The sequence below is a fragment of the Mycobacterium cajalii genome (assembly GCF_045809005.2).
Classification (GTDB): Bacteria; Actinomycetota; Actinomycetes; order Mycobacteriales; family Mycobacteriaceae; genus Mycobacterium.
Genome location: NZ_CM141436.1, coordinates 2,163,374 through 2,276,450 on the forward strand (window position 1 = coordinate 2,163,374; position 113,077 = coordinate 2,276,450).

Sequence of the window (113,077 nt, forward strand, 5' to 3'; positions counted from 1 at the left end):
GCCCGAGCTGTAGATCACCAGCGCGGAGTCGTCGCCGGTGACCTCGGCGTCGGGATCCTCGGGAGATGCCGCGGCGAGCAATGATTCGTACTCGTCCTCGTCGTCACCGCCCACCACGACGATGCGCTGCAGGCCCGGTACGTGAGCGGCAGCCGCCTGCGCCGCGGGATGCAGTTCGGCGCCGGCGAAAAGCAGGCGGGCCCCGCTGTCTTCGAGGACATGCACGAGTTCCTCACCGGCCAGACGCCAATTCACCACGGTGGCCACCGCGCCGATCGATGCGGCCGCGAACAGGGTTTCCAGGCACGCGGGGTGATTCTTGTCCAGGAAAGCCACGCACTGCCCACGCCGGATACCGGCGGCGCGCAGTGCTCCGGCTGCGCGACGAATCCGCGCCGCCCACTCGGCCCAGGTCCACTGTGCTTCGCCGTAACGGATAGCCGTGGCGTCGGGGCGCTGTCGTACGTGCTGCTCGATGAATCCGATGAGCGTGTCGGTCGTGCTGATGGTGGCGTCGGCTGCCGGCATAACCCCTCCGAGATCGTTGTGTCCTTCTCTGTGATACGCGGTGCGCCGCCGCCACGGCAACCCGTCAGAGCATGGAGTCGATCATGGCCCCGCCGTCTTGGGCGGCTTGACCGGTCGCGTTGTCGTTCTGCCGGAAGTCGATGAACGCCGACAGCCGAGTCGACGTGTTGAGCAGCTCGCCGAATGTGCCGAGGACGGGAACCGTGCCCCGCGGCGACGAAAGGTCGGCGGTGTAGTCGATGGCGGCCTTCTGCTGAAAGTTGTTGCCTTGCAACATCGTTATGAGCGGATCGGTCAGGTTCCGCACGTTGGTCAAATCAGAGGACGGATCGCCGGTCAACCGGCCGATGTCGCCCTGCAGCACGGCGGCGACATCGGTCCCGTCGGCCGTCTTGACGGTGACCTGCAGCTGTGCGCTGGAATCGGCGTTGGAGAGCGCCACCCAGTCCGTGCCCCGGTCGCCGACCGTCCAGCCCGGCGCGGGGGTGATCGAGATGCCCTGCGCGATGTCGACCGGGTCGGCGGCAAGCAGCCGCAGCGCCACCGGCGCCGGCGCACGCGGTGGCTGCCCGGCCGGGTCGGCGGCGCCGGTGAGCAGGACCGCGGCGATCACGGCGGCGACACCGGCGGGCCGCAGGCCGCGCGCGGGCCGTGTCGCACCGGGGAACCGGGGTGTGTGCGTTGATGACATCGTGGCTCCTCGTGCCCCCCGGGTGGTTTGCGCAAAATCGTAAGGTACAAATCGCGATATGAGCAGATCCCGCCGAGCAGTCTCCCCACCCGGCAAAAGGACTTCGACATGGTGAATGCCGAGCGCGCCAGTTCCCGCACGTTCGTCGTGACGGGCGCGGCATCCGGGATCGGCCTGGCCACCGCGCGGCGCCTGCTGGCCGAGGGCGGCTCCGTCGTCGGCGCCGACCTGGCCGCCCCGCCGGACCTGGGGCCCGACTTCCACTTCGTCACCGCCGACGTGACCGACGAAGCCGCGATCGGCGCCGTGCTGCAGGCGGTGCCGGATCGTCTCGACGGCGTGTTCCACGCCGCCGGCGTCGCCGGGGGCGGACCGGTCCACCTGCTCGACCGCGCCGAATGGGAGCGGGTGATCGGCGTCAACCTCACCGGCACGTTCCTGGTCGCCAAGGCGGCGCTGGCCAGGATGATCGAGCAACCCCGGCTCGACGGTGAGCGAGGCTCCATCGTCACCGTGTCCAGCATCGAAGGCCTGGAAGGAACGGCGGGCGGCAGCTCCTACAACGCCGCCAAGGGCGGGGTCGTGCTGCTGACCAGGAACATGGCGCTCGACTACGGACCGAGCGGCATCCGGGTCAACGCCATCTGCCCTGGTTTCATCGAAACACCAATGGCGGAAAGCGTTTTCGGTTTGGAGGGGATGGCGGGTCCGCTGGCCTCCATCACGAAGGAACACGCGCTGCAGCGGCTGGGCCGGCCCGAGGAGGTCGCGGCGATGGCGGCTTTCCTGCTCTCCCCGGACGCCTCGTTCGTCACCGGGCAGGCCATCGCCGTCGACGGCGGCTACACCGCCGGCCGCGATCACGGCGTCGTCAAACTCTTCGGCCTGCCCGAGTGAGCCTCTAGGATTCCCCGATGGCAGGCAAGCTTTCCCCCGACGACGCGATCGAGGCGATTCGAAGCGCCGGGGGAGCGCGGCCCGGCTGTCGCGCGCAGCGCACCTGGACGGATCCACGGTCCCCGCGCTGATCCGTTTCTCCAACGGATCCGGCAACCCCGAACAGCCGGACGGCGCCCCCGGGGTGCGCGGCCTGGCGGTGAAGTTCACGCTGCCCGACGGCTCGACGACCGATGTCTCCACGCAGACCGCCCGGCTGTTCGTCTCGAGCACCCCGGACGGCTTCATCGACCTGCTCGAGGCGATGCGCCCCGGCCTGCTGCAACCGCTGCGGATGGCCCGGCACCTGCTGACCCACCCGCGGCTGTTCGCCGCGCTGCCCGTCCTGCGCGACGCCAACATGGTTCCGGCCAGCTACGCCACCATCGAATATCACGGACTGCACGCCTTCCGCTGGGTCGGCGCCGACGGCAACGCCAGGTTCGTCCGCTACCGCCTGGCGCCCGCCGCCGGCGCGAAGTCCTCCGGCCCGGCCCCGCGGGAGGCGTCCGCGGACTTCCTCACCGGCGAGCTGAACGCCCGGCTCGACCGCGGGCCGGTCCGCTTCGATTTCCGGGTGCAGATCGCCGGGCCGCAGGACTCGACCGTCGACCCATCGGCGCCGTGGCAGGGCACCCAGGTCGTCACCGTCGGGACCATCGAGATCACGGGCCTCGACACCGCGCGCGAGCACGGCGACGACATCGTCGTGTTCGACCCGATGCGGGTGACCGACGGCATCGAACCCTCCGACGACCCGGTTCTCCGGTTCCGCACGCTGGCCTATTCGGCGTCGGTCAAGCTGCGCACCGGCGTCGACCGCGGCGTGCAAGCACCTCCGGTCTGACCGGCGCGCGCACGCGGCAGGCTAAGCTGAAATGTCGCTAAACTACCCTCATGGCGAAAGCGAAAACGCCCGGTCAACGCGCCGCGGTGCGGTCGGCGGCGATCTACGCCCGCATCTCGGCCGATGTGGAGGGCACCGGGCTGGGGGTGGCGCGGCAGTTGGAGGATTGCCGCAAGCTGGCCGCTGACCGGGGCTGGCCGGTGGGTGATGAGTATGTCGACAACGATGTGTCGGCGTTCTCGGGTAAACCACGACGGCAGTATGTGCGGATGCTGGCCGATCTGAAGTCGGGTGCTAGGGATGCGGTGATCGTCTATAACTTGGACCGGTTGCATCGCCGCCCGGTGGAGTTGGAAGAGTTTGTCGCTTTGTGTGAGTCGGTGGGTGTGCGCGATGTCGCTACCGTGACTGCCGATATCGATCTCGGAAATGATGATGGGTTATTTATGGCCCGGATTTTCGCTGCGTTCGCCGCGAAGGAGTCCGGGCGTAAGTCCGCGCGTATTCGGCGCAAGATGTTGCAGAACGCCGAACAGGGATTGCCGCATGGTTCGGTGCGCCCGTTCGGCTATGAGCCTGACAAGATCACCGTGCGTGAGTCGGAGGCTGCGGTGGTGCGGGAGGTGGTGGATCGTTACCTGGCGGGGGCCTCGATCCGGTCATTGACGGTGTGGCTCAATGACTCCGGTACCGCGCCGGCGGCATCGAAGTCGTGGCGGACCTCGGCGGTGCGCCAAATCCTGTGCTCGGGTCGCATCGCGGGGCTGCGTGAGCATCACGGGCAGGTGATTGGTGAGGCGGCGTGGCCGGCGATCATTACCCCGGCGCAGCGGGATCAGGTGTTGGCCCGCATGACCGCCCGGGCGCTGACGAAGACTCGCGCGCCGCGCACCTACTTGTTGTCGGGGTTGCTGCGCTGCGGCCGGTGCGGCAACCGGTTGTATTCCCAAGCCCGCCATGTTAATCCCGAGAATCGGGTGCGCCGCTATGTGTGCCTGTCCGGTCCGGATCAGGGCGGCTGTGGGCGACTGACGGTGGTGGCCCAACCGGTCGAGGAGTTGCTGACCGATGCGGTGCTCACGAGGCTGGATTCCCCGGCGCTGGCTGATGCGTTGGCAGGCAAAGCGAGCGTCGATGCAGATGTCGCGGTGTTGTCGGCCCAGCTCGACGCCGACACTGCCCGCTTGGATGAGCTGGCCGCGCTGTATGCGAACGGCACCGTGACGGCGCGGGAGTGGATTGCCGCGCGTGACCCGATCACCGCGCGTATCGCCGAAACCCGCCGAGCGATCGCGGCAGCCACCGACACCACCGATGTGCAGGACTTGGCCGGGATGGGCGGTGCCCTGCGCGCCCAATGGCCAGATCTCCAACTGGAACGCCGGCAGGCCATCATCAAAGCGATCCTTGATCATGCGGTGATCGCCCCCGGCACGCCGGGCTCTCGCAGTCTCGACATCAGCCGCGTCCAACCGCAATGGCGCATCTAGCCAAATTCGGATTGTCCAGGTGTAGCGACACGTGTTGTGTCGACAGCGGATTGGGCGACTCACGTGGGCGGTGCTGTCCGGTCGTTGTCGTGCAGTGCTGGGGTCAACTGGCTGCCTGGCCGCGTTGGGCCGGTCGGGCGCGACGGCGGGGTTGTTGTGTGCCGGCAAGTTGCCTCACGTCAAGATGCGCGCGAAGGGGGGCCGGACCCCAGTAGGTTGGTCGAACACATCCGCGACCAAGCCCAACCCCTTGCACGCGGCGGCGGACCGCAAATTCTGGTGGGCGGAGCGACCGTGAAGTTCATCGACCTCGGCACGGTCACCCGCGTAGGCGCACCCGCCGTGCTGACCATCGTCATCAATGCGTCATTTCTGTTCCTACTATTGGTGTTTCGCAGTGTCGCGCTCGCACTTAAAGCGGTCGTGATGAACCTGCTAACCACCGCCGCTGCGGTTGGGCTGACGGTCGCGGTCTTCCAATGGGCTGTCGAAACTTCTTGACTTCGCCAGCTTCGGCTACCTGCAGGCGGACTGGCGTTGTGCGACAACGCATTCTCGGTCACGACGGCGAATGCTGCTAGAAGCGCTAACTGCATACATCTGCCCTGCCAGGGGTGAAACGCATCACACCCACAGCTCGGTGTTGTTAGTGCCACATTCGGCAGCGCCGGATCGTCTCTGGTTGGCGCACTGGGATACAGTAGCGACCGGCGGTGGTACGGAACCGGAGTTCCGTGAGCTCCGTACCGTTTGGCGGCCCGTCTTCTCGCCGGGGCCGCACTGTCCTGTGTCTGGACTGAACGAAACAAAAGAGCTAGGGGAGCGCACGCGGTGTTTCGAGTGTTGAAGCGGTTCTGGATCCCGCTGGTGCTTGTGGTGGTCGTGGCACTGGGCGTGTATGCGATTACCCGCATTCGCGAGTCCACTGGCCACCGCGGCCCGAATTTAGCGGAGGGATCTGGAATTACTGCGAACTTCAATCCGAAGCACATCAGGTACGAGATCAGCGGGACGGGCGGATCCGCGAACCTCAACTACCTCGACGAGAACGGCCAACCCCATCTCATCGAAAACGCCCCGCTGCCTTGGTCATTCACGATTGTGACGACGTTGCCGTCGATGTCAGCGAACATCCTGGCCCAAGGAGACCGCAACACCCACGACCTTCGGTGCCAGGTGATCGTCGACGGCGCGGTGCGCGATAGCAGGGCCAGCACCGACACAATCAAACCGTTCATCTACTGCTTGGTGAAATCCGTATGAGCAACACGCACACGACGCACCATCGCCCGTTCATTGGCCGGATGGTTCGGATCTTGTCGTTACCGATCATCCTGTTCTGGGTGTTCGTCGCGGTGGGCCTGGGCGTCTTGACCCCGTCGCTGGATGCTGTCGCAGCCACGCGTTCGGTGCCGATCAGCCCGACCAATTCGCAGTCGTATCAGGCGATGCTGCACATCGGCAAGGTGTTTCAGCAGTACGATTCGGACTCCACGGCGATGGTCGTGCTGGAGGGTAAGGACAAGCTCGGTGATGCCGCGCACAAGTTCTACGACAAGATCGTCGCCAAACTGAACGCCGATCACAAGCATGTGCAGAACGTCCAGGATTTCTGGAGTGATCCGCTGACCGCGGCGGGCTCGCAGAGTGTAGACGGCAAGGCCGCCTACGTGCAGATCTTCCTCAATGGCGCCCAGGGCACGACGCTCAGTCACGAGTCGGTGGCAGCGGTGCGTGACATCGTTGCCTCGGTACCCGCGCCGCCGGGTATCAAGGCCTATGTCGCGGGCAACACGGTGCTCAACGCCGACACCAGCGTGGCCGGGCATCAGAGCATGGCGGCCATGGAGGTGGTGTCGGTCGGCGTCATCATTGTGATGCTGCTCATCATCTACCGTTCCGCAGTGACGATGCTGGTGTCCATGGTGGTTATCGGCCTGGAACTATTTGCTGCACAGGGCATTACGGCCACGGCGGGCAACCTGAACATCATCGGCTTGACCCCGTACGCGGTGAGCATGGTGACGATGCTGGCCTTGGCCGCCGGCACAGATTATGTGATCTTCCTGCTCGGGCGATATCACGAGGAAAGATCGAAAGGCCTCGATTCCGAAGACGCGTTCTACATCGCCTATAGCGGCGTCTCGCACGTCATCCTGGGTTCCGGACTGACCATCGTCGGGGCCTGCTTATGCCTGACCATGACCACGCTGCCGTATTTCCAGACCATGGGGCTGCCCTGTGCGATCGCGGTTGCGGTGATCATCGCCGCAGCCCTGACACTGGCGCCGGCGATCCTGACGGTGGCGTCGAAGTTCGGTCTGCTCGACCCTAAGCACAACGTGGTCTCGTCGCCGGGTTGGCGCAAGGTCGGCACCTCCGTGGTTCGCTGGCCCATTCCAATCGTCTTGGTGACCTGCGTGATCGCCGTCGTGGGTTTCGCCGCCCTGCAAACCTATGTGCCGCAGTACAACGACCAGAAGTTCACCCCCGCCGATATGCCCGCCAACCTTGCCATGGGCGTGGCGGACCGCCATTTCTCCCAGGCGCGCATGAACCCCGAGCTGTTGATGCTCGAGGCCGATCACGACCTGCGCACCCCCGCGGACATGCTCGTGATCGAAAAGGTCGCCAAAAGCGTCTTTCGCATGCGGGGCATCGATCGGGTGCAGACCATCACCCGCCCCCTGGGTGCACCGATCGAGCACAGCTCTATCCCGTTCCTGCTCGGCGCGCAAAACGCCGGCACTTTGCAGTCCGCGAAGTTCAACAACGACAACTCGGCGCAGATGCTTGAGCAGGCCGACGAGCTGAGCAAGACCATCGCCAACATGGAGCGCATGTACACCATCACCAAGGAGATGACCGAAACCACCCACAGCATGGTTGGCAGGACCCACGAGATGGCGGACACCACCAACCAGCTGCGGGACCAGATTGCCGATTTCGACGACTTCTTCAGACCTATTCGCAGCTACTTCTATTGGGAAAAGCACTGCTTCGACATCCCTGCCTGCTGGTCGTTGCGATCTATCTTTGATGCGCTGGACGGGATCGATGAACTCGCCGACCAAATACAAGGTCTCACTACCGATTTGGACCGTTTGGATCATTTACTGCCGCAGATGTTGCCGGTGCTGCAGAACACCATCAGTTCGATGACAAAAATGCGTGACTTCATGATCGCGACCCATAGCGTCCAGGCCGGCACCCAGGCCCAGCAACAGGAGTTGGCCAAAGGCGCGACGGAGATAGGCTTGTACTTCGACCAGGCCAAGAACGACGATTTGTTCTACCTGCCGCCGGACGTGTTCGACAATCCCGACTTCAAACGCGGGATAAAGATGTTCATGTCACCCGATGGCAAGGCAGTCCGGATGATCATCACCCACCAGGGTGACCCAGCCTCGGTGCAGGGCATCGAACACGTCCGGGACCTCAAAGGTGTCGTCGCAGACGCCCTCAAAGGCACCCCGCTGAGCAACGCCCAGGTCTCACTCGCCGGCACGGCATCGCTGTACGCCGACATGCAGGACGGCGTCGTCACCGACCTCATGATCACGATCATCGCAGCGATGATCCTGATTTTCGCGATCATGTTGTTGATCACCCGCAGCATGGTGGCTGCCCTGGTGATCGTCGGCACCGTGGCCGCATCCCTGGGTACCGCGTGTGGGTTGTCAGTGCTGCTCTGGCAGGACATCCTCGGCCTGGGCGTGCAGTGGATCGTGATCCCATTATCGATGGTGATCCTGCTCGCAGTGGGTTCGGACTACAATCTCTTGGTGGTCTCGCGCTTCAAAGAAGAGATACCCGCCGGGCTCAATACGGGCATCATCAGGGGCATCGGGGCCACCGGACGCGTCGTCACAGCGGCCGGGCTGGTGTTCGCCTTCACCATGATGTCGATGATCGTCAGCGACCTGCGCGTGGTCGGTCAACTCGGCATGACCATCGGTATCGGCCTGGTTGTCGACACACTGATCGTTCGGGCGTTCATGACGCCATCCATCGCCGCGGCGCTGGGCCGCTGGTTCTGGTGGCCGCTGAACACCTTCGAGATCACCAGGCGTGGCCGCCGCGGACCCGAACCACAGCCAGCCGACGACAACACCGCGCCCATCCCGACAACGACCGCGTCAGTGTCGAGCATTGATCAGGCAAGCGAGTAATGGAGTTGTTAGTCGCGGCATCGAGATGCCAGACAGACACCGAATCGAAACTGCGCCAACGCACTCAAGGCCAGCTCGATCGGACCCGCGATCCTGCGATCCTCGACGCCGCGCTGGCCCTATTGGCCGAGAACGGTTACAACGACACCACTATGAACGACATCGCCGCACGAGCGGGTGTCGGTAAAGCCGCAATCTACCGCCGCTGGGCGTCGAAGGCCGCGTTGATCACCGACGCGCTTGTATACTGGCGACCCGACCTCATCGATGACGATGCCCCAGATACCGGCAGCCTAGCCGGAGACTTCGACGCAGTAGTTGAACGAGTGGCACGTGCCGACGACGCCATGATCTCCAGCGATCTGGTGCTGCGGGTGGCGATGGAGGCGGTGCGCGATCAGCAACTCGCCTCAGCCCTCGACGACCTGATGCTACTCAAGGGCAGGCGCACGGTGACCGCGGTCCTCCAACAGGCCGCCGCCCGCGGCGAAGTCGCACCCGACCGGGACTGGTCTCTCATCGCCGACACCTTGACGGGGATGGGGCTGATGCGGGTCATCAGCGGTCAAAGTGTCGACGCCCAATTCGTCCGGCAAGTCATCGACACACTCGTTTTGCCTGCTATCGGCGCGGCGACCACCAAGGGTAGTGGCGCAAGCGCAGAGTAATAGCACCTGCGCATGCCGACCACGCGGCGAACTGAACTGAACGTTATGGCCTCATATATCTAGATCAGCCGTTATGTGTTTGATGCGGTTCCTTTCTCGAATCCCGACAGGTGTCGACGAGACTATGGCTGTTCACGATGGTGCATCAGAGGCAGCGAGGGGACGGGTAATCGCGCATGGAAGCTTTGCACAACACCGCATCGGCTGGGGTCCTCGACGACGTCTGCACTCGCGAATCTTCTGATCCCGCACCGGAATCCGAGAACAACGGCCCACGCCATCTGCATCTGCGCATCCCGCTTCGATGGCTCGCCATCGGCGCACTGGTTGCTGCGTTGACCGGGACCGCCAGTTGGGCGGCTTGGGCGGCCATCGAGCACCACCAACGCGATGTCGCCGCGACACAGGCACTGGCGGCAGCCAAGAAATATGCGCTGACGTTGTGCAACATCGACGCCACCACGGTCGACAAGAACTTCACCGAGCTCTTCAACGATTCAACCGCAGAATTCAATGAAGCGCACAACACCCGCGCAGTCACGCTGCGCCAGATGCTGATCGACAAAAAGGTCACGGCGCACGGGACTATCGCTGAGGCAGCAGTCCAAACCGCCACCTCGAACACGGTCCAGGTGGGGTTGCTTGTCGACCAGTCGGTGAGTACGCGCGACACGGTCAACCCCGAGATTGAGCACACCCGTATCACGTTGACCATGGAAAAAGTGAGCGGCCGGTGGTTGGCCAGCGATGTGAAGCTGCGGTGAAACCAGCGGCCGGGCTGGCGGTGGTGGTGGCGGCCGCCTCGATAGCGCCCGTGCGCGCCGCGCCGATCGACTGGAACGCCCTCGCGCAGTGCGAATCCGGCGGTAACTGGTCAGCCAATACCGGCAACGGTCATTACGGTGGCCTACAAATCAGCGAGGCCACCTGGCTCGCCAACGGTGGCCTCGGATCGCCGGCGACAAGTCCTCCGCAAGAACAGATCCGGGTGGCGAACAACATCATGGCAACCCAGGGACCCGCGGCCTGGCCGAAATGCGCGACCAGCACAGGCGCGGTGGTGCCGGGCTCCATCACCTACATCCTGACGCACCTGCAAGGCGCCGCGGGCAGACCCTGCGTGAACCCGCTCAAGTGCTTTTGAGCGTCTCAATCCGCGCTGGCTCCCGTCAATTAGTGGCCGCGATCCGCCGGATCGCCTCGGCGGCACGCGCGTGAGCCAGCCGCTGCCGTTCGGCCAGCCGATCTGTTACTGCCTGCACCTTTTCCGCCTCTAAGCGCGGTTGTTCGACTTCGACACGTCGCCGCTGGATGTGGCGCTTCCGCTCGATCCCCGCACCGATTCCGGAGACCAATAGTGCCGCTAGGGCGACAGCGGCGATTACCAGCGCCCACCCTGACTGCACACCGAACCCGGACACGATTGCACCAGCGACTACCCCCACCAGCGCTCTGACGAGCACGGTTTTGATCGCTTCCGGCGCCAATCCGCCATTCACCGCGAGGCTCCCTCCTGTGGAAGGCTCCCGGCCGGGGGGAGGTATTTGGCCGGGAGCCTCAACAAGAGCATAGCAAATCTAAATAGATCATCTAGCTATATCCCCGTTATACTGCTGTATCCGGGATCACAGGAGCACCGACACCACCGCGATCTTTGAATTGGTGGGTACTGGCGGTGAATTGCGTGCTGGCTGGACTGGTCTGGATGTAGGTCGTCAGCAGGCCATCGTCAAAGCGGTGTTGGATCACGCGGTGATCGCCCCGGGCACCCCTGGTTCGCGCCGTCTGGATATCGGCCGGGTGGCGCCGGTGTGGCGGGTCTGACCCGCCGGCGACGCCGGGTGGTCTGTCCCGAGCAGGGTGGCGATGCGGGTAATGACGGTCGGGTCGGTGATGGTGACCGACAGGCCTTGGCGTTCACATGAGGCGGTGAGCCAGGCGATGAACTCCGGGCGCTCGTGCAGCGGGACCGCGCCGGCATCGTGGTTGCCGGCGGTGCCGTCCGCGGGTGTCGTGGCCATCACCCGGCGCCGCGTGGTGGCGGTGGGATGCGGGTGGTGACAGTGCGGGATTCGGTGATCGCGGTGATGCGGGCGCCGATGTGGCGTAGCGCTGCTGAGATGACCAGGACGCGGTCCCCGGCGCTGGTGTGTCCGGCGCGGTCGAATTCCCAGAGCATCTCATCGGTGTCGATCGGTTGCTGTCGCCCGCCTGTGCTCGCCGTCACGTCGTCAGCGGAATGGGCGGATTGCGGATCATCTTGTGGCTGTGAATGTTTGGTGATCTGGTGGCGGGTCCAGGTGGCGCGGGCGGCGCGCAGGGCGCCCATGGTGGTCGAGTAGTGCCGCGATTTGGGGCTCTCCTGACGCATCCGTGGGTCCGATCTGGTGATGGTTGGACGTTTGTCTGGTCCTTTCCGCGATAGTTGCTTTTGGCGCTGCCTCGCGTAGGGAGGGGTCCATGTGGAGCCCCCGAGCGCAGCGAGGCGGAACGACATGGACGCCGACGAGCGGGTGGCGCAGAATCGGCAACGCTCGGGGAAGGGGGCACCCTCCGAGAGGTGCCCTGGTGGGGGGTGTCAGCCGCGGCCGGGTAGGGCGGGTCGCTGCCCGCCGAGGGCGAGCATGGCCAGGGCGATCAGTGCGGCGGGGTTGTGGAAGCCGAATGCGATGCGGGTCAGGACCCGGATCTTGGTGTTGGTGGATTCGATCAGTCCTTGGGATAGGCCGTGGTCGAGGGCAGCGTCGATGGCTTGACGGTGGCGCACGATGCGGCGGGCCAGCTCGACGAACACCGGGATGCGGCAGCGCCGCGCCCAGGAGGTCCATTTATCGAGGGCGTCTTTGCCTTGTTGGCCTTTGACCGAGAACACATGCCGCAGGCCCTCTTTCAAAAGGTAGGCGCGGTAAAGCCGGGTGTCGGTTTTGGCGATCCAGGCCAACTTGGCGCTCTGGCGTTCGGTGAGGTCTTCGGGGTTTTTCCACAGCGCGTAGCGGGCGGCTTTGAGTCGGCGGGCCTGCTCGTGTCCGGGTCTGGGTGCGGCGTCGTTGGCGGGGCGGCCGCGGCGGCGTTTGGGCTCGCTACGGGCCAGCGTCCGCGCATCGTTCCAGGCCCGGCGCCGCTCGGCATCAAGGGCCTCGGTGGCCCAGGACACGACATGAAACGCATCGGCGCACAGGATCGCGTCCGGGCAGCGTTCGGCGACCACGGCAGCGATCCAGTCCGCGGCATCGGCGGAGACGTGGGTGATCAACGCGGCCCGCTCAGCACCCAAAGCGTCGAAGAAGCGTCGCAGGGTCGCCTTGTCGCGTCCCGGCGCGGCCCAGACCAGATGCCCGCTGTCGTGGTCAACGACCACCGTCAAGTACTTGTGGTGGCGTTTGTAGGAGATCTCGTCGATGCCGATCCGGCGTAGGTTGGCAAACCGATCAACAGTCTTTTCGGTGTCGGCCCACACCCGCGCCACGATCGCCCCGACGGTGCGCCACGCGATGCGCATCAACTCGCAGACCGCCGTTTTCGAGCAAGCCACCGCCAGCCAGGCCACCGTGTCATCGAAGGCCAGCGTGTGTCCGGCGTGATGACGCGCCCACGGCACCGCAACCACGGTCGGCCCGTGGGTGGGGCAGTTCACCCGCGGCGCCTCGGCCTCCAACAGCACTTGCACCGTCCCCAAATCCAGGCCCCGCCACCGGCGGAGACCCTCCCCGCGGTCATACCAAGGCGCCTTGCTCCCACAGCGCCCACAACGCTGTGAAACACCGCTGCGTGGGCGCACCCGCGCCACCACCACCTCGGCGCCCTCGTCCTCCTCGCAGAATTCGATGTCCTCGACCACCGTGCGCCTATCGACACCCAGCAGCGCACGCCATAACCTCGCATTGCGCACGTCGTTGCCCGCTTCCTTTGGTTCCTGACCTTTGACAGCCAGAAACCCTAAGCCACAACGACGTGCGCCTACTCAGCGCACAAAACCACCCACGGAAGCGTCAGGGGAGCCCGATTTGGTGGTGATATGGCCGCGATACCCGAGGGTGTGCAGCCAGCGACCGATCCCCGCCAACGACGGGCCTGCGGAGGCTGTGTGTTCGCCGAGTTCGGCGATAGTGACCAGGATGGCCCGAACATGTTCAGTAACGTCGAGTTCGCTGATCGCTTCTGCTGATAGGCGCCGGGCGGTGATGCCGAAGTCGTGCAGGGATTTGGTGACGTATTTCGCCAGATACGCCGCGACCCGACGCGGCGACAACCGCGATACCGTCATGCGTGCGGTGTCGTCGACTTCGGAATCGCCTGCGGTTATCGGCGTTTCGGGTGTCAATGGTTGGGTGTCGATCTGGGTGCCGAATCGCGGCGCCCGCACTGCCCCTTGGTCGGAGCCGCCGTCAGCGGCAACCTCGATATTGACGTGGCCTGCGGCGTGTTGGATCAGGGCGGCCAGCTCGGCGGCGGTGATCGGTGACGACCAGCCGGGATGCCGGTCGGCTACCGGACGGGGCTCCCCACCACCCCGCGGGGCGGCGGGGCCGTGAGGATCGTGGTCACCCCATGCGGTGGTGTCGGTGTCGGCTGGTGGCGGGTCGAGGCGGATCAGGGCGTGGATGTGCGGGATGGCACGTGATTGCAGTTCGACCACCTTCACAAAACTTACCCGAACCGAATTCGTAGATATTCCAACGGTTTTCAGGTGTGTTTTGACGGCGCGCCGTAGTGCGATGGTGAAGCGGCGCCACAGTTCGGGCAGATGCCAGGTGAACAGGACATGCCCGAGGTAGTCGTAGCAGTCCCGGCATAATGGCTGGCCCACCATAGGATCATCGGCACTGTGGATTATGGTGCAGTGCAAGGGTTTTCCGTGTCGGCAGCGGCTATCTGAGCTGGCGCTTTTGCGAGCGTGGCAGGGTGTTCCGGTGGCGTTGTGCACCGCCCCGTAGCTCGGGGCGGTCAGGGTGGTGAACACTTGCGGTCGGGCCGCGACCTCAACCGGGATGTCGTGGTGGCCGCCGGCGGCTCCGGCGTGGACCAGTTGCCAGGTGTCGCGGGCGTAGAGGTCTGAGCATGACGGGCACACGGTCGCGCGGCGGTTGTTGCAGCGTGTCCACACGGTGTGCTGGCGGCCGGCGGTGTCGGCACCGGATAGTTGGATGGGGTGGGCGCAGAACCCGACCGATTCGGCGCGGCGCCACCACGACCCGTAACTCGGTGAGGAGGCGCGGCGCAGCATCTGGGTGATCACCGGCCCGGTATCAGCGGTGGTGGGTAGCCCCGGCAACACGATCACCGGGCTGTCGGTTGCGATGGTGCTCACCGCTGCCCCCGATCGTCACCGTTGCCGGTGTCGGGGGCCGTGTGTCCCGCGTTGCCTCGTGTGCGGGGTGCGGGGAATGTGCGGGCCAGGGCGGTGATGTCGCGGTCGGTGACGTGGAAGGCCCGTACCCGGATCGGGTCGGTGGTGCCGTCGATCATCACATAGCCGACGCCGGGTGTGGCGTCGGCGATGAGGTCGCATTCGGCGCCGGCATCGCGTGCTCTTTGGCCCAGGACCATCGCGGTTTGGGTGGCTTCGGTCATGCGCAGCCCGATCCGCACGGTGAACAGTTGGCGCACCGGCAGGGTGTCTTTGGCCGGGTCTTGCACCGCGGCGACCACCGAGATCCCGACGGCGCGGCCCTGGGAGAGCAGCAGGCCGAGCAGTTGTTCGGTCTCGGTGCGTAGTTTGCGGTCGGTGAGGTAGGCGGTCAGGGCGGCGATCTCGTCGATGACGACCACGATCAACGGTTCGGCCGGGGTGGGGGTGTGCAGGCGGGTGTGTCCGCGCAGCCGGTTGGCCCGCGCCTGCATGACTGCCACCAGCTCGCGCAGCAATTCGATCATGGGTTGGCCGGTGTGGTGGCAGAACCGGGAGAACATCGGGGCGCCGGCGCCCAGTTCCATGCCGCCTTTGGGGTCGATCACGCATAACCGCACCCGCCCGGTCGCGACCTGTGGTGCCAGTCCGGCGATCAGTGACCACAACACCGAGCCTTTCCCGGCTCCGGTGGCACCGGCGATCAGGATGTGGTGACCCAGCACGGGTAGCTGCCACCAGCGCCGTGTCTCGGTGATCCCGACCCGCACCGCAGCCAGGTCGACCAGGGTTGCCCGCCTGGGCATCGGCAGGTGAATGGGTTGGGCCAGCACGTCACCGCGACTGATGATGATGCGCAGCTCGCCGGGGGCGCTGGCGCGGATCGTGACCCGATCCGCCCGCCACGCCGCCGCCAACGCATCGCCGCGCTTGTGCCAATCACGGATCGATTGGCCGGCCACCACCCGCACGATGAGCACGTCGGCGTGATCCCCGATCCGCACCGACCGCAAGGCTGGAACCAGGGCGCGCTCGCCCAGCTTGGCGCACAAGCCGTGCAGGGTGCACACCGAGGCCCAGGTGCGGTGATAGCGCCACCAGGCCAGCCAGCGTTGCCGCACCGGGCCGCTCACCCACGCGGTGAACGAGGACGGCTCCACGACTGCCCAGCCGATATAAGCCGCGGCAGCCAACCCGGCGGTCAGCAAGCCCGCGCCGGGGCCGTGAGCGATGGCAACCCAGATCGAGACGATGACCGGGATACTGAGGACGGGGAACAGGATTGCCCACCACAGCAGCTGCCCGGTGGCTTTGACCAGTCCCCAGATCAGCTCGCCGACCCAGTCATCATCAGATGCTTGATTAGTGGTGCGGTTATTACGGTTTGGAGTATTCGACACGACGGTCTGCCTTCGCTTGCGACGGGAAAAGAAGGGGCGGGAGCGCTGGCCGGCAGCCCACACGGGCACGCTGTCGTGGGGCTGCCGGACCGGCGTGCGGTTACCGGGCCTGCTGGCCCGCCTTCGCGGCGGCTGCCGGGTCGGCGGCGGTGATGGCCTCGGCGCGATACGCGATGCCCGAGCGGCCGTCCTGTGACCACGGCAACGCCACCAGACCCGACACCGCAACCGGTTGCCCGACAATCACTTTCGGCTCACCAACCACGGTGACTGCCAGCACCTCACCGCCGGTGCCGTCCAGGGCGATCAGCTGGACCTGCCACAACACCTGCCCGGTCGCCTTGTCGATGCGTGGTGCTCCGGTGTCGAAATTGGTGCGCTGCTCAGGAATCCGGGTGCACAGAAACGTCACGCCGGTGGTGTCGATTCGTAACTTCATGGATTGCTGTCCTTCCTCGTGGTGTCACGCGGTCTGTTCGGCCGCGACTCAAGGACAGCGCCACCCCGGCTGCCGCCGATAGTGACAGCCAGTGATGGGGGTGATAACCGAAAACGTGCACGCACAGCTGACCTGGGCCGATGTGTGCGGCATGATCGAAGCCATGGCCGCAGCCGACCCGATCCGGGCACGCAACGCGCAGCGGCTGCGCGCTGCCATGGACCAGTACGGTTACAGCCTTCGTGAGCTGGCAATCGAGGCTGAGAATGTTCGCCGGCTGCGTGGCGACGACGACGTCCCTACCCGCGAAACCCTCAAACGCGAAATCTCTCACGTCTTGGCGACCGGCAAGATCGGCCCGATGTGGCGTGACGACCTGGCCGCAGTGTTCGGCGTCGAACCCGATGAGTTCTTCGTCGTGCCGATCGAGAGCCAGTTGCCGCACCCGTTGTTGCTGCAGCTTCCCATCGACAGCGACGTACTTGACGTCATCCACGCTCAGCAACATGCCCATATCCGGGCCGAGCACGCCTTCGGCCCCCAGCACGCCCGCCCGCTCGTCGAGTCCGATCTGGTCACGATCGAATCCCTCATCGCCCATGCGCCACCACAGCTCAAACCACAGATGCGGCACGCTGCCGGGACAATCGCCGAGGTCGCCGGATGGATCGCCCAAGACCTCGGCGATCACACCGCCGCTGAAAAACTCACCAACACCGCCGCCCTGCACCTACGGTCGGCCGGCCCGGAACTGAACGCGATGATCTTGATGCGGCAGTCCAACATTCTCGCCCGCACCAACCCCGACCTCGCCGCTGACCTGGCCGCCGACGCCGCCGAACTCATCGACGGGCGAGACGTGGGTCGCCTGGCCGCAAGCATCGCCCGCCAACAAGCCCTCGCTGAGCTGGCCAACCACAATGAGAATGCTTTTCACCGCCACGCCGCCGCAGCGCTAGACCTCAGCGGCATCGCTCCCACGGCCCACGACCGTGCGATCTACGCCCACGGCGCCTACGTTGCCAGCGAGATCGCCTCCGGCTACCTACGTATTGACCACCCGGACAAGGCGGTAACCCTGCTTGACGGGCACCATCACGCCTGGACATCAGACCAGCACCGCGACCGGGCGGTGGCCGATATGCGACTCCTGCACGCCTACATCGCCGTCGGCGAATACCAGCAAGCGCTGGCACTGACCGCCACAGCGATCCCGGGCTACCTGTCCGCACCCTCGCAGCGAGCCCGACTTCATCTCGCCAAAGCAGGCACAATCGTCAGGGACCGTCGACGACGCAACAAAAGCCCTGTCCTGCAACAACTCGCCGGACGCATAAAGAACGCCACCCAAGGAGTCACCGCATGAGCCGCCGTGTCATCCCCGACACCACCACCGCAGACTCCGTTACCACCAGCACCGTCGCGGTCCTGCCGGTCGGCTCATTCGAACAGCACGGCCCCTACCTGCCGTTGGGCACCGACACTCTCATCGCTTGCACTATCGCATCATCAATCAGTGAGCACCACAACGTGTTTCAGCTATCGCCCGTGGCATTCGGCTGCTCCCACGAGCACGCCGCCTATCCCGGCACTGTGAGCATCAGCGCAACCACGCTAGCCGCCGTCGTCGCCGACATCACCGAATCACTTGCCCACCAGAACATCACCGCGTTGATCGTCGTCAACGGCCACGGCGGCAACGCCGTACTCACCAACGTCGTGCAGCAAGCCAACCACCCGCGGGCCCCCATCAAGGTCGGGCTCTACCCCAGCCGCGAAGACTGGGCTGAGGCGCGCATCGCCGCAGGAATCCAAACCAGCAACCACGACGACATGCACGCCGGCGAACTAGAAACCTCCCTCCTGCTCGCCGCCTGGCCCGACTACCTGCGCGACGGATGGCAAACCAGCGATCACATGGCCAGTGACCGCCGCTACCTCACCACCCTCGGCATCCGCGCCTACACGCCCACCGGCGTCATCGGCTCCCCATCGCAGGCCACCGAAACCAAGGGCAACAAAGCCCTCGACCACCTCGGCCGCAACGCCGACACCCTGATCGGACTCCTCACCACACGTTGAGCACAACCGGCAGCTCGGCGGCTACCTCCGGGCTGCGCTGCGCTCCCTTCGCTTCCGTCCGCTGGCGCTCCCGTCCGCGCCGGTCGCTCCACTGCGCCCTGCGTCCGCCGCCGAGCACCAGACCAGCGCCCACCACCCAGTGAGAACACCGGCCGTGTTCGCGCCTACCGCCGCCAGGCCAACGGCGTTGGCGCCTCTCGCGCGGCGACCAGAGCCGGGCCAGACCGCCGGCCACCGTGGGACACATGCCCTGACCTTCGCGCGTGAGAACTTTCTTCACTGCTATCGAGCATTATCACGCGACCAGCCGGTGACCCCCACCACCTGATCCAGAATCTGACCCCTGTCCGCCTTGGACGCCTTCACATACGCCCTGGCGAACTTCGCGGTGATCTCGGCGCGAGACGACATCGACAGCCCACTTCCCATGCCTGGCGAGCATCACCGTTTCGCGGGCATTCTTACGTGATGCACCGAGGGCGTTTCGCGGGCATTTTTCGTGATGCTTGCCGGCGTTTCGCGGGCATTTTTCGTGATGCTTGCCGGGGCATATTTACATGAGGCATTACGGACCTCGCTCTCGCCGCGCAGGACAAGACATGACTGCCACTGTGCTTGTAGGGAAGCAGAAATTCTCATGTCCCACAGAGATACTCGATCGCCCACCAGCTAGGCGGGGCCCCACCGCTCTGATTGCATCCCAAGGACAGATAGCTAATCTAAATTGCTATGCGAAGTATCCTGCGCATTGAGCCCGTCGACGCTGCGCAGCGTTGGTCGCACCGCACTGACCGCGAAGGCTCGGTGCCGACCGCGGGAAGCCTCGCACCACACACCGACGCCGACGGTGAGCACTCGGAGCTCACGAGACGCTTCCAACGCGAAGTTCTTCCGTTGATGGATCAGCTCGGACGCCAAGCACGCAGGATGACTCGCAACCACACCGACGCTGAGGATCTGGTGCAGGAAACCATGATGCGGGCCTATGCCGGGTTCCACTCATACCGGCAGGAAACCAACACCAAGGCGTGGCTATCTAGGCCGTGCACCCGGAACCCTGTGTGACAGGGTTAGGTGAGACAGCAGCAGTAGCCGATTATCGCTACAGGGCGAGACAGGATCACCATTTCCGTGACTATGACGATCGCATCCCTGCAGGGGTGCGCTGATACTGATCAAGTGGACAGCGCGCCGGATCCAGGTGCTCGGGCCCGGCGGCGCACGTTTACCGCTGAGTACAAGGCCCGGATCCTCGATGAGTACGACGCGCTGCCGGCGGGTTCGTCCGAGCGTGGTGCGTTGCTGCGCCGCGAGGGCCTGTATAGCTCGCACATCGCCGAGTGGCGCAAGGCCCGCGACGCCGGTGCCCGTGCCGGGCTGGCGTCGCGGGGCAAGCCGAAACGCAGCGCTGAGCAGGTCGAGCTGGACAAGCTGCGGCGGCGCACCAAGGCGCTGGAAGCCGAGCTGAGCCGCACCAAGCTGGCCCTGGAGATCACGGGAAAAGCACACGCGCTCTTGGAGATGCTCTCCGGGAGCGCGGACTCCGAGCCGAGGTGCAAGCCGTGATCGGCGAGCATCTGCCCGCCCTGGAGGCGGCGACGTCGACGACGCGGGCGTGTGAGTTGCTGGGCGCGTCACGGGCCACGCTGTATCGGCGCCGCAACCCGCCACCACGCCCGGCGCCGCGGGCTCGGCCGGAGCCGCCCAACAAGCTCACCGAGGCCCAACGCCAGCAGATCCTGACGGTGCTGCGATCGGCGGAGTACTGCGATCTGGCACCGGCGCAGGTGTGGGCGCGGCTACTCGATGACGGCATCTACTTGTGCTCGATTCGCACCATGTACCGGCTTTTAGCCATTGCCGGGGAGAATCGGGAGCGGCGCCGTCAGCGCACCCACCCGGCGCGCAAGAAACCCGAGCTGATCGCCACCGCACCCAACCAGGTCTGGTCGTGGGACATAACGAAACTGCAAGGGCCGCAACGCGGTATCTTCTATCAGCTGTATGTGATCATCGACATCTTCTCGCGCTACGTGGTCGGTTGGACCCTCGCTGCCACCGAGACCGGTGAGTTGGCCAAGCAGTTCATCGACGACACGCTGGCCAGCCACGGCATCGAGCCCGGTCAACTGGCCCTACATGCCGATCGCGGCACTTCGATGACCTCCAAGCCGGTCGCCCAACTGCTGACCGACCTGGGTGTGGACCGCAGCCACAGCCGCCCGCATGTATCCAACGACAATCCCTACTCGGAGGCCAATTTCAAGACCCTCAAGTACTGCCCGGCGTTCCCGGCCCGGTTCGGCTCCATCGAAGACGCCCGCGCCTTCTGCGGCGCATTCTTCGATTACTACAACCATGAACATCGTCACAGTGGCATTGCGCTACACACCGCGGCCTCAGTGCACTACGGCACCGCAACCCAGATCCAGGCCCAGCGCGCCGCCACCCTGGATGCGACCTACGCCGCCAACCCCGCCAGATTCCGGCACCGCCGACCCACCCCACCGAAACTGCCCACCGTCGCCTGGATCAACCAACCAACCCCCGAAGCACTCATCAAATCCGCGTAAGAAACTGTCTCACCGGCCTTGACATGTTCCGGAACGGTTCGTCCGCAAACCGCCGGAACCGCCGAAGACCCCGGAAACCTCGTGGATCAATCGACCCAACCAACCAGAGGAGGACGCTCAGTAAATACCGCTCAACGGCGCCTCATTCAGGTTGACAGGTTCCGGCCGGGTGCAATATCAATGGAGTTGAGCAAGTGCGGCGTATGAGCCACTGGCGATTCCTAATCGTTGAGTAACGAGCGTTGGTGTGGCCCTTGCCGTTCCGAACCTGGCTCGGGCTGATCAGGGTGCAGCCTCCAGCACCAGGAGCCGATCAACCGGCTCATAGCCTCACATGGGGTTGGTGGAATCCACAAAACCGTCAGCAGCGCGGCGCGCTTTCCCGCTTTTCTTAGCGTCCGACTTCGTTGTCATGTTCTCGCGGCGGCACGATCGGCGAAGGGTGGGGTTCTTCGCGGAATTTCTCCAGCGATCCGCCGACCTCGACGATCCCTTTGAGCGCATTCCAGCTCAGCATCGTCAGGTAGTCGATCAACTCGTCGCGGCTCATCCGCGGGTACGACATCCAGGAGTGGGTGGCCAGCTGCACGCCGCCGACGATCAGGTACGCCCACGGTTCCACACCGCCGGTGTCCATCCCGGCGTGTTGCATGCGCCGGCGCATCATCACCGCGAGCATGCGGGCAATGATCCGCTCGGAGTCGGCGATCACTTTGCTCTTGCTGGCCGAACTGTTGGCCATCACGAACCGGTACGGCTCTGGCTCGGAGGCCACGGTGTCGACGTAGACCCGGATGACCTCGCGGGCCAGGTCGAAGCCGTCGAGGTTAGAGGTAAGCGCCGCAGCCATATTGGGAATCAGGATGGTTTGGGTGAACCGCATCATCACCGCGGTGGTGAGGTCGTTCTTGTCGACGAAATAGCGGTACAGCACCGTCTTGGAGACCCCGATCTGCGTGGCGATCTCATCCATGCTCAACGCGCCGCCGAGTCGGCGAATCGTGTCGATCGTGCCGCCAACGAGTTCGTTACGACGCTCCACCTTGTGCTGATGCCAGCGCCGCTTGCGCCCATCCATCTTGGCGCTCACAACCGTGATTTGCTCTGCCACTGTCGCCGATTTCCCATTCCTTAGACGCACTTGATACTACGGCGTGTCAGGCCCGGTTCGCGGCCCTAACCATCGAACACGCCATGATCATCGCCGCGCACAACATGCTCACCAACGGCGACTTCTACCGTGACCCCGGCGCCAGCTACTACTCCGCCCACCAGCCCGCCCGAACCAAATCTCGAGCAATCAACCAACTCGAATCCCTCGGCTACCGAGTCATTCTGGAACCACTCACCGAATCCGCCTAACCCACCACCTCGCCGCGTCACCGGTTGTGGTCACCCAATTTTCGTGTCAGGACTAATTAGTGTTTGCCGCGCGCACAGCAGGCAGAATCAGCGTGTCGATGACTCTGCGGATGAACTTCGCGTCGACGCTTTGACCGTTGATGACACGGATCAGCCCCATCCCCGTTAAGGTGTCGGCGATAAGGGACCAGTCCCGGTCGGGTGCGATTTCGCCGCGGGCCGCGGCCTGTTGGAGGATGGCCGTCACCAGGCGCCTGCCCTTCGGCAGCATCAGGTCGTCGAGGGCTGAGGCGAGTTGCTGATCGTGCACCGCCTCCATCGCCACTCGCAGCACCAGATCGTGGGAGATCAAGTCGTCGTCGGTACTTGCGACACGTTCGACCAGTGCGTCGAAGTCGCCGGCAAGGCTGCCGGTGTCTGGGGCATCGTCCTCGATGAGGTCGGGCCGCCAGTACACAAGCGCATCGGTGAGCAACGCGGCTTTCGATGACCAGCGGCGGTATATCGCGGCTTTACCGACACCGGCTCGCGCGGCGATGTCGTTCATATTGGTGTCGTTGTAGCCGTTCTCGGCCAATGCGGCCAGCGCGGCGTTGAGGATCGCGGGATCGCGCGATCGATCGAGGCGGCCTTGGGTGCGTTGGCGCAGTTTCGATTCGGTGTCTGTCTGACGTCCCGATCCAGCGACCAACAACTCCATCATCAGCTTGACTGATCAGTTCGCGACACCGACACCGCCGTGGTCGAAATGGGCGCGGTGTTGTCCTCGGCCGGCTGTGGTGGCTGGGGCCCGCTACGGCCACGCCGGGTGATCTCAAAGGTGTTGAGCGGCCACCAGAACCAGCGGCCCAGCGCCGCAGCGATCGATGGCGTCATGAACGAACGCACGATCAACGTGTCGACAACCAGGCCGATACCGATGGTCATGCCGAGCTGACCGACCACGCGCAGGTCGCTGACGATCATCGCCATCATAGTGAAGGCGAACACCAGACCGGCAGCGGTGACGACGCGTCCGGTGGCCCCGATGCCGCGGATGATGCCTGTGTTGAGCCCGGCGTGTATCTCTTCTTTGAAGCGCGAAACCACCAGGAGATTGTAGTCCGAACCGACTGCCAGCAGGATCACCATCGACAACGGGATCACGATCCACTGCACGCCCAGGCCCAGGATGTCCTGCCAGAGCAGCACCGACAAACCACACGCGGTACCCAAGGATGCGGCCACGGTGCCGACGATCACGACGGCAGCCACCACACTGCGGGTGATCAACAACATGATCGCGAAAATCAGGATCATCGCTGCGATGATCGTGATCGCGAGGTCGGTGACGACGCCGTCCTGCATATCGGCATACAGCGATGCGGTGCCGGCGAGTGAGACCTTCGCATTGCTCAGTGGGGTGCCCTTGAGGGCGTCGGCGACGACACCTTTGAGGCCCCGGACATGTTCGATACCCTGCACCGAGGCTGGGTCGCCCTGGTGGGTGATGATCATCCGGACCGCCTTGCCATCGGGTGACATGAACATCTTCATCCCACGTTTGAAGTCGGGGTTGTTGAACACATCCGGCGGCAGGTAGAACAAATCGTCGTTCTTGGCCTGGTCGAAGTACAAGCCTATCTCCGTCGCGCCTTTGGCCAACTCCTGTTGCTGGGCCTGGGTGCCGGCCTGGGTGCTGTGGGTCGCGATCATGAAGTCGCGCATTTTCCTCATCGAGTCGATGGTGTTCTGCAGCACCGGCAACATCTGCGGCAGCAAATGATCCATACGGTCTAAATCGGTGGTGAGACCTTGTATCTGATCGGCGAGTTCGTCGATGCCGTCCAGCGCATCGAAGATGGATCGCAAAGACCAGCAGGCGGGGATGTCGTAGCAGTGCTTTTCCCAGTAGAAGTAGCTGCGAATAGGTCTGAAGAAGTCGTCGAAATCAGAAATCTGGTCCCGTAGCTGGTTGGTGGTGGCCGCCATGTCGTGGGTCCTGCCGACCATACTGTGCGTGACTTCGGTCATCTCCTTGGTGATGGTGTACATGCGTTGCATGTTGGCGATGGTCTTGCTCAGCTCGTCGGCCTGTTCGAGCATCTGCGCCGAGTTGTCGTTGTTGAACTTTGCGGCCTGCAGGGTGCCGGCGTTTTGCGCGCCGAGCAGGAATGGGATCGAGCTGTGCTGGATCGGTGCGCCCAGTGGGCGGGTGATCGTCTGCACCCGATCGATGCCCCGCATGCGAAAGACGTTCTTGGCGACCTTTTCGATTACGAGCATGTCCGCGGGGGTGCGCAGGTCATGATCGGCCTCGAGCATCAACAGTTCGGGGTTCATGCGGGCCTGGGAGAAATGGCGGTCCGCGACGCCCATGGCACGGTTGGCGGGCATATCGGCGGGGGTGAACTTCTGGTCGTTATACTGCGGCACGTAGGTCATCAGGGCGACGAAGCCAATGACGGCGATCACGCAGGTCACCAAGACGATTGGAATGGGCCAGCGAACCACGGAGGTGCCGACCTTGCGCCAACCCGGCGACGAGACCACGTTGTGCTTGGGGTCGAGCAGACCGAACTTCGACGCCACCGTCAGGATCGCCGGCGCCAGTGTCAGGGCTGCGGCGATGATCACCGCAACCGCGATCGCACAGGGCAGCCCCATGGTCTGGAAATACGGCAGCGTGGTCATGGTCAGGCATAAGCAGGCCCCGACGATGGTCAGTCCGGAACCCAGGATGACGTGCGAGACGCCGCTATAGGCGATGTAGAACGCGTCTTCGGAATCGAGGCCTTTCGATCTTTCCTCGTGATATCGCCCGAGCAGGAAGATCACATAATCTGTGCCGGCGGCCAAGGCCAGCATCGTCACCATGCTCACCGCGTACGGGGTCAAGCCGATGATGTTCAGGTTGCCCGCCGTGGCCGTAATGCCCTGTGCAGCAAATAGTTCCAGGCCGATGATGACCATGGACACGAGCATCGTCACCACGGAGCGGTAGATGATGAGCAGCATCACGATGATGACGCCGACCGACACCACCTCCATGGTCGCCATGCTTTGATGCCCGGCCACGCTGGTGTCGGCGTTGAGCACGGTATTGCCCGCGACATAGGCCTTGATACCCGGCGGCGCGGGTACCGAGGCAACGATGTCACGTACCGCTGCCACCGACTCGTGGCTGGGTGTCGTGCCCTGGGCGCCATTGAGGAAGATCTGCACGTAGGCGGCCTTGCCGTCTACACTCTGCGAGCCCGCCGCGGTCAGCGGATCGCTCCAGAAGTCCTGGACGTTCTGCACGTGCTTGTGATCGGCGTTCAGTTTGGCGACGATCTTGTCGTAGAACTTGTGCGCGGCGTCGCCGAGCTTGTCCTTACCCTCCAGCACGACCATTGCCGTGGAGTCCGAATCGTACTGCTGAAACACCTTGCCGATGTGCAGCATCGCCCGATACGACTCAGATTTGGTGGGGCTGATCGGCACGGAACGCGTCGCCGCGACAGCATCAAGCGACGGGGTCAAAATGCCCAGGCCCACCGCCACCAGCACCCAGAACAGGATGATCGGCAACGAGAAGATCCGAACCATCCGACCAACGAACGGGCGATGGGCCTTCGTGTGCGCGTTACTCATACGGATTTCACCAAGCAGTAGATGAACGGTTTAATTGTGTCGGTGCTCGCCCGGTCGTCGCGCACCGCGCCGTCGACGGTCACCCGACACCGAAGGTCATGGGTGTTGCGATCGCCCTGGGCAAGGATGTTGGCCGACATCGACGGCAACGTCGTCACGATTGTGAACGACCAAGGCAGCGGGGCATTTTCGATGAGATGGGGTTGGCCGTTCTCATCGAGGTAGTTGAGGTTCGCAGTCCCGCCCGTCCCGGTGATCTCGTACCTGATGTGCTTCGGATTGAAGTTCTCGGTAATTCCGGAGCCCTCCGCCAAATTCGGGCCGTGATGGCCTGTGGACTCGCGAATGCGGGTAATCGCATACGCGCCCAGTGCAACGACCACCACAAGTAGTAGCGGGATCCAGAACCGCCTCAACACTCGAAACACCGCGTGCGTTCCCCCAGCTCTTCGTTTCGTTCACACCCGCACACCCCAAGGCCTAGCTGGAACTCAAGTTCCGAGATACGGGTTGTGGGGAACTGTACAGCACGGGCAGACGGTTTTCTCTACCCCCAGAACACCCTTCAGTCCGAAGCCGGCGCAAAGCCACCCGAGCGCCCGTTGATCGCCGTCGGCACCGTCGAGTGGGCCGAGCAGGCTCTGATCTGACCGCGCCGCGGTCGACTCATCTGACGCATCATCGGTGGAGACATGTCAGCCCCCACCTCAGGACCACGCAAAGTGTGTGGAACGCGCTCGTTCTACAACACCCTTACGAGAACACCTACGAGGAGATCGACGTCTTCATTCGCGCGGTACGCCGCATCGCCGAGAAGGCACTAACACCGGATGTCCGTGCTTCGCCGAGCATCAGTTACTCGACCCGGGTTTGGTAGTGTGTCCGGTGATGGTTCAGCGTTCCCGTGACGGCGGCCGGCGTCACACTCCGGAGTCGAAGAGGGCCTCGCAGCACGCCGGCGCCAAGATCGCTGACTTGGTGCTATCAGGTGGCGGTGTCAAAGGAATCGGCCTGGTCGGAGCCGTAGCTGCGTTGATGGATGCCGGCTATCGGGTGGGACGCGTCTCCGGCACCTCGGCGGGATCGCTGGTGGGTGCCGTCGTGGCGGCCGGCGCCCGGGATGACCAGTTGACCGGGGCGCAACTCAAGGACATGGCGATGTCATTGCCATACCGGAAATTCCTGGACCCGGCAGCGGCCACTAGGGTGCCGTTTCTGGGCCTGGGGTGGGCAGCGATCACCGGTCGCGGCCTCTACCGCGGCGATTTCATCCGCGATTGGGTCGACGACCAACTGCGCAGCCTCGGTGTACGGACCTTCGGCGACCTAGCGGTCGACGATTCGGATCTACCGCCGGAGCAGCGTTACCGTTTGGTGGTGACGGTGGCCGATGTGACCCGCGGACACCTGGTTCGGCTGCCCTGGGATTATCGCCGCCTCTATGGCCTTGACCCCGACGAACAGTCCGTGGCCGATGCGGTGCGGGCATCTATGGCGATCCCGTTCTTCTTCCGCCCGGTGACCATCACCGGTACCACCGGGGCGACCTCCACATTGATCGACGGCGGCTTGTTGTCGAACTTTCCGATGTACTCGCTGGATCGCACCGACAGCAAGCCTCCGCGCTGGCCCAGCTTCGGGGTCACGGTGATGGCTCAACGGCCCGGTGAGGGCGACGGCGATCCCTCCCCGGTGCTGGTGCCGCTCGTCCATCTGCCAGGCTCACCGAGCTTGCTCGAAGGACTGGTCAACACGGCGCTGCTGGGTCATGACGGAACCTACTTGAGCCAGCCGGCAGTCGCCGCTCGGACCATCGTCGTGGACTCCTCGGGAATCGGGTACCTCAATTTCAACATTTCTTTGGCCGACCGCCGGAAGCTCTACGCCGAGGGCTACTCGGCAGCACAGAGCTTCCTGACCACCTGGGACTGGCGTAGCTATCTGCAGCGGTTCCACCCCGCCACATTGGCCGACCCCCCGACAGACTCCGATCAATCCGCTTGATCCGAAAACTACTGGGGGCAAATGGGTTCGGGCCGCAACCCGAACGGAGCGGGTAGATTATCGACTTGTCACCAAGGTTTCCTGCCTGTGGTGCTCTGGAACGTGGTGTTGGTCAGCCTGGCCGGGTTCGGCGCCGGGGCGATCAACGCCCTCGTCGGCTCCGGCACCCTCATCACGTTTCCGACCCTGGTGGCTCTGGGGTATCCGCCCGTCACGGCGACCATGTCGAACGCGGTCGGTCTGGTGGCCGGCAGCGCGTCGGGCACCTGGGGCTATCGTGCCGAGTTCGGCGGGCAGTGGGATCGGCTGCGATGGCAGATCCCGGCATCGTTGACCGGTGCCGCGCTGGGCGCATTTCTGCTGCTGCACCTGCCCGCCAGGGTGTTCACCGAGGTCGTGCCCGTGCTGTTGGTGCTGGCCCTGGCGCTGGTCGTGAGCGGCCCGCGGATTCAGTCGTGGGCCCGCCGGCGGGCGGAGAAGGCGGGGCGCTCCTCCGAGCATGTCACCCCGGCACGCATGGCCGTGCTGGTGCTCGGCACGTTCGCGGTCGCCGTCTACGGTGGCTACTTCACCGCCGCGCAGGGCATCCTGCTGGTCGGCGTGATGGGGGCCCTGCTGCCGGAGTCGATGCAGCGGATGAACGCGGCCAAGAACCTCACCACCCTGCTGGTGAACATCGTTGCGGCTCTTGGCTACACGTTGGCCGCCCCGGACCGGATCAGCTGGCCGGTCGCCGGGCTGATCGCGGCCGGCTCGTTGGTCGGGGGATCGATCGGGGCGCGTTACGGGCGCCGGCTCTCACCGGACGCGTTGCGCGCCACGATCGTGGTGGTCGGCCTGATCGGGCTGTACCGCCTGGTCACGGTGTAGCCCGCGCCGTTGCGTGGCGCGCCCTCGAAGCCCGAAGTACCTCAGAGTCCGAAGTACCTCAGAGTCCGAAGTACCTCAGAGCCCGAAGTGCGGGAATGCAAACGGGAACCGCGGCAGCGCCGGCAGTTGCGGCATGATCGGCGCGGGCGGGCGAAAGACGGGCAACGACGGCGCGGGCAGGACGGGCGCCTTCGGCAGCATCGGTGTCGGCAGTCGCAGCGGTTGGGGTGTCGGCAACTGCAGGGCCGGTGGTTTGGGCAGTTGCACCGCGGGCGGTTTCGGCAGTTGCACCGCGGGCGGTTTCGGTGGTCTGGGCAGCTGCAGCGGTGCCACCGAAACGGGGTGCGGCGCCAGCAGCGGCGCGATGTTGGGAACGGGCGGCAGCGGCGCTGCAGCGGGCATGGGAACCGGCATGGGAACCGGCACCGGAACCGGGGCCGCGACGGGAACCGGGGGAGGCGGAGCGGCGGGCACCGCCACGGCGGGCCTCGGCAGGTCCGGACTCGCGCCCCTGGGCGCAACGACCTCGGGGACGGGGCGCGTCATCGGCGCGGGCTGGCTGTGGGGGGCGGGCGCCTGGCGGGTCGGGACGATGATGTTCTGCTCGGGATTGGGCTGCAGGGCGACGGTCGTGCGGATGTTGATCGCCAGCGCGATCTCCAGCGCCACCGCCGCGCAGGTGAAGATCACCGCCAGCACGCTGCTGGTCAGCAGCACCGGCCTGCGGCGCTTGCGCGTGGGGCCCGCACCCCGGCGGCCGATGCCGGTCAGCAGCGTGGTCTCGGCTTCCGCGGACGGCTCCGGGATGTCGCTGTACGCGACGGGGCGCTCGGCCGGTGGATCGGCGACGCCGGGGTAGTCGTACAGCGCGTACGGCGGCACCTCGCCGGTGCCGGGATCCTGCGCGTAGGCCAGCGCACCGGTGGACAACACCAACAGCGGCGCGTTGGCCGACGCCAGCGCCGCGCCGCGCGCCAGGGCCGCCCGCGGCTCCTCCGGCGCGCTCACCGCCAACGGCGTCACCGCCTCCAACGCAGCCTTGAGCCGGGCCGTGTCGACCCCCTGGCCGACGAGGAACACCCCCTCGGGAGGCATCTCCGAGGCGTTGGAGCCGGCGATCATCGCGGCCAGCTGGACGGCGGTGTCGGCAAGGGAAAGCGCCCGCCGTTGCCTGCGCACCCCGGTGATCGAACCGTCCTCGGAGTCGATCACGGCGATCGTGGCGAAATTGGGATCGACGAGCAGCATCGCGGTGTGGCGGTACCCGATCGCCTGACCGACCGTCTGGGTCAGCGCGGCCGCGGCCAGAAACGCCGAAACCAGGGTCACATCGCGGATCCCGTTGTCTGCCAACGCTTCCTGCAGCGCGGCGGCCTCGACCGGGTTCGTGTAGGCCACCCCCGTCGACGCCAGGCGGTAACCGCCCTCGGCGGCGCCCTGCCGCGTGCCCAGGATCGCCGAGATCACGTGTCCGGGTGCGTTGCGGGTCGCGGTGTCCGCCGCGGAGATGCGCACGGTGTCCTCCTCGACGGTCACGCCGTCGGCGTTCTCGCCCTCGAGGAGCACCATGCGCACCGCGGTGGATTCCATCGAGATCCCTAGTGCGACGTCCACCGCGCCTCCCGAGTCCGCTCCGGCCCGCCCCGCTGGCTGCGAGGCGCCGCCCGTCCGTGCCATCTACAAAGCTTCTCTAAGTTTGTCACCGTTTCGGGGCACGGCGTTAGCGTCCGGACGCGGCTGGGCGCTGTGAATCAGCTATGAGTTGGCGGGCCGTTGGACAACGAAGCGAACGGGAGCGGCTACCAGCGGGCGGTCGTGCCGAGCGCGGCGTCGGCGGTGGGATAGATGGGCAGCACGCCGCTCAGTCCGCACGCCGCGACGATGCGGGCGACGATCGGCTCGCGGCTCACCAGGCGCAGCTCGATGCCGCGGGTGCGGCAGCGTTCCGCCTCGTCGGCCAACACCGCGAACGCGCAGCAACCCATGAAGTCGAGCCCGGTGACGTCGACGACGAGGGGCCCCGGCGTGGTGACGACGCCGGCGGCCTCACTGACCAGCTGGCGCCAGGTGTGCTCGTTGCACGCATCGACCTCGCCCCCCGCGTTGACGAGGACCGCGCCGCCGACGCGGTCGGTGGTCGCCCGCAGAGTGCTGTGTGGATCGCCCAGTTCGTAGACCAGCCGCGTGCTGAGTGTCAAAGGGGGGCTGGATGTGGTGTCGGCAAATACTGGGCTCATTGTGGTGGCTCCCTGTTCGGCTGGCGTTGAAAACGCTGCGAAGGTTGCCCGTCCTATTGTCTGAAGACAGACCTCGCGAAGTGCGAATCTCATTTGTATAACAAGACAGGGCGGTCTGTCTACCCATGGGGCGCTAAGAGTAGCGTAAGGGAGGCTATGACAGGCCCTGACGCTGCGGTACCCGCGGTGCCGGCGCGCGAACGAATCCTCAGCGCAGCCTATGAATTGTTCAGCCGGCGTGGAATTCGTGCTGTCGGCACCGACGAGGTGATCGAACGCGCCGGGGTGGCGCGGGCCACACTCTATCGGCACTTCGCGACGAAGAACGACCTCGTGTTGGCCGTGCTGCAGCGCCGCGAGGAACTCTGGACCCACGGTCTGATCGAGGAGCAGTCCCGCAAGCGCGCCGACACGCCCGAGCAGCAGTTGCTGGCGATCTTCGACGTGTTGCACGAATGGTTCCAGCTGCGCGACGGTTATGAGGGCTGCTCGTTCATCAACGTGCTGCTCGAGGTGGGGCCGGACCATCCCGCCGGCCGGGCCAGCATCGCCCACATCGACCACGTCCGCGACATCGTGCGCCGGCGCGCGATCGCGGCGGGGCTGACCGATGTGGAGGGGTTCGCCTCCTCCTGGCACATCCTCATGAAGGGCGCGATCGTTCTCGCGGCGGTGGGCGACCGGGACGCCGCCCTGCGCGCCAAGACGATGGCCGGCACTCTCATCGAGGCGCATCGGCCGTCGTCGGACCCCGGTCTGGAGGAGGCGGCCGGCTGAACCGCCGGACCCCGGCTTCACACGGGGTCGGCGGCGGCGGTCCCGGTTCTGCGGCCGTGCTCGGCCTCGAGTTCGGCAATCGCCCGGGAGGTGCGCTCCCGCAGCAGGATTGCCGCCGTGACGCCGCACACGGCGGCGATGACGAACGCAATCCAGGAGAAGCGCTCCATCCAGCGCTCGGCGGCCATCCCGGCGAAGTAGACCAGCGCGGTGGTGCCGCCCGCCCAGCAGAGGGCGCCCGACATGTTGGCCGCCAGGAATCGCGGGTAGTGCATGTTGAGCGCTCCGGCCAGCGGCCCGGCGAAGATGCGCAGCAACGCGATGAAGCGGCCGAAGAACACCGCCCGGACACCCCAGCGGTTGAACAGCCTTTCGGCCAGCGCGACGTGTCCGGGCCCGAAATGTCTCGGGAACCGACGGCCGAGCCGATCGAAGAGCGGCATGCCGAACCGGCGCCCGATCGCGTAGCCGACGGAGTCGCCGGCCACCGCGCCGAGCACGGCGGCGGCGCCGACGAAGAGCGGATTGATGCCCAGGTCGTCGTACGACGCCATCAGCGCCGCGCTGACCAGCACGATCTCGCCGGGCAGCGGGATCCCGAGGCTTTCCAGCCCGACGACGGCCCCGACCACCAGGTACACCGCCAGCGGCGGGATCGTGTGCAGCAAGGCCTCCACGTTCATGGGTCAAGGATGCCCGACTCACGCATCATCCGCGGTGCAAACCCTTCCTCCCGCGGCGCGGAGCCGTTGTGCGGACCGCTCGGCGCGCTGAGCCGCTGCAGCCGGGGACGCTTCGGCACCCGGCCGTCGGCCGAGGATCGGCCGCGCAGCCGGCGCCAGATCCACGGGACGAAACTCTCGTGCGCCCAGCGCAGGTGGCCCCGGGCGCCGGCCGAGAAGGACAACCCCGCCGGGTCCGCGCTCGCATCGGCCCAATCATGGTTGCTGTCGGGCAGATTCAGCGCCTCGGCGGCCGCCGCGGCGAACAGGATATGACCCTTGGCGGAGGCGTGCACCCGGTCGATCGCCCAGGTGTCCAGTTCGCGCATCGAGGCCGCGTTGTACAGGTCGACCAGCCGGAAGCCGTACTGCCCGGCGGCGTCGCTGATCGCCTGGTTGATGCGGGCGAGCCGCGTCGCCACCAGCCGCCCGAGCGGGAGGAACTGCGCGACGTTCGGGAAGGTCGTCGTCACCACCGTCGCACCCGACTCGGCGAGCGCGGCGTGCAGGTGGTCGAGGTCGGCCAGGGCCCGGCCGAACGAGCGGCCCGGCTGGATGACGTCGTTCATCCCGGCGCACACCGTGATCAGGTCGGGCCGCATCGCCAGGGCCTCGGGAAGCTGCTCGGTGAGCACGTCGCTGATCCGCTTGCCGCGGATCGCCAGGTTGGCGTAGTGCAGGCCGGGGTGCAGCGCATCGATCATCGCGGCGAGCCGGTCGGCGAAACCCAGCAGGCCGGCGACGTCGTCGCCGTCCCACAATCCCTCGGTCTGGCTGTCACCTATCGCGACGTATCGGCAGTACCCGGCCCGATTAGCCCCGCACACGAAGCCGAGACTAATAGCAATCCGCGCGGAAATGCGTTGTAACCTGGCCCTCGCTCGATGCTGAGGAGTTTGTGTGCACGACGAGGGGTTCAATCTCGCCCAGGTGTTCGCCGCGGTGGCCGCGGCCAACCCCGACCGGGACTGCATCGTTTTCGGGGATCGGCGGTTCACCTACGCCCAAACCGACGAGCGTGCCCGCCGGTTCGCCCGCGCGCTGCACGACTGGGGGCTCGGCGCGCGCCGGGAACGCGCCGGGCTGGCACCCCACGAGTCGGGTCAGAGCCACCTCGGGCTGTACATGGCCAACTGCAACGAGTTTCTCGAGGCCATGCTCGGCGCCTATCAGGCCCGGGTCGCCCCCTTCAACGTCAACTACCGCTATGTCGCCGACGAGCTGGTATATCTGCTCGGCAACGCCCGCGCCGACGCCGTCATGTACCACGCGCGGTTCGCCCCGACGCTGGCCGAGACGCTGGCCGAGATGAACATCCGGCCCCGCCTGATCCACGTCGACGACGGCTCCGGGGTCGATCCGCTGCCCGGGGCGGTGCGCTACGAGGAGCTGCTGGCCAACATCTCCGACGCGCCGCTCGACCTCGCCCTCTCGCCCGACGACCTCTACGTGCTCTACACCGGCGGCACCACCGGAATGCCCAAGGCGGTGCTGTGGCGCCAGCACGACATCTACGTCAACGCGATGGGCGGGCGGGATCCGGCAACCGGGGAGCCGATGACCGGCCTCGCGGAGATCGTCGAGCGGTCGCGGGCCGGGGGACCGGGGTCGATGACGGTCGCACCGCTCATGCACGGCGCGGCGCAGTGGGCGGCCTTCATCAGCCTGTGCGCCGGCCGGCCCTTCGTGATGGCGCCGACGACCACGCACTTCGATCCGGCCGAGGCGTGGGCGCTGGCGAGCCGGGAGCGGGTGATGTCGCTGTCCATGGTCGGTGATGCCTTCGGGCGGCCGCTGCTCGACGAACTCGAGGCCGGCGATTACGACCTGTCCGGGCTGTTCGTGCTGGTCACCGGCGGGGCCGCGCTCAGTGCTCCGCTCAAGCAGCGCCTCGTCGAGCTGCTGCCGCATCTGACGATCCTCGATGCCGGCGGCTCGTCGGAATCGGGTGCGCAGATGGGGCAGGTGTCCTCGCGGTCGCAGAACGCGACCGGGCGGTTCGCGCCGAACCCCGGCGCGGTGGTGGTCAGCGAGGACATGACCCGCGTGTTGTCCCCGGGCGACGAGGAGGTCGGTTGGCTGGCCCAGCAGGGGCTCATCCCGCTGGGTTACCTGGGCGACCCGGAGAAGACGGCGCGCACGTTCCCGGTCATCGAGGGGATCAGGCACTCGGTGCCCGGCGACCGGGCCCGCTGGTACGCCGACGGCCAGATCGAGCTGCTCGGCCGCGACGCGGTGACGATCAACTCCGGCGGGGAGAAGATCTTCGCCGAGGAGGTCGAGGCCGCGATCGCCGGACACCCCGCCGTCTACGACGTCGTCGTCACGAGCCGGCCCAGCGTCCGGTGGGGCAACGAAGTGGTCGCCGTCGTGCAGCTGGCCGACGGCGCCCAGGCCGACAGCGACAGCATCATCGACGAGGCCGCCCGCCACCTCGCCCGCTACAAGCTGCCGAAGGCGGTCGTGTTCTGCGACCGGGTGCAACGTTCGCCGTCCGGCAAGGCCGACTACCGGTGGGCGAAAAGCGTTGTTGCAGATGCTGTTTGAGCGTCCTTTTCTCGTCAGTCGCACCGGTTTCTGGCGGTGCGGGCACGAAGAGTCCCGCGGCGCGTGGGGGCCGGTGCGGCGGTTGGGGCTTCTGTGGCGGGGCGTACCGACTACCGTGGACGCATGCAGCACAAGCGTGTCCGGGCCGGTGGAGCGGCGGCCGATTCCCTTGTGCCGCAGTATCCGATCGAGTCGGTCGACAACGCGCTCAAACTGCTGCTGCTGCTGGGTGAGCGGCCGCAGATCCGGCTGAGCGAGGCCACCCGGTATCTGGGCGTGGCGTCGTCGACCGCCCACCGACTGCTGGCGATGCTGGCCTACCGGGGGTTCGTCCGGCAGGACCCGGCGACCAAGGCCTACCTGCCGGGTCCCTCGCTGACCGGTGTGGCGTTCGCGATCTTCGGCCGCATCGACATCCAGGGCGCCGCCACCCCGATCATGCGCGGCCTCAGCGACCAACTGGGCGAGACGATTCACGTCGGCATGCTGGACGGCGCCGCCGTCCGCTTCGTCGCGGCGGTCGAGGGCCCGGCCGCGGTCCGGGTGGCCTCCCGGCTGGGACGGACGATGCCGGCGCACTGCACCTCGACGGGCAAGGCCATGCTGGCGCAGTTGCCGCAGCCCGAACTGCGTCAACTGCTGCCGCGGGAACGCTTGGAGCGCATCACCTCCCGCTCGATCGGCGACCGCGCCGAATTGGAGGCCGAGCTGTCGCGCATCCGCGACCGCGGGTATGCGGTCAACCGCGAGGAGAGCGAGGAGGGGGTCGCCTCGGTCGCGGTGCCCATCCCGACCCGGGCGCCGGGCCTGCGGCTCGCCCTCAACGCCGCCGCACCGCAGCACCGCCTCGACAGCGCCCGGTATCCGGCGGTGGCCGCCGCGCTGGCCAAGGGCGCCGAGGAGATCGGCGACCGGCTCGGCTGAGTCGCCGTCCGTCGCCGTCGCGAAAGTCGGCCGTCGCCAATCGTTTCCAGGTCGCTACGGCGGGCCGGGGCCCAACCGGGCGACCTCATGCCGCCAGGCGGCCTCGGTGTTGAAGCCGGGCCCCAGGTCCGGCAGCTCGTCCCAGTCGCGCTCGTCGATGTCGCGCGGGGTGCCGCCCGCCGCGCGCACCCGCAGCGACATGCGGGCGAGCGCGTCGAGGCTGATCGCCTGCAGCACGGCCTGCTGGACGGTGCCCGCGGCGCTGGTGATGCCGTGTCCGCGCAGGACCACCACCGGCCGGCCGCGCATCGCCGCCACCATCTCCTTGCCCAGCCGGGCATTCCGGATCAGCACGGCGCGCTCGTAGACCGGCACGCCGCCGCGGGCCAGCCGGGCGCCGGGGATGTCGAAGGCCCCGTAGATCGGTCTCAGCGTGATGCCGGCGAGGTCCGCGGCGACCACGGCCGGCGGGTGCACGTGGGCGACGGCCCGGTGCCGCGGATCGGCCAGCAGGGTCTCGACGTGGATGGGCAGTTCGTTGGGGACGCGGTACCCGTCGAGCTCGCCCTCGGCCCCGGCGCTGCCGTCGAACCCGACGAGCCGGATGTCGGCCGGCCGGGTGAACGCGACCCCGGTGTCGGCGTCGCCGCGGCAGCGGAGGAGCAGGTGCTCGTCGTCGACCCGCAGGCTCAGGTGGCCGAGCATCCCCTCGGCCAGGCCGCGCGCCGCGGCCACCCGGCAGGCCTGCGCGACCAGGGCCCGCTGCTCGTCAAGCATCGCCGCGGCCGCCAATGCCGAATCCGCCGTCGGGCCGGATGGTTTCGCCGGTGAGGCCGCGGGACCGGTCGGAGGCGAGGAACACGAAACTCCAGGCGTGGTCGGCGGCGTCGAGGGCGACGCGCAGGGGAGTGCGCGCCGCCAGGTCGGCCGCCCGGCCGGGACTGTCGTCGAGGCGGACGCCGTCCAGGCCCAGGCTCGCCGGGCCGCGCAGGTCGGTGTTCAGCGTGCCGCCCGGTGCCACCCCGTTGACGCGGACCTGTGGCGCCAGTTCGTGCGCGAGCGCGGTCACCAGGCCCCGCACGGCGAACTTCGACGACACGTAGAGCACGCCGCCCCGCCCGGGATAGAACGACGACGCGGACCCCGTCAGGACGATCGAGGATCCCGTTCCGGCGCGCAGCGCGGCGACCGCGGCCTTGACCGACTGCAGGTGGCTGAGCACGTTGGTCCGGAACATCTCGTCGAACGCGCCGGAGAGGTGGTCGGCGTCGACGTCGCAGACGCCCTGGTAGAAGTCGAAGACACCGACGCAGTTGACCAGGGTGTCCAGCCCGCCGAAGGTGTCGACGGCGACACCGACGGCGCGCTCGTTGGCCTCGCGGGTGACGGCGTCGCCCTCCACCACCGGCATCTCGGGGAACTGCTCGCGCAACGTGTTGCACTTGTCCCGATCACGTTCCAGTACGGCGACTTTCGCGCCCTCGGCGCGGAAGGCGTCGACGACGGCGCGGCCGATCCCCGATCCGGCGCCCACGATCAGGGCGCGTTTGCCCGCCAGCCAGTCGCTCATGGTTCGCTGCCCTCCTCGTCCGGTAGCAGCGGGCCGCCGGAGTTGCCGACCATGGCCGCGAGCGTGCGGGCGTTCTGCCGGGTCAGAGCCTCGAGCTCCAGCGCGTCCAGGCTGATCGAGCGCCCGGTTCGCGGAGAGCCGATCAGCAGCCGCGACCCGTTGCGGGTGTCCACCCGCCGCACCTCGACTTCGGCGAATTCGTTTGCAACAGTGATTGTTTCGCTCACAGGAACACCGCCAGATTCTGCATCCGCAAGACGGACTCGTCGACAAGGATGGTGCGGCGCGCCAGTTTCCACCGATCACCGCACCGCCGCAGCAGGTCCTCTCGCCCACAGGACACCAGGGCGCTCTCGTTGACGTCGCCGCGGCTGCGAAACAGCAGTTCGGCCGATTCCACGGCCAGGTGCGCGTCGTCTTCGACAAACGTGCGCACATTGGTGACGAAATGCCGCAGCCGCGACGGCGGATCCTCGGTCCAGGCGTGCTCGGTGGCGAAGCGTGCGACGCGCTGGCTCAGCGAGTACTTGTCCTCGTCGAAGTGCGCCATTCCCGGTGACGTGTCGAACCCGGCGCCGCGGGCGGTGGTGACCCGGACCGGCATCACGTAGCGGATGTCCTCGGTCAGCGTGTCCAGCCACGCCTCGTAGTCCTGGGCGTCCAGCAGGTAGGCCTCGTCGACGAGAAATTGGTGCGCCTGCAGGTGCCGAACATCATTGAAGGACAGTGCTTTTCTCATTGCAGGTAGTCCGCCCACAGGTTCAGCAGTGCCCGCTGGTTGTGCTCGTTGTAGCCGACCTGCGCGCGGCCGGGCCCGTGGAAGGACGCCGCGTCCAGCGCCTCGACGACGGGGCGGTCGTCGGGCAGCAGGCCCATCCGGCTGTTGAGCAGCAGCCGGCGCGCCATGGCGCCGCCGGCGGTGGTGGTCAGCGACACCCAGTTCTCCACGTCGTCCTGCTCGAACATGCCGGTGGAGCCGAAGCACATGAGGTACGCCTGGTAGGAGTCCCGCTTGTACCGCGGGGGAGCGGCGGAGTCCACCGCGAACCACGAACACACCTCCGTCTCGTCCGCGCTGAGAGGCTGCCACAGCCGGATCGAGATGAAGGGCAGGACGTTCTCTTTCCCGGGGTCGCCGCCGGGCAGTTTCGGCCAGTTGTGCACGAAGCTGAGGTTGGGAAAGCAGGTGGCCGCCGAGAACATGAAACCGTCCTCCCCGACGACCCGCTGCTGGCGCGGCGACCAGACCTCTTTGATCCGCGCGATCATCTCGTCGGGGTAGCCGACGTAGCGCATCCGTTGCTCGAACCCGCCGGGCGGCAGCTTGTAGGTGGTCCCGCCGCCGCGGTGCGCCCAGTAGGTGGCGCCGTCCTTGCGCTTCTGGGCCCGCGGCTCCCGGAACAGGCCGATGTCGACGATCGAGGCGTGCGTGTGCGGCGTGTGGTACATGTCGCCGGCGAAGTTCTCGGCGCCGATCTTCCAGTTCGCCTTGATCCGCCAGCGCTGCGGCCCCCGCAGCTCCACGCCGCCGGTGCTCTGTCGGGTGTAGAAGTCCAGATAGAACCTGAAGTCGCCGAGGAAGTCCTCGAGCGGTTCGGCGCGCGGGTCCAAACTGATGAACAACAATCCGTTGTAGCTCGCGAAACGCGGTGCCGGCAGCAGGGTTTGGCCGCTTCGCGGGAAGCCGTCGTCGCCGCCGTAGGCCTCCTGGTGAAACGGCAGGCCCGTGAGCCGGCCGTCGTTGCGGTAGGACCAGCCGTGGTAGGGGCAACGGAAATTGGAGGCGTTGCCCATCTCCGCCCGGCACACCTGCATGCCACGGTGCAGGCACATGTTGAACATGGCGCGCACCTCGCCGTCCGAACCGCGCGCGATGATGAAGGAGTCGTCGAGCGCCCGGCGCACCACGTAGTCGCCGTCCTGGGGGATCTCCGACTCGTGCCCGACAAAGACCCATGCGCGGCCGAACAGCCGCTCCTTCTCCAGCGCGAACAGGTCGGCGTCGTTGTAGATGTGGGCGGGGATCATGCCGCGGCGCACGTTTTCACAGATGCCGTCGAGGGCGCGATGGTCCGCCACGGCGCCCTCCCTTGTCTGTACTACAGAAACAGCTTCCGCTCAGTAGAATCCCGCAGCCCGCGGTCCTGGTCAATCGCCGCGATCCGGCGTGGCCAGGTTTTTACAAGAATGATTTGGGCTAATTCACAGGTGGTTGACAAGGATCGAGACGGGCGGCCGACGTTACTGTGGTCACGTCAGGGCTGTCAGGGGTGTGAGCAGAAAGTAACCGCGAGGTAATCGTCGGGTGCTGCCCCGCGCGGCGTCGTCTGTCTCTCGGCGGGGAAGGGCTGGTGGCATGGCTGGTCGGACACGAAGTGCCCGGTTGCAGGGACTCGGAGAACGGGCCCTGTCCGCGATCGGGCGCCAGGAATGGCTGGACCGGCCGAGCTACCGGCTGGAGCACCTGCTCAGCTTCGCCTACAACGGGCTGGGCGGGGCGCGCAACGGGGTCACGAACGCGCTGCACGGCGTGTGGCTGGGGCACCCGGTGCACCCGCCGTTGGCGTCGCTGACCAGCGGGGCGCTCGGCACGACCGTCGCCCTGGACGCGCTCAGTCTGCTGCCGGGGCAGCAGTCCACCGAGGTCCGCGACGCCGCGCGGTTGGCGGGCCGCGCGCTGGGCGTGGGCATCCTGGCCAGCGTCGGGTCGGCCGTCACCGGCGTCACCGACTGGCAGCACACCCACGAGGAGGACCGCCGGGTGGGGCTGGTACACGGCCTGGTGAACCTGGCCGCGACCGCGCTGTACGCGCAGTCCTGGTGGGACCGCCGCCGGGGCCGTCACTACCGCGGAATCGCCCTGACGGCACTGGGTTACGGCATCACCGTCGCCGGCAGCTACCTCGGCGGGGCCCTGGTGTTCGAGTCCGGGATCGGAATCGACCGCGCCGGCGAGCGGCTGCGCACCACGGAGTGGACACCGGTGCTGCCCGCCGAATCGCTGAACGGGAAACCGGTGCGGGTGGAGGTCGACGGGGTGGGGCTGGTGGTGTGCCGGACCGGCCCCGACGAGGTCGCGGCGTTCGGCGAGTTCTGCCCGCACCTGGCGGCTCCGATGGCCGACGGCTGGGTCGACCGGGGCCGGCTCGTGTGCCCCTGGCACGGCTCGTGGTTCTCGGCCGAGTCCGGTGAGGTGCTGCGGGGCCCGTCGGCGGCCCCGTTGCCGTGCTACGAGGCCCGGTTGGTCGACGGAACGGTCGAGGTCCGCGGCGAGGCAACGCCCGCCGTCGGCCGGGCGACGGGGATTCGAGAGGGAGGAGCAAAGTGAACGCCTACGACGTGTTGAAGGAGCATCACACCGTCCTCAAGGGGCTGGGCGGCAAGATCAGCCGGTCGCCGGTGAATTCTCAAGAGCGGCACGATCTTTTCGACGACATGCTGATCGAGCTCGACATCCATTTCCGCATCGAGGACGACCTGTACTACCCGGCGCTCAAGGATGCCGCCAGGTTGATCGCGATCGCCCACGCCGAACATCGCCAGGTGGTCGACCAGCTGTCCGTGCTGCTGAAGACCCCGCAGAGCGCGCCCGGGTACGAGCAGGAGTGGAACTCGTTCAAGACCGTCCTGGAGGCGCACGCCGACGAGGAGGAGCGCGACCTGATCCCGGCTCCCCCCGAGGTCGAGCTCACCGACGCCGAACTCGAGGAACTCGGCGACAAGATGGCCGCCATGATGCAGCGCTACCGCGGTTCTGCCCTGCACCGGCTGCGGACCAAGGGGCGGGCGGCGCTGGTCCGCGCCCTGTAGCGGTACGCGCCGGTCAGTTGCCGTCGCACGCGAGGCGGACGCCGGTGACGATCTGCGGTTCGATCGCGACGACGGTGTCGGCCCCGTTGACCCACGGACGCAGCAGGTGCTCGTAGCGGGCGACTTCGCCGGGATCGCTGAGCGTCTTCGCCATGCCGGTGACCACGACGCTCCAGCCCGTGTGCCGGTCCGGGTCCAGGTCGTCGGCTTCGTAGGCCACGACCAGACCCGAATGCGCGTTGGCGCGCCGGGCGCCGGAGGCGGGGGCGGTCAACCGGGTGCGCAGGATGATCCGGCCCTCGTCGACGAGATGGTTGACCGCGCGGATCGCCGGCAGTGCGTCCACGCTGAGCACCACGCGCCCGTAGCTGACGCTCGCCAGCAGGCGCATCGCCTCGGCGCGGGTCAGTTCGGTTGCGGTGAATCCGTCTGGGCGGACCAGTGTTGCGTTCATCGTTGTCACCTCGTCTCGAGCTTGTCGCACAAGATTGCCGTGGCGGGGCCGGATCCGATAAGGGCCGCAAGGCCCTATCTCGGCGGACGGTTGTCACCGCGGCGGGCGGGAGTAGCCTCACGGCTCATGAGCGCCGAGCGTCTCGCCTCGCAGGACGACATCACGGCGGAGATGGCCGGCATCGCCGCCGAGCACCGGGCGGCCGCGCGGGACGCGCGGCCGCTGCTCGACTACCCGCCCTACCGCGGCACGGCGCTGCGCCACCCGCAGCGGCCCCCGCTCGCCGTCGACCCCGAGGGCGCCGAACGGGGGGCCCCGTGTTTCGGCGAGCGGGACGTCGATCCCGCCGACGCCGACCTGACGTCCGGCCATGCCGGTGAGCCGATCGGGGAGCGCATCGTCGTGGCCGGTCGGCTGCTCGACGGGGCGGGCCGGCCGGTGGCGGGTCAGCTGATCGAGATCTGGCAGGCCAACGCCGCCGGCCGCTACCGCCACCAGCGCGACCGCCACCCGGCCCCCCTCGACCCCAGCTTCACCGGCGCCGGCCGCTGCCTGACCCGCGCGGACGGGACCTACCGGTTCCTGACCGTCAAACCCGGCCCCTACCCGTGGCGCAACCACCACAACGCGTGGCGCCCGGCCCACATCCACTTCTCGGTGTTCGGCACCGTCTTCCCGCAGCGCCTGGTCACCCAGATGTACTTCCCGGGCGACCCGCTGTGCGCCCTCGACCCGATTCTCGGGTCCGTCATCGAACCGGCCGCGCGCCGGCGGCTGATCGCCGGCTACGACCACGACCTCACCGAACCGGAGTACGCGACCGGCTACCGCTGGGACATCGTGCTGGCCGGCGGCGCCCGAACCTGGACCGACGATGGCTGAACCCGGCTGTACGCCAGGGCAAACGGCGGGCCCCTTCCTGCACCTCGGGTTGTCCTACCCCGGTGACCGCAGTCTGGTCGATGAGCGCCACCCGCAGGCCGTATGGCTGCACGGCACCGTGTACGACGGCGCCGGCGGCGCCGTCCCCGACGCGGTGGTCGAACTCTGGCAGCCCGGCCCCGACGGCCGCATCCCGCGACGGGACGGGTCGCTGCGCCGCGACCGGCCGGAGTTCACCGGCTGGGGACGTTGCGCGACGGATGCGGCCGGACGCTACTCGTTCACCACCCTGACCCCCGGCCCGCCGGGCCCGGGGCGGGCCCCCTTTTTCGCCCTCGTGATGTTCGCACGCGGACTGCCGGACCGGTTGTTCACCCGCGCCTACCTGCCCGGCGCCGGGCCGGGCGACGACCCGCTGCTGGCGGCCGTGGACGCCGGGCGGCGCGCGACCCTGGTCTGTGCCGCCGAGGACGATTCAACGGGCACGACGGGGTACCGCTTCGACATTCACCTGCAGGGACCGGACGAGACGGTGTTCCTGACCTACCGCGACGGCCGGCGATGACCAACCTGCTGTGGCCGGGCGACCACCGCGCCGGTGAACACCTGAGCGACGATGCCCTGCTGCGGTCGATGGTCGCGGTCGAAGCGGCCTGGCTGCACGCCCTGGCCGCCGCCGCCCTGGCGCCCCCCGAATGCGCCGCCGCCGACCTGTCCGGCCTGCTGGCGCCCGGCGACCCCGAGTCGCTCGCGGTCGGCGCCGAAGACGGCGGCAACCCCGTCATCGGCCTGGTCGGGCTGCTGCGCCGGCGGGCGGACCCGGTGGTCGCGGCCTGGATCCACCGCGGGCTCACCAGCCAGGACGTCCTGGACACCGGCCTGATGCTGGCCGTCCGCGCCGTCGTGGCCGAGGTCGTATCGCAGCTGAAACACCAGGCCGCGACGTTGTGTGCGCTGGCGGACGCCCACCGGGCCACCCCCATGGTGGCCCGCACCCTGAGCCAGCCCGCGGCGCCCACCACGTTCGGCGCCAAGGCGGCCGGCTGGCTGGACGGGGTCGTCGACGCCCTCGAACGGCTGGGCGCGCTGGTCACCCCGATCCAGATCGGCGGCGCCGCGGGCACCCGGGCGGCCACCACGGAACTGGCGACGCTGCTCACCGACACGACGGATCCGGCCGAGCTGTCCGACCGCCTGGTCCGAAGCGCCGCAACCACATTGGGCTTGGACATCCGGTCGCCGTGGCACACGACGCGGGCACCGGTCACCGCGGCCGCCGACGCTTTGCTGGCGTGCACCGACTGCTGGGGCCGCGTCGCCTCGGACGTCGTCACCCTGGCGCGACCGGAGATCGGCGAGCTCGCCGAGCCGGCGGGCGAGCACCGCGGGGGATCGTCCTCGATGCCGCACAAGCGAAACCCGGTGCTGTCCATCCTGATCCGGCGGACCGCCATCACCGCACCGCAGCTGGCGGCGACCCTGCACACCGCCGCCGCGCTGGCCCACGACGAGCGGCCCGACGGCGCATGGCATGCCGAATGGGACACGCTGCGCACGTTGGCCCGCCGCACCGTCGTCGCGGGCTCGCAATGCACCGAGCTGCTGTCCGGACTCGACGTACACACCATCCGCATGGACGAGAACCTCAGGGCCACGGACGTTCTGGGCGAACAACGCGCCATCGCCGAACTGGCGGGCAAGGCCCCGTCGCCCACCTATTTCGGTGCGGTCGACCGGTTGATCGAGAAGAGCGTGTCCCGCGCCCGGCGCGCCGTTGAAGGTTGACCCGGGTCGGGGTGGCGGAGGGAAGGGACTTCGGTCCCTACCGCGGACTCCGGTCGAGTGATCCGATTATCCCCGGGGGAGACGAGAGCAGACGCCGGAGGAGGCATGGCGATGAACAGTTCACAGCAGGCGCCGCCCGAGGTGCGCACGAAAGGGCTCGCGCGCCGCTTTACCGAGACCGAATTACGCGAGTTAGCCGCGCGCGGCGCGTCGGAGTTGCAGGACGCCGGGGCGACCGAGCTGTTGCGCTGGACGGATGCAACCTTCGGCCCCGACGGCTATGTGGTGGCGTCCAACATGCAGGACGCGGTGCTGATCGACCTGGCCGCCAAGGTGCGACCGGGTGTGCAGGTGTTGTTCCTGGATACCGGGTATCACTTCCCCGAGACCATCGGCACCCGCGACGCGGTTGAGACCACGTACGACATCCGGTTGCTCAACGTGACACCGGAGCACACGGTAGCCGAGCAGGACGCCCTCTTGGGCAAGGATCTGTTTGCCCGCGACCCCGACGAATGTTGCCGGCTGCGCAAGGTCGTCCCGCTGACCAAAGTGTTGCACGGGTATTCGGCGTGGGTGACCGGACTGCGCCGCGTCGACGCGCCGACACGCGCCGGCGCGCCGTTGATCAGTTTCGACGAGAAGTTCGAACTCGTGAAGGTCAACCCGTTGGCCGCGTGGTCCGACCAGGACATGACCGACTACATCGCCGAGCACAATGTGCTGGTGAACCCGCTTGTGGAGGAGGGTTACCCCTCCATCGGATGCGCGCCGTGCACCGCGAAGCCGGCGCCGGGCGCCGACCCGCGCAGTGGGCGCTGGCCGGGACACGCGAAGGTCGAATGCGGCCTGCACGCTTCGTGAGCGGGTACCGCACGGACTGCGGCGGTGAGCGCTGGATGTGTTGCCGCGCAATGGCGTCCGAAGTCAGCGGCGTGACGGCTGCGCGGCCGAAACCCGCTGTGAAAGGTGGGCCGGATGGCGGATACGCATCACATCGTGGATTGGGACCCGGAAGACGCCACGGCCTGGCGCACGGGTAACCACGCCATCGCCCGTGGCAACCTGATCTGGTCGACCGCGACCGCCCATGTCGCCTTTTCGATCTGGTACCTGTGGTCGGTGATGGTGCTGTTCATGCCGCAGGCCGTCTACGGCTTCACACCAAGCGACAAGTTGCTGGTGGGCGCCACCGCCGCCCTGGTCGGTGCGGTCGTGCGCATCCCCTACACGATGGCCACCACCAGGTTCGGCGCCCGCAACTGGGCGACGTTCTCGTCGCTGATACTGCTGATCCCCACGAGCGGGGCCATGGTGCTCTTGGCCAACCCCGGCGTGTCGTTGTGGCCGTACCTGGTGTGCGCGGGGTTGACCGGATTGGGTGGCGGCAATTATGCGGCAGCGCTGGCCAACGCCGAAGTGCTCTACCCGCAGCGCCTCAAGGGTTTGGCGCTGGGTCTCACCGGGGGGATAGCCAACCTGGGGGTGGCGTCTATCCAGGTGGTCGGACTGGTGGTGCTGGCGGCCGCCGGTCACCGGGAACCGTACTGGGTGTGCGCGATCTATCTGGTGCTGCTGGCCGTCGTCGGTGCCGGCGCGGCGCTGTTCATGGACAACTTCTCCCAGCCCATCCGGGTGGCCGACCTGCGGTGCGCTCTCGCGGTGCCCGACACGTGGGGGATCTTGTTGCTATACGTGACGGTCTCCGGCTCATTCCTGGGTTTTGCCTTCGCCTTCGGCCAGGTGATACATCTGAACTTGTTGGCCCGCGGGCAAAGCCATGCGCAGGCATCGTTGCACGCCGCCGAGGTCGCCTTCGTGGGGCCACTGCTGGGGTCGGTCGCACGCGTGATCGGGGGCTGGTTGAGCGATCGCCTCGGGGGCGGACGCGTCACCCTGGCCGCTCTTGCCGGCATGATCGCGGCCGGCGGCTTCCTGGTCGGCGTCAGCAGCCGCCAAGACGTGATCGGCGGGCCCGGAGGCCCCAAGACGATCCTGACGATGGCCGGCTACATCGCCGGCTTCATCGCGCTGTTCATCTTTTGCGGCGTGGGCAAGGGATCGGTGTCCAAGCTGATCCCGACGGTCTTCGCGGCGCGTTGCTGCACACTGGATGTCAGCGAGGAGCAACGCCGGCACCAGCAGAGCGCCATGTCGGGTTCGGTTCTCGGGCTGGCCGGTGCGCTCGGGGCACTCGGCGCGACGGTGACCAATTTGGTGCTGCGGCAGTCCTATCTGAGCGCCCACACCGAGACACCGGCATTCGTCAGCTTTCTGGTGTGCTATGTCGGAGCCGCGTTGCTGACCTGGGCGCGCTACGTGCGGCCCCCTGCCGCACAGGGGCTGTAACCGGGCGCGTGGCCCGCCGACCAGGCGCCGTGGACCGTCATCGCCCGATATTCGTGTAGTTGGTGGTCAGGATGTCGTGATACTGGGCGCGCATGAGTTCGGCTGTGTCGGCAGGATTTTGGCCCGCGGCCAGCCGGCCCTTGAGGGCGGCGACGGACTCGAATCCCCGGTTGTGCATCCAGTCGCGCAGGCCGTCCACCAGCGTGGTGACATGTTCGGGGCCGTGGGCGAGCAGGGCCGAGGTCGTCATCGTCACGTCGGCGCCGGCCAGGAGATACTTGACGACTTCATCCGGTGTCCACACGCCGGTGCTTGCCGCAACCGAGGCGTCCAATACCGGCGAGAGCAACGCGATCCACATGAGCGGCAGCCGGATGTCATAGGGTGTGCTGAGCTGAAGATCGGATTTCGGTTTCAGGCATTCGAGGTCGATGTCGGGGCCGTAGAACCTGTTGAACAGCACCAGGCCGTCGGCTCCGCTGTTCACCAGTTGGGTCGCCATGTGTGCGGGTGAACTGAAGAACGGGGAGATTTTGACCGCGACGGGAACGCTGACGGCGTCCTTGACCGCCCGCAGAATTTCGGCGTAGCTGTCTTCGAGCGCCGCGCCGGTTTCGGCCGGGTCGGCGGGTACCCGATAGATGTTGAGCTCGACCGCGCTGGCGCCGGCGTCCTGCAATCGACGCGCGACGTCGACCCAGCCCGAATTGGACCTGGCGTTCAGGCTCGCGATGATGGGCACGCCTGCGCGCCGCGCTGCCGTCCGAAGCGTCCGCAGCCAGCCCTCGAGCACGCCCCGGTCCGCGGGGATCTCGGGAAAGTACCCGGCGGCCTCCGGCTGGGTCTCGCTGCCCTGTTCGAGCAGCGCCGCCTGCGCCAGCTCCTCGGCGAGGATCTGTTCTTGATAGATCGAGGCCATCACGATCGCCGCGGCGCCGGCATCGGCCAGACGCAGGATGCCGTCCAGGCCGGCGGTCAGCGGAGACGCGGAGGCGACGATCGGGTGGTCGAGGTCGAGCCCGAGATACCGCGTTCGCAGGTCCACGTGAGTCAGTCCGGTCGTTCGGTGACGTCTTGCCAGTGCGGCAGAAAGCGGCTGCCGTCGCGCGCCGCGAGGTCTTCGTAAATCCGGTATCGCTCATCGGCGGCCGCTTGGGCCTGGCGCAGCATCTCTGCCGCCGCCTCGGGGTGGGTTCTGGTCAGTGTCTTGTAGCGAAGCTCACGGTAGGCGTAGTCGCGCAGCGGAATCCGCGGGCGGGGGGAGTCCAGCCGGAACGGGTTCAGGCCCTTCTTGCGCATCGTCGGGTCGAACCGGAACAGGGGCCAGTGGCCGCTGGCCACCGCACGGGCTTGCTCCTTCATGCCGGTGCGCATGTCGATGCCGTGGGCGATGCACTGCGAGTACGCCAGCACGATGGACGGACCGTCGAATGCCTCGGCTTCGCGCAGCGCAATCAACGCCTGTTCGGAGTTGGCGCCCAGCGCGATCTGAGCCACGTATACGTTGCCGTAGGAGATCGCTTGCATGGCAAGGTCTTTGCGTGGTACGCGCTTTCCCGCCGCCGCGAATTTCGCCGAGGCGCCCAGGGGGGTCGCCTTGGAAGCCTGACCTCCGGTGTTCGAGTAGACCTCGGTGTCGAGGACGAGGACGTTGACGTCGCTGCCCTGGGCCAGCACGTGGTCGAGGCCGCCGTAGCCGATGTCATAGGCCCAGCCGTCACCGCCGACGATCCATACGCTGCGACGCACCAGGAAGTCGGCGAGGGTCAGCAGCATCTGCGCATCACGCGACCCGATCGGCGCCAACTCGGCCTTCAGGGCCGCCACGCGGGTGCGCTGCGCGGCGAACTCGGACTCGGTGCGCTGGGTGGCGTCCAGCAGCGCCCCGACCAGATCCGCGCCGACCCGGGGCGCGAGCCGGCCGAGCAGGTCGCGGGCCAGGCTGGTCTGCTCGTCGATCGCCAGCCGGTAGCCCAGACCGAATTCGGCATTGTCCTCGAAGAGCGAGTTGGACCATGCCGCGCCGCGCCCGTCGGCGTTGGCCTTCCAGGCATGGGTGGGGGTGTTACCCGCGTAGATCGATGAACAACCCGTCGCGTTGGCGATCTGCAGCCGGTCACCGAAAAGCTGTGAGATCAGTTTCAGATATGGGGTTTCGCCGCATCCGGCACAGGCGCCGCAGAACTCGAACAGTGGCTCCAGGAGCTGCACGCCGCGCACATTGGCGAAGTTCACCTGCTGGCGGTCGGGTGTCGGCAGTGTCTCGAAGAAGGCGATGTTGTCGCGTTCCTGCTGCAGGATCGGCAGCTTGTCGCCCATGTTGATGGCGCGCCGGTCGTCGCCCCCTTGGCTGTAGGCCGGGCAGTTCTCCACGCAGACACCGCAGCCGGTGCAGTCCTCGACGTAGATCTGCAGGGTGAAGCGCGCGTCCGGATAGCCGCGGGCGTTGACCGGCGCCGACGGAAAGTCCTCCGGCGCGCCGGTCAGGTTGTTCGCGTTGTACGTCTTCACGCGGATCACGCTGTGCGGGCAGACGATGCTGCACTGGCCGCACTGGATGCACAGCGCCGGATCCCAGATCGGCACCTGCACGGCGATGTTGCGCTTCTCGTATCGCGTCGTGCCCACCGGGAAGGTGCCGTCCGCCGGCAACCGGCTGACGGGGATGTCATCGCCGCGCCCGGCCATGATCTCCGCGGTGACCCGCCGCACGAACTCCGGCGCGTCGGGCGCGACGATCGGCGGCATTTCGTCGCTGCCGGTGGGCATCTCGGGCACGTGCACCTCGTGCAGGGCGTCGAGCGCCGCGTCGACCGCGGCGAAGTTGAGCTGCACCACCGCTTCGCCCTTGCCTGCGTAGCTCTTCTCGATGAAGTGTTTGACTTCGGCGGTGGCCTCCGCGGACGGCAACACCTGGGCCAGGTGGAAAAAGCAGGTCTGCAGGATGGTGTTCACCCGTGGTCCCAGCCCGATCCGTAACGCCACGGCCGAGGCGTCGATGACGTAGAAGCGCAGCTTCTTGTCGATGACCTGCCTTTGGACCTGATGTGGAAGCCGATCCCAGACGTCGTCGGGTCCGTAGGGACTGTTGAGCAGGAACGTCGCTCCCGGGACAGCCGCGCCGAGGACGTCGCGCTTGGTCAGAAAGCTGAATTTGTGGCAGGCCACGAAGTCGGCGTGGCGGATCAGGTAGGGCGCCGTGATCGGCTGCGTCCCGAAGCGAAGGTGCGATGCCGTCTCGGCGCCCGATTTGTGGGAATCGTATTCGAAATAGGCCTGGGCGTAACGTTCCGGCGCCCGGCTGAGAATCTTGACGCTGTTCTTGTTGGCGCCGACCGTCCCGTCGGCCCCGAGCCCGAAAAACAGGCAGCGCACCGTGTCGTCGGGCTCGATGTCCAGCGTCCGGTCGTAGTCGAGGCTGGTGTGGCCGACATCGTCGATGATCCCGACCGTGAAATGGTTGTGGGGCACCGGCTTGGCCAGTTCGTCGAACACCGCCTTGGCCATCCCGGGGTGGAAATCCTTGGAGGACAGTCCGTATCGGCCACCGATCACCCGCGGCATCCGCGTGAGCCGGTCCTCGGCGACAGCGTCGCTCAGCACTGCCACGACGTCGGCGTGCAGCGGTTCCATCGGTGCGCCGGGCTCCTTCGTCCGGTCGAGCACCGCGATCGAGCGCACAGTCTGCGGCAGCGCCTCCAGGAAGTGCTCGGCGGAGAACGGCCGATACAGCAAGGCCTGCAGCGCACCCACCTTCTCGCCACGGCGATTGAGCCAGCGCGCGGTCTCGCGCACGACTTCGGCGGCCGAGCCCATGCTGATGACCACGCGCTCGGCGTCGTGCGGGCCGTCATAGCGAAACAGCGAATAACGCCGGCCGCACAGAGCCGCGAGCCGGTCCATGTTCGACTGCACGATCGCAGGCAGGCGGGCGTAGAAGGGGTTCACCGCCTCGCGTGTCTGGAAATAGGTATCCGGGTTCTGCCAGGTCCCCCTGATGACCGGGCGTTCCGGGCTCAGGCCGCGCTCGCGGTGGGCGCGCACCACATCGTCATCGATCATGGCGGAGATCTGGGCGTCGGGGAGCAGCGCAATCTTGTTGTACTCGTGCGAGGTGCGAAAGCCGTCGGTGAAGTGGATCAGTGGCACGCGCGCCGCGAGCGTGGCGGCCTGCGCCACCAGCGCGAGGTCATGGGCTTCCTGCACCGAGGCGGCGCCGAGAATCCCGAAGCCGGTGACCCGCGCGGCCATGACGTCTTGATGGTCGCCGAAGATCGAGGAGGCCCCGGCGGCCAGCGCACGCGCAGCCACGTGAAAAACCGTCGAGGTCAGCTCGCCGGCGATCTTGTACATGTTGGGCAGCATCAGCATCAGGCCTTGCGAGGCGGTGAAAGTCGTCGTCAGGGCACCGCTTTGCAGCGAGCCGTGCACACAGCCCGCGGCGCCGCCCTCCGACTGCATCTCCTGCACGACCGGGATGCCGCCCCAGATGTTGCGCAAACCCCGATCCGACCAGGCATCGGCCAGTTCGGCCATCGGCGACGACGGGGTGATCGGGTAGATGGCGCAGACCTCGTTGACCCGATAGGCGATGTGCGCCACGGCGGTGTTGCCGTCGACGGTATCGTCGCGTTCCGTCGCATCGGCCCCTTGCGGTGCCTCGCGTTTCTGCATGCGCCTATCTCCGTACCTTGAAACTGCTCGGCGTCAACGCCTCGTCGTGACTTCCCGGAGGCGCGGGCGGCTCGGGCACCATCTCGATGGCGTGGCACGGGCACTGCTCGAAACACGTTGCGCAGCCGGTACACAGGTCCAGGTCAACGCTGTAGCCGCGCCCGGGGCCCAGGCGGGTGATCGCCTGTTCGGGGCAGGCCGCGTAGCAGTTGTCGCATTCGAAGCAGTTGCCGCACGACAGGCAGCGTTGTGCCTCATAGCGCGCCTGCGTTTCATCCAGACCCGCCACGATTTCGCCGAACCCGCCGCGCTGCGCGGGCGGGACCTCGGGCTGTTGGCTGCGCGGCGCGTCCAGATAGTCGAACAGATGCAGCATGTCGAAGGTGACCAGCGGGTGCGACGGCGGGTGCTGGTAGGTTTCGCCTCTCATCCAGGCGTCCATGGCGCGTGCCGCCAGCTTGCCGTGCCCGACGGCCGCGGTCATGGTCCGGGGGCCGCCGATGCAGTCCCCGCCGGCGAAGATCCCCGGGTGGCCGGTCATCAACACCTCGTCCACCTGCACCACATCGTCCGGTGTGATCCGGACACCGGCCGCGCCGCGCAACAAGGACAGATCGCTGTGCTGGCCGATGGCCAGCACGACCGAATCGGCGGCAAGGCGCTCGGTTTCGCCGGTCCGGGTAAGGCTGCCGTCGCTGTTCATCGCGACCTTTTCGATCAGAATCCCCGCGGCGCCGAACTGTTCGACGGTGCTCAGCCACTTGATCTTCACGCCCTCCGCGAACGCCTCGCGGGCGTCGCCGGGCGACGCGGTGAGATGGGGCTCGTCGCGGCGGTACACCAGCACCGCGTCGCGTGCCCCGAGCCGCCGGGCGGTGCGAGCGGCATCCATGGCGACATCGCCGCCACCGATGACCGCCACCGCACGGCCGAGTCGGGGTTGCCGACCCTTTTTCGCCTCGCCGAGCAGGGCGACCGCGTCGGTGAGTTTTTTACCGTCCATCGCCGGAATGTCCAGGTGGTTGGCCTCCTGGGCGCCGACGGCCACGAAGACGGCGTCGAAGCCGCCGGTGCGCATCTCGCCGGCCACATCCTCGACGCGGTGGCCGCACGTGAGGGTGATCCCCGGCATCGCGGTGATGCGGGCGACCTCTCGGCGCAGCGGTTCGCGGGGCAGGCGATAAGCCGGGATGCCGCAGGTCATCATCCCGCCGGGCTCCTCGGCGGCATCCCGGATTTCGACACGGTGGCCCATGCGCGCCAGGTGATAGGCGCACGCCAGCCCGCCCGGACCCGCACCGACGACCAGAACCGCCTTACCGCTGGGTGCCGCGACGGGCAGGCGCCAGGCTTCCTCGGCCGCGAGATCGCCCAGGAAGCGCTCGACGGCGTGGATCGCCACAGGTGTATCCAGTGACGCGCGGTTGCAGTCGCTTTCGCAGGGGTGATAGCACGCCCGCCCGTGAGTCGACGGCAGCGGATTGTCCTCGACGAGCGCCCGCCACGCCCTTTCGTATTCTCCGTTGTGCGCGTGGGCCAGCCAGGCCTGGATGTTCTCGCCGGCCGGGCAGGCGTGATTGCACGGCGGCAGCAGATCCACGTAGAGCGGTCGCTGCCATCGGCGGCTGCCCACGCCCCTGCGCGTCGTTTCCCGCAGGACCTGGGTCATATCGGGCAGATTCAACGACATGGCGTCCCTCCAGGCCGACACGATTCCACCGACCGACGGCGGAGCCATCGGTGTGCCTGTCTGGCCGCCGCGACGAACGCGCATCCCATGGAGGTCATATCCCCCTGTATCGATGACCTTGTCGCCGAATCGCTACGACGTTTGTACGGCACGGTCGGCCGGCGGGCGTAGGGCCTTAAGCCCCGCAGGAGCCCGGCCGAATGTCACCCCGCGACTCGGGACTTCCGCCCCTACTGAGCGTCGTGTGGCGGTGGTCGAATCGGGAACAGCCATGAGCGCGAGGAGACCGTGGATGACGGCCAACGACGAGGGCGGCAAGACCTGCCACATCGACGTGCTGATCGACGAGCACGAGGAGCGTACCCGGGCCAAGGCGAGGCTGACCTGGGCGGGCACCTCCTTCGTCGGCATCGGCCTGGCGCGGGTCGACCCGCTCGACGAGCCGGTGGCCAAGATCGGCGACGAGCTCGCCATCGCCCGCGCACTGACGGATCTGGCGAACCAGCTGTTCGCGCTGACGTCGACCGACATCCAGACCAGCACCCATCAGCCGGTCACCCGCCTGCATCACTGACCTTTGGCCCTACAGCAACGAATCCTGAAAGCGTAGCAACGAATCATGAGACAACGCCCCGATTTACCGGCCGCCTTCGAGGTGGAGGTCACGACGCACGGCCGGCTGCCCGGCGCCGACGACTACGCCCGGACCAAGATCGGTGAGCTCGGCCGGCTCACCCACGAGCCGGTGCTGCACGCGCACGTTCGGCTGAGCGAGCACGGCGACCCGGCGGTCGCCCGCCGGGTAATCGCGCAGGCCAACCTGGACGTCGACGGCCGGCTGGTCCGCGCCCAGGTCGAAGGGGTCACGGCGCGCGAGGCCGTCGACCGGCTCGAGGCGCGGCTGGCCCACCGGCTGGAACGCAGCGCCGAGCACTGGGAGGCCAGGCGGGGAGGGACGCCCCGCCGCGGGCCGCACGAATGGCGGCACCAGTCCGAGCCCACCCACCGGCCGAACTACTTCCCCCGGCCCGAAAGCGAACGGCGCGTCATGCGGCACAAGTCGTTCAGCCTGCCCATGTGCACCGTCGACGAGGCCGCGTTCGAGATGGAACTGCTCGACTACGAGTTCCATCTCTTCACCGAGAAAGGCACCAGGCAAGACAGCGTGCTCTATCGGGGCGGCCCCACCGCCGAATACCGCTTGGCGCAGGTCGATCCGCAGTCCGCCGACGACCTGGCACCATTCGAGCTTCCGCTGACGATCAGTCCCGCGCCGGCCCCGCGGCTGACCGTCGAGCAGGCGATCGAACGGATCGGGTTGCTCGGCCTGCCGTTCCTGTTCTTCGTCGACACCGCACGAGCGCGCGGCAGCGTGCTGTACCACCGCTACGACGGCCATTACGGGCTCATCACACCGGCGAACTGAGCGTGCGCCGTCAACCGTCGACAGCCCGGAATCCCCCCTTGCCGCGGCGGTCCCGGAAACTCCCCCCTGTCCGGGACCGCCGCTCTCAACTCAGCCCTTGACGACCCCCAGCGGGACCCGTGCGCGCCACCAGGCAGCGCCGCACGCGGGCCGTCGTGGGAAAATTTGAAGGTCGTTGAGCGACAAGGGGCTTCGGTACGGCACTCAGCTGAATACGGCGCTGAATCAGGCGGCTCTACGCGCCGCGGCGGCCGGACCTCTCGGCGACGGCGTAGCGCAGCACCGCACCCACCCCGTCGGCCGGGGCGATCCGTTGATCGGCGCGCACCACGGCGGCGCCCACCGCGATCGCGCTGAACGGCAACGCCTCGTCGGCCCGCGCCACCCGTACTACCGGCTCGCCGAGCTCGGAGAGCGCGTCGGCGTCGGGGGCGATGGTCGTCAGCGCCTCGGCGGTGACCACGGTGGCGTCGCCCGGATCACCGACGATCAGCGTGTCGACGTCGCCGTCGCGCAGCGCCGCGCAGACGGCGGCCAGCCCCTCGGCCGCCAGGCCCGAGTCGCGCCCGCGTTCGGCTTCGAAGCGCTCGGCCACGTCGGCCATCTCGGCGCCGCGGCGCCGGTCGAACTCCGCGGCCGTCAGCTCGCAGATCTCCTCCGCGCCGATAGCGCTCTTGCGGGTACCCGCGTGCAACTGCGTCACCCGGTCGGCAACCCGCTTGGGCAATGCGGGGACCAGCTCGGCGAGCGAACGGGCGTCACCGCTGACGAACACCACCTCGGGGTGGGATTCGTCCACCAACCGCGTCAGATGGTCGGCAACGGCCCGGCAGTTCATGCGCACGGCCTCCTCGGTCGTGTGCTGAAGGTCGCCGTAACCGTTCCAGCCGGCGGTCACCGGCTTGTGCACCGGGTAACCGACACCGTCGATGCTCTTGGAGCTGACCGCGCTCCCCTGATACAGGCTCACGTCGGCGCCGGCGTGGTCGACCGTGGCGAGCACGTATGTCGGGCGCCGCATCTCGAGGTCGATCAACGGCAGGACGTAGGGGTAATCCGACAGGCGGACGACGGTGGCCGGTGGCGGGGCGGCCAGCTGCTCGTTGACCAGCACCTGCTCGGCGGTCGCGATCACCGCGCGGCCGCGCCGCCCGACGGCGGGCCGGTGGTTGAGCACGGCCCCGTCGAGCATGCCCAGCAGCTCCGCGCCCGCACCCATGCCCTCGAGCCGGGCGCGGATATCGTGCCACTGCACCTCCTGCACCTCGACGGCGTCCAGGGTGTCGTGGGAGTCGTCGAAATACACCGACGCGAAGGGACCTTCGGCTTTAGCCAGCCATTTCAGACGTTCTGATCGCATCGCATCACGCTATGAACGCCGGGCGCGGGTACACGAGGGTCGTTAGCCCCCAGATTCGGGCCTAAGCCTGAATCCGTGGATCAGTGATTTCGTGGTGTCGTGGGGTTGATTTTTGCACGGTTGGGGCGGTTCGGGGTGTTGTGGGTATGAGTGATCCGCTGGCCTGCACCAGCTTTTCCTTGTTGCGGGGTTCCTCGGGTCGGGCCTGGGAGGGCAGATGGGCAGGGGATGTGATAGTTATCCTGCTCGTGGGATCGCGGGCCTATAGCCGATGGTGTTGTTCCACAGCGTTTTCCATCCGTTTTGCCACGGCCAGTGCGCGGGCAGGTGCAGCATCGGTTTGCGGGCCGGGGCGGCGAAGCGGGCCGGGATGTTGACCAGGTCGCGGCGCAGGGTGGCGCCGCGGGCCACGGCGTGATGGCCACCAGCGAGGGTGCCTGCGGCGCGCAGCAGGTTATGGGCGATCACCGCGGCCGCCAGCCAGGCGCAGTTGGCGGCGAACAGCCCGGAAGGGATGTGAGCCAGCGGGCCGTCGATCACATCGGCGAAGGTGGTTTCGATGACGGCGTGGCCCCGGTGGGTGATATCGGCCTCGGTAACCGGCAGTTCGGAGTTGGTGACAAACGGGTGATGGCGCCACACCGGAAACAACGCATCGGGGTAGCGGGCGTCTTTGACCCGGCGCACCACCAGCCGCACCGTCAGCGTGCGGCCAGAGCCCAACCGCACGGTGTAGGGCGTTTCGGCGACTTGGGCATCCGAGATCAGCGTCCCCGTGTCGGGGTCGGTCACCGCGCCGGGGTAGTGCACCGGGGTGTAGGCGGCTTCGTCGATGGCTGCGATCGCAGCGTTGATGCGTTTGTTGCGGCTGATCGACAAGGAGAATTCGGCACCTTGGGCCACGCACGTGGTGATCACCTTCTTGGTGCCAAACGCCGAGTCGCCGCGCACCATGATCGCCCCAGCGGCCCCGCAGGCGCGGGCGGTGCCGATGGCCACCGTGATCTGGGAGGCGGCCGCGCGCCCGGAGGCGGCCTTGCCGCTGCGCAGCCTGGCCTCGGCGATCACCGGTGCGGCCTGCGCGGTGGAGATGGTAGTGATCTGCGGTGAGAGGCCTTTGCGCAGCAGCGCGCGGCTGGCGATCTTGGCGTGCCCGAAGCTGGCGCCCTGCTTGGCTTTCCCGTAGACCGGGCGCAGCAGCGAGTCGATGTCGACAAAAGCGCGTTGCTCGATGCCGGGTAACAGCGGTACCCGCGCCGCGAGCGCCACCAGATGGGCTCGACCTACCGCAGCGAGTTGGTTGGCGTGCCCGAAAGTGAACTCGCGCAGAAAGATCCCCAACGTGGAGGGCGCATACACCTCGTCGAACACCCGCGGGGTGCCGCCCGCGCGCAGCACGCCGGCATCGTCGATGCTGTCCGCGCCGCACATCATGCCCGCGATGATCGAGGTCAGCTTGCCGGCCGGATTCACCGCCCCCGACGCCACCCGAGTCGACGGCAGCTGCACGTGTTCGCCGATCAACTCCGAAAGACCGGCCTGCTCAGCTAGGTCCAACACCGGCACCAGCCCGGCCGCCGATACCAGATTCTGCTCGTCAAAGACCGCCGAGTCGGCGGTGAACGTATACGATGAGTGCATCGAAAGTGCCTTCTTGAACTCTGGACAAATACGACGTAAGCACTCGTATTATCCCAGTTCAGAAGGCGCTTTCGCTGTTCACACGCCGATCAAATCACCGGCCCATCCACGGATTCAGGCTAAGGTCATCGCGCCTGCCGGGCGTGCCGCAACGCGTCGAGCTCGCGGGTGATGCTCGGGCTGACCTGCACGGGGTAGGTCCGCTCGCCGGCGTCCAGGGCGCGGAGCGCGGGCGGCAGCCGGTCGATCTGCCGGCGCGCCCGCTCACGCGACTGCGCCAGGCTCGAATCGTGCCGCGGCAGGCGCCGGCCGTCCTTCATGACGGGCACCAGCAGCGGTTCGCCGTCGAAGTCTTCGCCGGGCCGGGCGATCGTGTCGCCGGCGAACACGCCGTCCGCCAGCCGCCGCAGCACCTGTTTGCGGCCCGGGTAGATCACCTTGCCGCTGGAGAACTTGGTCCGTCCGGTGCCGTCGTACTCCACCAGTTTGTATGCCATGTCCAGGGCGGGTGCATCTTGGGAGACAACGACTTTGGTGCCGACGGCGAACGCGTCGATCGGGGACCCGTCGGCCACGAGCGCGGCGATACGGTACTCGTCGAGACCCGACGAGGCGAAGATCTCGATCCGGTTCAGCCCCGCGGCGTCGAGCTTGGCCCGGGCCGCCTTCGCCAGCGTGCCGAGGTCCCCGGAGTCGAGCCGGATCGCCGCCACGTCGACACCCGCGCCGCGACCGGCCAATTCGATGACGAGATCGACGCCGCGCAGCGTGTCGAAGGTGTCGACGAGCAACGCGGTGCCGGGGTAGATCCGGGCGAAAACGTCGAACGCGTCGAGTTCGTTGTCGAAGGCCTGCACGAAGCTGTGCGCCATCGTGCCGAAGGCGGGAATCCCGTACTCGCGGGCGGCGAGCAGGTTCGAGGTGCCCGCCAGGCCGGCGAGGTAGCCGGCCCGCGCGCCCTTGACCGCCGCGTCGGTGCCGTGCGCGCGGCGCGCCCCGAAGTCCACCACCGCGCGGCCGCGCGCGGCGTCGACCACGCGGGCGGCCTTGCTGGCCAGCACGCTCTGCAAATGAATCTGGTTCACCACGAACGTCTCGGCGAGCTGGGCCTCAAGGATCGGCGCGATCACCTGCACGATCGGCTCGTCGGGAAAGACGACCGTGCCCTCCGGCACCGCCCACACGTCTCCGGTGAAGCGCACCGTGGCGAGCGCCCGCAGGAACTCGTCGGTGAACAAACCCAGTCCGCGCAGGTAGTCGACGTCGGCACGGGTGAAGTGCAGTGTCTCCAAATAGGCGAGTACGTCGGACAATCCGGCGGCCATGACATAGGACCGGGTCTCGGGAAGCTTGCGGAAGAACGTCTCGAACACCGCCGTTCCCGACATGCCCCGGGCCAGATAGGCCTGCGCCATCGTGACCTCGTAGAGGTCGGTGAACAGGGCCCCGGGGGTCATTGCTCGTAGAGCGCCGACAGCCGGTCCGCGAACTTCTCGACGACAACCTTCCGGCGCAGCTTCAGGCTCGGTGTCAGGTCACCGGACTCGACCGAGAGCTCGTGGTCGGCGATCGTGAACTTCTTGATCTGTTCCCAGCGGTTCAACTCCCGGTTGAGCGCGTCGACGTATCCCGCGATCAGCTCCCGCGTCCTCTCGTCGTGCGCGATCTCGGCAAAAGACTTGCCCGCCATGCCGTTCTGCGCGGCCCAGTCCGCGATCGCCTCGCCGTCGAGGCTGACCAGCCCCACGCAATACGGCTTGCCCTCCCCGTACACGAGCAGCTCGCTGGCATACGGGCACAGGCCCTTGAACTTCGCGTCGATCGCCGACGGCGCAACGTATTTGCCCTGCGAGGTCTTGAACATGTCCTTTTTGCGGTCGGTGATCCGCAGGAACCCGTCCGCGTCGATCTCCCCGACGTCACCGGTGTGGAACCAGCCGTCGGCGTCGAGCGCTTCGGCGGTGGCGTCCGGCAGGTCGTGGTAGGCGGTCATCAGCCCCGGCCCCCGCAGCAGGATCTCGCCGTCGTCGGCGATCCGCACCTCGGTCGCCGGGAACGGCCAGCCGACCGTCCCGAACCGGTAGGCGTGGGGGCGGTTGATGAACGACGCGGCCGCGGTCTCGGTCAGCCCGTATCCCTCGAGCACCACGATCCCGACGGCGTCGAACCACCGCGCGACGTCGCGGTCCAGGGCGGCGGCCGCCGAGACGAAGAACCGCAACCGGCCGCCGAAGCGCTGCCGGATGGTGTCCAGCACCAGGCGGTCGGCGACCTTGTAGGCCAGCGAGGACACCAGCGACGGCTTTCTGCCGGCCTCCCGGGCCTCGGACATGTTCCTGCCGACCCCGATCGCCCAGTCGAACATCTTCTTCGTGAGCAGTCCCCGCTCGGCGACCATCCCCTCGACGCGAGCGTGGGCCTTTTCGAAGATGCGCGGCGCCGCGCCCATGATGGTCGGCCGCAGGGCCGCGAGGTTGTCGACGATCCTCTCGACCCGGCCGTCGATCGCCGTAGGGAAACCGATCTGCAGCGGCAACGCCAGCATCACCTTGCCGAACGCGTGGGCCAGTGGCAGCCACAGGAAGTTCAGGTCGTCGGGCCCGAGGATGTTCAGCGCGTCGATGGCCGCGGCGGTGTAGGTCCACGCCCCGTGGGTCAGCCGCACGCCTTTGGGCCGCCCGGTGGTACCGGACGTGTAGATCAGGCTGGCGAGCTGGTCCGGGCCGATCGCCGCGACCCGCTCCCGGATGGCGTCGGGGGAGTCGGCGAGCAATTGCTTGCCCAGCTGCTCCAATTCGGCCAGGGTGATCACCCAGTCGCCGTCGCCGTTGCCGTCGATGAGCACCACCTTGCTCACGTCGGGCAGTTCGGCGCGGCGCTCGAGTAGCTTGTCGAGCTGGCCCTGGTCCTCGGCGACGACGACGCGGCTGCCCGAATTGGCGACGATGTAGGCGACGTCGGCGGCGTTCGTCGTCGGATACACCGTGGTGGTCGCGGCGCCCGCGCACATCACGGCGAAATCGACGAGCACCCACTCGTAGCGCGTCGACGACGCGAGCGCCACCCGGTCCTCCGGGGCGATCCCCAGCGCGATCAGCCCGCCGGCGATGTTGGCGACGCGTTCGCCGACCTGCTGCCAGGTGACGCTGTCCCAGCTGTGGTCCTGCGGGTACCGGAAGGCTTCCGCGTGCGGGGTGGCGGCGACGCGGTCGAGGAACATCTGTGCCACCGAGGGCGCGCGATTGTCGATCTTGGTGAAGTCCGGCCTCTCCAGCGAGGCGAGTGGTGTTTTCATGTCCGTAATCCATTGATGCCGTGCCGAATAGCTCGGGTTGCGTTATCGGTAACCCCGATCCTGCGGTGATCCCGGCCGCGGGGATAGAGACGAAAGTCACCCGATCGCCGTTGGCCGGCCGCCGGCCCCCGATAAGGCCTTTTGTCACCGCGCCCGTCGGCCAATTGCCCCGGCACCGGGCGCGCCGCTCGCGTAGCGTACAGCCCGTGACCAGGTACCCGAGTCGGTGACATGACGCGCCGCGGCAGCCGATCACGGCCGGCGGTGGCCGCCGAGCGGGTCGCGGCGAGCGCCGTCTGCGCCGAGGAGTTGGCCGCACTGGACGTCTTCGCCGCCATCCCGGCGAACGATCTTGCGACGCTGGCCGCCAACCTGGCGCCGCTGCACGCGGTCCCGGGCGAGGTCCTGATGCGGCAGGGGGAGCGGGCGACGTCCTTTGTGATCATCACCTCGGGCCGCGTCGCGGTCAGCCACCTCGGCCCGGACGGTGAGATCGCCGGAACCGAGCTCGCCCCGGGCACGATCGTCGGCGAAATCGCCCTGCTGCGAGACCAACCCAGAACGGCGACGGTGAGGGCGATCGACGACGTCCGCGGCTACACCGGATACGACGGCGCCTTCGACTGCATGCTGGCCATGCCGGTCGTGGCCGAACGGATGGTTCGCACCGCGCGGCAGCGACTGGCCGCCTACATCACCCCGATCCCGGTGACGACCACCGACGGCGCCGCGCTGCTGCTGCGCCCGGTCCTGCCCGGCGACGCCGAGCGTTTCAAGAGCGACGGTTCCTTCTCGCGGCAGACACTCTACCGCCGCTACCAGGGCGGTGCTCCGACCGACGCCCGGCTGGCCTACCTGTTCGAGGTCGACTACGTCGACCACTTCGTCTGGGTCCTCACCGACGGGCCGCAGGGGCCCGTCATTGCCGACGCGCGCTTCATTCGCGACGAGGACGACACCGGCTCGGCCGAGGTCGCGCTCACCGTGGCCGACGCCTACCAGGGCCGCGGCGTCGGCACGCTGCTGCTGGGGGCGCTGGCGCTGGCCGCGCGCACCGACGGGATCGAGCGGTTCCACGCCCGCGTTTTGTCGGACAACCCGCCCGCTCGCGCGCTGGGCGACAAGGTGAACGCCCGCTGGCAGCGCGAGGAGCCCGGGGTGGTCACGACGACGGGAGAGATCCCCGCCGATGCCGACGTGGCCCTGGACCCCGAGATGTGCCGGCGGATCCAGCGCGTGGCCCGCCAGGTGATCCACGCGTTCGACTAATCCGAAAATGGCGGTGAGCTGACTCGATACGGGTGTGGTCAGGCTGCGGGGGTGAGGGTGACGGTGTAGCCGAGTGCTTCGAGTTGGCGGATGTGGTTGCGTTTTTTGACCTCTGGGTTTGTGTGTTTGGTGAAGTGATCGGCGCCGAGATCGGTGAAGTGGGTGTCCTGGTCGGCCAGGAGGTGCCAGACGATGACGAGGATGGAGCGGCCGACGGCGACGATGGCGCGTTTCTTGCCTCGTCGGCGGGCGATGCGCCGGTAGCGTTCGCCCAGGAAGGTGTCGGTGCGCCCGGCCACCACGGCGGCCTCGCCCAGGACCCGCGCCAGGTAGCGATTACCGTGCCCGGTCGAGCCGTTGCCCTTGGTTTTGCCTGCCGAGGAGTTGATCCCCGGTGAGAACTTCGCCCATGAACACAGGTGCCCGGCGGTGGGGAAGCGCGACATGTCGGTGCCGATTTCGGCGAGGATGATCGCGGCGGCGATGGGCCCGATGCCGGGGATTTCATCCAGGCGTGTCGCCGCCGCGGCGAAAGGGGCCAGATAGGCCTCGATTTGTTCGTCGAGGGCGGCGATGTCGGCGTCGATACCGTCGATGCGGTCCAACATCCGCGCCAGCAGGAACCCGTGATGGGCGTCGAAGTGGCCGTTGAACGCGTCCTCGAGCCGGCCGATCTTGGTCCGCATCCGAGACCGCGCCATCTGCGCGAGTACCTTGGGGTCGCGTTCGCCGGAGATCAACGCCGCCATCATCGCGCGCCCGGACACCCCGAAAATATCGGAGGCCACCACCGAGAGCTTGATGCAGGCGTCCTCGAGCAGCTTTTCGACCCGGTTCTTCTCCGCGGTGCGCACCCCGACCAGGTCGATGCGGTAGCGGGTCAGATCCCGCAACCGCCGGATCGGTGGGGGTGGCACAAAGCTGGGCCGCAGCATCTGGCGTTCGGCCACCTTGCACAACCACACCGCATCCAGCACATCGGTCTTGGGTCGGCCCGGGAGATGTTTGACATCGCGGGCGTTGACCAGCCACGGATCCAGCCCGTGGGCCTCCAGCAGGTAGAACACCGGTTTCCAGTAATCCGAGGTGGCTTCCATCACCACCCGCTCGACCCGTAACTCGACCAGTCGGTTGGCCAACTCGATCAGCGAGCCGGTCATCGTCGACTGCGTCGACACCTCCTGCAACCGTTTGCGCGCGCTGTCGGGCGCAGGAACACGCACACAGCACACCAGTTCGGCCTTGCCGATATCCAGGGCCGCGACCCTGGCGATGATCTGTTCGTCATCATGGGACTCCTGCAACACCGCCACTGACCTCCCGTCTCCACACCGATCTATATCTAAGGGTGTGGTCGCCCGTGGAATCGCAAGGCCAACAACAGAATCTAATCCTCGTGCTCGAACAAGCGGCAACAATGAAGGGCCCACAACGCGATCCCAGCACCCGGCTAGACGACGGCCTGCAAGGACCATAGAGCGACGGCGTCGCAAGGCGACCACCACACCATTTTCACCCCGGAACGGGCGACCACAAGGTCAATTTGGCTAGATGCCGCGTTCGACTGGGTGCCGCCAAGGGACCAATGCCCCGGCGTCAAGGTGCCTTTGCGCCCTTTCCGGATTGCGCCGCTGCGGCGCAGAGTGTGGGCGATGAAGTCGCTCATCGTCTGCGTCTCGAAATCGCACGGCAACACCCGGCGGGTCGCCGACCGGATCGCCGAGGCGCTCGGCGCCGAGGTCGTCGAGCCGGAGTCGGCCGACCCCGCGAAGTTCCGCGACTACGACCTCGTCGGGTTCGGGTCCGGCATCTACTACATGGCCTTCGATGCGCGGCTACGCAACCTGATACGTCGCCTCCCGCACGTCGATGGTGTCCGCGCGTTCACCTTCTTCACCAGCGGCGCGCGTGAGATCCCGCTGCTGGGTTATCCGAAGCTGCTGCGAAAGCCGCTCGCCGCGAAGGGCTTTGAGGTGCTCGATTCGTTCTCCTGTCGCGGGTTCGACACGGTGGGGCCGTTCGGGCTCATCGGCGGCATCAACAGGGGACGGCCGGACGAGCGCGACCTCGACCGGGCCGCGGAGTTCGCGGAGCGTCTGCACAAACGAGTCGCGGGCTCCCCGACCGCCTCTTGACCGATGAAGGCCGACGGGCGCGCCGCTCCGGTCCTGGCCCTGGTACGCGGCCTGGTCACCGAGGTCCATCCGCATGCCGCGGCGCCGACGGTCACCCTGGACAGCTCGTTCGAGAACCTGGGCATCGGCAGCCTCGAGCTCGGCGAGCTGTTGCTGCGCATCCAAGACACGTTCGGGGTCGCCCTGCCGGAGCACCTGCTGGCCGACCACCTGCGCCGCACGACCGGCATCCTCGCGAACGCCCGGGCCGCGATGCTGGTCACCGTGCCGGAGGCCCTCACCCTCGGCCACCTGCTGCGCGCCAACGTCGCCAGCATGCGCCATGTGGTCGTGCCCGAAACACTCATGGCCGCAAGCGAAGACACCCTGCCGTGACCGCGAACCGACGACCTGGCGCTGGTGCAGTACACCTCGGGCAGCACCGGGCAGCCCAAGGGCGTCGCGCTGACGCACCGGAACCTGCTCGCCAACATCCGGGCCATGGGTCAGGCCGCGGGCGCGACCACGTCGGACAGGTTCGTCAGTTGGCTGCCGCTCTACCACGACATGGGCCTGATCGGCGCCTGGCTCGACTGCATGTACTTCGGTGTCCCGCTGGTGGTGATGAGCCCGCAGTCGTTTGTGATCCGCCCCTCTCGCTGGCTGTGGGCCATCCACGCCAACCGGGCGACCATGTCGGCCGGCCCCAATTTCGGCTACGAACTGTGCCTGAACAAGATCCGCGACGAGGAGATCCGCCGAAACCGGGGTGCCCGTCGTCCCGATGGCGATCCGCGGCACCCGAGCGATTCTGCGCCCGGAGCACCACTTTCCGCGGCGGGGAGCCGTCGACGTCGCGATCGGCGAGCCGATCCGGGCGGCGGGCCCCGACTGGCCTGCGGCCGTCGGCCTGCAACGGGCCGCGCGCGCCGCCGTCCTGCAGATGTCGGGCGAGCCGGACGTCGAATGACGTCGCGCGCGAATTGCTAAGAGCGCGAATCCCGATAGGCGCGCACCGCCTCGGCGGGGTCCATCAGGGCTGGGCGGACGCCTTGCCTGCGCTTGTTACGGCACGTTGCCGCACGCAGCGCGACTATCGCCGCAATCACCTGGCAACCGACCGACTGCTGGTATTCCCGCAGGTACTGGACCCGGCGCGGGTCGTCCTCCGCCAGGTGGTGGGTCAGCGGATGCGGCGTGTTCCACACCGCGTTCTGCGCAGCCTCCCCGACGGCGATCTCGAAGTCGTTCCGGGTCATTGTCAGCTTGGACGAATGGATTCCCGGTGGATCCGGCAAGAAACTCATCGGCTTGCCCTTTCCTGAATCGAACAGGACATTCCCCCCGAAGAGATCAACCACGCCACGCAAAAAGCTGCTCGTGTGGGTGCATTGCTTCACTCTACCGGTGAGTAAACTGTAGCTACGTTGTGCGCAAAAAGCTGGCATTTTCGGCCGGAAAAATTCTGCGGCGAAACTTGTTACCGTACCGTGGTTTTGCGCGACCAGCCGATTTCGTCCGCAATGACGTGAAAACGGCGATGTTAGCTGAGGGCGGCTCGCGCGAACCGCGGGATCGCGGGCCTGGCACACGGCCCGAAACGGGGCGACGACCGGCAGTCGATCGGCGGCTGGCCCTCGATGCGGCGGAGGCCGGTGGCCGGGCGATGCTGGCCCGGCCACCGGCCGTCGAACGAGAGGACTGCTATTTGCTCACCGCCTCGCTGGCGCTGTGCACCACGCTGCGGATGAACTCGATCCGCGCGGTGCCCAGCTCCTCGGCCAGGTTCAGGGCGGCGTCGATGACGGTCTTGCGCCGCGACTGCTCGGGCAGCACCGGGCTGATCTGGTCCACGAACCTGCGGACCGCCTCGATGGCCTGCTTGCGGCCGGCCTCGAGCGATTCCAGCACGTCGTCGGAAACTTCGGCCCAGCGCGGTTCGGACTTCTCCGGGGTCTGTGTCATGTCGAACTCCTCAACGGTCCAATACTCCTGGCTGCCGGCGCCGTTGCCGCAGCGGACTTCGGCTTTGCTGCCGACGGCTCCGACGGTACGACCGCCGGCTGGCCGGCACGAGTGACAAAAGTCCTCTGTCAGGCGCGGCCCGTCGCACATCGCCGTCGCGGCCCTGCTTCTGGCAGGCAGGGACTTTCGCGGCTGCAGGCGGGACGTAAGACCCTAACCCGGCCTCCTCAGGTGGCGTTAGCTTTGCCGCCATGGCTCTACCCGGCGCCGTCGCACCGCTCACGCACACGGGCATGTATCTGGCCCAGTCGTGGCGCGACTTCTTCGGTCCGGCCTCCGACGAGCTGCCGATCGCGCGCCCCACGCTGGCCCTGACCGCGCAGGCGTTTCGGGACGAGATCGTGCTGATGGGCCTGCGGGCCCGCCGCCCGGTCAGCAAACCGCAGGTTTTCGAGCGCATCACCGGCGAGGTGGCCGCGGGGCTGGAGTTCTACGGCGCCAAGGAGTGGTTGGAGAAGCCGAAGGGCTTCTTCGCCAAACCACCTCCGCTGTCCGACGTCACGGTGCGAAAGGTCAAGGACCGCAGGAGATCCTTCTATCGCCTCTATTTCGACAGCGGATACGCACCGCGGGCCGGCGAGCCGGGTGCACAGCGGTGGGCGGGGTACTCGGCGAACGACCGCGAGTACGCGCTGCTGCTGCGTCATCCCGAACCCCGGCCCTGGCTGGTGTGCGTGCACGGCACCGAGATGGGGCGCGCGCCACTCGATGTCGCCCTGTTCCGATCCTGGAAACTGCACGACGAGCTCGGCCTGAACGTCGTGATGCCCGTCCTCCCGATGCACGGTCCCCGGGCGCGCGGCCTGCCGAGAGGCGCGATCTTCCCGGGGGAGGACGTGCTCGACAACGTGCACGCGACGGCGCAGGCGGTCTGGGACATCCGCCGGCTGTTGTCCTGGATCCGGATGCAGGAGCCCGACTCGCCGATCGGGCTGAACAGCCTCTCGCTCGGCGGCTACATCGCGTCGCTGGTCGCCAGCCTCGAAAAGGGCCTCACCTGCGCGATCCTCGGGGTCCCGGTGGCCAACCTGGTCGAGGTGCTAGGGCGCCACTCCGGCTTGAGCAAGGATGATCCGCGCTGCCGCACCATGGAGATGGCCGCCCCCATCGGCCGGATGACCTCGCCCCTGTCGCTCACTCCGCTGGTGCCCAAGCCGGGCCGGTTCATCTACGCGGGAATCGCCGACCGGGTCGTGCATCCCCGCGAGCAGGTGGTCCGGCTGTGGGAACACTGGGGTAAGCCCGAAATCGTCTGGTACCCGGGCGGTCACACCGGATTCTTCCGTTCGCATCCGGTGCAGCGGTTCGTCTGGGACGCGCTGCAGCAGTCGGGGCTGCTGGACGGTCCGTCGACGCAGCGCCGGCGCCCCGCCTAGCCGCCGGGTCGGACGAATGACCCCACTTGACCCACTGGCCGCGGCGATGATGACCGCCGAGGTGGTGTCCAACCCGATGCACGCAGGTGTGGTGCTGATCCTGTCGCCCCCGGCCGAAGCCGGCCCCGGCTACGTCGACGGGCTGCATCGCGAGGGTCTGGCCGTGAACCATCCGGTCGATCCGCGGCTTCGCCGGTACCCGCACCGCGGCGTGGACACCGGCGGGCTGTGGGTGTGGCGCGCCGACGAGGTCGTCGACATGGGCCGGCACCTGCAGCGCCGTACCGTTTCCGGTGGCCACGAGGAGTTCTGGCGGATGATCGGCGAACTGCACGCCGAACGCCTCGACCGGTCCGGACCGATGTGGATGTCCTACCTGATCGACGGCCTCCCCGGGGGCAGGTTCGCCTTCTACATCAAGGTGCATCACGCCGTGGTCGACGGTGTGGTCGGCCTCCAGATGATCGCCGACGCGCTGAGCGCCGACGCGCAACGCCGGTCGATGCCGCACTTCTACGCGGATCGCCGTCCCGAATCCCCGCCGCGCCCGGCGCCCGGACTGCTGCCTCGCGTGGCCGCGCCGGTTCGGGCGCTGGCCGGCGCGGCGGCGTCGGGGGCCGCGCTGATCGGCGGCGTGCTCGGCGGCGAACTGTCGGCCGTGTTCGACAGCCTGGTCGGACACACCACCGTGCTGCCCTTCGGGGCGCCCTATACCCGCTTCAACGGCCGCCTCGGCCCGCAGCGCGCCGTCTCCGCGTCCACCTGGTCCAGGGATCGGATCCGGGCGGTTCAACAGGCGGCGGGGGTGACGGGTAACGACGTGGTGACCGCTCTGGTGGCCGGGGCCGTGCGCCGCTGGCTGGGTGACCGCGGTGAACTACCGGGGCGCTCCCTGGTGGCGGCCTGCCCGATCACGGTGCGCGACCATGGCGGTGCTGCGGCAGATGACCGGCACGGCAACAGGTTCGGCCTCTGGCCGTGTCCGCTCGGCACCGACGTCGAGGACCCGGTGGCACGCCTGGCGTTGATCAGTAGGTCGATGGCGGAGGGGAAGCGCTGGGTGGCCAAGCGCGGGGCGGCCGCGTCGCTGCTGACGACGGCGGGCAGCATCGCCGCCACGGTGGTCCCGCCGCTGCTGCCGCTCACCCAGAAGCTTCGCACCGGATTCAACCTGCCCATCTCGCACGTGCCCGGGCCGGAGCGCGAAATGTATTGGAATGGAGCGCATGTCGAGGAGATTTACCCAGTCTCGACGGTTTTCGACGGGTTGGGGCTCAACGTGACGACGTGCTCGTACGCCGGGCGGATCGGGTTCGGCTACGCGGCCGGCCGCGACGTGGTCCCCGACGTCGAGGCGCTGATCCCGATGACCGAACGGTCGCTGGCCGAACTCGAATCCGGCCTGGGCGTGGGCGCCTGAACCCTGCCTAGTTGGCGACGCGGTGGCTTTGCCTGGCGCCCGCCGGCTTCCGCGAGAGGGCGCGGGTGACCAGGCGCGCGACGCCGAGTTCGATGCCGCTGGCGAGCTCGTCGACGTCGGGTACGGCGTCGTAGTCGGCGGTGATGCCGAACGCCAGTTCGTCGACATAGCTGAGCATGCTGATGACGGTGCGCAGCTGCATCGCGATCGGCGGCACCGGCAGCAATTGTTCGATCGGGTGCCCCAGCACCTGGAGCCGCTGGCGGGGGCCCGGCACGTTGCTGGCCAGCGTGACGATGCTGCGCTGCGGCAGCCGCGTCAGCAGCCGAACCATCCACGCGCTCACCACGAAGGGAACGTGATCGGTCAATGCCACAAAGGCATTCGCCGCCTCGCGCTCACCACCGGCCTTGACCCTGTCCAGCCGGGTGTGCACCAGCCGCAACCGCTTGAGCGGGTCCTGCTGCTCGACCGGCAACGAGGGCAGCATCGCGGACACCCGGATGTCGGTGCGGTTCATCGCATCCGGCGTGCGCACCGAAACCGGGATCAGCGTGCGCAGCGAGTTGCGCCTCGGCTTCTTGCCGCGCCGCAGCAGCGTGGTGCGAAAGCTGTCGGTGATCGCCGCGAGCGCCACGTCGTTGAGGGTCACGCCGAACGTGTGGCACACCGTCTCGACCTCCTTGAGCGACACGCGGGCCGCGCTGTAGCGCCGCATGCCCGCCAGCGAGCCGTGCAGCGAGGATCCGGCCGCCGGGGTGAGCAGGCCGGTGACGAATTGCGCTGCGCCCAGGGCGGTGTGGGTGAGCACACCCGTCGTGGCCATCGATGCGCGCCACAGGCCGCCCGCCCAGGTCAGCGGGTTGCGGCTGAGCCCCGCGGCCAGGGCGATCGACGGCGGCGGCTCCGTGGCGACGCGGATGTCGCTGGCGAAGGTCGCACCCGCCCCGCCGTCGCAGACGCTCGCCAGCATCTGGGTCGCGGCGATCCCGTCGGCGACGCAGCGGTGGATCTTCATCAGGGCGCCCCACCGACCGTCCGGGAGGCCCTCGATGACCCAGCACTCCCACGGCGGATGGTCGCGATCCAGCCTGCGCTCCATGAGGTCGGCGATGGTGCGGAACAACACCGCGTCGTCGCCCGGCTGGGGCAGGGCCGTCCAGCGCAAGTGGTGGTCGATGTCGAAGTCGTTGTCGTCGACCCATTCCGGCGCCGCGATCTCGAACGGGCGCTTGTGCACTCGCTGCCGGAAGCGTGGGACGTCGCGGATCCGCTCGGACAGCGTCGCGGCCAGCGCGCCGATCGCCAGACTGACGTGGCGGTCGGCGTCTTCGGCCTCGAGGAAGCCGGCCTCCATGGTCGTTAGCTGTTCCATTGCCGGTCATCCCCGATCCACGATGATCGGCATCACTATCCGCCGCGCGCGGCGCGGGTCGATAGTGCCGTTAGTCCCCAAGCGGTGGGGCCGGTCTCTCCGACGGCTTCGCGACGCGGCGCGCCGGCGCGCCGACGCCCACGTGGGTCATGATGTGGTCCAAGACCAGATCGGACAGATCGCCGTCGTCGGCGACCCGGGCCAGGCCGCGCCGCCGCAGGAACGTATCGAGGCGTCGATCGGGCGACCAGTCGGCGTAGACGGGTCCGGCATAACGCGAGCCCAGGAATTCGCAAGCGAGATCGTCCAAGTCGGAATCGGTAAACAACAGCGGCGGGTGGGCCCCCATAGTCGCCTGCTCCTTTGTTCAGCCGCGACCGCCCCTGCCCGGTCACGTCAGACGCGGGTCATTGTGCCACCGCGGGCCCCTCGGCGGAAGGACCCGCGTTGACTCACCAAAAATGCGCGCGTAGACCCATTCGTTGCCTCAGCTGAGAATGCGCGCGTGCGGCGCGCCTACCCGGCCGGAGATGTATCGCTGGATAGGCCCAGAGGATGGGACTGACGGTGAGTCAACGCAAGGCTGTGACGAAGGCGATCGCGACCCGCTACGCGCGAGCTGACAAGGCCGGCAAGGGCCGGATCCTCGATGAGTTGTGTGCTACCACCGGCTGGCACCGCAACCATGCACGCAAGGCATTGAAGAATGCACTGCGCCCGAAGGTCGTCAAGATCAGGGCGCCGCGTCCACCGAAGTATGGGCCGAAAGTTATTGCGGCGCTGACGTTCTGCTGGGCGGTGCTGGGAATGCCCGCCGGCAAACGACTGGCGCCGATGCTCGACGAGTTGGTGGCGATCTTGCGCCGGTTCGGCGAGCTGATCATCGATGACGACACCGCGGCGCTGCTGGTGGGCATGTCGGCGGCCACCATCGACCGCCGCCTGGCCCCCGAGCGCAAGCGCCACGAGCTCAAGGGCCGCAGCCATACCAAGCCGGGATCACTGCTCAAATCCCAGATCCCGATCCGCACCTGGGCGGACTGGGACGACGCGGTGCCCGGGTTCGTTGAGATCGACCTGGTCGGCCATGAGGGCGGCAACGCCGCTGGTGAGCACGCTTACACGCTGACCGTCACCGACATCGCCACCGGGTGGACCGAGAACCGCAGCGTGCCCAACAAGGCCCGTAAATGGGTGCTCGCGGCGTTGGACGATATCGCGAAGGCCATGCCGTTCCCGATCCTGGGCGTAGACAGTGACAACGGAAGTGAGTTCATCAATCATCACCTGTTGGCCTGGTGCGAGCAGCGGAAGATCACCTTCACCCGCTCACGGCCAGGCAACTCCAACGACGGTTGCCACGTGGAGCAGAAGAACTGGGCGATCGTGCGCACCGTGGTCGGCTACCACCGTTACGACACCACCGCGGAACTGTTGCTGCTCAACAAGATCTGGGTATTGCAGTCACTGCTGACCAACTACTTCTACCCGCAGCAAAAACTCGTTTCGAAGACCCGTGTCGGCGCGAAGGTCAGCAAAAAACACGACAAGGCCACCACCCCGCATCGTCGCGCGGAGCGCCACGAGGCGGTCTGCGCCCAGGACAAGGCGATCCTCGCCGACACCTACACCGGCATCAACCCAGCCGCCGTGCAACGCCAGATCCAGGCCCTGACCACAGAGCTACTCACGATCACCACCAGCAAGGCCGGGCCGGCCAAAAAAGCCCCCGTTACGCGCGCATCCTCGAATGAGGCAACGAATCAATCCTCGCGCGCATCTTGACACGAGGCAACAGGGGACCCAAAGTCGTCTGCCCAGCCGCGCGCGGAAAGACCATCCGCGGGACGAAACGGCGCGGCCGCGAGGACCATCGACCCTGTCGGATCACCGGGCCCGGCGCGCAGACTCGAACCATGGCCCACACGACGAAACGAATCGCCCAGGCGGCGGCGCTCAGCGGTTTGCTGTACGCGGCGCGACGGTACTACCGGAACTGGGGTGCCACCAAGGCGGAGTATCAGATGTCGCTGCCGGGCGACACCCTGGTCGGCGATCCGGCCATCCAGACCACCGAGGCGCTCTACATCGATGCGCCGACCTCCGCGGTCTGGCCCTGGCTGTTGCAGATGGGTCTGGACCGGGGCGGTTTCTACGGCTGCGGGGGACTCAAAGACATGCTGGGCCTTCAGCATCAGGACGCCGACCGCATCCACCCCGAGTGGCAGCGACGTGCCGTCGGGGATGTCGTGCGCCTGGCTCCCGCGGGCTGGATGGGGCTGCCCGACGGGGTGGCGCTGACCGTTTCCGAGATCGTGCCGGAGAAGTACCTCGTGCTGCATGCCGCCCGGCCGGAGCTGCGGTGGAACGCGGTGTGGTCGTTCCACCTGCAGCCGCACTGGGAGGACCGTGTCCGGCTGCTGACCCGTGCCAGGATCTCGCTGCGTCACCCGGGCGAGGTGTTCGCCATGGAGCTGGTCCGGCCGCTGATCGCGCTTACCACGCGGGGCTTGCTGCTGGGCATCAAGCACAGGGTGGAGCGACTGCCCGTGCCCGGCCCGGTGCGGTCGAGCACGTCCGTCGAAAACAACTGACGCACAGGCGTTGTGGAGTGACGGACCCGGGCTCCGCTGCCCGGGCCCGTCCGGATATGGCTATTTGGTCGCGATCTTGACGTGCTTCTCGGCGGGCGCCGGGTTGGGGACCGCCACGGAGACACTCAGGATGCCCTTGTCGTAGGACGCCTTGATGTCGTCCTCGTCGGCGCCGGCCGGCAGCGACACGGTCCGGACGAACGAGCCGTAGGAGAATTCCGATCGGCCGTCGAATTCCTTCTTCTCACTGCGTTCGGCCTTGATGGTGAGTTGGCCGTCGCGGACGGTGATGTCGACGTCCTTGGCCGGGTCGACACCGGGAATCTCGGCGCGGACCTCGTAGCGGCCGTCCTTCATCTCGTCCTCGAGCCGCATCAGCCGGGTGTCGAACATCGGTCGGATCCCGGCGAAGGACGGGAACCCCGCCAGCAGGTCGGAGATCTCGGGAAACAGCGAATGCGGCTTCTGCGCCACGGGAAGGGTACCGGTCATCATCTGCTCCTAGTGTGTGGTCCGGCGACATGACGTCTCCGATCCGACCACCGCACCGGTCGGCACGGTAGGGACCGAAGTCATCATTAGGCGTCGGTTCGGCGAATTCCGGTCGAACGAGGGGATACTCGGGTGATGACCAGAACGCCGGCGAGTGTGCGACGACGCGACGGGCGTCCGGTGCTTTTCGACCCCTGCCGCATCGAGATGGCGGTCGCCCGCGCCGCGCGCGAGGTCGGCGACCGCGACCCGGGCACCGCGCGGGCGGTCACCGGATCCGTCGTCGACGCGCTGTCGCGGCGGCCCCGCGGCGACATCCCCACCGTCGAGGAGATCCAGGACCTGGTCGAGGGGCAACTGGCGACCGCGGGTCTGAATGACGTTGCCCGCGCGTACATCCTCTACCGCCGGCACCGTGCCGAGGTGCGCGCCGCCAAGGCGCTGATCGGGGTGCGCGACGAGCTGAAGCTCAGCGTGGCCGCGGTGACCGTGCTGAGCGAACGCTATCTGCTCCGGGACGACCGCGGCAGGCCGACCGAATCCACGGGCGAGATGATGGACCGGGCCGCCACGTGCGTCGCGGCGGCCGAGGACGACTATCGCCGTGGCACCTCGGCGCGCTGGGCGGAACGGTTCTCGGCGGCGCTGCGCGGCCTGGAGTTCCTGCCGAACTCGCCCACCCTGATGAACGCGGGCACCGAACTCGGCTTGCTCTCGGCGTGCTTCGTTCTGCCCGTGGACGATTCGCTGCGCTCGATCTTTCGGACGCTGGCGCACAGCGCGGAAATCCACCAGGCCGGCGGGGGCATCGGCTACACGTTCGCCCGCGTGCGGCCCGCGGGCGATCGGGTGGCCCGCACCGGCGGGACGGCCAGCGGACCGATGTCGTTTCTGCGGCTGTTCGACACCGCGGCCGGTGTCATCTCGATGGGCGGGCGGCGGCGCGGCGCGTCGATGGCGGTGCTCGACGTCACCCACCCCGACATCTACGACTTCGTCGGCGCCAAGGCCGCCGCGCAGGGCGAGCTGACGCATTTCAACCTCTCGGTGGGCGTCACGGACAGCTTCATGCGCGCGGTCGTCCGCGACGGCGTGCACCGGCTGGTCAATCCGCGCACCGGAAAGACGGCAGCCCGGGTGCCGGCCGCCGCCCTGTTCACCGCGATCTGTGCGGCCGCGCACCGCTGCGGCGACCCGGGATTGGTGTTCCTCGACACGATCAACCGGGCCAACCCGACACCGGCACTGGGCCGGATCGAGGCCACCAACCCGTGCGGGGAAGTTCCGCTGCTGCCCTACGAATCGTGCAACCTGGGCTCGATCAACCTCACCCGGATGGTTGGCCCGGCCGGCGTCGACTGGGGCCGGCTCGCCGAGGTCACGCAACTGGCCGTGCGGTTCCTCGACGACGCCATCGACGTCAGCCGCTATCCCATCCCCGAACTCGACGCGGCCACCCGCGCCACCCGCAAGGTCGGGCTGGGGGTGATGGGGCTGGCGGAGACGCTGGCCACGCTGGAGATCCCGTACGACAGCGAGCGGGCCGTCCGGCTCGCCGGCCGGATCGCCCGCACCATCAACCGGGTCGCCCACGCCACGTCGCTGCGGCTGGCCGAGGAGCGCGGACCATTTCCGGCGTTCGGCGTGAGCCGCTTCGGCGGCTCGGCGCCGCGCCGCAACGCCCAGCTCACCTCCATCGCCCCGACCGGCACGATCTCCCTGATCGCCGGCACCACCGCGGGCATCGAGCCGATGTTCGCCATCGCCTACACCCGCAGCGTCCTCGGGCGCCGCCTGCTGGAAGTCAACCCGTGCTTCGACCGCCTCGCCCGCGACCGGGGCTTCTATGACCACGACCTGATCGCCGGGATCGCCCGGTCCGGCGGTGTGCGCGGCGACTCACGCCTGCCCGCCGAGGTGCGCGCCGCATTCCCGACCGCGGCCGAGATCGCCCCCGAGTGGCATTTGCGCATGCAGGCCGCGGTGCAGCGCCACGTCGACGCCGCGGTGTCCAAAACCGTCAACCTGGCGGCCGACGCGACCGTCGACGACGTCCGGGACATCTATCTGGCGGCCTGGAGGGCGAAGGTCAAAGGCATCACCGTGTACCGCTACGGCAGCCGGCGGGAACAAGTCCTCAGCTACGTGTCCCCCGATCAGGGGGTGCTGTCGGCCGATGCCGGCTTCAGCGGCGGCTGCATCGGCCGCACCTGCCAATTTTGAGCGGTGCGGGGCCCATTGGCCGCCCCGGCGGGGTCAAACGACCCTAGTCGCGGCAACGGCGCCGTTCTAGCTTCGATATGGGGACGAACGCATACACCGGCCGAAGCGGCTATCCGACAGGGGTTTTGGAGGTTTCGAGATGGGAGATGCGATTCCGCTGGGGCGGATCGCCGGCTTCGCGGTGAAAGTCCACTGGAGCGTCCTGGTCATCCTGTGGCTGTTCACCTGGAGCCTGGCAAGCACGTTGCCCGGCACCGTCAAAGGGTATTCGCCGGCCGGGTATTGGCTGGCCGGCGCGTGCGGCGCCCTGGTGCTGCTGGCCTCGCTGCTGGCCCACGAGCTCGCACACGCCGTCGTCGCCCGCCGCGCGGGGGTGTCCGTGGGCGGGGTGACGCTGTGGCTGTTCGGCGGTGTGACGACGCTCGGCGGCGAGGCCAAGACCCCCAAAGCGGCCTTCCGCATCGCCATCGCCGGCCCGGCCACCAGCCTGGCGCTGGCGGCGATCTTCGGCGGGCTCGTCGCGGCGCTGCGGGCCATGCACGCCGCCCCCGTCGCGGTGGGCGTGGCGTCCTGGCTGGCGATGATCAACCTGGTGCTGGGCCTGTTCAACCTGTTGCCGGGCGCCCCGCTGGACGGCGGCCGGGTGCTGCGTGCCTACCTGTGGCGCCGCCACGGCGACATCGTGCGCGCCGGGATCGGCGCCGCACACGCCGGAAGGGTGCTGGCATACGTCCTCATCGCTTTGGGCCTGGCCGAATTCGTGACGGGCAGCCTCGTCGGCGGTGTCTGGCTGGCGTTCATCGGTTGGTTCATCTTCGCCGCCAGCCGCGAGGAGGAGACCCGGATCTCGACGCAGCAGCTCTTCGCCGGGGTGCGCGTGGCCGACGCGATGACGGCCCGTCCGCACAGCGCGCCCGGATGGATCAGCGTGGACGAGTTCATCCAGGGTTACGTGCTGGGCGATCGCCATTCGGCGTATCCGGTCGCCGGGCCCGACGGCTCGACCGTGGGCCTGGTGACACTGGCGCAGCTGCGTGACCTCGCGCCCGGCCGGCGCGCCACCACGAGCGTGAGCGACATCGCGCTACCGCTGCACGCGGTACCGACCGCGACACCGCAGGAGCCGCTGAGCGCCCTGCTCGAACGGATGGCGGCGGCCGGTCCGCGCAGCCGGGCCCTGGTTGTCGACGGCGGTCAGGTGGTCGGCATCGTCACCCCCACCGACATCACCCGCCTGCTCGACGTCTACCGGCTCGCCCAACCCGGGCAGATCCGGGCACTCGAGCGCGGGAACTCTGAAAATTATTCCGGCGCAGGAAATTCCGGGCTCTGAGGGGCTGGCGATGAAACCGATCGTCGTGGGCATCGACGGCTCGCACGCGGGGATCGCGGCCGCGCTCTGGGCGGTCGACGAAGCCATCGGCCGCGCCACGTCGCTGCGACTCGTCTCGGTCATCAAGCTGACGCACCCGTCTCCGGACGACTACACCCGCGACCTCGAGCACGCCGAAAAGGCGCTGCGCGAAGCGCGATCCGCGATCGAGACCGCCGGAAAACCCGCCGGCATCGAAACCGACATCCCGCGCGGCCCGGCCGGCCCGATGCTCGTGGAGGCGTCGCGCGACGCCGAGATGGTGTGCGTCGGCTCCGTCGGGATCGGGCGCTACGCCAGCGCGATCCTGGGCTCGGCGGCGGCCGAGCTGGCCGGTAAGGCGCACTGCCCGGTCGCGGTGCTGCGCACCGACGCCGAGCAGCCGCCGCCCGACATCGACTGGGTGGTGGTCCGCATGACCGACGAACCCGGCAACGACGCCGTCGTCGAATGGGCCGCGTGGGAGGCGAGGCTGCGGCGGGCGCCCATGCTCGTCCTGGGCGGCCGGCCCGAGGAACTCGCCGAACACGCCGACGGCGCGTTCGAGGACCGGGTGCGGGACTGGCGGCAACGTCATCCCGGGGTGCGCGTCTACCCGGTCACCACCAGAGACGCCATCGCCGACTTCCTGGGCGCCAACGACGAGCGGGTGCAGCTCGCGGTCATCAGCGGCCCCGAGGCCGCACAGCTGGCACGGCTGATCGGCCCGCACGGACATCCGCTGTTCCGCCATCCCGAGTGCTCGGTGCTCGTCGTCCGCGCGCAGCCGGACAAGTGACGTTTGGCACTTCTGGGCGGGGCCCGGAGACGGAATGATCACCGGATCCGCGGCGCGATCTGACAGGAAGGGTGGCTGACGGTGGACGGTGACCGCGCATCCCGGATCTGGGCGTCGATCGCGATGCTCGCGCGCCGCGAGGGCACCGCCATGACGGCCCGGCACGCGTGCCTGGCGTGCGTGGAGGCGGTCGGCGTGAGCGGTGCGGGCCTGCTGCTGTCCGGGGAAGTGAAGTCGCTGGAACCGGTGTATGTCACGGATGCGCGTGCCGGGGAGATCGAGGAACTGCAGGCGACCCTGGGCCAGGGGCCGGGAACCGACGCCCTGGAGTCGGGCCGGCCGGTGCTCGTCGGCGACCTGGGGGCCCCGATGAGTGCCGGGCGGTGGCCGATGTTCGCCTCCGAGGCGGGCCGGCTCGGGGTGTGCTCGATGTACAGCCTCCCGCTGGCGCTGGGCGCGATCCGCGTGGGTGTGCTCGACCTCTACCACGACGAGCCCAGACACCTCAGCCAGGAGCAATTGGTGGACGCCCTGGTCTACGCCGACACCGCGCTGCTGCTGGTCCTCGACGCACAGAGCGGCATCCCCACACCGGCGGACGGCGACAGCCCCAACGGCCTGGGCCCCGTGCTCTGGCACGCTCAGGTGCACCAGGCGGCCGGCATGATCTCGGTACAACTCGGCGTCTCCCCGTTCGAGGCGCTGATACGGCTGCGCGCATACTCCTACGCACACCAGCAGCGGCTCAACGATGTCGCGCGCTCCGTGGTGGAACGGCGACTGCGATTCTCGGACGACGCGGAACCCGCCACCGGCAGCAGGGTACCGGGATGAGTGAGACGCAGCCCGCTATCGCGAAAAGCTTTGCCCAACTGACTGATACGCTCGTCGAGACTTCGACCTGGTCGAGTTCCTGCACCTGGTGACCGTGCACGCGCAACGGTCCGGCGGCGTCGAGGCGGTCGGACTGCTGCTGGCCGACAACCACGGCGGCCTCAACGTCGTCGCCGCGTCCAGCGAGCAGGCGCGCGTGCTCGAGCTGTTCCAGTTGCAGCACGCCGCGGTGGTGCGCCGCGAGGAGGCCGTCACCGACCTGGTGGTGAGGTGAAACCGGTTGCGGCCAAGCCTGTTCGGCTAACGGACGACCATGACCGGGACCCGCGCCAACTGGGCGACGGTCTCGCCGACCGAACCCACCAGCAGCCCGGCGAACCCGCCCCGGCCCCGGCTGCCGACCACCACCAGCTGGGCCTGTTCGGCCTCCTGGACGAGCCGTCGCGCCGGCTGGGCCTCCACCACGACGCGGCGCACGTGCACGTCCGGATACCGTTCCTGCCAACCCGCCAATCGCTCGGCCAGCACCTCCTCGGCGATGGACTGCGTTGCGGGCCAATCGATTCCGGGCCACTCCGAGACGTCCAGGTCGCTCCATGCGTGCAGCGCGGTCAGTCCGGCGTGCCGGCGCGACGCCTCGTCGAACGCGATCGCGGTCGCGGACTCGGACGCGGGCGAGCCGTCGATGCCGACCAGCACCGGCGCCCCGGCCGGTTGCGGCCTCGACGGATCCTCCTCGTGGACGATCACGACCGGGCAGTGCGCGTGGCGAAGCAGCGCGGAGCTGACCGAACCGAGCAGCCGGCCGGGCCAGCGGCCGCTGCCCTGCGCGCCCGCGACCATCAGCTCCGCGTGTTCGGACAGGTCGATCAACGCCGGAAGTGCCCCGGACGTCAGGATCTCGGTGTGGATGGCGGGGGGACCGCCGTGTTCGGTCGCCCGCTCGACCACCTCGAGCGCCCCGTCGACCAGCCGGCGACCGTGATCCTGCTGCCAGCGCATCACCCCGGCGGGCATCGGCGTTCTCAGCCAGGTCGACATCTCGGGCGACACCGCATGCACGAGCGTGAGCGGCACCTTGCGCAGCTCCGCGTCGCGCGCCGCCCACTGCACCGCCACCCTGGCGGCGGGCGAGTCGTCGATGCCGACGACGATCCCCATCGGCCCGGAAGATCCCGTCGGTGCGTGCTGCGATGACATGGCCCGTCCTCTGTGTTTCTGTGCCTGCTCGGCGATGCGTCTCGGCCCGGCCGGGGTTGGCCGTGCCGCTGACTCACGACGGTATTGAGCCGCCCACGGCTCGGTCAGACCCTGATTTTTCAGCCGGCTTGTGATGATCTTGTTTTCGGTGATCGGGTCGGTGACGGCTGCGCTGTTGGGACGCGCTGACGGGGTTGGAAGCTGTTGGGCGATGGCGTAACTGGGTGCGCACACGGCTGCGGCGGCGGGGTAACCGGTTTCGGGCGTGGCCGATCGCGGTGTGAGGTTCGGGATGTGTTGCGAGGGTGTGCTTTTAGGTGCGGGTGGCGGTCAACCGAAGGCTGGTAGTGCCCGGATGCGGTGCAGCGCCGCGATGAACGCCTGCAGGTGCGGGTAGGCGGCGCCGAAGCGCAGATGCAGGCGCCGGCCGTGGCGCACCAGCCGGGCGGCGACGTTGAAAAACGCCAGGCGTAGTCGTTTGCCGCGCGCTCGACGTACCGTGCGGGGTAGCGCCAGGGTGCGCAACCACAGCGCGATGTTGTGGGCGAGCGCGGCAGCGTGCCAGTACAGCCAGTTACCGAAGAACGATTGCACCGGGGCGTGGATCATCCCGAAGTCGTTCTTGAGCGCCCGGATGGTGTCCTCGGGGATACCACCGCGCAGCCGGTGATGCGCCTCGACCTCGGCTGCGCTGAGCCGCTCGGCAGAAACGTTGGTGATGATCGCGTGCAACCGCCAGCCATCCAGGTCATCGAAGGCCAACTGGTCACCGCACCCTTTGGGTTGACGGCGCACGATCAACCGCACGCTGCGCCCGAGCAACGTAGTGGTGGTCTGGGCGATCTGGCTGCCTTTGTCGGTCTCATGCCCCAACGCCGCAACCCATGCCGTGCCCGGATCGGTTGCCAGGGCGTGAATTACGGCCGCGACCGGCTTGTACTGTTTGACCGTGACCGAGTAGTCCGCGTCGTGGCGTTCGGCCGCCTCGATCACCTGCTGCTGATAGCCCGCCGAGTCGACCCGCAGCCACAACCGGTACTTACCGCGGCAACCGGCCGGGATCGCACTGACACACTCATCGATGAAGCTACCCATCGCCCGACCGTCGTTGGCCGCCCCGCCCCGGGCCCGCAGTGCGAGCACATCCCCGGTCTCCCCGCACACCCCCACCAGCGGGGACAGGGCGGTTTGTCCGGTACGCGAAAACGCGCTGCCTTCTTTGCCCGGCCCGTAGGTGGCCACCCGGGTGGCGTCGGGGTCGATGGTGAGCCGATCGCCCTCAGGGGCGGCGCCGGCCGCCCAGGCTCGACGCAGCATCACCCGGTTGACCGCGGCGGCCTTGACCACCCGACCCAAATCCGCACCCGCCAAAAACCGCCACAACGTAGGTACCGACGGCAACGCGTTGGTCCCGCGCAGCACCGTGGTTGCCGGGTCGGCCAGTAACGCCCGATCACTCAAGAAGTCCCCACCGGCCAGCAGTGTCTCGGTCAGCGCCCGGTAGCACTGCCCACCGGTGTAGCCACCCGGCCCGATCGGGCGCAGCCCACGCCGATCGGCCTCGGCGACCACGTTGAGCCGGTCCAGCAGCGGACCCCATAACGCGACCCCCGCCACCGGCGTCAGATCGTCCTCCGACGCGGCAACCACCGGGTGCGGCACGGCGCGCTGCGGACTCGCCAGCACCACATCATCGACATCGAACAACAAACCGGTAGCATTCACCTCGCGGGTGCCCTTCTGCTCGGGACAGCATGACTGTTGACACCATGATTTTCCCTTGCACGAAGGGCACTTTCGCATCACGACACGGCGATCACCCCACACCAGGCTGAAAAATCAGGGTCAGAGGCGTTGGTCACCAGCCCGACGGGGGGCAGGTCCCGCGGGTCCGGTCTTTCTACGAACGGTATTGTTGAAAACTCGGCACGCGCGGTGTGCGGGCCGGCAGTTCTGAAGGAACATGATGGTCGAGGTCACGCCAGTTCGGGAATCGGTCGGGCGCCGCCGCAGGGTGCTGCAGGTGTTGCGGGCGTCGCCCGAGCCGATGAGCATCGCCGCGATAGCCGAGGTGCTGCGCGTGCATCCCAATACCGTCCGCTTCCACCTCGACATACTCCTGGGCGACGGCCAGGTGGAGCGGGTCGAGCCGGGCCGCAAGGGGCCCGGCCGGCCGGCGCTGATGTTCCGGGCGGTGCGCCAGATGGATCGCGGGGGAGCGCGACACTACCGGATGCTCGCCGAGATCCTGGCGGAAGCGCTTGCCTCCGAACGGGATCCGCGCGCCAAGGCCCTGGACGCGGGGCGCTCCTGGGCGCGGAAAACCCAGTCGGCCGGGCAGCCGCCCGGCGGGGCGGCCCTCGGCGCCGAAGAGGCCGTCGACCGGCTGGTCGCCCTGCTCGACGACCTCGGCTTCGCCCCCGAGCGCCGGACGGTCGACGACCGGGAGCAGATCGGCCTGCGGCACTGCCCCTTCCTGGAGATCGCCGAGAACGGGACCGGCATCGTCTGTCCCGCTCATCTCGGCGTGATGCAGGGCGTCCTGGCGGCCTGGAGGGCGCCGGTCTCGGTGGTCAGCCTCGACGCGTTCGTCCAGCCGGACCTGTGCGTGGCGCACCTGACGCCACGGGCGGACCCGCGATGAGCGGCGCGCCGGCCGTCGCCGTCGCGGTCACCTTCGTCTGGCTGGGCATGGTGCTGGCCATCTCGTTTCTGGAAGCGCCGCTGAAGTTCCGCGCGCCCGGCGTCACGCTGCCGCTCGGCCTGGGCATCGGCCGCCTGGTCTTTCGCGCGCTCAACGCCGTGGAGGTCGCCTGCGCCGTCGTCGTCGTGGCAACCCTGACCATTGGCCCGATGCCGGCGCGGACCGCCGTGGCGCTCGGTGCGGCCGTTGCCGCGCTGGTCCTCCAGGTGCTGGCGGTGCGTCCCGCGCTGACCCGTCGTTCCGACCAGGTGCTCGCCGGCCTGGACGCGCCGCGCTCCCACGCCCACCACGTCTACATCGGTTTGGAGGTGGTCAAGACGATTGCATTGGTCGTGGCGGGGATATCCCTACTAGCCGGCTGACCGTTCGACAACCCACCTCCAACCAAGGGACTCGATCTATGGAATCCATCTCGTTGACCAGCCTGGCCTCCGAAAAGCTGGCCGAGGCCAAGAAGTCGCACAGCGGGCGCGCCGCGCATACCGTGCACGGCGGCCACAGCCACGAACTGCGGCAGACCCTGCTGGCCCTGCTCGCCGACCACGATCTGTCCGAGCACGACGGGCCCGCGCAGGCGACGCTGCAGGTGCTGCAGGGACACGTGCGGTTGACGGCCGGTGATGACGCCTGGGAGGGCAAGTCCGGGGACTACGTCGAGATTCCGCGGGAGCGGCACGCCCTGCACGCGGTCGAGGACTCGGTGGTCCTGCTGACCGTGCTGAAAACCCTCCCGTCGGCGGCCCCCTCGTAAGCCGGGCGTCACACCGCGCGCAGGTACCGCCTGGCGATGAGGCGCTGGCCCAGCGACACCACCGGCCGGCCGGCCTTGCTCCACCAGGTCGCCGGCCGGGAGAACGACGACACCTCCGCGAACACCGCGGAGGTGGCCGGGTCGTGGCGCACGACGAAGCGCTCCTCGCCGGACTCCGGGTGACCTGGCAGCGTGCCGTAGCCGAATCCGCGGATGTCGGGCTCGTCCACGACGTACACCACGCGGCACGGTGCGGGCAGGAAACCCAGCCGCACCACCACGACCGCGTCCAGAACCACGGTCTCCGAACTGGCCTGCACCCGCAGGCCCGACCCGCGCTGCATCCCCCAGTGCATGACGGCGTCGGCGGCCTGCTCGAATCGTTGCCGCCCGCTGCCGATTCGGGCCTCCACATGGAGGTGGCCGTACCCGGCGGGCCGCTGACCGGCGGCCGTCGCGCCCACCTCCGGGTACGTCAGCGGAAGTTCCTCCAGCGCTTGCAGGTCCACCCGCCCAGCTTGCCACGGCGAGACGGGCGCCCGGCCTCCCGGCGTACGGTCAAGAATGTGACCACACAGACAGTTGCCCACGCGTCCGGAACGTTCACCATCGGCGGCGACCTGACCGTCAACCGACTCGGCTTCGGCGCCATGCGCCTGACCGGCAAGGGCGTGTGGGGTCCGCCCACCGACCGCGACGAGTGCATCCGGGTGCTGCGGCGCGCCGCCGAGTTGGGCGTCAACTTCATCGACACCGCCGACTCCTACGGCCCCTACGTCTCCGAGGAGATCATCCGCGAGGCGCTGCATCCCTATCAGGGCCTGGTGATCGCGACCAAGGCCGGGCTGCTGCGCACCGGCCCGGACGTCTGGATCCCGCTGGGCAATCCGACGTACCTGCGCCAGGAATGCGAGATGAGCCTGCGCCGCCTCGGCGTCGACACCATCGACCTGTACCAGCTGCACCGCATCGACCCGGACGTCCCGCTGGCCGACCAGTTGGGCGAGCTGGTGGCCTTGAAGAACGAGGGCAAGATCCGCCACATCGGCCTGTCGGAGGTCAACGTCGACCAGCTCACCGCGGCCCAGCAGATCACCGAGATCGTGTCGGTGCAGAACATGTACAACCTGTCCGCCCGGGGCGCCGAGCCGCTGCTGGACGCCGCGACGAGCCAGGGCATCGGCTTCATCCCGTGGTTCCCGTTGGCCGCCGGGCCGCTGGCGGACCCGGACGGGCCGCTGCGGCACATGGCCGCCGAGCACGACGCGACGCCGTCGCAGCTGGCGCTGGCCTGGCTGCTCAACCGCTCGCCGGTGATGTTGCCGATCCCCGGAACCTCCAAGGTGGCCCACCTGGAGGAGAACGTGGCCGCCGCCGCGATCGAGTTGAGCGAACAAGAGGTCGAACTGCTCGGCGCCGTCGGGGAACAGAACGCCTGACCGCGACAGGCGGGTGGGCGGATACGGTGTCCGGGTGACCAGCGACCAGCCCCGGCACCCGGGAGGGGGATTCAACCCGCCCGAACCGACGACCAAGGGCGGGTCCGACTACGGCCGGTTCGTCGACGCGGTCCGCAGGATGCAGGACCACGCGCGTGCCGTCGACGCGCCCGACGAGGTGATCACCGAGGCCGCCGACCTGCTCGAGAAGGTGTCGGCGCTGCTGAGCCCGTACGACGCCGACGAGTGGCGGTCGCCGTCGGGACGCCGGATGGACCTGCCGATGCGCGGCAACATCCTGTCGATCCCGATGTCGGCGCACAAGACCGACGACGGCCGGATCCGCGGCTGGGCCCGGTTCGCCCGGTACCACCTGGGACGCAACGGCGCCGTGCACGGCGGCTGCCTGGGGATGCTGTTCGACAGCGTGCTGGGGCTGACGTCCTCGGTGCTCACCGGCGGCCCCTACCAGCGCACGGCCTACCTCAAGATCGACTACCGCCACATCGTGCCGATCGGGAAGGAACTGCAGTTCGACGCCGGCATCGACCGGGTGGACGGGCGCAAGATCTTCGTCTCGGGCCGGCTCAGCGACGGCGACACGTTGCTGACGGAGGCCGATGCGTTGTTCGTGCGGCTCAAGCCTGGCCAGCCCTGAGGAGCCTGCGCCCCGATAGCATGGCAGCGATCATCACCTCACCCGAACCTTGGAGAACCGACCCGATGAGCGCCGCCGCCGATTCCGCCCCCGGAGCAGTCCCGATCCGGGTTCCCGCGGGGACCACCGCGGCCGCCGCCGTGCGGGACGCGGGGCTGCCCGGGCGCGGTGCGCCCGACGCGGTCGTGGTGGTGCGCGACGCCGAGGGCAAGCTGCGCGACCTGAGCTGGGTGCCCGAGGCCGACGCCGAGGTCGTCCCGGTGGCCGCCGACACCGAGGAGGGCCGCAGCGTCCTGCGGCACTCGACCGCCCACGTGCTGGCCCAGGCGGTCCAGGGCCTGTTCCCGCAGGCCAAATTGGGCATCGGCCCGCCGATCGCCGACGGCTTCTACTACGACTTCGCGGTTCCCGAGCCGTTCACCCCCGAGGACCTGGCGGCGCTGGAGAAGCGGATGCGCCAGATCATCAAGGACGGCCAGCTGTTCGACCGGCGGGTCTACGAGTCCATCGACGCCGCGCGCGCCGAGCTGGCCGGCGAGCCCTTCAAGCTCGAACTCGTCGACGACAAGTCCGGCGACCCCGAGGTCATGGAGGTCGGCGGCGACGAGCTCACCGCCTACGACAACCTCAATCCCCGCACCCGGGAACGGGTCTGGGGTGACCTGTGCCGCGGACCACACCTGCCCACCACCAGGCACATCCCGGCGTTCAAGCTGACCCGCAGCTCGGCCGCCTACTGGCGGGGCGATCAGAAAAACGCCAGCCTGCAACGCATCTACGGCACCGCCTGGGAGTCCCAGGAGGCGCTCGACCGCCACCTCGAACTGATCGAGGAGGCCCAGCGCCGCGACCACCGCAAGCTGGGCGCCGAGCTGGACCTGTTCAGCTTTCCCGACGAGATCGGTTCCGGCCTGGCGGTTTTCCACCCCAAGGGCGGTATCGTGCGCCGAGAGCTGGAGGAGTACTCGCGGCGTAAGCACATCGAGGCCGGCTACGAGTTCGTCAACACGCCCCACATCACCAAGGCGCAGCTGTTCCACACCTCGGGCCACCTGGACTGGTACGCCGACGGCATGTACCCGCCGATGCACCTGGACGCCGAGTACAACGACGACGGCACGGTGCGCAAGCCGGGCCAGGACTACTACCTCAAGCCGATGAACTGCCCGATGCACACGCTGATTTTCGCCGCGCGCGGGCGTTCCTATCGCGAACTCCCTTTGCGGCTCTTCGAATTCGGCACCGTGTACCGCTACGAGAAGTCCGGCGTCGTGCACGGGCTGACCCGGGCGCGCGGGTTCACCATGGACGACTCGCACATCTTCTGCACCCGCGAGCAGCTGCACGACGAGCTCGCGTCGCTGCTGCGGTTCGTGCTCGAGCTGCTCGGCGACTACGGGCTGGAGGACTTCTACCTGGAACTGTCCACCAAGGATCCCGAGAAGTTCGTCGGCTCCGACGAGATGTGGGAGCAGGCCACCGAGTCGCTGGCGCAGGTGGCGGCCGAGTCGGGCCTCGAGCTGGTTCCCGATCCCGGCGGTGCGGCGTTCTACGGACCCAAGATCTCGGTGCAGGCCCGCGACGCGCTGGGCCGCAGCTGGCAGATGTCGACCATCCAGGTGGACTTCAACTTTCCCGAGCGTTTCGAACTCGAGTACACCGCCCCCGACGGGACCCGGCGGCGTCCGGTGATGATCCACCGGGCGCTGTTCGGGTCGATCGAGCGGTTCTTCGGCATCCTCACCGAGCACTACGCCGGAGCGTTCCCGGCCTGGCTCGCGCCCGTCCAGGTGGTCGGGATCCCAGTGGCCGACGAGCACATCGCCTACCTGGAAGATGTTGCGGCGGAGCTGAAGTCGCGCGGCGTGCGCGTCGAGGTGGACGGCAGCGACGACCGGATGGCCAAGAAGATCGTCCATCACACCGCCCAGCGGGTGCCGTTCCTGCTGCTGGCCGGTGACCGCGACGTGGAGGCCGGCGCGGTGAGCTTCCGCTTCGGTGACCGCAGCCAGATCAACGGCGTGCCGCGCAACAGCGCCGTCGATGCCATCGTGAGCTGGATCGCCGAGCGCAAGAATGCCGCTCCCACAGCAGAACTGGTGAAGGTGGCACCCGGTGAGTGACCCGCAAGACGGCGTGGAACACGCCGACGAGACCATCCTCGACACCGGTGTCGGCGAGTGCGATCACCTGCAGCGGTTGTGGACGCCCTACCGGATGACCTACCTGGCCGAGGCGCCGCGCAAGCGCGACGACGCCAACCCCGCGGAGCCGTTCACCGACATTCCCCGTCTCTCCGACGAGGAAGGGCTGGTGGTCGCGCGCGGCGAACTCGTCTACGCCGTGCTCAACCTGTATCCCTACAACCCCGGGCATCTGATGGTGGTGCCCTACCGGCGGGTCTCCGAGCTCGAGGACCTGACCGATCCGGAGAGCGCCGAGCTTATGGCGTTCACGCAGAAGGCGATTCGCGTCATCAAGAGCGTCTCGCAGCCGCACGGCTTCAACGTCGGTCTGAACCTGGGCACCTCGGCGGGCGGGTCGCTGGCCGAGCATCTGCACGTGCACGTCGTGCCCCGCTGGGGCGGCGACGCCAACTTCATCACCATCATCGGCGGCTCGAAGGTGATCCCGCAGCTGCTGCGCGACACGCGCCAACTGCTGGCCGCGGAGTGGGTCAGACAGGAATGAGTAAGGCGCCCTTCCTGTCGCGGGCGGCGTTCGCGCGGCTCACGACTCCGGCCGCCCGGGCCATGTTGCGCCTCGGTCTGACGCCGGACGCCGTCACCATCGTGGGCGCCGTCGTGTCGGTGACGGCGGCGCTGACCCTGTTCCCGATGGGCAGGCTGTTCGTCGGCGCGGTGGTGATCTGGATCTTCGTCATGTTCGACATGCTCGACGGGGCGATGGCCCGCCTGCGGGGCGGCGGCACCCGCTTCGGGGCGGTGCTGGACGCGACCTGCGACCGCGTCAGCGACGGCGCGGTGTTCGGCGGGCTGCTGTGGTGGGCGGCGTTCGGCCTGCACGACCGCCTCCTGGTGGCGGCGACGGCGATCTGCCTGGTCACCTCGCAGGTGATCTCCTACATCAAGGCCCGCGCCGAGGCCAGTGGGCTGCGCGGGGACGGCGGGCTCATCGAGCGCCCGGAGCGGCTGATCATCGTGCTGGTCGGCGCGGGCGTGTCGGACTTCCCGTTCGTCGCGTGGCCGCCCGCGCTGCCCGTCGCGATGTGGTTGCTGGCCGTGGCCAGCGTGCTCACCTGCGTCCAGCGGCTGCACACGGTGCGAACCTCTCCCGGCGCGGCGGAGCCCTTGCCGTGATCCTGGATCCCGACCGTGTGACCGACGCCGTCAGCGACTGGACGTATGCGACCGGCTGGCGGGCGGTGCGGGCGGTGCCCGAGTTCGCCGCCCGCGCCGCGTTCGGCGCGGGGGCGCGCTACGCGGCCCGGCGCGGCGGCCCCGAGCAGCTGCGCAAGAACCTGGCCCGCGTCATCGGGGTGCAGCCCGCCGAGGTGCCCGACGCGCTGATGCGGGCGTCGCTGGCGTCCTATGCCCGCTACTGGCGGGAGGCGTTCCGGCTGCCGACGATGGACCACCGCAAGCTCGCCGGCGAACTCGACGACTCCGTCCTCGGACAGGACAACCTGGAGGCGGCGCTGGCCGCGGGTCGCGGCGCCGTACTGGCGTTGCCGCACAGCGGCAACTGGGATGTGAACGGGGTATGGCTCGCGCAGTCCCACGGCACCTTCACCACCGTCGCGGAACGGCTCAAACCCGAGTCGTTGTACCGGCGGTTCATCGCCTACCGCGAACGCCTCGGCTTCGAAGTGCTGCCCCTGTCCGGCGGCCAGCGACCCGCCTTCGACGTGCTGTGCGACCGGCTGCGGGACAACCATGTGGTCTGCCTGATGGCCGAGCGCGACCTGACTCGCACCGGTGTGCAGGTCGACTTTTTCGGCGAACCCACCCGGATGCCGGCGGGGCCGGCGAAGCTGGCGATCGCGACCGGGGCGGCCCTGCTGCCCGCGCACTGCTGGTTCGAGGGTGAGGGCTGGGGCTGCTTCATGTATCCGCCGCTGGACTGCAGCAGCGGCGACGTCGGCGCGATCACCCAGGCGCTGGCCGACAAGTTCGCCACGAACATCGCCGCCCACCCCGAGGACTGGCACATGCTGCAACCGCAGTGGCTGGCCGATCTGGCGCCGCGCGCCGACGCCGGACAGGCCCGCCCGAGGGAAGCCTGATGCGCATCGGAATGGTGTGTCCGTACTCGTTCGACGTGCCCGGCGGGGTGCAGTCGCACGTGCTGCAGCTGGCCGAGGTGATGCGCGCCCGCGGACACGAGGTCAGCGTGCTCGCCCCGGCGTCCCCCGATGCGTCGCTGCCCGAGTACGTCGTGTCGGCCGGCAAGGCGATCCCGATTCCCTACAACGGCTCGGTGGCGCGGCTGCAGTTCAGCCCGGCGGTGCACGGCCGCGTCCGGCGCTGGCTGGCCGAGGGCGACTTCGACGTGCTGCACCTGCACGAACCCAACGCGCCCAGCCTGTCGATGTGGGCATTGCGCGTGGCCGAGGGTCCGATCGTCGCGACGTTTCACACCTCGACGACGAAGTCGCTGACGCTGACGGTGTTCCAGGGGGTGCTGCGGCCCTGGCACGAGAAGATCGTCGGCCGGATCGCGGTGTCCGACCTGGCCCGGCGCTGGCAGATGGAGGCGCTGGGCACCGACGCGGTGGAGATCCCCAACGGCGTCGATGTCGCCTCGTTCGCCTCGGCGCCGCTGCTGGACGGGTACCCGCGGCCGGGCAAGACGGTGCTGTTCCTGGGCCGCTACGACGAGCCCCGCAAGGGCATGTCGGTGCTGCTCGACGCCCTGCCGCGGGTGGTGGAGCGGTTCCCGGACGTGCAACTGCTGGTGGTCGGCCACGGCGACGAGCACGAACTGCGCGCCCGCGCGGGCGGGTTGGTGCGCCACATCCGTTTCCTGGGCCTGGTGGACGACGCGGGGAAGGCGTCGGCGATGCGCAGCGCCGACGTGTACTGCGCACCCAATATCGGCGGCGAGAGCTTCGGCATCGTGCTGGTGGAGGCGATGGCCGCGGGCACCGCGGTGGTGGCCAGCGACCTGCACGCGTTCCGGCGCGTGCTGCGCGACGCCGAGCTGGGGCGCCTGGTGCCGGTCGGCGACCCCGGTGCGCTGGCCGACGGGCTGATCGCGGTGCTGGAGGACGACGCGCTGCGGCAACGCTACGTGGCGGCCGGTTCTGAGGCGGTGCTCGGCTACGACTGGTCGGTGGTCGCCGACCAGATCATGCGGGTGTACGAGACGGTCGCCGGGGCGGGCGTCAAGGTTCGGGTGGCCAGCTGATGACCTGGCTGATCGTCGCGGCGGCGGTGCTCGTCCTGGTGCTCGCGGTGTCCGGCGCGTGGGCTTATCAGACGGCCAACCGGCTCGACCGGTTGAACGTGCGCTACGACCTGTCCTGGCAGGCGCTCGACGGTGCGCTGGCCCGGCGGGCCGTGGTGGCGCGCGCCGTGGCGATCGACGCCTACGGCGGGGCGTCCGAGGGGAGGCGACTGGCGGCGCTGGCCGACGCCGCCGAGGGCGCGCCCCGGCAGGAGCGCGAGAACGCGGAGAACGAGCTGTCCGCGGCGCTGGCGATGGTCGACCCGGCGTCGCTGCCGGCCGGGCTGATCGCCGAGCTGGCCGACGCCGAGGCCCGGGTGGTGCTGGCCCGCCGGTTTCACGACGACGCGGTGCGCGACACCCTCGCGCTGGCCGAGCGGCGACCAGTGCGCGCCCTCCGGCTCGGCGGAAGGGCGCCACTGCCAAGCTATTTCGAGATCGTGGAGCGACCGCACGCGTTGGCGCACCGCGACCACGGGGTGCTCAACCACCGCACGTCGGCGCGGGTGGTGTTGCTCGACGAGACCGGCGCGGTGCTGTTGCTGTGCGGGTCGGACCCGGCGATCACCGATCGCCCCGCGCCGCGGTGGTGGTTCACCGTCGGCGGCAAGGTCGGGCCGGGGGAGCGGCTGGCCGAGGCCGCCGCGCGGGAGGTGACCGAGGAGACGGGCCTACGGGTGGCGGCGGGAGACATGGTGGGCCCCGTGTGGCGGCGCGACGAGGTCTTCGAGTTCAACGGTTCGCTGGTCGACAGCGAGGAGTTCTACTTCGTGTGCCGGACCCGGCGCTTCGAACCCGACTGCACCGGCCGCACCGAGCTGGAGCGGCGCTACATCCACGGCCATCGCTGGTGCGATGCCGCCGGCATCGCCGAGCTGGTTGCCTCCGGGCAGACCGTGTACCCGCTGCAGTTGGCCGAATTGCTCGGGCAGGCAGCGGAATTCGCCGGCAGCCGGGCGCCGCGCCGGCTGCAGTCAATCCGCTGACGCTCCGACGCCGCTGGCGAACGCGATGAATTGCGTCAGCCCGCCAGGGATGTCGGGTCCGGGGGGCCGAGACAATATTTGCTGGCGGCTGGCACCGACCGGTCCAGGGGCTACGGAAAAGTCATGAGGGACAAATTCTTTCGCATGTGGTAGTTTACGTCGGTCGCATTTTCACGCGGTGAAAGGTATGTGGAGTGGCTTCGTGCTCTGGGTGCCCAAATCAGGATCAGCCCCGCTGGCGTCCGGGTGTCTTATCGACCGCCAGGCTGTTGCCTTTCCGGCGGAACTGCGCATCGAAGTGCTGGTCCCCGACGGTCGGACTGAATCCGCAGCGCAGTCTCCGCGATCAGCGAACAAATGTCTGGCGCGCGGGGGTCATGCAGCGGAGTGTTCGGCCTTTGACTGGATAGCGGGCGGCCGGCCGTCCGCCAATGTAGCGGGTACGTTCCGAAATCGCACGACTGACGGGAGATCGACATGCACCTCACGCCGCGCGAACTCGACAAACTGACCATTCTCATGCTCGCCGAGGTAGCGCTGAAGCGAAAAGCCAAGGGTCTCAAGCTGAATCACCCGGAATCCGTTGCGGTTATCTCCGCGACGGCCCTTGAGGGAGCGCGGGAAGGTAAGACCGTAGAGCAAGTGATGGTCCAGGCCGCACATGTGCTCACCATCGATGACGTCATGGACGGTGTGCCCGATCTCATCCCGCAGATCCAGGTTGAGGCCGTGTTCACCGACGGCAGCCGCCTGGTGACCGTGCACAACCCGATCCAGTAGCCGGACAGGTGCGAAAGGATTCGCTGCAATGAGTCTAATAAGCAAGTCCGCCAAATCCGATCCGGATACGGGTCAGGTTCCCGTCGGAGGTTATGTTCTGTGCGACGAGGCGCTGGAGATGAACGCCGGGCGGCCGCGGCTGAAACTGACTGTCCGTAACACCGGCGATCGGCCGGTGCAGGTGGGTTCGCACTTCCATTTCATGGAGGCGAACCGGTCGTTGTCGTTCGATCGGGAGGCTGCGTTCGGCTGGCGGCTCGACATTCCGTCCGGAACGGCGGTGCGGTTTGAGCCGGGTGACGAGAAGGAAGTGACCCTGGTGCCCTTCGGCGGCAAGCAACGGGTATACGGGTTCCACGGACTGGTCGACGGCTGGGCGCCGACGCAGGCGACCTACCGTCCTCGGTTGGCCGGGGCCGTGGCGCGGGCAAGGCAACTCGGCTTCACATTTCAAGGATCGGACGAGACGTGACGAAAATCTCGCGGCTGGAGTATTCGGGGCTGTTCGGCGCCAGTAAAGGCGACAAGATTCGGCTCGGCGACACCGACCTGTTTATCGAGGTCGAAGAGGACCTCCGGGTGATCGGCGATGAAGCGATCTACGGCGGGGGCAAGACGTTGCGTGACGGTATGGGCCTGGACTCAAACTCGACTAGCTTCAACGGCGCGTTGGATCTGGTGATCACGAACGTCGTGGTCCTCGACGCGCTCCTCGGCGTCATCAAGGCTGATGTTGGTATCAAGGACGGCCGGATCGTCGGGATCGGCAAGGCCGGGAATTCTGGCACCATGGACGGCGTGACGCCGGGACTGACCACCGGGCCGGCTACCGATGCCATTTCTGGTGAACATTTGATTCTCACCGCAGGCGGTATCGACTCGCACGTGCACATGGATGCTCCGCAGCAGGCTTATCAGGCACTGAGCGGAGGTCTGACCACCTTGGTCGGCGGCGGGCTGGGCCCCACCGATGGCACCAACGGCACCACCATCACGTCCGGAGTCTGGAACATCGAGATGATGCTGAAAGCCAGCGAGGGCTTGCCTCTGAACGTGCTGATGCTCGGCAAGGGTAACTCCTCGGGCCGGGACTCGCTGGTCGAACAGATCCGGGCCGGGGCGGCCGGGTTGAAGGTGCACGAAGACTGGGGTTCGACTCCCGCGGCGCTTCGTGCGGCCCTCGACGTGGCCGACGCGATGGACGTGCAGGTGGCGCTGCACACGGACACCCTCAACGAGGCGGGTTATGTGGAGGACTCCATCGCGGCGTTCGAAGGACGCACGATCCACGCCTATCACAGCGAGGGCGCAGGTGGCGGCCATGCGCCAGACATCCTGCGAGTCACCGGAGAGGACAGCGTGCTTCCCGGCTCGACCAACCCCACATTGCCGTTCGGCATCAACACCCAGGCCGAACTCTTCGACATGATCATGGTCTGCCACAACCTGAATCCGAAAGTGCCCTCGGATGTTGCGTTCGCAGAGAGCCGGGTGCGGACCGAGACGATCGGTGCCGAGAACGTGCTGCAGGACATGGGGGTGATCTCGATCATCGGGAGCGACTCCCAGGCGATGGGCCGCATCAGCGAGGTTTGGTTACGGGCCATCCAGACCGCGGACTGTATGAAGCGCGCGCGCGGCAAACTCCCCGAGGACAATTCAGGCAACGACAATTTCCGGGTGCTGCGCTACGTCGCCAAAGTGACCATCAACCCCGCATTGACCTTCGGTATTTCTCACATCGTCGGGTCGGTCACGCCGGGCAAGATGGCAGACCTTGTGCTCTGGGAACCGGGGTTCTTCGGCGCCAAGCCCAAGGCGGTGATCAAAGGCGGAATGATCAACTGGTATCCGATGGGCGATACCAACGCGTCTTTGCCGACACCTCAGCCAGTCGTCTACCGGCCGATGTTCGGGGCATACGGCAAGGCGTTGCAGCAGACCTCGGCGTCGTTCGTCTCCCGCGCCGCCGCAGACGCCGGAATCAAGGACCGGCTTGGCCTCGACCGTCAGGTGATACCGGTCGAGGGCACTCGAACCGTTACGAAACGAGACATGGTGCGTAACAGTGCCACCCCACGGATCGAGGTAGATCCGGAGACATTCGCGGTGACCGCGGACGGAGTGCGCACGTATGTCGAACCAACAGAAGCCGTTCGCCTGGGTCAGCTCTACTTCTTCAGCTGAGGGAGCAGTCTTGTCGGGAATGCGCACGCCAGCTCAAGGAAACCCGCTGCGGGTCAACGCGATTCTCGGAAACATCGAGGATCCCGCCTGGCACGCGCGGCTTCAGACGGCGAAGGTGGATCAACTTAGCTTGGATCAATGGGAAGCGCAGAAAAGCCGGTTCCGTCGCAGCACCGACGGCGGGCTGGAAATCACGCTCTCGCTCGACCGCGGCGTGCAGCTGACCGACGGAGATGTGCTGGCCTTCGATGAGAATTCCAACACGCTGGTGGTGGCGCGGATCAACCTCAAAGACGTGATGGAGATCGAGTTGTCCGGTCTGCTGGCGTCCACGCCGGAGGCGGTGATTCACACGTGCCTCGAGCTGGGCCATGCGGTTGGGAACCAGCATTGGCCCGCGGTGGTGAAAGGCACCAGGGTGTATGTGCCGCTCACGGTGGACAAGGCGGTCATGGGCTCGGTGATGAAGACACACGCTTTCGAAGGCATCACCTATGGTTTCCGGCCGGGAGCCGAGGTCATCCCGTACCTGGCTCCCCATGAGGCGCGCAGGCTGTTCGGGGCAGCCGCGCGTGAGGGCGAAGGGCATTCTCATTCCCCCCAGGTCTGACCGGGTCTACGCATCCAACATCACCCGTGCGATGCGGTTGATGCAATTCGCCGATTCGATGTTTCCGGTCGGATCCTTTTCGTTCTCGAGTGGCCTGGAGTCGGCGGTGGCGCAGGGAGTGGTCACCGACGTCGCCACGCTGCGGGAGTTCGTGCTCACCGCCACTCACCAGGCCGCCACCTGTGACGGAATCGCCCTCATCGCCGCGCACCGGGCCGCCGTGAGCGGCGAATACGACAAAGTTCTAGCCGCCGACCATGCGGTGCTCAACCGCAAGCTCAACGACGAAGCCCGCACGATGTCGACCAGGATGGGCAAGAAGCTCGCCGAGCTCTCGGATCGGCTCGATATGAGCGGGCTGCTGAAGGGGAGATGGCTACTTGCGATCGAAGCGGGTGATACGCCGGGCACTTATCCGGTCGGACTGGGAATCGTGTTCGCAGAGATGGGTTCTCCGGAACAGGACGCATTCGCCGTGCACCATTATGGGGTGGCGAACACCATTCTCGGTGCGGCATTGCGACTGCTCAGGGTGGATCACTTCGCCACCCAACAGATCCTGCTCGAGGTCAACAACAACGCCGTGGGCGAATACGCCGCTGTCGCAGGCCTCACTCTCGACGACATGGCCTCCTTCACCCCGATGGCCGACATCCTCGCCGCCGTCCACGTGCGGTCCCATGTCCGAATGTTCATGAACTAGAAGGGCAACGATGAAGAAGACGACGCGCATCGGAGTCGGCGGCCCGGTGGGGTCCGGCAAAACGGCACTCATCGAAGCGATCACCCCCAAGTTCGTCGGACGCGGTGTCAGTGTGCTGGTGATTACCAACGACGTCGTCACCACCGAGGACGCCAAACATGTCCGCCGGGCGTTGAAGGGCGTGCTGATCGAAGAACGGATCGTCGGCGTCGAGACCGGCGCCTGCCCGCACACCGCCGTTCGTGAGGATCCAAGTATGAACCTGGCTGCCGTCGAGGACATGGAACGGCAGTTCCCTGGCACCGACGTCGTGTTCATCGAAAGTGGCGGCGACAACCTCACCCTCACGTTCAGCCCCGCCCTGGTCGACTTCTTCGTCTATGTCATCGATGTCGCCGCCGGCGACAAGATCCCCCGCAAGAACGGCCCCGGCATATCCCAGTCGGACATCCTGGTCATCAACAAAACGGACCTCGCCCCCTACGTGCATGCGGATCTCGATGTGATGGCACACGATTCGGCGTTGATGCGTGACGGCAAACCGTTCGTGTTCACCAATTGTATGACCGGTGAAGGGATTTCGGAGGTGGTGGACCTGATCATCCACGGCGTACTGTTCGACACCCCCGATCAGGCGCGGTCCATCACGCCATGACTGTATTGTCCGTTCCGGAGCTGGCGCCATACCAAGACGAACCCACGCACGCCCCGTCCGGTCGGTGCGGAAAAACGGGGGTTCTGCAGATGCGCTTCGAGGACCGTGGTGACCGGTCGATCCTTGCCCAGCTGTACCGCGAAGCCCCGCTTCTCGTGCAGCAGGCGCTGTACTGGGACGAGGCCCTGCCGGGGATGCCCTGTGTTTACCTGATTTCCACGTCTGGGTGCGTGCTGCAGGGCGATCGACTGTACGTCGAAATCGCACTGGGGCGGCGTTCGCTGGCCCATGTGACGTCCCAGTCGGCGACGAAAGTGCACGAGATGGATGCCAATTTCGCGTCCCAGGTGCAGACTCTCACACTGGCTCAAGACTCCTATCTGGAACTGATGCCGGGCATGATCATTCCGCATCGGCATGCCCGCTACTTCGCTCGCACCGACATCACCATCGACCCGACTGCGACCCTGCTGTTCTCCGAGATCGTGATGCCTGGTCGCAAACATCACCGCGGCGGCGAGATGTTCGAATATGACCTTTACTCGACACTGATCAACGCGCAACGGCCCGACGGAACGAACTTGTTCACCGAGAAGTTGCTCATCGAGCCGGCGCGGTGGCCGGTACGCCTGGCCGGGGCCATGGGCGGCTACGACGTGTTCGGCACCGTCGTGCTGCTCACCCCGAAGCCGAATGCGGACGCGATCCTGGACCAGACCGCGGCGGGCGCCCAGCCCGGCGAGTCGACGGTGGCCGGAGCGAATCGCCTGCCCAACGACGCCGGCCTGATCTACAAAGTGCTCGGGCCCGAGAGCGCGCCGGTGAGGGCCACGATCCGCGAGTTTTGGTCACTGGTACGCCGAACGGTGCTCGACGTCGCCATTCCCGCTGAGCCGCTGTGGGGCTGAGGTGGTCTCGCCGAACGAGTCCTGGGATCGGGCCGTCCAGCGTCACATAACGCTGGAGTTCCTCGACATCAATCTCAGGGGTGCGGGTCAGGCGATGTTCCAGGGGAACACTCTGAGTGGCCTGCTGATCTTCATTGGAATCTTCTGGGGTGCGATTGCTGCGCACACCATCGAGGTAGCGATCGGTGCCGTCGTCGGCCTCATCGTCGCCACGGTGACCGGAATGCTGCTCAATTCCGACGACATATCCATGCGCAAGGGTCTGTACGGGTACAACGGCATCCTGGTGGGAGCTGCGACACCGACCGTTCTGTCCGGCGGAGTGACGATGTGGGTGTATCTGGTAGTGGGTGCGGCCGCGTCGACTGTCGTGTTCATGGGCACCGCCAACGTGTTCAAGACATGGGGCGTGGCGGCGCTGACCTTCCCCTTCAACCTGGTCAACTGGACCATTCTGCTCGCTACTTTCCAGTTTCCCGCCGGCTCAAGCGTCCTCACCGGTAGTGCCCACTTTCCGCAGCACGTCGCCCACCACTCCTGGTATGCCGACGTCACCTTCTGTTATCTGTGGAATACGGTTTTTCGGAACGTTTCTCAGATTTTCTTGATCAACAACACGGTCACCGGCGTGATCTTAGTCACCGCCCTGCTGGTCGCGTCTGGCTGGGCGGCGCTGTTCGCGCTCATCGGGTCGGCGGTCGCACTGAGCGCTGTGCTCGCGCTCGGCGTCAACTCCGTGGCCGTCGGCAACGGGATTTACGGTTTCAACTCCGTTCTCACAGCGATCGCGCTCGGGTCGGTCTTCTACCGGCCCTCCTGGCGGGTAATGATCTACTCAGTCTTCGGTGTCCTGTTCACGGTGGGCGTTCATGCCGCGTTGACCTCAGCGTTCGCACCGTTCTCGTTGCCAACTTTCACCGGCCCTTTTGTGTTCGCGACCTGGTTGTTCTTGTTACCGAAAAAGGAATTGACGCCCGTCCAGCACGACACCATTCCCGGTGGCGCCGCCGAGCCGCGGTCAACGACACCCCGCCGGGGCAAGACCTCGTGCTGAGTCGATGTCTCCGTTCGGGGTACCGGTGGTGGACGTGTTACTGACGTGATTGGTGATGTTTTTGTTGCGGATGCCGGTGCCCCCGCGCCGAGAGCGCCCTGCAGGTGGGGCTGCCGCGACGGCCAAAGCGGCGGCGGAGGTGCTCCTCGACGCCGCCGTCCGCTGATTTCGGCGGCGGGAAAATCGCTGGTGGCCCACCACTACACTGGTCGGGTACCGGCACGTGACAACGATCGAGAACGATAGAGGTAACGGTGGACAGCGCGGCGCAGAACGGCACCGGGCGCGGAACGGCCCGGGTCAAACGCGGCATGGCGGAGATGCTCAAGGGCGGCGTCATCATGGACGTCGTCACCCCGGAGCAGGCCCGCATCGCCGAGGGTGCCGGCGCGGTCGCGGTGATGGCGCTGGAACGGGTACCCGCCGACATTCGCGCCCAGGGCGGGGTGTCGCGGATGAGCGACCCCGACATGATCGAGGGCATCAAGGACGCCGTGACCATCCCGGTGATGGCCAAGGCGCGCATCGGGCACTTCGTGGAGGCGCAGATCCTGCAGAGCCTGGGTGTGGACTATGTCGACGAGTCCGAGGTGCTGACCCCCGCCGACTACACCCACCACATCGACAAGTGGAAGTTCACCGTGCCGTTCGTGTGCGGGGCGACCAACCTCGGTGAGGCGCTGCGGCGCATCGGCGAGGGCGCGGCGATGATCCGGTCCAAGGGCGAGGCCGGCACCGGCGACGTCTCCAACGCCACCACGCACATGCGGGCCATCAGCGGCGAGATCCGCCGGCTGACGTCGCTGTCCGAGGACGAATTGTACGTGGCGGCAAAGGAATTGCAGGCGCCCTACGACCTGGTCGTCGAGGTCGCCCGGGCCGGCAAGCTGCCGGTCACGTTGTTCACCGCCGGTGGTATCGCCACGCCGGCCGACGCGGCGATGATGATGCAGCTCGGCGCCGAGGGCGTGTTCGTGGGCTCGGGCATCTTCAAGTCCGGCGACCCGGCGCAGCGCGCCGCCGCGATCGTCAAGGCCACCGCGTTCCACGACGATCCCGACGTGCTGGCCAAGGTGTCGCGCGGCCTGGGCGAGCCGATGGTCGGCATCAATGTGGAGCAGATCGCGGCACCGGAGCGGCTGGCCCAGCGCGGCTGGTAAGAACAGTCCGTGTCGATCGAGCAGATCCTCGATCTCGAGCAGCTCGAGGTCAACATATATCGCGGTGGCGTGTTCAGCCCCGACTCCGGGTATTTCCAACGGACGTTCGGCGGTCATGTGGCCGGCCAGTCCCTGGTGTCGGCGGTGCGCACCGTCGAACCCGGTCACCTGGTGCACTCGCTGCACGGCTACTTCATCCGTCCCGGTGACGCCACGGCGCCCACGGTGTTCATCGTCGAGCGGCTGCGCGACGGCGGCTCGTTCTGCACCCGCCGCGTCAACGCCGTCCAGCACGGCGAGATGATCTTCTCCATGTCGGCGTCGTTCCAGACCGACCAGGAGGGCATCAACCACCAGGACGTCATGCCGGCGGCGCCCGCACCGGAAGACGACCTGCCGGGGCTGAGCTCGATGCGGGTGTTCGACGATGCCGGCTTCCGCCAGTTCGACGAGTGGGACATCCGCATCGTGCCGCAGGAGCGCCTGAAGCGCTTGCCCGGCAAGGCTTCCCAGCAGCAGGTGTGGTTCCGCCACCGCGACCCGCTGCCCGACGACCCGGTGCTGCACATCTGCGCGCTGGCCTACATGAGCGACCTGACGCTGCTGGGCTCGGCTCAGGTCACCCATCTCGACGAGCGCGAGCACCTGCAGGTGGCCTCGCTCGACCACGCGATGTGGTTCATGCGGGTATTCCGTGCCGACGAGTGGCTGCTCTACGACCAGTCGTCCCCGTCGGCGTGCGGCGGCCGCTCGCTATGCCAGGGCAAGATCTTCAACCGGAACGGCGAGATGGTGGCCGCGGTCATGCAGGAGGGCCTGACCCGCTTCCCCCGCGGGTATCACCCGTGAGCCGGCCGCGGATCGGCGTGCTGGCGCTGCAGGGCGACACCCGGGAGCACCTGGCCGCCCTGCGCGAGGCCGGCGCCGACGCGGTCCCGGTGCGCCGCCGCGGCGAACTCGAGGCGGTCGACGGGCTGGTCATCCCGGGCGGGGAGTCCACCACCATGAGCCATCTGCTGCGCGAGCTGGACCTGCTCGAGCCGCTGCGGGCGCGGCTGGCCGGCGGGCTGGCCGCCTACGGCGCGTGTGCGGGCATGATCCTGCTGGCCAGCGAGATCCTCGACGCGGGTGTCGGCGGGCGGGCGGCGCTGCCGTTGGGTGGGATCGACATGACGGTGCGGCGCAACGCCTTCGGGCGCCAGGTCGACTCGTTCGAGGGCGATGTCGGGTTCGCGGGCCTCGACGATCCGGTGCGGGCGGTGTTCATCCGCGCGCCCTGGGTGGAGCGCACCGGCGACGGCGTGCAGGTACTGGCGCGCGCGGCGGGACACCCCGTCGCGGTGCGCCAGGGACCGGTGCTGGCGACGGCGTTCCATCCGGAGATGACCGGCGACCGCCGCATCCACCGGCTGTTCGTCGACATCGTCAACGGCGTCGCCTGAGGCCCGGCGGCGTCACACCAGTCACATCGGCACCGCGAGACGGTGGCCACCGCGATCCGAAAACCGATAGCGCATGCGATATCGCTTTTGCGAACCGGCGCAGGCTGTCCTTTCTGTGACGGGTGGGTTCATGAGGCGTCGGGGGAGCGGCCGCGCGATCGGCCCCGAGCGCCCACGTAGACTCGTTGGGCGAACTCACGGAGAACAGAAGAGGTAGAGGACAGCGATGAGCGGCCATTCCAAGTGGGCCACCACCAAGCACCAGAAGGCCGTCAAAGACGCGCGCCGCGGCAAGGAGTTCGCGCGGCTGATCAAGAACATCGAGGTCGCCGCCCGCACCGGCGGTGGCGACCCGGCGGGCAACCCGACGCTCTACGACGCCATCCAGAAGGCGAAGAAGACCTCGGTGCCCAACGACAACATCGAGCGCGCCCGCAAGCGGGGAGCCGGCGAGGAGGCCGGGGGCGCCGACTGGCAGACCATCACCTACGAGGGCTACGCCCCCAACGGGGTGGCGGTGCTGATCGAGTGCCTCACCGACAACCGCAACCGTGCCGCCAGCGAGGTGCGGGTGGCGATGACGCGCAACGGCGGCACCATGGCCGACCCCGGGTCGGTGGCCTACCTGTTCGCCCGCAAGGGCGTGATCACCCTGGAGAAGAACGGCCTGACCGAGGACGACGTGCTGGCGGCCGTGCTCGAGGCGGGCGCCGAGGACGTCACCGACCTCGGCGACAGCTTCGAGATCCTCACCGAGCCGACCGACCTGGTTGCCGTGCGGACCGCGCTGCAGGACGCCGGCATCGACTACGACTCCGCCGACGCGGGGTTCCAGCCGTCGGTGACCGTGCCGCTGGACGCCGAGGGCGCCCGCAAGGTGATGAAACTCGTCGACGCGCTCGAGGACAGCGACGACGTGCAGGACGTCTGGACCAACGCAGACATCTCCGACGAGGTCCTGGCCCAGATCGAGGAGTGACCCGCGTTTGGCGTTGCTGGCCGGGGGAAGTTAGTCGGCGTGCCCGACATGCTTGTTGAACCGCCCAGCGAAGTCGTCAAGTTCCTCAAGGCTCAGCACGATCTGATCAAGGACATGTTCGACGAGGTGCTGCACGCGTCGAAACCCTCGGTGCGCGAGACGGCGTTCCGGGACCTGCGCCAGTTGCTGGCCGTCCACGAAACCGCCGAGGAGATGATCGTTCATCCCCGCGCCCGGCTCGAGGTCGACGGCGGCGACGCGATCGTCGACGCGCGGCTGCGCGAAGAGCACGACGCCAAGGAGCAACTGGCGAAGATCGAAAGCCTCGACGTCGCCTCCAAGGAATTCATCGACGAGCTCAACTTCGCGCTGGGCCCGTTCGCGTCGCGGCTCGACCGGGCCCGCGACGTCATCTTCCGGGCGCTGGGCTCGTAGTTCTGCTCAGTCGTATCCGCGGCGCATGTCCTCGACGATGCGCGGATTCTCCAGCGTCGAGGGCGGCAGGGCCCGGGGGCCCACATCGCCGGCGAACACGGTGGCGGCAGCGAGCACGCGCTGGTTGAGGAAGCGCAGCGGCCGCGTCGCCGCGGCGGGCCGGCGCGAAACCCCAGCCGCCGAAGGTCGGCACGTGCACCTGGTAGGGCGTGACGGCGTAGCCGGCCGCCCCGATCGTCGAAACGGTGCGCCAGAACGCCGTCGTCGTGGAGAACGGGCTGCCCGCCTGCGCCACCATCAGCCCGCCCGGGGTCAGCGCCCGCGCGGCCAGCCCGTAGAACTCCGCGGAGCGCGCTCCTAGGGCGACGACGGCGGGGGCGCGGGATAGACGGTGAGTTCGCCGGGCAGCACGGGTTTGCCCGTCGAGACCTCCCACGGCATGTCCGGCGCCCAGCGCTCGAAGGACGGCAGCGCGGTCTCGTCGGCGTCGGCGCAGTCGACGAACTCCATCTCGCCGCCCGCCGGCAGGCCCGTGGTGCCCTCGGTGGTGTAGGACGCGTGCCCGCGCTCGGACTCGTGGAACAGCACGCCGTCGACCGCCTTCCAGCAAATGTTCCCACCCGACGAACGGATCTCGTGGATCGTCACCGACCCGCGGACCACGTAGTCGACGCCGCCGTGGCTGACGATCGCGCCCGGGCCGAGCTGCCGCGGGCCGAGCTGCCGCGGGCCGAACTGCGGCATCGCGTCGGCGGCCAGGGGGTCCTGGCGACCGGCCGGCTCGGCCGCCTTGCGGGGCCGCCGCAAAGCCACGACCAGCACCACCAGCGACGCGACGAACAGCACGGCCGCGACCACGAACAGCAGCGATCCCACCCGCACCCTCCGGGCTAGAGCAAACGTGCCGCTTCAAGGCAGCAGCATTTCGCTCGACGAGAACCGGGGCCGGCGCCGCGTGTCCTGCCCGCCGGTGTCGGCGCCGCCCGCTAGGGTATCGAACAGCTGTTCTACAGGCGGGAGCGGGCAATGCGGGTGATGGGCGTGGACCCCGGGCTGACCCGATGCGGGCTGTCGGTCGTCGAGAGCGGGCGCGGCCGCCGGGTCGTCGCGCTGGACGTCGACGTGGTGCGCACCCCCGCGCAGACGCCGGTGCCCGAACGGTTGCTGGCCATCAGCGACGCCGTCGAGCACTGGCTGGACACCCACCTCCCCGACGTGGTAGCCATCGAGCGGGTGTTCTCTCAGCACAACGTCTCCACGGTGATGGGCACCGCGCAGGCCGGCGGTGTCGTCGCGCTGGCGGCCGCCAAGCGCGGCATCGACGTCCACTTCCACACGCCCAGCGAGGTCAAGGCCGCGGTCACCGGAAACGGGTCCGCCGACAAGGAGCAGGTCACCGCGATGGTCACCAGAATCCTTGCGCTGCAGGCCAAACCGACGCCCGCCGACGCCGCCGACGCGCTGGCCCTGGCGATCTGCCACTGCTGGCGGGCGCCGATGATCGCCCGGATGGCCGCGGCCCAGGAGAAGGCCGCCGAGCAGCGCCGGGCGTTCGCCGCGAAGATCAAGGCGGCGCGGTGATCGCCTCGGTCCGCGGAGAGGTGCTCGACGTGGCCCTGGACCACGTCGTCATCGAGGCCGCCGGTGTGGGATACAAGCTGATGGCCACCCCGTCCACGCTGGCGACGCTGCGCCGCGGCGGCGAGGCCCGGCTGGTCACCGCGATGATCGTGCGCGAGGACTCGATGACGCTGTACGGGTTCGCCGACGCCGACGCCCGCGACCTGTTCCTGACGCTGCTGGGGGTCTCCGGGGTCGGGCCCAAGATCGCCCTGGCCACCCTCGCGGTCTACGACGCGCCCGCGCTGCGCCAGGCGCTGCGCGACGGCGACGTCACCGCCCTGACCCGGGTGCCGGGGATCGGCAAACGCGGGGCCGAGCGGATGGTGCTCGAGCTGCGCGACAAGGTCGGTGCCGGCGCGGCGGGCACGGCGGCCGGCGCCGCGCCCACCGGGCACGCGGTGCGCGGTCCCGTCGTGGAGGCCCTGGTCGGCCTGGGCTTCGCCGCCAAGCAGGCCGAGGAGGCCACCGACAAGGTGCTGGCCGGGGACGCGGACGCGACGACGTCGGGCGCCCTGCGGGCCGCGCTGTCGCTGCTGGGGAAGTCGCGGTGAGCGGCGACGCCTCGGGGGACTCCGAGGACTACGCCGACCGCGAGCTGTCACCGTCGCTGACCGTCGGCGAGGGCGACGTCGACGTCAGCCTGCGGCCCCGCTCGCTGCGGGAGTTCATCGGCCAGCCGCGGGTGCGCGAACAGCTGCAGCTGGTCATCGAGGGGGCCAAGAACCGCGGCGGCACCCCCGACCACATCCTGCTGTCCGGCCCGCCGGGCCTGGGCAAGACGTCGCTGGCCATGATCATCGCCGCCGAGCTGGGGTCGTCGCTGCGGGTGACATCCGGGCCCGCCCTGGAACGCGCCGGCGACCTGGCCGCCATGCTGTCCAACCTGGTCGAGCACGACGTGCTGTTCATCGACGAGATCCACCGCATCGCCCGGCCCGCCGAGGAGATGCTGTACCTGGCGATGGAGGACTTCCGGGTCGACGTCGTCGTCGGCAAGGGCCCGGGCGCGACGTCGATCCCGCTGGAGGTGGCGCCGTTCACGCTGGTCGGCGCGACCACCCGGTCGGGCGCGCTGACCGGCCCGCTGCGCGACCGGTTCGGGTTCACCGCCCACATGGACTTCTACGAGCCCGCCGAGCTGGAGCGGGTGCTGACCCGCTCGGCGGGGATCCTGGGCATCGAGCTGGGCGGCGAGGCCGGCGCGGAGATCGCCCGGCGCTCGCGCGGCACACCGCGGATCGCCAACCGGTTGCTGCGCCGCGTCCGCGACTTCGCCGAGGTGCGCGCCGACGGCGTCATCACCCGCGACGTCGCCAAAGCCGCCCTGGCGGTCTACGACGTCGACGAGCTGGGCCTGGACCGGCTGGATCGCGCGGTGCTGTCGGCGCTGACCCGTACCTTCGGCGGCGGCCCGGTCGGGGTGTCGACGCTGGCGGTGGCCGTCGGGGAGGAGGCCGCCACCGTCGAGGAGGTGTGCGAGCCGTTCCTGGTGCGCGCCGGCATGGTCGCGCGCACCCCGCGCGGCCGGGTGGCCACCGCGCTGGCCTGGACGCACCTGGGCATGACGCCGCCGGCGGGGGCCGCCGGGCTCGGCCTGTTCGACTAGCAACGAGCCGCCGTCGATTCGCGCTCGTGCGGGCCCGGCGGATGTGAGCTGGGTTACATCTCCGCCCGCCCCGGGTACCCGATTCGCTGGGGAAGCCGTATTGAGGAGATGGTGTCATGGAACACACGGAAATCGACCGGACCGGCAAGCTGTCGATCCCACGCTCGCGCGGGGCGTTGAGCGGATTCCTGCTGGTCATATTGGGCGCGTGGGGGGCGCTCATACCGTTCATCGGGCCGTACTTCGATTTCGCCTACACGCCCGGGCAGCAGTGGGTGTGGACCGCCGTGCGCGGTTGGCTCGAGGTGCTCCCGGGCATCGCCACCGTCGCCGGCGGCCTGCTGCTGATCGCTTCCCGGGATCGTGCCAGCGCCGTCCTCGGCGGCTGGCTTGCGGTCCTCGGCGGCGCGTGGTTCGTGGTCGGCCCGGCGTTCGCCCCGGTGCTGCGCATCGGAACGGTCGGCGACCCCGTCGCTTCGGCTCAGCTCAAGAGGGCCTGGCTCGAGGTGGCCTACTTCTACGGCCTGGGTGCGTTGATCGTCTTTATAGGCGGCGCGGTATTGGCGCGCCTGGTCGCTCGGCTGGCACGCGATATCCGGCCGATCGAGGCCCACGAACACGACGAGCCTGGCGGCCCGGCGGCCCCGGCGGAGCCCGTTGAATCGGCGCCGGTGGCCGAGGCGTCGCCGGAGTCGACGGAACAGCCCGAAGCGCCGTCGGACGCCGAGGCGCGGCACGGCCTGCGTGGTCTGTTCCACCGACAACGCGCCGGCGCGACGACCGGCCATCGCGAGTAACGGCGGCCACGGGCACACCAACCGGCCGCTGCGGATTACCGCACGGCCGCATGGGGTATTCGGCGCCTGCCGACACCTGTTTGAGGAGATGCCATGGAGTACGAGGAGAACGACCACGTCAGCGGCTTGCGCATGCCGCGCTCGCGCGGCGCGGTCAGCGGATTGATCCTGGTCATCCTGGGGGCGTGGGGCGCGTTGATCCCGTTCATCGGCCCCCACTTCGATTTCGCCTACACCCCCGACCGCGTGTGGACCTGGACCTCGGCCCGGGGCTGGCTGGAAGTGCTGCCGGGTGCCACCGCCGTCGTCGGCGGCCTGCTGGTGACGTTCTCCGGCAACCGCCTGAGCGCGATGCTGGGCGGCTGGCTGGCGGTGCTGGCCGGCGCCTGGTTCATCGTCGGTGAAGAGGTCGCCCCGATCCTGCGGATCGGCTCCGCCGGTGATCCGGTCGCGGCCACCGACCGCAAGCGGGCCGTCCTCGAGATCTCCTACTTCTCCGGGCTGGGCGCGCTGATCGTCTTCGTCGGCGCGGTCGTCCTGGCGTTGACGACCGTCCGGCTGGCCCGCGACGTGCCACCCGTGGCGGCGGCCCCGGCGGCGCCGGCGGCGCAACCCGAGGCGCCGCTGCCGGCCTACCAGCCGTACGCGGCCCCCTACGCGGAACCCGCGCCCGAGGTGGTGTCGCCGGATGCGACGACGAAGGCGCGTCCCGAGGGTGACCGCAAATCCGCGTGGGGCTGGCGCCGCCAGCGCGCGGGCACCGGCGCCTGACCCGACAGCGAAATCGCCCGGCCCCCTCCACGGGCCGGGCGATTTCGCTGTGCCGTCGCTACAGCAGTCCGAGCAACTGCAGGTCGGTGGCGTACTTGACGATGACCGGCGCCGAGACGTGCGGGATGTCCTTGTCCGGGCCGATCTTCGCCTCCTGCACCGCGGCGCGGAAGCGGTCGGTCGGTGCCAGCGACCCGCGCAGCGGCTTCTCGGGCTTGCCGTAGTTGTGCAGCAGCGGCAAGAGCGAGTACTGGCGCTGCTTCTCCGGCAGGCCCCGCAACGCGGTCTCGAAGCGCTGCAACCACTCCGCGTAGTCCGCGACCCGGTGGATCCGGTACCCGGCCTCGACCAGCCAGTCGACGTACTCGTCGAGCCCGATGCCGTCGTCGTAGGGGTTCATCACGTGGTACGTCTGGAAGCCGTCCCCGTTGGTCAGGGCCTGCGCGCCCAGCGTGGAGATGGCCGCGGCGATGAACTCGACGGGCAGGCCGTCGTAGTGCGCGCGCTGCCGGTTGCCCTCGGCGTCCAGCTCGTAGAACGACCCGGGTGCGATCCCCGTGGCGACCAGGCTCAGCATCAGCCGGGTGAACATGTCCGGCAGGTTGAGCTGGCCCGCATAGGTGGTGTCGGCCAGGATCATGTCGCACCGGAACACCGCGACCGGCAGGCCGCACAGGTCGTGCGCCTCGCGCAGCAGCACCTCCCCGGCCCACTTGCTGTTGCCGTAGCCGTTGGCGTAGTTCTCGTTGATCTCGCGGGTCGCGCTGACCTGCCGGATGTCGGCGTCCTCGACGAACTTGCCGGGCTGGATCTGGTCGCCCACGCCGATCGTCGACACGTAGGTGTAGGGCTTGAGCTTGCCGGTCAGCGCGATCCGGATCAGCTCGGCGGTGCCCAGCGCGTTGGGGCCGAACAGCTCGCTGTAGGGCAGCACGTGGTTGACCAGCGCGGCCGGGTCGATGATCAGGTCGACCGTGTCGGCGAGCCGCTGCCACGTCTGCTGATCGAGCCCGAGGTTGGCCTCGCCCTTGTCGCCGGCGATGACCTCGAGATGGTCGGCGGCCAGCTCCCGATAGTGGGCGAGCAGCTCGGGATCCCGGCTGTCGAAGGTCTTGTCGAGCCGGGCGCGCGCGTCGTCGTCCGACTTGGCCCGCACCAGCGCGATGACCTTGCCGTCGACGAGGTCCATGCGTTCCAGCCACTCCAGCGCCAGATAGCGGCCCAAAAAGCCCGTCGTTCCGGTCAGCAGCACCGTCCGCACCTCGGCGGTGGGCCCGGGCAGCGTCGGCGCGGCGGCCAGCGTCGCCTCGTCGAGGAACTTGTCCAGCGTCAGGTCGGCCGCCCGCACCGTCTTCGCGTCGCGGCCGTGCACGGTGGCGAACGTGGGCCGCTTGCTGCCCTGCCGCTCGGCCTCGATGTAGTCGGCGATGGCCTGCAGGTCGTTGGCCGGGCTGACGATGACACCCACCGGCACGTCGATGTCGAAGATCTCGTGCAGCAGGTTGCCGAACGTCAACGCCGACAACGAGTCCCCGCCCAGCTCGGTGAAGTGGATGTCGGGTGACAGGTCCGGGGCGGGCGCACCCAGCAGGGCGGCCGCGGCCCGGCTGACCGTCTGCAGCACCGGCGCGTCCGCGCCGCTGCGGCGCAGCTCGACCAGCTCGTTGGCCTGCCCCTCGGCCAGCTCGGCGTAGAGCCGCTCGAGCCGTTCGCCGTAGTGCGCCTTGAGCTTGGGCCAGGCCAGCTTCCGGATGCCGGTGAGCAGGCCGTTCTCCACCGTGAACGGAGTGGTCTCGACGATGAAGTCGCGCGGCATCTCGTAGGACTGCAGGCCCGTCTCCCCGGCGACCTTCTGCAGCGAGTCGGCGATCTGCGGCTTGAGCGCCGCCGGGTCGTCGACGCGCGCCAGGGCATCCTCGGTGGGCACCACGACCGCCAGCAGGTAGGGCTGGGCGCTGTTGCCGTAGACGTAGATCTGGCGGACCAGCGGGCTGTTGCCGAAGACGGCCTCCAGCTTGGCCAGGGTGACGAACTCGCCCTGCGCCAGCTTGAGGACGTTGTTGCGGCGGTCGACGTACACCAGCCGATCGGGGCCGACCTCGGCGAACACGTCCCCGGTGCGGTAGTAGCCGTCGTCGTCGAACACCCCGGCGGTGATCTCGGGCCGCTTGTAGTAGCCGGGGAACATGTTCAGGGTCTTGAGCAGCAGCTCGCCGCGCGGGTGCGGCCGGTCGGTGGCGAAGTAGCCCAACTCGGGGACGTCGATCAGCTTGTAGTCCAGGACGGGCGGGCGCTGCACCTCGCCGTCGAACAGCACCATGCCGGCCTCGGTGGAGCCGTAGCCGTCCATCAGGTGCATTTCGAGCAGCGACTCCACCCAGGCCCGCAGCTCGGGGGACGTCGGCGCCGAGCCGGTCATCGCGAAGATGAACCGTCCGCCCAGCAGGTACCGGCGCTGCTCGGCGAGCACCTCGGCTTCGATCGCGGCGCGGTCGCCGGTGCCGCCCGCCTCGGCAAGCCGGATGCTCACGTGGCGCTGGAATTCGCCGAACAGGGTTTCCCAGATGCGCGGCACGAAGTTCAGCTCGGTGGGCCGCACCAGGGCGAGGTCTTCCAGCAGCGTGGACAGGTCACTACGGGCGGCGAAGTAGGCCGTGCCGCCGTTGCCCAGCGTGCCGTAGAGGATGCCGCGGCCCATGACGTGGCTCATCGGCATGAAGTTCAGCGTGATCGACGCGGCGCTCGGTCCGAACCAGTTCCGGCTCGCACGGCACCACATCTTGCCGACGTTGCTCTGCGGGTACATCGCCCCCTTGGGGGCGCCGGTGCTCCCGGAGGTGTAGATCAGCAGGGCCAGCGGGTCGTCTTCGTCGTTCGGTTCCGCGGCCGGCGCGGCCGGCAGACCCTTGCCGCGCTCGAGGGCCTCGGCCAGCGTCTCCACGCTCACCGCTGTGCCCTGCAGGCTGCCGCGCGCCGTCGCCACGGCCTCGCGCTCGTCGTCGACCTGTGGGTGGTAGTCGAACACCACGAGCTTGGCGGGTGCGGTCCCGCTCTCGCGGCCGCTGAGGATCAGCTCGACGGCCACCGGCAGCTGGTTCACGCTCACCGCGATCGCGGTGGGCTTGGTCTCGGTGGCGATCGGCTGCAGCTGGGTGATCGCCGCGCCGGTCTGCAGCGGCACCGACACCGCGCCGATCAGGCCCAGCGCCACGTCGATGGTGGTGAAGTCGACGCTGTTGAAACCGAGCACCGCCACCCGGTCGCCGGGCTGCACCGGGTCGCCGGCCAGCGCGCGCGCCAACGCGTCCGCCCGGTCGGCCAGCTCGCCGTAGGTCAGGGTCTCGTAGCGGGGGAGCAGCTCGAGCACCGTGCGCCCGGTCTTGGGGTGCTCGACGAACTCCACGACGCGCTGCCCCAGGGCTGGCCGGTCGGCGTACCGGTCCAGCACCGTGCGGATGATCTGCGGCAGCCGCAGCCCGGGCTGATCCAGGGCCTCGGCGACGGCCGGGTCCGGGCGGGCGGCGGCGAACTGCGGGTCGGTAGCGGTCAGGTTCTCGACGCGGCGAGCAAGCCGCTCTTCGTGAGTCGTAGTCGACATAACAGTTCCTTTTGCGGTTTGGAGAAATAACAAGCTAATTTGCGCTGTCGTGCGCTGACGGATAGAACCTTAGCTAAGGTAACTATATTCCCCCGGGAGCGGATTTCGGGCGAGATTGTGAGCTTGCCCACGACAACGATGTGCGGCGCCCCCGGGTCTAGAGGCCGGCCAGGATTTCGCCGAGGACGTCGAGTCCCTCGCCGAGCAACTCGTCGCTGATGCTCAGCGGGGGCAGCAGTCGGATGACGTTGCCGAACGTGCCGCAGGTCAGGACGATGATCCCGGCCGCGTGGGCCGCGGTCGCCAGCTTGTGGGTCAACTCGGCGTCGGGGTCGGCGGTCCCCGACTTCACAAACTCCACGGCGATCATGGCGCCGCGGCCGCGGACGTCGCCGATCCGGTCGTCGTCGGCCTGGAGCCGCGCCAGCCGGTCGAACATCAGGTGTTCCAGCCGGCGGGCCCGCTCGACGAGGTTGTCCTGCTCGATGGTCTCGATGGTGGCCAGGGCGGCCGCACACGTCACGGGGTTTCCGCCGAAGGTGCCGCCCAAACCGCTGACGTGGGGGGCGTCCATGATCGTGGCGCGGCCGGTGACCGCCGACAGCGGCAGGCCGTCGGCGATGCCCTTGGCGGTGCAGATCAGGTCGGGCTCGATGCCCTCGTGCTCGCAGGCGAACATCGCGCCGGTGCGGGCGAATCCCGTCTGCACCTCGTCGGCGATGAACACCACGTCGTTCCTGCGGCACCAGTCCAGCAGCGCGGGCAGGAATCCCTCGGCCGGGACGATGAAGCCGCCCTCGCCCTGGATCGGCTCGACGATGACGGCGGCCAGGTTCTTGGCGCCGACCTGCTTTTCCATGACGGTGATCGCCCGCTCGGCGGCCAGCTCGCCGTTGGTGGCCAGTTCCTTGTCGGTCAGGCCGTCCCGGTAGGGGTAGGACAGCGGTGCCCGGTAGATCTCCGGCGCGAACGGTCCGAAGCCGCTTTTGTAGGGCATGGATTTCGCGGTGAGCGCCATCGCCAGGTTGGTGCGGCCGTGGTAGGCGTGGTCGAACGCCACCACGGCGGGTTTGCCGGTGTGGGAGCGCGCGACCTTGATGGCGTTCTCGACCGCCTCGGCGCCGGAGTTGAACAGCACCGAGCGCTTCTCGCCGGACCCGGGGGTGATCCGGTTGAGCTCCTCGGCGACCGCGATGTACAGCTCGTAGGGCGTCACCATGAAGCAGGTGTGGGTGAACTCGGCCACCTGGGCGCGCACCGCCTCCACGACGCGCGGCGAGGAGTTGCCGATCGTGGTGACCGCGATGCCCGAACCCAGGTCGATGAGCCGGTTGCCGTCGACGTCCTCGACGATGCCGCCGCCGGCGCGGGCGGCGAAGACCGGCATGATGACGCCCACACCGCCCGACACCGCCGCGGTCCGGCGTTTGGTCAGTTCCAGCGAGGCGGGACCGGGGATCTCGGTGACGAGCTGGCGGGTCTGCTCGAGGCTGGCCACAATCTCCTCCTCACCGCGGCGCGCCCGTCACGCCACGAAATCCACCCTATCTGGTCGCGCGGGCGCGGCGGGACCGCCGCGGAGT

109 protein-coding genes and 4 pseudogenes (1 of these 113 only partly in view) are annotated in these 113,077 nt (G+C 68.0%); 70 read left to right on the plus strand and 43 right to left on the minus strand.

Annotated features, from left to right (window positions below; genetic code table 11):
- Positions 1 to 528: the start of a long-chain-fatty-acid--CoA ligase gene (locus ACJ512_RS10470; RefSeq protein ID WP_407688984.1), read on the minus strand. It extends 1,044 nt beyond the left edge of the window; only the first 528 of its 1,572 coding nucleotides appear in the window; it begins with the start codon at positions 526 to 528; its stop codon lies off the left edge, out of view.
- Positions 529 to 592: 64 nt separating this feature from the next.
- Complete coding sequence (locus ACJ512_RS10475; protein ID WP_407688983.1) at positions 593 to 1,219, minus strand: hypothetical protein; 627 nt, start codon at positions 1,217 to 1,219, stop codon at positions 593 to 595.
- 108 nt (positions 1,220 to 1,327) lie between these two features.
- Here ACJ512_RS10475 and ACJ512_RS10480 point away from each other — a divergent pair, with 108 nt between their 5' ends.
- The 9 genes and pseudogenes from ACJ512_RS10480 to ACJ512_RS10520 all read left to right on the plus strand — a co-directional run bounded on the left by ACJ512_RS10480 (position 1,328) and on the right by ACJ512_RS10520 (position 10,476).
- Positions 1,328 to 2,116, plus strand: a complete 789-nt coding sequence (locus ACJ512_RS10480; protein WP_407688982.1) for an SDR family NAD(P)-dependent oxidoreductase — start codon at positions 1,328 to 1,330, stop codon at positions 2,114 to 2,116.
- A gap of 17 nt (positions 2,117 to 2,133) precedes the next feature.
- Positions 2,134 to 3,002: pseudogene (locus ACJ512_RS10485) on the plus strand (catalase).
- A 50-nt stretch (positions 3,003 to 3,052) separates the two neighbouring features.
- Entirely contained in the window at positions 3,053 to 4,492 is a 1,440-nt protein-coding gene (locus tag ACJ512_RS10490) for a recombinase family protein (protein WP_407688981.1), read from the plus strand.
- A 156-nt stretch (positions 4,493 to 4,648) separates the two neighbouring features.
- The gene (locus ACJ512_RS10495; RefSeq protein WP_461480113.1) at positions 4,649 to 4,993 is read left to right on the plus strand and encodes an MMPL family transporter; all 345 of its coding nucleotides are present in this window, start codon (positions 4,649 to 4,651) and stop codon (positions 4,991 to 4,993) included.
- 339 nt (positions 4,994 to 5,332) lie between these two features.
- Entirely contained in the window at positions 5,333 to 5,755 is a 423-nt protein-coding gene (locus ACJ512_RS10500) for an MmpS family transport accessory protein (protein WP_407688979.1), read from the plus strand.
- Complete coding sequence (locus ACJ512_RS10505; RefSeq protein WP_461480048.1) at positions 5,752 to 8,664, plus strand: MMPL/RND family transporter; 2,913 nt, start codon at positions 5,752 to 5,754, stop codon at positions 8,662 to 8,664. The genes ACJ512_RS10500 and ACJ512_RS10505 overlap by 4 nt, the downstream gene beginning before the upstream one ends.
- On the plus strand, positions 8,664 to 9,332 hold the full coding sequence (locus ACJ512_RS10510) for a TetR/AcrR family transcriptional regulator (protein ID WP_407689639.1): 669 nt from the start codon (positions 8,664 to 8,666) through the stop codon (positions 9,330 to 9,332). Before ACJ512_RS10505 ends, ACJ512_RS10510 begins: the two co-directional genes overlap by 1 nt.
- A gap of 176 nt (positions 9,333 to 9,508) precedes the next feature.
- On the plus strand, positions 9,509 to 10,096 hold the full coding sequence (locus ACJ512_RS10515; RefSeq protein WP_407689640.1) for an Mce protein: 588 nt from the start codon (positions 9,509 to 9,511) through the stop codon (positions 10,094 to 10,096).
- Positions 10,093 to 10,476, plus strand: a complete 384-nt coding sequence (locus tag ACJ512_RS10520; RefSeq protein WP_407689641.1) for a transglycosylase family protein — start codon at positions 10,093 to 10,095, stop codon at positions 10,474 to 10,476. Before ACJ512_RS10515 ends, ACJ512_RS10520 begins: the two co-directional genes overlap by 4 nt.
- A 25-nt stretch (positions 10,477 to 10,501) precedes the next feature.
- Here ACJ512_RS10520 and ACJ512_RS10525 read toward each other — a convergent pair whose 3' ends face one another.
- The 7 genes and pseudogenes from ACJ512_RS10525 to ACJ512_RS10555 all read right to left on the minus strand — a co-directional run bounded on the left by ACJ512_RS10525 (position 10,502) and on the right by ACJ512_RS10555 (position 16,518).
- Positions 10,502 to 10,831, minus strand: coding sequence for a hypothetical protein (locus ACJ512_RS10525; protein ID WP_407689642.1), 330 nt, complete (start codon positions 10,829 to 10,831; stop codon positions 10,502 to 10,504).
- A 246-nt stretch (positions 10,832 to 11,077) separates the two neighbouring features.
- The gene (locus ACJ512_RS10530; protein WP_407689643.1) at positions 11,078 to 11,353 is read right to left on the minus strand and encodes a hypothetical protein; all 276 of its coding nucleotides are present in this window, start codon (positions 11,351 to 11,353) and stop codon (positions 11,078 to 11,080) included.
- Entirely contained in the window at positions 11,353 to 11,703 is a 351-nt protein-coding gene (locus tag ACJ512_RS10535) for a replication initiator (protein WP_461480049.1), read from the minus strand. Before ACJ512_RS10535 ends, ACJ512_RS10530 begins: the two co-directional genes overlap by 1 nt.
- A 207-nt stretch (positions 11,704 to 11,910) precedes the next feature.
- On the minus strand, positions 11,911 to 13,221 hold the full coding sequence (locus ACJ512_RS10540; protein WP_461479882.1) for an ISL3 family transposase: 1,311 nt from the start codon (positions 13,219 to 13,221) through the stop codon (positions 11,911 to 11,913).
- A gap of 111 nt (positions 13,222 to 13,332) precedes the next feature.
- Positions 13,333 to 14,640, minus strand: a pseudogene (locus tag ACJ512_RS10545) (replication initiator); the annotation flags it as partial.
- The gene (locus tag ACJ512_RS10550; RefSeq protein WP_407689542.1) at positions 14,637 to 16,079 is read right to left on the minus strand and encodes an FtsK/SpoIIIE domain-containing protein; all 1,443 of its coding nucleotides are present in this window, start codon (positions 16,077 to 16,079) and stop codon (positions 14,637 to 14,639) included. The pseudogene ACJ512_RS10545 and the gene ACJ512_RS10550, both read right to left, overlap by 4 nt.
- Before the next feature lie 100 nt (positions 16,080 to 16,179).
- Positions 16,180 to 16,518, minus strand: a complete 339-nt coding sequence (locus tag ACJ512_RS10555; protein WP_407689541.1) for an SCO3933 family regulatory protein — start codon at positions 16,516 to 16,518, stop codon at positions 16,180 to 16,182.
- Between the two features lie 94 nt (positions 16,519 to 16,612).
- Between ACJ512_RS10555 and ACJ512_RS10560 the strand changes: the two genes are divergently transcribed.
- From ACJ512_RS10560 to ACJ512_RS10575, 4 genes are all read left to right on the plus strand, one after another.
- On the plus strand, positions 16,613 to 17,884 hold the full coding sequence (locus ACJ512_RS10560) for a hypothetical protein (RefSeq protein WP_461480114.1): 1,272 nt from the start codon (positions 16,613 to 16,615) through the stop codon (positions 17,882 to 17,884).
- Entirely contained in the window at positions 17,881 to 18,600 is a 720-nt protein-coding gene (locus ACJ512_RS10565; RefSeq protein ID WP_407689539.1) for a creatininase family protein, read from the plus strand. The genes ACJ512_RS10560 and ACJ512_RS10565 overlap by 4 nt, the downstream gene beginning before the upstream one ends.
- Before the next feature lie 729 nt (positions 18,601 to 19,329).
- Positions 19,330 to 19,665: a sigma factor gene (locus tag ACJ512_RS10570; protein WP_461480050.1), complete on the plus strand. Its 336-nt coding sequence runs from the start codon at positions 19,330 to 19,332 to the stop codon at positions 19,663 to 19,665.
- Positions 19,666 to 19,737: 72 nt separating this feature from the next.
- A protein-coding gene (locus ACJ512_RS10575) for an IS3 family transposase (RefSeq protein ID WP_407689799.1) occupies positions 19,738 to 21,173 on the plus strand; the annotation gives its coding sequence in 2 pieces (ribosomal slippage) (positions 19,738 to 20,098 and positions 20,098 to 21,173; 1,437 coding nt in all).
- A 391-nt stretch (positions 21,174 to 21,564) separates the two neighbouring features.
- Here ACJ512_RS10575 and ACJ512_RS10580 read toward each other — a convergent pair.
- Positions 21,565 to 22,251, minus strand: a complete 687-nt coding sequence (locus ACJ512_RS10580; protein WP_407689711.1) for a TetR/AcrR family transcriptional regulator — start codon at positions 22,249 to 22,251, stop codon at positions 21,565 to 21,567.
- A 116-nt stretch (positions 22,252 to 22,367) separates the two neighbouring features.
- On the opposite strand from ACJ512_RS10580, the gene ACJ512_RS10585 reads away from it, so the two are divergent.
- Positions 22,368 to 22,535: a hypothetical protein gene (locus tag ACJ512_RS10585; protein WP_407689710.1), complete on the plus strand. Its 168-nt coding sequence runs from the start codon at positions 22,368 to 22,370 to the stop codon at positions 22,533 to 22,535.
- Positions 22,536 to 22,587: 52 nt separating this feature from the next.
- Here ACJ512_RS10585 and ACJ512_RS10590 read toward each other — a convergent pair whose 3' ends face one another.
- Genes ACJ512_RS10590 through ACJ512_RS10600 form a run of 3 tightly spaced genes read right to left on the minus strand, consistent with a single transcriptional unit; the run spans position 22,588 to position 26,569 of the window.
- Complete coding sequence (locus ACJ512_RS10590; protein ID WP_407689709.1) at positions 22,588 to 23,238, minus strand: TetR/AcrR family transcriptional regulator; 651 nt, start codon at positions 23,236 to 23,238, stop codon at positions 22,588 to 22,590.
- The gene (locus tag ACJ512_RS10595; protein WP_461480051.1) at positions 23,238 to 26,150 is read right to left on the minus strand and encodes an MMPL/RND family transporter; all 2,913 of its coding nucleotides are present in this window, start codon (positions 26,148 to 26,150) and stop codon (positions 23,238 to 23,240) included. Before ACJ512_RS10595 ends, ACJ512_RS10590 begins: the two co-directional genes overlap by 1 nt.
- Positions 26,147 to 26,569, minus strand: coding sequence for an MmpS family transport accessory protein (locus ACJ512_RS10600; RefSeq protein WP_407687886.1), 423 nt, complete (start codon positions 26,567 to 26,569; stop codon positions 26,147 to 26,149). Before ACJ512_RS10600 ends, ACJ512_RS10595 begins: the two co-directional genes overlap by 4 nt.
- A 547-nt stretch (positions 26,570 to 27,116) precedes the next feature.
- On the opposite strand from ACJ512_RS10600, the gene ACJ512_RS10605 reads away from it, so the two are divergent.
- Positions 27,117 to 28,154 (plus strand): patatin-like phospholipase family protein, encoded by a 1,038-nt coding sequence (locus ACJ512_RS10605; RefSeq protein WP_407687890.1) that lies wholly within the window; start codon positions 27,117 to 27,119, stop codon positions 28,152 to 28,154.
- Positions 28,155 to 28,256: 102 nt separating this feature from the next.
- Positions 28,257 to 29,024 (plus strand): sulfite exporter TauE/SafE family protein, encoded by a 768-nt coding sequence (locus ACJ512_RS10610; RefSeq protein ID WP_407687889.1) that lies wholly within the window; start codon positions 28,257 to 28,259, stop codon positions 29,022 to 29,024.
- 75 nt (positions 29,025 to 29,099) lie between these two features.
- Here the strand turns inward: ACJ512_RS10610 and ACJ512_RS10615 are convergent, their stop codons facing one another.
- Together ACJ512_RS10615 and ACJ512_RS10620 are read right to left on the minus strand one after the other, a co-directional pair.
- Entirely contained in the window at positions 29,100 to 30,638 is a 1,539-nt protein-coding gene (locus ACJ512_RS10615) for a DUF7159 family protein (RefSeq protein ID WP_407687885.1), read from the minus strand.
- 185 nt (positions 30,639 to 30,823) lie between these two features.
- A complete protein-coding gene (locus tag ACJ512_RS10620) occupies positions 30,824 to 31,261 on the minus strand; it encodes an anti-sigma factor antagonist (RefSeq protein WP_407687884.1) in 438 nt (145 codons plus the stop codon).
- Positions 31,262 to 31,417: 156 nt separating this feature from the next.
- On the opposite strand from ACJ512_RS10620, the gene ACJ512_RS10625 reads away from it, so the two are divergent.
- Positions 31,418 to 32,038 (plus strand): TetR/AcrR family transcriptional regulator, encoded by a 621-nt coding sequence (locus ACJ512_RS10625; protein WP_407687883.1) that lies wholly within the window; start codon positions 31,418 to 31,420, stop codon positions 32,036 to 32,038.
- Between the two features lie 17 nt (positions 32,039 to 32,055).
- On the opposite strand, the gene ACJ512_RS10630 is transcribed toward ACJ512_RS10625, so the two are convergent.
- Positions 32,056 to 32,721, minus strand: a complete 666-nt coding sequence (locus tag ACJ512_RS10630) for a DedA family protein (protein WP_407687882.1) — start codon at positions 32,719 to 32,721, stop codon at positions 32,056 to 32,058.
- Positions 32,718 to 33,587, minus strand: a complete 870-nt coding sequence (locus tag ACJ512_RS10635; RefSeq protein WP_407687881.1) for an SGNH/GDSL hydrolase family protein — start codon at positions 33,585 to 33,587, stop codon at positions 32,718 to 32,720. The genes ACJ512_RS10630 and ACJ512_RS10635 overlap by 4 nt, the downstream gene beginning before the upstream one ends.
- Before the next feature lie 73 nt (positions 33,588 to 33,660).
- Here ACJ512_RS10635 and ACJ512_RS10640 point away from each other — a divergent pair, with 73 nt between their 5' ends.
- Positions 33,661 to 35,307 (plus strand): acyl-CoA synthetase, encoded by a 1,647-nt coding sequence (locus ACJ512_RS10640; RefSeq protein WP_407687880.1) that lies wholly within the window; start codon positions 33,661 to 33,663, stop codon positions 35,305 to 35,307.
- Positions 35,308 to 35,430: 123 nt separating this feature from the next.
- Positions 35,431 to 36,231 (plus strand): IclR family transcriptional regulator, encoded by an 801-nt coding sequence (locus ACJ512_RS10645; protein WP_407687879.1) that lies wholly within the window; start codon positions 35,431 to 35,433, stop codon positions 36,229 to 36,231.
- A 54-nt stretch (positions 36,232 to 36,285) separates the two neighbouring features.
- Here ACJ512_RS10645 and ACJ512_RS10650 read toward each other — a convergent pair whose 3' ends face one another.
- The 5 genes from ACJ512_RS10650 to ACJ512_RS10670 are packed head-to-tail and all read right to left on the minus strand — an operon-like array spanning position 36,286 to position 39,829.
- Positions 36,286 to 37,008 (minus strand): class II aldolase/adducin family protein, encoded by a 723-nt coding sequence (locus tag ACJ512_RS10650; RefSeq protein ID WP_407687878.1) that lies wholly within the window; start codon positions 37,006 to 37,008, stop codon positions 36,286 to 36,288.
- Positions 37,001 to 37,801: a 3-(cis-5,6-dihydroxycyclohexa-1,3-dien-1-yl)propanoate dehydrogenase gene (gene hcaB, locus ACJ512_RS10655; RefSeq protein WP_407687877.1), complete on the minus strand. Its 801-nt coding sequence runs from the start codon at positions 37,799 to 37,801 to the stop codon at positions 37,001 to 37,003. The genes ACJ512_RS10650 and hcaB overlap by 8 nt, the downstream gene beginning before the upstream one ends.
- Positions 37,798 to 38,028 (minus strand): dihydrodiol dehydrogenase, encoded by a 231-nt coding sequence (locus ACJ512_RS10660; RefSeq protein WP_407687876.1) that lies wholly within the window; start codon positions 38,026 to 38,028, stop codon positions 37,798 to 37,800. Before ACJ512_RS10660 ends, hcaB begins: the two co-directional genes overlap by 4 nt.
- On the minus strand, positions 38,025 to 38,540 hold the full coding sequence (locus ACJ512_RS10665) for a 3-phenylpropionate/cinnamic acid dioxygenase subunit beta (RefSeq protein WP_407687875.1): 516 nt from the start codon (positions 38,538 to 38,540) through the stop codon (positions 38,025 to 38,027). The genes ACJ512_RS10660 and ACJ512_RS10665 overlap by 4 nt, the downstream gene beginning before the upstream one ends.
- Positions 38,537 to 39,829: a Rieske 2Fe-2S domain-containing protein gene (locus ACJ512_RS10670; protein ID WP_407687888.1), complete on the minus strand. Its 1,293-nt coding sequence runs from the start codon at positions 39,827 to 39,829 to the stop codon at positions 38,537 to 38,539. Before ACJ512_RS10670 ends, ACJ512_RS10665 begins: the two co-directional genes overlap by 4 nt.
- Positions 39,830 to 40,157: 328 nt before the next feature.
- Between ACJ512_RS10670 and ACJ512_RS10675 the strand changes: the two genes are divergently transcribed.
- Both ACJ512_RS10675 and ACJ512_RS10680 read left to right on the plus strand, forming a co-directional pair.
- On the plus strand, positions 40,158 to 41,129 hold the full coding sequence (locus ACJ512_RS10675) for a Rieske (2Fe-2S) protein (protein ID WP_407687874.1): 972 nt from the start codon (positions 40,158 to 40,160) through the stop codon (positions 41,127 to 41,129).
- Positions 41,126 to 41,611, plus strand: a complete 486-nt coding sequence (locus ACJ512_RS10680; RefSeq protein ID WP_407687873.1) for a hemerythrin domain-containing protein — start codon at positions 41,126 to 41,128, stop codon at positions 41,609 to 41,611. The genes ACJ512_RS10675 and ACJ512_RS10680 overlap by 4 nt, the downstream gene beginning before the upstream one ends.
- Positions 41,612 to 41,624: 13 nt before the next feature.
- On the opposite strand, the gene ACJ512_RS10685 is transcribed toward ACJ512_RS10680, so the two are convergent.
- Positions 41,625 to 42,065 carry a pyridoxamine 5'-phosphate oxidase family protein gene (locus tag ACJ512_RS10685; protein WP_407687872.1) on the minus strand — a complete coding sequence of 147 codons (441 nt, stop codon included), beginning with the start codon at positions 42,063 to 42,065 and terminating at the stop codon, positions 41,625 to 41,627.
- A 126-nt stretch (positions 42,066 to 42,191) separates the two neighbouring features.
- Here ACJ512_RS10685 and pcaH point away from each other — a divergent pair, with 126 nt between their 5' ends.
- The 5 genes from pcaH (at position 42,192) to ACJ512_RS10710 (ending at position 47,081) form a co-directional block, all read left to right on the plus strand.
- Positions 42,192 to 42,947: a protocatechuate 3,4-dioxygenase subunit beta gene (pcaH, locus tag ACJ512_RS10690; protein ID WP_407687871.1), complete on the plus strand. Its 756-nt coding sequence runs from the start codon at positions 42,192 to 42,194 to the stop codon at positions 42,945 to 42,947.
- Positions 42,940 to 43,512 carry a protocatechuate 3,4-dioxygenase subunit alpha gene (pcaG, locus tag ACJ512_RS10695; protein ID WP_407687870.1) on the plus strand — a complete coding sequence of 191 codons (573 nt, stop codon included), beginning with the start codon at positions 42,940 to 42,942 and terminating at the stop codon, positions 43,510 to 43,512. Before pcaH ends, pcaG begins: the two co-directional genes overlap by 8 nt.
- Positions 43,509 to 44,732 carry a lyase family protein gene (locus tag ACJ512_RS10700; RefSeq protein WP_407687869.1) on the plus strand — a complete coding sequence of 408 codons (1,224 nt, stop codon included), beginning with the start codon at positions 43,509 to 43,511 and terminating at the stop codon, positions 44,730 to 44,732. The genes pcaG and ACJ512_RS10700 overlap by 4 nt, the downstream gene beginning before the upstream one ends.
- A 111-nt stretch (positions 44,733 to 44,843) precedes the next feature.
- Complete coding sequence (locus ACJ512_RS10705) at positions 44,844 to 45,596, plus strand: phosphoadenylyl-sulfate reductase (RefSeq protein ID WP_407687868.1); 753 nt, start codon at positions 44,844 to 44,846, stop codon at positions 45,594 to 45,596.
- A 114-nt stretch (positions 45,597 to 45,710) separates the two neighbouring features.
- On the plus strand, positions 45,711 to 47,081 hold the full coding sequence (locus tag ACJ512_RS10710) for an MFS transporter (RefSeq protein WP_407687867.1): 1,371 nt from the start codon (positions 45,711 to 45,713) through the stop codon (positions 47,079 to 47,081).
- 37 nt (positions 47,082 to 47,118) lie between these two features.
- Here ACJ512_RS10710 and ACJ512_RS10715 read toward each other — a convergent pair whose 3' ends face one another.
- From ACJ512_RS10715 to ACJ512_RS10725, 3 genes are read right to left on the minus strand one after another with little or no spacing between them, the layout of a single operon-like run.
- Positions 47,119 to 48,126, minus strand: coding sequence for a dihydroorotate dehydrogenase-like protein (locus tag ACJ512_RS10715; protein WP_407687866.1), 1,008 nt, complete (start codon positions 48,124 to 48,126; stop codon positions 47,119 to 47,121).
- A 5-nt stretch (positions 48,127 to 48,131) separates the two neighbouring features.
- Positions 48,132 to 51,755 (minus strand): pyruvate:ferredoxin (flavodoxin) oxidoreductase, encoded by a 3,624-nt coding sequence (gene nifJ, locus ACJ512_RS10720; RefSeq protein WP_407687865.1) that lies wholly within the window; start codon positions 51,753 to 51,755, stop codon positions 48,132 to 48,134.
- 4 nt (positions 51,756 to 51,759) lie between these two features.
- Positions 51,760 to 53,445 (minus strand): NAD(P)-binding protein, encoded by a 1,686-nt coding sequence (locus tag ACJ512_RS10725; RefSeq protein WP_407687864.1) that lies wholly within the window; start codon positions 53,443 to 53,445, stop codon positions 51,760 to 51,762.
- A 292-nt stretch (positions 53,446 to 53,737) separates the two neighbouring features.
- Between ACJ512_RS10725 and ACJ512_RS10730 the strand changes: the two genes are divergently transcribed.
- On the plus strand, positions 53,738 to 54,019 hold the full coding sequence (locus tag ACJ512_RS10730) for a DUF1876 domain-containing protein (RefSeq protein ID WP_407687863.1): 282 nt from the start codon (positions 53,738 to 53,740) through the stop codon (positions 54,017 to 54,019).
- 45 nt (positions 54,020 to 54,064) lie between these two features.
- Positions 54,065 to 54,871 carry a ribosome hibernation promotion factor gene (locus tag ACJ512_RS10735; protein WP_407687862.1) on the plus strand — a complete coding sequence of 269 codons (807 nt, stop codon included), beginning with the start codon at positions 54,065 to 54,067 and terminating at the stop codon, positions 54,869 to 54,871.
- 235 nt (positions 54,872 to 55,106) lie between these two features.
- Here ACJ512_RS10735 and ACJ512_RS10740 read toward each other — a convergent pair whose 3' ends face one another.
- From ACJ512_RS10740 to ACJ512_RS10755, 4 genes are all read right to left on the minus strand, one after another.
- Complete coding sequence (locus tag ACJ512_RS10740) at positions 55,107 to 56,231, minus strand: Rv2629 family ribosome hibernation factor (protein ID WP_407687861.1); 1,125 nt, start codon at positions 56,229 to 56,231, stop codon at positions 55,107 to 55,109.
- A 237-nt stretch (positions 56,232 to 56,468) separates the two neighbouring features.
- Positions 56,469 to 57,872, minus strand: coding sequence for an IS1380 family transposase (locus tag ACJ512_RS10745; RefSeq protein ID WP_461479860.1), 1,404 nt, complete (start codon positions 57,870 to 57,872; stop codon positions 56,469 to 56,471).
- A gap of 125 nt (positions 57,873 to 57,997) precedes the next feature.
- Positions 57,998 to 59,329: a nicotinate phosphoribosyltransferase gene (locus tag ACJ512_RS10750; protein ID WP_407689671.1), complete on the minus strand. Its 1,332-nt coding sequence runs from the start codon at positions 59,327 to 59,329 to the stop codon at positions 57,998 to 58,000.
- Entirely contained in the window at positions 59,326 to 61,167 is a 1,842-nt protein-coding gene (locus ACJ512_RS10755) for an AMP-dependent synthetase/ligase (protein WP_407689670.1), read from the minus strand. The genes ACJ512_RS10750 and ACJ512_RS10755 overlap by 4 nt, the downstream gene beginning before the upstream one ends.
- A 231-nt stretch (positions 61,168 to 61,398) precedes the next feature.
- On the opposite strand from ACJ512_RS10755, the gene ACJ512_RS10760 reads away from it, so the two are divergent.
- Positions 61,399 to 62,436, plus strand: a complete 1,038-nt coding sequence (locus ACJ512_RS10760) for a GNAT family N-acetyltransferase (RefSeq protein ID WP_461480052.1) — start codon at positions 61,399 to 61,401, stop codon at positions 62,434 to 62,436.
- Positions 62,437 to 62,474: 38 nt separating this feature from the next.
- On the opposite strand, the gene ACJ512_RS10765 is transcribed toward ACJ512_RS10760, so the two are convergent.
- Entirely contained in the window at positions 62,475 to 63,743 is a 1,269-nt protein-coding gene (locus ACJ512_RS10765) for an IS110 family RNA-guided transposase (protein ID WP_461480087.1), read from the minus strand.
- Between the two features lie 345 nt (positions 63,744 to 64,088).
- On the opposite strand from ACJ512_RS10765, the gene ACJ512_RS10770 reads away from it, so the two are divergent.
- From ACJ512_RS10770 to ACJ512_RS10780, 3 genes are read left to right on the plus strand one after another with little or no spacing between them, the layout of a single operon-like run.
- Positions 64,089 to 64,571 carry a flavodoxin family protein gene (locus ACJ512_RS10770; RefSeq protein ID WP_407689491.1) on the plus strand — a complete coding sequence of 161 codons (483 nt, stop codon included), beginning with the start codon at positions 64,089 to 64,091 and terminating at the stop codon, positions 64,569 to 64,571.
- A gap of 3 nt (positions 64,572 to 64,574) precedes the next feature.
- On the plus strand, positions 64,575 to 64,946 hold the full coding sequence (locus ACJ512_RS10775; protein WP_407689490.1) for a phosphopantetheine-binding protein: 372 nt from the start codon (positions 64,575 to 64,577) through the stop codon (positions 64,944 to 64,946).
- 24 nt (positions 64,947 to 64,970) lie between these two features.
- Positions 64,971 to 65,540: an AMP-binding protein gene (locus ACJ512_RS10780; protein ID WP_407689489.1), complete on the plus strand. Its 570-nt coding sequence runs from the start codon at positions 64,971 to 64,973 to the stop codon at positions 65,538 to 65,540.
- Here ACJ512_RS10780 and ACJ512_RS10785 read toward each other — a convergent pair.
- Both ACJ512_RS10785 and ACJ512_RS10790 read right to left on the minus strand, forming a co-directional pair.
- Positions 65,537 to 65,950, minus strand: a complete 414-nt coding sequence (locus tag ACJ512_RS10785) for a hypothetical protein (protein ID WP_407689488.1) — start codon at positions 65,948 to 65,950, stop codon at positions 65,537 to 65,539. The genes ACJ512_RS10780 and ACJ512_RS10785 overlap by 4 nt on opposite strands.
- A 304-nt stretch (positions 65,951 to 66,254) precedes the next feature.
- The gene (locus ACJ512_RS10790; RefSeq protein WP_407689487.1) at positions 66,255 to 66,515 is read right to left on the minus strand and encodes a hypothetical protein; all 261 of its coding nucleotides are present in this window, start codon (positions 66,513 to 66,515) and stop codon (positions 66,255 to 66,257) included.
- A gap of 251 nt (positions 66,516 to 66,766) precedes the next feature.
- Between ACJ512_RS10790 and ACJ512_RS10795 the strand changes: the two genes are divergently transcribed.
- Together ACJ512_RS10795 and ACJ512_RS10800 are read left to right on the plus strand one after the other, a co-directional pair.
- Positions 66,767 to 67,951: an alpha/beta hydrolase family protein gene (locus ACJ512_RS10795; protein WP_407689486.1), complete on the plus strand. Its 1,185-nt coding sequence runs from the start codon at positions 66,767 to 66,769 to the stop codon at positions 67,949 to 67,951.
- A gap of 16 nt (positions 67,952 to 67,967) precedes the next feature.
- Positions 67,968 to 69,371, plus strand: coding sequence for a wax ester/triacylglycerol synthase family O-acyltransferase (locus tag ACJ512_RS10800; RefSeq protein ID WP_407689485.1), 1,404 nt, complete (start codon positions 67,968 to 67,970; stop codon positions 69,369 to 69,371).
- A gap of 7 nt (positions 69,372 to 69,378) precedes the next feature.
- On the opposite strand, the gene ACJ512_RS10805 is transcribed toward ACJ512_RS10800, so the two are convergent.
- Together ACJ512_RS10805 and ACJ512_RS10810 are read right to left on the minus strand one after the other, a co-directional pair.
- The gene (locus ACJ512_RS10805; protein WP_407689484.1) at positions 69,379 to 70,746 is read right to left on the minus strand and encodes a wax ester/triacylglycerol synthase family O-acyltransferase; all 1,368 of its coding nucleotides are present in this window, start codon (positions 70,744 to 70,746) and stop codon (positions 69,379 to 69,381) included.
- A 70-nt stretch (positions 70,747 to 70,816) separates the two neighbouring features.
- The gene (locus tag ACJ512_RS10810; protein WP_407689483.1) at positions 70,817 to 71,095 is read right to left on the minus strand and encodes a hypothetical protein; all 279 of its coding nucleotides are present in this window, start codon (positions 71,093 to 71,095) and stop codon (positions 70,817 to 70,819) included.
- Between the two features lie 206 nt (positions 71,096 to 71,301).
- Here ACJ512_RS10810 and ACJ512_RS10815 point away from each other — a divergent pair, with 206 nt between their 5' ends.
- Both ACJ512_RS10815 and ACJ512_RS10820 read left to right on the plus strand, forming a co-directional pair.
- The gene (locus ACJ512_RS10815; protein WP_407689821.1) at positions 71,302 to 72,531 is read left to right on the plus strand and encodes a transposase family protein; all 1,230 of its coding nucleotides are present in this window, start codon (positions 71,302 to 71,304) and stop codon (positions 72,529 to 72,531) included.
- A gap of 131 nt (positions 72,532 to 72,662) precedes the next feature.
- A complete protein-coding gene (locus tag ACJ512_RS10820) occupies positions 72,663 to 73,340 on the plus strand; it encodes an SRPBCC family protein (RefSeq protein ID WP_407689461.1) in 678 nt (225 codons plus the stop codon).
- Between the two features lie 60 nt (positions 73,341 to 73,400).
- Here the strand turns inward: ACJ512_RS10820 and ACJ512_RS10825 are convergent, their stop codons facing one another.
- Positions 73,401 to 73,832: an Hsp20/alpha crystallin family protein gene (locus ACJ512_RS10825; RefSeq protein WP_407689462.1), complete on the minus strand. Its 432-nt coding sequence runs from the start codon at positions 73,830 to 73,832 to the stop codon at positions 73,401 to 73,403.
- Positions 73,833 to 73,967: 135 nt separating this feature from the next.
- On the opposite strand from ACJ512_RS10825, the gene ACJ512_RS10830 reads away from it, so the two are divergent.
- The 5 genes from ACJ512_RS10830 to ACJ512_RS10850 all read left to right on the plus strand — a co-directional run bounded on the left by ACJ512_RS10830 (position 73,968) and on the right by ACJ512_RS10850 (position 79,313).
- Positions 73,968 to 76,055, plus strand: coding sequence for an adenosylcobalamin-dependent ribonucleoside-diphosphate reductase (locus tag ACJ512_RS10830; protein WP_407689463.1), 2,088 nt, complete (start codon positions 73,968 to 73,970; stop codon positions 76,053 to 76,055).
- A gap of 139 nt (positions 76,056 to 76,194) precedes the next feature.
- The gene (locus ACJ512_RS10835; protein ID WP_407689464.1) at positions 76,195 to 77,388 is read left to right on the plus strand and encodes a site-2 protease family protein; all 1,194 of its coding nucleotides are present in this window, start codon (positions 76,195 to 76,197) and stop codon (positions 77,386 to 77,388) included.
- A 10-nt stretch (positions 77,389 to 77,398) separates the two neighbouring features.
- On the plus strand, positions 77,399 to 78,205 hold the full coding sequence (locus ACJ512_RS10840; RefSeq protein WP_407689465.1) for a universal stress protein: 807 nt from the start codon (positions 77,399 to 77,401) through the stop codon (positions 78,203 to 78,205).
- An 81-nt stretch (positions 78,206 to 78,286) separates the two neighbouring features.
- A complete protein-coding gene (locus tag ACJ512_RS10845; protein WP_407689466.1) occupies positions 78,287 to 79,039 on the plus strand; it encodes a GAF and ANTAR domain-containing protein in 753 nt (250 codons plus the stop codon).
- A gap of 88 nt (positions 79,040 to 79,127) precedes the next feature.
- Positions 79,128 to 79,313 carry a hypothetical protein gene (locus tag ACJ512_RS10850; RefSeq protein WP_407689467.1) on the plus strand — a complete coding sequence of 62 codons (186 nt, stop codon included), beginning with the start codon at positions 79,128 to 79,130 and terminating at the stop codon, positions 79,311 to 79,313.
- A 26-nt stretch (positions 79,314 to 79,339) separates the two neighbouring features.
- Here ACJ512_RS10850 and ACJ512_RS10855 read toward each other — a convergent pair whose 3' ends face one another.
- Together ACJ512_RS10855 and ACJ512_RS10860 are read right to left on the minus strand one after the other, a co-directional pair.
- Positions 79,340 to 80,200, minus strand: coding sequence for a universal stress protein (locus ACJ512_RS10855; protein ID WP_407689468.1), 861 nt, complete (start codon positions 80,198 to 80,200; stop codon positions 79,340 to 79,342).
- Positions 80,201 to 80,569: 369 nt separating this feature from the next.
- Positions 80,570 to 81,964 (minus strand): IS1380 family transposase, encoded by a 1,395-nt coding sequence (locus ACJ512_RS10860; RefSeq protein ID WP_461479798.1) that lies wholly within the window; start codon positions 81,962 to 81,964, stop codon positions 80,570 to 80,572.
- Between the two features lie 238 nt (positions 81,965 to 82,202).
- Here ACJ512_RS10860 and ACJ512_RS10865 point away from each other — a divergent pair, with 238 nt between their 5' ends.
- The 3 genes from ACJ512_RS10865 to ACJ512_RS10875 are packed head-to-tail and all read left to right on the plus strand — an operon-like array spanning position 82,203 to position 83,694.
- Positions 82,203 to 82,883 carry a helix-turn-helix transcriptional regulator gene (locus ACJ512_RS10865; protein ID WP_407687774.1) on the plus strand — a complete coding sequence of 227 codons (681 nt, stop codon included), beginning with the start codon at positions 82,203 to 82,205 and terminating at the stop codon, positions 82,881 to 82,883.
- A complete protein-coding gene (locus ACJ512_RS10870) occupies positions 82,880 to 83,305 on the plus strand; it encodes a hypothetical protein (RefSeq protein ID WP_407687775.1) in 426 nt (141 codons plus the stop codon). Before ACJ512_RS10865 ends, ACJ512_RS10870 begins: the two co-directional genes overlap by 4 nt.
- A gap of 38 nt (positions 83,306 to 83,343) precedes the next feature.
- Positions 83,344 to 83,694: a cupin domain-containing protein gene (locus tag ACJ512_RS10875; protein WP_407687776.1), complete on the plus strand. Its 351-nt coding sequence runs from the start codon at positions 83,344 to 83,346 to the stop codon at positions 83,692 to 83,694.
- 8 nt (positions 83,695 to 83,702) lie between these two features.
- On the opposite strand, the gene ACJ512_RS10880 is transcribed toward ACJ512_RS10875, so the two are convergent.
- Positions 83,703 to 84,203: a DUF1990 family protein gene (locus ACJ512_RS10880; RefSeq protein WP_407687777.1), complete on the minus strand. Its 501-nt coding sequence runs from the start codon at positions 84,201 to 84,203 to the stop codon at positions 83,703 to 83,705.
- Positions 84,204 to 84,212: 9 nt separating this feature from the next.
- On the opposite strand from ACJ512_RS10880, the gene ACJ512_RS10885 reads away from it, so the two are divergent.
- The 21 genes from ACJ512_RS10885 to ACJ512_RS10985 all read left to right on the plus strand — a co-directional run bounded on the left by ACJ512_RS10885 (position 84,213) and on the right by ACJ512_RS10985 (position 103,099).
- Positions 84,213 to 85,133 (plus strand): aldo/keto reductase, encoded by a 921-nt coding sequence (locus tag ACJ512_RS10885; RefSeq protein WP_407687778.1) that lies wholly within the window; start codon positions 84,213 to 84,215, stop codon positions 85,131 to 85,133.
- Positions 85,134 to 85,167: 34 nt separating this feature from the next.
- Positions 85,168 to 85,791 carry a PaaI family thioesterase gene (locus ACJ512_RS10890; RefSeq protein ID WP_407687779.1) on the plus strand — a complete coding sequence of 208 codons (624 nt, stop codon included), beginning with the start codon at positions 85,168 to 85,170 and terminating at the stop codon, positions 85,789 to 85,791.
- 65 nt (positions 85,792 to 85,856) lie between these two features.
- On the plus strand, positions 85,857 to 87,914 hold the full coding sequence (gene thrS, locus ACJ512_RS10895) for a threonine--tRNA ligase (protein WP_407687780.1): 2,058 nt from the start codon (positions 85,857 to 85,859) through the stop codon (positions 87,912 to 87,914).
- Positions 87,907 to 88,482, plus strand: coding sequence for an ATP adenylyltransferase (locus ACJ512_RS10900; RefSeq protein WP_407687781.1), 576 nt, complete (start codon positions 87,907 to 87,909; stop codon positions 88,480 to 88,482). The genes thrS and ACJ512_RS10900 overlap by 8 nt, the downstream gene beginning before the upstream one ends.
- Positions 88,479 to 89,111 carry a phosphatidylinositol phosphate synthase gene (gene pgsA, locus ACJ512_RS10905; protein ID WP_407687782.1) on the plus strand — a complete coding sequence of 211 codons (633 nt, stop codon included), beginning with the start codon at positions 88,479 to 88,481 and terminating at the stop codon, positions 89,109 to 89,111. The genes ACJ512_RS10900 and pgsA overlap by 4 nt, the downstream gene beginning before the upstream one ends.
- Positions 89,108 to 90,037: a phosphatidylinositol mannoside acyltransferase gene (locus ACJ512_RS10910; protein WP_407687783.1), complete on the plus strand. Its 930-nt coding sequence runs from the start codon at positions 89,108 to 89,110 to the stop codon at positions 90,035 to 90,037. The genes pgsA and ACJ512_RS10910 overlap by 4 nt, the downstream gene beginning before the upstream one ends.
- A complete protein-coding gene (locus ACJ512_RS10915; RefSeq protein ID WP_407687784.1) occupies positions 90,037 to 91,161 on the plus strand; it encodes a glycosyltransferase family 4 protein in 1,125 nt (374 codons plus the stop codon). Before ACJ512_RS10910 ends, ACJ512_RS10915 begins: the two co-directional genes overlap by 1 nt.
- The gene (locus ACJ512_RS10920; protein WP_407687785.1) at positions 91,161 to 92,186 is read left to right on the plus strand and encodes an NUDIX hydrolase; all 1,026 of its coding nucleotides are present in this window, start codon (positions 91,161 to 91,163) and stop codon (positions 92,184 to 92,186) included. Before ACJ512_RS10915 ends, ACJ512_RS10920 begins: the two co-directional genes overlap by 1 nt.
- Before the next feature lie 477 nt (positions 92,187 to 92,663).
- Complete coding sequence (locus tag ACJ512_RS10925) at positions 92,664 to 92,966, plus strand: urease subunit gamma (RefSeq protein ID WP_407687786.1); 303 nt, start codon at positions 92,664 to 92,666, stop codon at positions 92,964 to 92,966.
- A gap of 118 nt (positions 92,967 to 93,084) precedes the next feature.
- Positions 93,085 to 93,438, plus strand: coding sequence for an urease subunit beta (locus ACJ512_RS10930; protein WP_407687787.1), 354 nt, complete (start codon positions 93,085 to 93,087; stop codon positions 93,436 to 93,438).
- Positions 93,435 to 95,153, plus strand: coding sequence for an urease subunit alpha (locus tag ACJ512_RS10935; protein ID WP_407687788.1), 1,719 nt, complete (start codon positions 93,435 to 93,437; stop codon positions 95,151 to 95,153). The genes ACJ512_RS10930 and ACJ512_RS10935 overlap by 4 nt, the downstream gene beginning before the upstream one ends.
- A gap of 19 nt (positions 95,154 to 95,172) precedes the next feature.
- Positions 95,173 to 95,763 (plus strand): urease accessory protein UreE, encoded by a 591-nt coding sequence (locus tag ACJ512_RS10940; RefSeq protein ID WP_407687806.1) that lies wholly within the window; start codon positions 95,173 to 95,175, stop codon positions 95,761 to 95,763.
- Positions 95,726 to 96,466: an urease accessory protein UreF gene (locus ACJ512_RS10945; protein WP_407687789.1), complete on the plus strand. Its 741-nt coding sequence runs from the start codon at positions 95,726 to 95,728 to the stop codon at positions 96,464 to 96,466. Before ACJ512_RS10940 ends, ACJ512_RS10945 begins: the two co-directional genes overlap by 38 nt.
- A 10-nt stretch (positions 96,467 to 96,476) precedes the next feature.
- A complete protein-coding gene (ureG, locus tag ACJ512_RS10950; RefSeq protein WP_407687790.1) occupies positions 96,477 to 97,121 on the plus strand; it encodes an urease accessory protein UreG in 645 nt (214 codons plus the stop codon).
- An 89-nt stretch (positions 97,122 to 97,210) separates the two neighbouring features.
- Positions 97,211 to 98,029: an urease accessory protein UreD gene (locus ACJ512_RS10955; RefSeq protein WP_407687791.1), complete on the plus strand. Its 819-nt coding sequence runs from the start codon at positions 97,211 to 97,213 to the stop codon at positions 98,027 to 98,029.
- 1 nt (position 98,030) lies between these two features.
- A complete protein-coding gene (gene yut, locus ACJ512_RS10960) occupies positions 98,031 to 99,083 on the plus strand; it encodes an urea transporter (protein WP_407687792.1) in 1,053 nt (350 codons plus the stop codon).
- 311 nt (positions 99,084 to 99,394) lie between these two features.
- Positions 99,395 to 100,243: a pyridoxal 5'-phosphate synthase lyase subunit PdxS gene (pdxS, locus tag ACJ512_RS10965; RefSeq protein ID WP_461480115.1), complete on the plus strand. Its 849-nt coding sequence runs from the start codon at positions 99,395 to 99,397 to the stop codon at positions 100,241 to 100,243.
- A gap of 9 nt (positions 100,244 to 100,252) precedes the next feature.
- Positions 100,253 to 101,092, plus strand: coding sequence for an acyl-CoA thioesterase II (gene tesB / locus ACJ512_RS10970; RefSeq protein ID WP_407687794.1), 840 nt, complete (start codon positions 100,253 to 100,255; stop codon positions 101,090 to 101,092).
- Entirely contained in the window at positions 101,089 to 101,685 is a 597-nt protein-coding gene (gene pdxT / locus ACJ512_RS10975) for a pyridoxal 5'-phosphate synthase glutaminase subunit PdxT (protein ID WP_407687795.1), read from the plus strand. The genes tesB and pdxT overlap by 4 nt, the downstream gene beginning before the upstream one ends.
- Positions 101,686 to 101,911: 226 nt before the next feature.
- Positions 101,912 to 102,664: a YebC/PmpR family DNA-binding transcriptional regulator gene (locus tag ACJ512_RS10980; protein WP_407687796.1), complete on the plus strand. Its 753-nt coding sequence runs from the start codon at positions 101,912 to 101,914 to the stop codon at positions 102,662 to 102,664.
- Between the two features lie 39 nt (positions 102,665 to 102,703).
- Positions 102,704 to 103,099 carry a hemerythrin domain-containing protein gene (locus ACJ512_RS10985; protein ID WP_407687797.1) on the plus strand — a complete coding sequence of 132 codons (396 nt, stop codon included), beginning with the start codon at positions 102,704 to 102,706 and terminating at the stop codon, positions 103,097 to 103,099.
- Between the two features lie 6 nt (positions 103,100 to 103,105).
- On the opposite strand, the pseudogene ACJ512_RS10990 reads toward ACJ512_RS10985, so the two are convergent.
- Positions 103,106 to 103,448, minus strand: a pseudogene (locus ACJ512_RS10990) (spermine/spermidine synthase domain-containing protein); the annotation flags it as partial.
- Between the two features lie 8 nt (positions 103,449 to 103,456).
- A pseudogene (locus ACJ512_RS10995) lies at positions 103,457 to 103,975 on the minus strand (DUF4178 domain-containing protein).
- A gap of 150 nt (positions 103,976 to 104,125) precedes the next feature.
- On the opposite strand from ACJ512_RS10995, the gene ruvC reads away from it, so the two are divergent.
- The 5 genes from ruvC to ACJ512_RS11020 all read left to right on the plus strand — a co-directional run bounded on the left by ruvC (position 104,126) and on the right by ACJ512_RS11020 (position 107,896).
- The gene (gene ruvC / locus ACJ512_RS11000) at positions 104,126 to 104,680 is read left to right on the plus strand and encodes a crossover junction endodeoxyribonuclease RuvC (RefSeq protein ID WP_407687798.1); all 555 of its coding nucleotides are present in this window, start codon (positions 104,126 to 104,128) and stop codon (positions 104,678 to 104,680) included.
- Entirely contained in the window at positions 104,677 to 105,273 is a 597-nt protein-coding gene (gene ruvA / locus ACJ512_RS11005) for a Holliday junction branch migration protein RuvA (protein ID WP_407687799.1), read from the plus strand. Before ruvC ends, ruvA begins: the two co-directional genes overlap by 4 nt.
- Complete coding sequence (ruvB, locus tag ACJ512_RS11010; protein ID WP_407687800.1) at positions 105,270 to 106,328, plus strand: Holliday junction branch migration DNA helicase RuvB; 1,059 nt, start codon at positions 105,270 to 105,272, stop codon at positions 106,326 to 106,328. The genes ruvA and ruvB overlap by 4 nt, the downstream gene beginning before the upstream one ends.
- Before the next feature lie 116 nt (positions 106,329 to 106,444).
- Positions 106,445 to 107,125 carry a hypothetical protein gene (locus tag ACJ512_RS11015; RefSeq protein ID WP_407687801.1) on the plus strand — a complete coding sequence of 227 codons (681 nt, stop codon included), beginning with the start codon at positions 106,445 to 106,447 and terminating at the stop codon, positions 107,123 to 107,125.
- Positions 107,126 to 107,218: 93 nt separating this feature from the next.
- Positions 107,219 to 107,896: a hypothetical protein gene (locus tag ACJ512_RS11020; protein WP_407687802.1), complete on the plus strand. Its 678-nt coding sequence runs from the start codon at positions 107,219 to 107,221 to the stop codon at positions 107,894 to 107,896.
- A gap of 58 nt (positions 107,897 to 107,954) precedes the next feature.
- Here ACJ512_RS11020 and car read toward each other — a convergent pair whose 3' ends face one another.
- Entirely contained in the window at positions 107,955 to 111,494 is a 3,540-nt protein-coding gene (gene car, locus ACJ512_RS11025; RefSeq protein WP_407687803.1) for a carboxylic acid reductase, read from the minus strand.
- Positions 111,495 to 111,651: 157 nt separating this feature from the next.
- Positions 111,652 to 112,992: a 4-aminobutyrate--2-oxoglutarate transaminase gene (gene gabT / locus ACJ512_RS11030; RefSeq protein ID WP_407687804.1), complete on the minus strand. Its 1,341-nt coding sequence runs from the start codon at positions 112,990 to 112,992 to the stop codon at positions 111,652 to 111,654.
- Positions 112,993 to 113,077 lie beyond the last annotated feature (85 nt).

Bases quoted from the DNA above. Each gene is read 5' to 3' on its own strand.
- ACJ512_RS10980 (WP_407687796.1), top strand. From the start codon at position 101,912: ATGAGCGGCCATTCCAAGTGGGCCACCACCAAGCACCAGAAGGCCGTC.
- ACJ512_RS10530 (WP_407689643.1), bottom strand. From the start codon at position 11,353: ATGGCCACGACACCCGCGGACGGCACCGCCGGCAACCACGATGCCGGC.
- pcaG (WP_407687870.1), top strand. From the start codon at position 42,940: ATGGCTGAACCCGGCTGTACGCCAGGGCAAACGGCGGGCCCCTTCCTG.
- ACJ512_RS10710 (WP_407687867.1), top strand. From the start codon at position 45,711: ATGGCGGATACGCATCACATCGTGGATTGGGACCCGGAAGACGCCACG.
- ACJ512_RS10535 (WP_461480049.1), bottom strand. From the start codon at position 11,703: ATGCGTCAGGAGAGCCCCAAATCGCGGCACTACTCGACCACCATGGGC.
- ACJ512_RS10475 (WP_407688983.1), bottom strand. From the start codon at position 1,219: ATGTCATCAACGCACACACCCCGGTTCCCCGGTGCGACACGGCCCGCG.
- ACJ512_RS10830 (WP_407689463.1), top strand. From the start codon at position 73,968: ATGACCAGAACGCCGGCGAGTGTGCGACGACGCGACGGGCGTCCGGTG.
- ACJ512_RS11015 (WP_407687801.1), top strand. From the start codon at position 106,445: ATGGAACACACGGAAATCGACCGGACCGGCAAGCTGTCGATCCCACGC.
- ACJ512_RS10555 (WP_407689541.1), bottom strand. From the start codon at position 16,518: ATGAAGTTACGAATCGACACCACCGGCGTGACGTTTCTGTGCACCCGG.
- ACJ512_RS10795 (WP_407689486.1), top strand. From the start codon at position 66,767: ATGGCTCTACCCGGCGCCGTCGCACCGCTCACGCACACGGGCATGTAT.
- ACJ512_RS10650 (WP_407687878.1), bottom strand. From the start codon at position 37,008: ATGCTTGACGAGCAGCGGGCCCTGGTCGCGCAGGCCTGCCGGGTGGCC.
- ACJ512_RS10665 (WP_407687875.1), bottom strand. From the start codon at position 38,540: ATGAGAAAAGCACTGTCCTTCAATGATGTTCGGCACCTGCAGGCGCAC.
- ACJ512_RS10700 (WP_407687869.1), top strand. From the start codon at position 43,509: ATGACCAACCTGCTGTGGCCGGGCGACCACCGCGCCGGTGAACACCTG.
- ACJ512_RS10630 (WP_407687882.1), bottom strand. From the start codon at position 32,721: ATGAACGTGGAGGCCTTGCTGCACACGATCCCGCCGCTGGCGGTGTAC.
- ACJ512_RS10580 (WP_407689711.1), bottom strand. From the start codon at position 22,251: ATGGATGGGCGCAAGCGGCGCTGGCATCAGCACAAGGTGGAGCGTCGT.
- ACJ512_RS10590 (WP_407689709.1), bottom strand. From the start codon at position 23,238: ATGATGGAGTTGTTGGTCGCTGGATCGGGACGTCAGACAGACACCGAA.
- ACJ512_RS10740 (WP_407687861.1), bottom strand. From the start codon at position 56,231: ATGCGATCAGAACGTCTGAAATGGCTGGCTAAAGCCGAAGGTCCCTTC.
- ACJ512_RS10870 (WP_407687775.1), top strand. From the start codon at position 82,880: ATGAGCGGCGCGCCGGCCGTCGCCGTCGCGGTCACCTTCGTCTGGCTG.
- ACJ512_RS11020 (WP_407687802.1), top strand. From the start codon at position 107,219: ATGGAGTACGAGGAGAACGACCACGTCAGCGGCTTGCGCATGCCGCGC.
- car (WP_407687803.1), bottom strand. From the start codon at position 111,494: ATGTCGACTACGACTCACGAAGAGCGGCTTGCTCGCCGCGTCGAGAAC.
- ACJ512_RS10705 (WP_407687868.1), top strand. From the start codon at position 44,844: ATGAACAGTTCACAGCAGGCGCCGCCCGAGGTGCGCACGAAAGGGCTC.
- ACJ512_RS10875 (WP_407687776.1), top strand. From the start codon at position 83,344: ATGGAATCCATCTCGTTGACCAGCCTGGCCTCCGAAAAGCTGGCCGAG.
- pdxS (WP_461480115.1), top strand. From the start codon at position 99,395: ATGGCGGAGATGCTCAAGGGCGGCGTCATCATGGACGTCGTCACCCCG.
- ACJ512_RS10515 (WP_407689640.1), top strand. From the start codon at position 9,509: ATGGAAGCTTTGCACAACACCGCATCGGCTGGGGTCCTCGACGACGTC.
- ACJ512_RS10930 (WP_407687787.1), top strand. From the start codon at position 93,085: ATGAACGCCGGGCGGCCGCGGCTGAAACTGACTGTCCGTAACACCGGC.
- ACJ512_RS10800 (WP_407689485.1), top strand. From the start codon at position 67,968: ATGACCCCACTTGACCCACTGGCCGCGGCGATGATGACCGCCGAGGTG.
- ACJ512_RS10645 (WP_407687879.1), top strand. From the start codon at position 35,431: ATGCAGCACAAGCGTGTCCGGGCCGGTGGAGCGGCGGCCGATTCCCTT.
- ACJ512_RS10755 (WP_407689670.1), bottom strand. From the start codon at position 61,167: ATGAAAACACCACTCGCCTCGCTGGAGAGGCCGGACTTCACCAAGATC.
- pgsA (WP_407687782.1), top strand. From the start codon at position 88,479: ATGAGTAAGGCGCCCTTCCTGTCGCGGGCGGCGTTCGCGCGGCTCACG.
- ACJ512_RS10955 (WP_407687791.1), top strand. From the start codon at position 97,211: ATGCGCTTCGAGGACCGTGGTGACCGGTCGATCCTTGCCCAGCTGTAC.
- ACJ512_RS10675 (WP_407687874.1), top strand. From the start codon at position 40,158: ATGGCTGGTCGGACACGAAGTGCCCGGTTGCAGGGACTCGGAGAACGG.
- ACJ512_RS10940 (WP_407687806.1), top strand. From the start codon at position 95,173: ATGCGCACGCCAGCTCAAGGAAACCCGCTGCGGGTCAACGCGATTCTC.
- ACJ512_RS10735 (WP_407687862.1), top strand. From the start codon at position 54,065: ATGAGACAACGCCCCGATTTACCGGCCGCCTTCGAGGTGGAGGTCACG.
- ACJ512_RS10915 (WP_407687784.1), top strand. From the start codon at position 90,037: ATGCGCATCGGAATGGTGTGTCCGTACTCGTTCGACGTGCCCGGCGGG.
- ACJ512_RS10595 (WP_461480051.1), bottom strand. From the start codon at position 26,150: ATGAGTAACGCGCACACGAAGGCCCATCGCCCGTTCGTTGGTCGGATG.
- nifJ (WP_407687865.1), bottom strand. From the start codon at position 51,755: ATGCAGAAACGCGAGGCACCGCAAGGGGCCGATGCGACGGAACGCGAC.
- ACJ512_RS10760 (WP_461480052.1), top strand. From the start codon at position 61,399: ATGACGCGCCGCGGCAGCCGATCACGGCCGGCGGTGGCCGCCGAGCGG.
- ACJ512_RS10770 (WP_407689491.1), top strand. From the start codon at position 64,089: ATGAAGTCGCTCATCGTCTGCGTCTCGAAATCGCACGGCAACACCCGG.
- ACJ512_RS10725 (WP_407687864.1), bottom strand. From the start codon at position 53,445: ATGTCGTTGAATCTGCCCGATATGACCCAGGTCCTGCGGGAAACGACG.
- ACJ512_RS10815 (WP_407689821.1), top strand. From the start codon at position 71,302: ATGGGACTGACGGTGAGTCAACGCAAGGCTGTGACGAAGGCGATCGCG.
- ACJ512_RS10865 (WP_407687774.1), top strand. From the start codon at position 82,203: ATGATGGTCGAGGTCACGCCAGTTCGGGAATCGGTCGGGCGCCGCCGC.
- ACJ512_RS10490 (WP_407688981.1), top strand. From the start codon at position 3,053: ATGGCGAAAGCGAAAACGCCCGGTCAACGCGCCGCGGTGCGGTCGGCG.
- ACJ512_RS10805 (WP_407689484.1), bottom strand. From the start codon at position 70,746: ATGGAACAGCTAACGACCATGGAGGCCGGCTTCCTCGAGGCCGAAGAC.
- hcaB (WP_407687877.1), bottom strand. From the start codon at position 37,801: ATGAGCGACTGGCTGGCGGGCAAACGCGCCCTGATCGTGGGCGCCGGA.
- ACJ512_RS10750 (WP_407689671.1), bottom strand. From the start codon at position 59,329: ATGACCCCCGGGGCCCTGTTCACCGACCTCTACGAGGTCACGATGGCG.
- ACJ512_RS10730 (WP_407687863.1), top strand. From the start codon at position 53,738: ATGACGGCCAACGACGAGGGCGGCAAGACCTGCCACATCGACGTGCTG.
- ACJ512_RS10625 (WP_407687883.1), top strand. From the start codon at position 31,418: ATGACAGGCCCTGACGCTGCGGTACCCGCGGTGCCGGCGCGCGAACGA.
- ACJ512_RS10620 (WP_407687884.1), bottom strand. From the start codon at position 31,261: ATGAGCCCAGTATTTGCCGACACCACATCCAGCCCCCCTTTGACACTC.
- ACJ512_RS10585 (WP_407689710.1), top strand. From the start codon at position 22,368: ATGATCATCGCCGCGCACAACATGCTCACCAACGGCGACTTCTACCGT.
- ACJ512_RS10825 (WP_407689462.1), bottom strand. From the start codon at position 73,832: ATGACCGGTACCCTTCCCGTGGCGCAGAAGCCGCATTCGCTGTTTCCC.
- ACJ512_RS10835 (WP_407689464.1), top strand. From the start codon at position 76,195: ATGGGAGATGCGATTCCGCTGGGGCGGATCGCCGGCTTCGCGGTGAAA.
- ACJ512_RS10685 (WP_407687872.1), bottom strand. From the start codon at position 42,065: ATGAACGCAACACTGGTCCGCCCAGACGGATTCACCGCAACCGAACTG.
- ACJ512_RS10570 (WP_461480050.1), top strand. From the start codon at position 19,330: ATGCGAAGTATCCTGCGCATTGAGCCCGTCGACGCTGCGCAGCGTTGG.
- ureG (WP_407687790.1), top strand. From the start codon at position 96,477: ATGAAGAAGACGACGCGCATCGGAGTCGGCGGCCCGGTGGGGTCCGGC.
- ACJ512_RS10840 (WP_407689465.1), top strand. From the start codon at position 77,399: ATGAAACCGATCGTCGTGGGCATCGACGGCTCGCACGCGGGGATCGCG.
- ACJ512_RS10510 (WP_407689639.1), top strand. From the start codon at position 8,664: ATGGAGTTGTTAGTCGCGGCATCGAGATGCCAGACAGACACCGAATCG.
- ACJ512_RS10745 (WP_461479860.1), bottom strand. From the start codon at position 57,872: ATGCACTCATCGTATACGTTCACCGCCGACTCGGCGGTCTTTGACGAG.
- ACJ512_RS10925 (WP_407687786.1), top strand. From the start codon at position 92,664: ATGCACCTCACGCCGCGCGAACTCGACAAACTGACCATTCTCATGCTC.
- ACJ512_RS10855 (WP_407689468.1), bottom strand. From the start codon at position 80,200: ATGGGGATCGTCGTCGGCATCGACGACTCGCCCGCCGCCAGGGTGGCG.
- ACJ512_RS10775 (WP_407689490.1), top strand. From the start codon at position 64,575: ATGAAGGCCGACGGGCGCGCCGCTCCGGTCCTGGCCCTGGTACGCGGC.
- ruvC (WP_407687798.1), top strand. From the start codon at position 104,126: ATGCGGGTGATGGGCGTGGACCCCGGGCTGACCCGATGCGGGCTGTCG.
- ACJ512_RS10670 (WP_407687888.1), bottom strand. From the start codon at position 39,829: ATGATCCCCGCCCACATCTACAACGACGCCGACCTGTTCGCGCTGGAG.
- ACJ512_RS10505 (WP_461480048.1), top strand. From the start codon at position 5,752: ATGAGCAACACGCACACGACGCACCATCGCCCGTTCATTGGCCGGATG.
- ACJ512_RS10820 (WP_407689461.1), top strand. From the start codon at position 72,663: ATGGCCCACACGACGAAACGAATCGCCCAGGCGGCGGCGCTCAGCGGT.
- ACJ512_RS10480 (WP_407688982.1), top strand. From the start codon at position 1,328: ATGGTGAATGCCGAGCGCGCCAGTTCCCGCACGTTCGTCGTGACGGGC.
- ACJ512_RS10565 (WP_407689539.1), top strand. From the start codon at position 17,881: ATGAGCCGCCGTGTCATCCCCGACACCACCACCGCAGACTCCGTTACC.
- ACJ512_RS10920 (WP_407687785.1), top strand. From the start codon at position 91,161: ATGACCTGGCTGATCGTCGCGGCGGCGGTGCTCGTCCTGGTGCTCGCG.
- ACJ512_RS10560 (WP_461480114.1), top strand. From the start codon at position 16,613: ATGGGGGTGATAACCGAAAACGTGCACGCACAGCTGACCTGGGCCGAT.
- thrS (WP_407687780.1), top strand. From the start codon at position 85,857: ATGAGCGCCGCCGCCGATTCCGCCCCCGGAGCAGTCCCGATCCGGGTT.
- pcaH (WP_407687871.1), top strand. From the start codon at position 42,192: ATGAGCGCCGAGCGTCTCGCCTCGCAGGACGACATCACGGCGGAGATG.
- ACJ512_RS10810 (WP_407689483.1), bottom strand. From the start codon at position 71,095: ATGGGGGCCCACCCGCCGCTGTTGTTTACCGATTCCGACTTGGACGAT.
- ACJ512_RS10790 (WP_407689487.1), bottom strand. From the start codon at position 66,515: ATGACACAGACCCCGGAGAAGTCCGAACCGCGCTGGGCCGAAGTTTCC.